The sequence below is a fragment of the Brevibacillus fortis genome, assembly GCF_046196545.1.
Classification (GTDB): Bacteria; Bacillota; Bacilli; order Brevibacillales; family Brevibacillaceae; genus Brevibacillus; species Brevibacillus fortis_A.
This window is the reverse complement of the sequence record NZ_CP176370.1, coordinates 4,382,795-4,472,500: the sequence shown is the minus strand read 5'-3', so window position 1 is coordinate 4,472,500 and position 89,706 is coordinate 4,382,795. Positions and strand designations below refer to the sequence as shown.

Genomic DNA, 89,706 nt, shown 5'->3' with positions numbered 1-89,706 from the left:
AGGGTCGAAGGTTCGAGTCCTTCATGGCTCACCAGTTTTTATAAACCCAAAAAGTGAAAGTCAGCTTGTTAACAGCTCTGGCTACTTGGATGGGAAAATGCGGTCGTGGCGGAATTGGCAGACGCGCTAGATTCAGGTTCTAGTGGTGGCAACACCGTGGAGGTTCAAGTCCTCTCGACCGCACCAATGAACATGCGGACGTAGCTCAATTGGTAGAGCGTCGCCTTGCCAAGGCGAAGGTCGAGGGTTCGAGACCCTTCGTCCGCTCCATAACATGTGCCCTTAGCTCAGCTGGATAGAGCGTTTGACTACGAATCAAAAGGTCGGGAGTTCGAATCTCTCAGGGCACGCTTCTTTACTACAAAAGTGAAGAAAATATAATGTCGGGAAGTAGCTCAGCTTGGTAGAGTACTTGGCTTGGGACCAAGGGGTCGCAGGTTCGAATCCTGTCTTCCCGACCATGATTTGCCCACGTTTTACAGGTTTGCCGGGGTGGCGGAATGGGCAGACGCAACAGACTTAAAATCTGTCGGGAGTTTCTCCCGTACCGGTTCAAGTCCGGTCCTCGGCACCAGCATCTATTTTGATGCGGGTGTAGTTCAATGGTAGAACTCCAGCCTTCCAAGCTGGTCGCGTGGGTTCGATTCCCATCACCCGCTCCATACATAAAGCAGAGAGCCAATAGGTTCTCTGTTTTTTTGCGTCTAGGAAAGCAGGCCTATTTTCACTTGAGGCAAAAGTATGAAGGCTTATCCAATCGTTGAATAGATAAGCCTTTGTTCAATACAGGTATAAATTTTTGTCGAAAGCTGTCTGACGTTTTCTATGGTAGAAACATATGTTTTCGTGTACAGTAAAACTAAGGTCGCTTACCGATGAAATTGGTAACGGATCTCTTGCCTTGCCTCCTGCGTTGTCAGGGGGCTTTTTTGCGTGATACAAGAGAGCGACTTAGAGAGCTTCCATTCGCGGACCAACTTCGTGAGCATTCGCAATCGGCAGAGAAACGATAAAGCGTGTGCGTTTTTCATTGGAATCACAATGGATCGTGCCTTGATGCTTTTCGATTATATTTTTGCAGATGGACAGGCCGATACCTGTCCCATTTTGTTTAGTCGTAAAGAATGGTTGGAAAAGATTTTCCACAATCTCGGGTGGAATCCTTTCGCCGTTGTTTTCCACACTCAAATAGAGCCATCCATCTGAAGAAGTGGAAATGACATGAATATACTTGTCAGTACGATTTTGCACGGCGTCAATGGCATTGTTTAATAGATTGACGACAACTTGCTTCAAGCCTTCTTCATAGCATGCGAGTGAGCAGGGGTGGATTTGTTTTTCAAAACGTATGTTTTCTCCCACGAGGCGAGGCGTAATCAGCATCTCTACTTCTTCAAGCAGTTCTTCTACTTGAACGGTTTTAAAAATTTCATCGAGAATTGGTTTTTTGGAAAAGCTGAGGAATCCGGTCAGTTGCCGATGTAAATTCTCAAATTCATGCATGACGACTTGAATGTACGTCTGAAGCTGGGCCTGTTCCTGCGTAGACTCGCCGATCAGCTTCAGGAACCCTTCAATGGCGCACAGCGGATTGCGCAGCTCATGAGCCATATTGGCGGCAATTTTTCCGAGCATGGTCAGTTTGTCGTTATGCAAATAGGAGATCGTTTCTTCCTTCTGAACCAGCTCTTTATTAATCATTTGTTCAAAATGATAAACAGCCCAGAAGACACTTTCATCCATGGCCTTGCCCAGTTGACTTTCCAAATAGTGCATTTCTTGTGAGGAGAGGGACCATCTATGTAATTCTGGTTGGAGAACCCGCCAGAATACATTCCGGTACAATTGATATGTGCGCAAAATGGAGGAGAAGGGGAATTCCTGAGAACGAAGCCACTCTCCCATATCTAATGCCCAAGTCTGCATGTCATGATCTACATCCTCAACCAGATAGCGAGCCAAGAGCACTGTTCGTTTTTCTGCAAAATCGCGAGGAATGGTTACAGGAATTTCCATGCTGCGAACAATTTCTTGCAGCCATATTGTGGTGATACTTGGTGTTAAGTCTAAAATCTTCCTTGAAACATCATAAAGGTTTAGCGTCACAGTCTCCACCATCTCTTATCCACCCCACTAAAATCGTAAGGGAAAATGCCTAATTTAGACAAGGTATAATTAGCCTGATTTCGCAATAAAGTGTATTTTTTTCGGAAGTTTTTATCTACAAAATCCGCTGAAAACCGCCTTTTTTCGGAAAAATATTCAATCATGAGTCCGATTCCAGTCGCATAAAGTAGAATGGACGAACTTTATTGGACCAGGGAGGCAGGGATGGGCGAGTATTTTTGGCTGGGTCTTTTACACATCTTTATGATCGATCTGGTATTAAGCAGTGACAATGCTGTGGTCATAGGTATGGCCTGCCGCGGACTCCCTCAAAATGAGAGAAAACGGGCGATTTTATATGGGACATTGGGTGCAATCCTCTTGCGAATTGTGCTAACGGGAATGACTACCTGGATGTTGGATATTCCTCTCGTGAAGGCGATCGGGGGATTATTATTACTATGGATAGCGTGTAAGCTGATGCTGGGTGAGAATGAAGAGCTCGCAGATGTATCGCATAATCAGACAATTGGTCAGGCGATAAGGACCATCATAGTAGCAGATTTTGTCATGAGTTTGGACAATGTTTTGGCAGTTGGTGGAGCAGCACATGGCGATTTATGGTTAGTTTTGCTGGGGTTAGCGATGAGTATTCCATTATTAATGTGGGGAAGTGTGTGGATTGCCCGCATCATGAATCGTTTTCCCAGTATGGTCATCATTGGCGGAGGAATTCTTACCTTTACGGCAGTTGATATGTGTCTTCAGGATCCGTATGTCTGGAAGTGGGTGAATCCTTTGCTTCTCAATCATATGTGGTTGCCCGTATTTGCTGCCGTAGTGGTTATGTTTTGGGGGCGGATGAAAAGGACGTGAAAAGGTGATGAAGATCGTACATTCTGGGGCATACTACAACAAAGATCATGACCGTTTTTGCGTAAAAGGCAGGATCACATCGAGCTTCATGAAAACATAGCGGGAAAGGAATTATTTCGAAATGAATACAAGCCTCTTGATGCTATGGGGATACTGGGATGAAATCTACCAGCGTTGCACCAGACTTACCTATATTGAGAAAGGGAAAAATATATTTCGGATTGTGGTTTTACGCTATCGGGGAGAGCCACTCATTACTACCGATAATTGCATCATTCGTGACGGGGATATGATCTTAAAGCTACATATACACAATTATTACTTTGCTACCCTGTGCAAAGAAGTGAAGGATGAATTGCGCGTAGCTCTTCTCTTGCGTAGACATATCCTCCAGTCACTGCCGAAGCTAGCCACGTTCCTGAATTCCATGGAAAATAAAGACCAAATAAAAGGGATAGTGGGAACGACCATGCTACATAAAGGGGTAACACCTTTGGGTTTCTCGATTTCTGATGTGCCCATGACCTTGTTTTTCAAGTACAAGCGATGGTACTTGCGTCTCATGCTCAGAATCGTGCATCCCAATGGAAAGCGGCGATTGCAATCATTAAATCATGAAATGCCACTAAAGCGTGTTTATATGTCCAAGGAATTTTTACTCAATCGATATGCTGAGGGAAAGCAGCCTCTAGGAGAGTCCTACTAATGGCAAAGCGGTTTCTGTTAGTGACAGAGGAATGGGCAGGGAGTGGTCATCGGATGGCTGCCGAAGCTCTGCAGGAAGTTTTACTGGAAAGTGAGGGTGCACGATCGGCGCGAGTGGTGGGAGGACTAAAAACCGCCAGTCCAAGCTTGCGTGTGCTCTCTCATTTTTTTTATCGTAATATGCTGCGCTACGGTCAACCCGTGTGGCAACGCATCTATGAACAGGAAGAAATGCTGGGCAGTGCATTGACCAAAGCACTGGGGTGGTGGCTATCCGCTAGATTAACCAATCAACTGTTACAAGAAGAGAAGCCAGATGTCGTCATCGCTACGCATGCATACTGCTTGTCCGCATTGGCAGAAGCGAAGAGAAGGGTGTCCAAGCCTTTCCAGCTCGTTTGTGTGCCCACGGACTTCCATATTAATCGGTTTTGGGTTCATCCAGAAATTGATGCTTACATGGTGGCACATGAGCAAATTGAGCAAATGCTAATCGAGCGCTATGGGATTGCCCCTGAAAAAATCCATGTTTATGGCATTCCAGTTCGGCCTGCTTTTACTACAGCGCTGCATACCGACAAAGCGGCTTGGAAAAAACAGCTTGGTCTCATGCCAGATCAATTCACCGTGCTGATTGGTGGGGGAGAAGGCGGTTATGGTGGAGTGGAGCAGGTCGTACGAGAGTTGCTGTTGGAAGAGCATCCATTGCAGATCGTAGTCGTGACAGGGAAGAATACAAGCCTGTACAGACGACTGGCGGGCTTGTTAGGTACGGAGAGCACTGACCATCGTTTTATATTGAAAGGGTTTGAGCCGCAAATGTGGGAGTGGATTGGAGCAGCTGACGCCTATATAACGAAGCCAGGTGGCATTTCGTGCGCGGAGTCACTTGCTCTTAAAACACCGCTCATTTTATTCCACCCATTGCCCGGACAAGAAAAGCATAATTGTTCCTTTTTACTCGAGCAACAAGCGGCGATCTTGGCTGAAACTCCTGTAGAAATCAAAGAAATCCTCAGGTCATGGCGTCAGCCAGAAAAAAGGGATGCTTTTGTAGGATATTTGGACAAGCTGGGGCGACCAGAAGCAGCTCATCGAATAGCCCATGCCCTCCTTCAATTAACAGACTAAAATTGGAAGGAAAAAAGAACGAATGAACAAGCAAAACTTCACACATATTAAACTTACAAACGACGAGGAGGTGATACAGATGGCGAACAACAACAGCGGATCCCGTAACAACCTGCTGGTACCTCAAGCAAACCAAGCTCTGGACCAACTGAAATACGAAATCGCATCCGAATTCGGCGTTCAGCTCGGAGCAGACACCACTTCCCGTCAAAACGGTTCAGTTGGAGGAGAGATTACAAAACGTCTTGTCTCCTTTGCTGAGCAACAACTGGCTGGACGTGGCTAATCTAATAAGCTGGATGAGGGGAGGCACCTATGGTGTCTCTCTTTTTATTTTTCTAATATGAGGAAATTATTTACAGATAAAAACACGGCAGACCACCGCATAAATAATGGGTGGAGGCGGATTCTATATGTGTTAGGAGGTGAGTGGATATGACAGTAGGAGCACAAGTAAAACAGACGCTTGCCAGCTTGAAAGGCGCACAAGCAGATTTTGAAACGTTTGCTCTGGGCACGCAAAATAAGAAAGCGAAGCAAATGTATTCGCAAGCAGCAGAACAAACGCAATCCATCGTAGATAACCTCCAGCAGCGTGTAACGGAGCTGGAAAAGGAAGAACCACAGTTTAAGGGATTCTAGGAAGTGTTGGGAAAGGGAGAGGGACTCCCTCTCTCTTGGTTTTCCTATCTATAATAATCACCTCAGGTGATGGAGGTGGCATATGCCTGACTGGATAAATATCACGCTGCGTGCCATTGGCGCAGTTGCGTACTTATTTTTATTGACGAAGATCATTGGGAAAAGGCAAATCAAGCAACTTACATACATCGAATATATCGTCGGCATCAGCATCGGTTCGATTGCGGCCTTCATGGCAACCGAAATGGATGGACCGATCTATCATAGTTTGATCGCCATGGGGGTTTTTGCGCTCTTCCCTGTATTAATGGAGTGGCTTTCACTCAAAAGCAAGTTTCTCCGTGACCTTTTTGAAGGGAAAGCAACGGTTCTCATTAAGGAAGGCAAAATTTTGGAGGACAATCTGAAGAAGGAACGCTTGACCGCAGAAGACTTGATGGAGCAATTACGAGCCAAAAACGTGTTCCGGGTAGCTGATGTAGAGTTTGCGTTAATGGAAACAAGCGGGGAAGTCAGTGTCCTATTAAAATCAGAGAGTCAGCCAGTAACACCCAAACACCTTGAATTGACAGTGGCACCTTCGGAAGAGAATCAAGTAGTCATTATGGATGGGGTGATCATGGATGAGCCCCTGGCAACAGCAGGCCTGAATCGCAGATGGGTTCGCACAGAGCTGCAAAAAGCCGGAGTGGCTTTGGAAAATGTTTTCCTCGGGCAAGTAGACAAAGGTGGAGAGCTCTATCTCGACCTCTATGACGATAAACTGATGGTTCCTGGGGCCCAAGCGATGAAGCTGGCTTTTGCTACATTGAAAAAATGTCAGGCGGATCTGGAGCTATATGCACTCGGTACAAAGAATGAACAAATGAAGCGTACCTACCAAACCGATTCGGAACAGCTACAACAGATTATCGATCAAGTAAAACCATTCATGATACGTTAAAAAGGAGAGAGCGGCATGGCAGATCAAAAAAAGAAGAAGCTGACCCCCGTCCAGCAAGAATATCAGCAATTGGCAAAGACGCACGAGCCTCCGCGACCGCTTTTGCGCAATTTTACCCGGGCATTTTTAGTGGGTGGCGGCATTTGTATGATCGGACAAGGGATACAAGAAATGTTCATTCACTACTTCGATTTTACGGAGAAAACTGCTGGAAATCCTACAGTAGCTGTCTTGATCATTCTTTCGGCTCTCTTGACCGGTCTAGGACTATATGACCGGATTGCCCAATGGGCTGGGGCAGGTACGAGTGTGCCGGTTACGGGCTTTGCCAACTCGATTGCATCTGCAGCCATCGAGCACCGCAGCGAAGGATTTGTGCTGGGCGTCGGCGGTAACATGTTCAAGCTCGCGGGGTCAGTGATCGTATTTGGTGTAGCGGCGGCATTCGTGGTTGGCTTGATTAAAACATTGTTTACGATGGGAGGCTGACGGATGCGCCAAGGTCATCAGTCTTGGGTCTTTCCTTTAAAACCTGTCATTCTCGGGCACGCTGCGATTGGTGGGCCTTTTGAGGCTAAGGGACCGTTAGCCGAAGACTTTGATATCTTGCACGGAGACTTGAATCTCGGACAAGACAGCTGGGAAAAGGCGGAGAAAGTCCTGCTGGAAGAAGCGTGCTCGAAAGCGGTGGAGAAAGCGGGGCTTACGAAAGAGCAAATAAACTTTATGCTTGCCGGGGATTTAATGAACCAGATCATATCTGCCAGCTTTTCGGCTCGGACGCTTTCGATTCCGTTTCTGGGGATTTTCGGAGCGTGCTCAACAGCGATGGAAGGCTTGGCCTTGGCTGCTCTCATGGTGAATAGTCAAGCTGCTGATTATGTCTTGGCTGCTACCTCCAGTCACAATGGGGCTGCGGAAAAGCAATATCGTTATCCAACCGAGTACGGCTCACAGAAGCCCCCAACGGCACAATGGACAGTGACGGGAGCAGGTGCTGCTGTTGTAGCCAGTCAGGGTGAGGGATTGCGGATTACGGGAGCAACCATTGGGCATGTCGTCGATATGGGATTGACAGATCCATTCAATATGGGAGCAGCGATGGCGCCGGCCGCATTATCCACGATTGAGTCGCATTTCCGTGACTTTCAACTCCCTCACGACCATTATGATTTGATCGTAACAGGCGATTTAGGACGAACGGGCCATACCATTTTATCTGATCTGTTGCCGAAGCATCACATGCACATTCCCTTAGAGCGTTATGTTGATTGCGGGAAGCTCATTTATGGAGAAAATCCAAATGTGTGGTCGGGTGGTAGCGGATGTGGCTGTATCGCTACAGTGACATACGGGCATCTACTTCGGCGGATGAAGCAAGGAGAATGGAAGCGAATCTTGCTGATCGCCACGGGAGCCCTCTTATCCCCGTTGACCTTCCAGCAGGGAGAAAGCATTCCTTGCATCGCCCATGCCGTGGCTGTTGAGTCGGAGTAACTTGGAGAGTGATACCATGATGTTTTTGTGGGCGTTTCTCGTAGGAGGAACGATTTGCTTAGTCGGTCAATTTCTCATGGATGTCGTCAAGCTCACACCTGCCCATACAATGTCCTCTCTTGTTGTCACGGGAGCAGTGCTGGACGGATTCGGTCTATACGAGCCACTGGTTAATTTTGCCGGAGCAGGAGCGACAGTACCCATCACGAGCTTTGGGAATGCACTGGTGCACGGGGCGATGGCGGAGGCCGAGCAACATGGAGTCATTGGCATTATTACTGGCATTTTTGAAGTGACGAGCGCAGGGATTTCGGCTGCCATCGTCTTCGGATTTATTACGGCAGTCTTGTTCCGTCCAAAAGGATAATGGCAGGTATATGTTACCACTTGTGCCAAAATACTTGAATTGAACCTACTTTCGCCAACTTGTAGAATGGGTTGGGTAAAGGAGGGAACAATTTATGTGGTGGAGCAAGAAAGCAGTAACAACCTTGCTTGCTGCCTTTATGGCTGTAGCGTTTATTTTCCCGGCCGACTCCCTGGCAGCTACTCAGATTCAGCGTGGTAGTGTGAACGGGGATGTATGGGATTTGCAATATCGTTTGCAGATGCTGGGTTACTACAATGGCAAAGTGGATGGTATTTACGGTGCGAATACAACAAAGGCCGTCAGACAGTTTCAAAAAGCATACGGATTACAGATTGACGGTATCACTGGTCCAAATACATGGCGCGTTCTAAAGAAAGTGTCGGTAAATAAAGCGGAAATGCAGATGTTGGCACAGCTGGTCTATTCCGAAGCTCGCGGAGAACCTTATGAGGGCCAAGTAGCTGTGGCTGCGGTCGCGTTGAACCGTATCCAGTCCAAAAAATTTCCCAATACACTTGCGGGTGTGATCTTTGAGCCATTAGCGTTTACCGCTGTAGATGATGGACAATTCTGGATGACTCCTAACAAGACTGCTTACCAGGCAGCTTGGGATGCTGTACGAGGATGGGACCCAACCAAAAATTCTCTTTACTACTTTAACCCTGTTACGGCAACCTCCAAGTGGATTTGGTCTCGTACGCAAGTGAAAAAGATCGGCAAGCACATTTTTGCCATTTAACCATCGTCCATGTAGCCCTTGAAGCAGTCTTCGTCATGATACTGTTCAAGGGCTTTCCTTTTGACTGGAAACTATTGTTCATTGTTTTTGCAAAATAGTTCGATAAAATGATACGAAAGGATTCACAAATTTCCCCATGGAGGTTGATGATGAAGAAACGGATGATCCTTGCCTCGCTGGCAGCCTTTTTGCTCATAGGTACACCAGTTGTCGAGGCAGAAACAACTCACAGGAACGAAACACCTTATGTAGACATTAGCGGCCATTGGGCAGAACAAGAAATCAATCAACTTTACATAGCCGACGTAATTGGTCAAAACGAATATTTTCGACCTGATGACAACGTAACATTGGGTGAACTGCTCACGATGTTTGTCAATGCGAAAGGAATTGAAACTCTTGGCAACAAGCAACCATCCTTTGCGGACGTACCAGCAAACAGCTGGCTGTCGCCCTATGCAGAGACGGCCTATCGACTGGGAATTGTCCATGGGCAAAAGCAGGGGAATCACCTATATTTACATCCGGATGCCCCGGTAAAAAGAGCAGAGCTTGCCTCTATTCTGGTAAGAACGATGGGGGACAGCGGAGCAGTCAATAATTTGAAGTGGTCTACGACGATCCAGACATTGAACCAACACCCGGATGGGAACAACGTGAAAGAGAATGAGCAACGACCACTCGTTTACGCCATGCAAAAGGGGTTAATGAGTGCCTATGAGGACGGTACATTAAAACCGAACAAGTACATGACGAGAGCCGAAGCAGCCACATACACGGCCCTTCACTTGCTTTCGGATAAGCCGAGAACGACTAAAGCCCTCGCAAACGGTACACCTTTTCGCCAGGAATTAACGGTACAGACGACTGCTTACAGCTACACGAACGACAAGATCCTGTCGTATCTGGAGTATCCACTGCGCGAAGGTGTTGTAGCGGTTGATCCAAATGTCATCCCGCTTGGTACACACTTGTACATCGATGGCTACGGCTACGCAGTGGCAGCTGATATCGGTGGTGCGGTAAAGCAACGCCATGTGGACCTATATCTTCCGACGTTGAACGAAGCTGAAAATCACGGCTTGCAAAAAGGCGTTAAAGTATACGTGCTTGATTAATAAAATGTTGAACATATTTCCTGCTCTTTCCACTCATACTAACGTGGAAGGGGTGGGATTTTTTTGATGGTTTGGGTGTTCGTTGGATTGCTTGTTCTATTTATTTTGGTAATCATAACACCAATACAGTTGACGTGCTTTTATAGTCGCGAGGGCAATGATGATCATTTGGAGATAACGATTACAGCTTGGGGTGTTATTCGAAGGAAATACGATATTCCCATTCTCCTCTTGAAATTGACAGAAGCAGGACCGGAGCTGGTAGCGAAGGAGGAAACGATACAGCAAGGAAGAAAGGTTCGGGAGAGGGTCAAAGACTTTACACGGAGGCAAGTAAAGAAATGGTATCAAAATTATCGTGACTTGCTGGAAAAAGTACGCGATTTGTTGCCGTTGTTAAAGGAGCTGTTTAGACGAATTCGTTGTACGCATTTTGAATGGCATACATTGCTGGGCACAGGGCAGGCAGCAGAAACAGGTGCTTTGACAGGCTTAATCTGGGGAGTAAAAAGCATGATTGTCGGCGTTATCTCACACGCCATTTCATTGCGTGTTATGCCAGCGATTAGTGTACAGCCTGTTTGGAACCAGCCACTTTTACATACGAAAGTTCATTTTGTGTTACATTTTTATTTGGGTCATTTCCTTTTTTCTGCGCTAAAAGTATTTCTTCGGGTTCGAAAAAGCAAGCAACGAAAATGGCAAGCTGCACCTTCGCGTGCCTAAAGACAAACGTGGGAGCACGCATATTTATTCCCTTGTGCAGGGTACATGCTCTGGATTTATTGGGGGAATGATAAAACATGACACAGACAGGAAGGAGGAGCGACAAATATGGCAGACCACCCGATTCAAGGCCTCATGAGAACAGCGATGGAAAATCTCAAGCAAATGGTGGACGTGAATACAATCATTGGTGATCCGGTTGAGACACCTGACGGTAGTGTCATACTTCCGATCTCCAAGGTAGGATTTGGGTTCGCGGCCGGGGGTAGTGAGTTCCAATACGAACACCACCATAATGGGCACCAACACCATCAGCAACACGAACATACTGGTCACCCGTTTGGCGGGGGTAGTGGGGGCGGTGTCTCCATCACACCTGTAGCTTTTTTGGTCGTTGGCAAACAAGGAATTCGTTCGATTCCGCTTGAAAATACGACCCATCTCTATGACCGGATTTTGGATTCTGTTCCGCAAATCGTGGATAAAGTTCAGGGGATGTTTACCAAATCGGATGAGCCTCCTGTTTATACCAATACGATTATTGCCAGAGCAGAAGAACAAGATTTGGAAGACCTTATGGATCGAAAGTAAGGAAGCACAAAACAGGTATGCTCCATAAAGGGGCATACCTGTTTTTTCGCTAGTAGGCGTATGGCATTACCAGAGTTCGTTTACATACAGGCCTGTTTTTGCAACATGCTGATAATGAAGGCTAGAGCTGGAGGAGGCGATATAAGGATGGAGGGCCATCGCTTCCTCATAGTAACGTGAAAAGGAGCCAAGGGGTCTGCTTTGCAATCCCAATGTACCTGCTCTGAATGCTTGGGCTACACGTTCCATTGTATTTGTATAGTCCACATAGTTGGTCTGTACGGCCTCCAACCATTTCTCATCGTCCATTTCCAGCTGTCCATCTGGTAACAGCTTGATTCCAAACGTTTGGAGTTTTTCCTCTGCGTCTTTTGCCACTTGAGCGAATGCATCCAGTTTTTGCGTCGTCAAGGTATCTGCTTTTTCCGCAAGAAATACTTGCAGGCGATTGTATTTACTTACTAATGAGTGTGTTCGCTCATGGAATAGCTCAATATCAGGTCCAGCCTCGCTGTCTTTCCCTGCGGCAATAAATTCCTGAGCACTCTTCTCCAAATCGGAGGAAAACCGGTACAGACGCGATAAGGAATCGGAAAGCTCCGTTGTCCATTGCTGCTGACGAGTGTAGAACGGCTGCAAATTATAACGGAAGATCGGATTGACCGGCGTACTTAATTTTGCTTGAAGCATATGGGAATGATAGCGGCCTACCCGCTGCGTAAATGGAACATGGCTGACTCGATTCGTTTTCATGTCGGTCACCTCCTCACAAGCAAATGGAATGAATCCCCAGGAACAATTTACTATCTCTTATTATAGACGATGCCTACTCCATTTCAATGAGCAGATCGCCAGTTTGAATGGCTTCGCCTGCTTTCACGTAGACGGATTTAATTTTTCCGTCGAGCGGGGCTTGAATCGTCGTCTCCATCTTCATCGCTTCACTCACCAAAAGATGCTCGCCTTTACGCACCTTGTCACCTTCAGCTACAAGCACCTTGAGCACTTTTCCTGGCATGGAGGCACCGAGGTGGGCAGGGTTTTGCGCTTCAGCTTTCCGGCGGATCAGTTCAGAGATTTTCGCAGACTGGTCACGGATGAAGATTTCACGTGGCTGTCCGTTCAGTTCAAAATAGATGATGCGTCGGCCATCTGGATGTAGCTCGCCGACTGCGACCAGCTTGATAATCAGCGTTTTACCGCGCTCGATCGTAATGGCGGTTTCCTCACCCGGACGCAACCCGTAGAAAAACGTTCCCGTATTCAATACCGACAGGTCACCGTATTCCTTCAGGCGTTGTTCAAATTGCAAATAGACTTGCGGATACATGATATAGGACAGGACGTCTAGATGACTGGGCTCACGTCCGATTTTGGCTTCCAGCTCAGCAGTAACTTGCGTAAAGTCAATGGGTGCGAGCAATTCGCCAGGACGTGCCGTAAAGGCATCGCGACCTTTTAGCACGAGCTCCTGCAACTCCTTCGGGAATCCTCCCGGCGGTTGGCCAAGATACCCTTGGAAAAATTGAATGACGGAATCAGGAAAGTCGAGGCGTGTGCCTTTCTCCCAAATATTTTCCTCATTCAAGTTATTTTGGACCATGAACAATGCCATGTCACCGACGACCTTGGATGACGGGGTCACTTTTACGATGTCGCCACACATTTGATTGACGACAGCATACATATGCTTTACTTCGTCCCAACGACCTTCCAGACCAACCGCTTTGGCCTGCTGCTCCAGATTGGTGTATTGGCCTCCAGGCATTTCGTGAACGTACACCTCAGTGTTGCTCGCTTTCATGCCGCTTTCAAAACCTTGGTAGTACGGACGTACATCCTCCCAGTAATCAGATAGCTTGTTGAACGATTCAAGAGATAAGCCAGTCTCACGCTCCGTATGGGCTAGGCTCGCGATCAACCCGTTCAAGCTTGGCTGGGAAGTGAGTCCAGACATGGAGCTGACGCAAGCATCGACGATATCCACGCCTGCTTCGATCGCTTTCAGAAGCATGGCGCCAGCGTTTCCTGACGTATCGTGTGTATGCAGATGGATCGGAATGCTAATTTCTTGTTTTAAAGCAGAGACGAGCGAATAAGCAGCATACGGCTTCAAAAGACCTGCCATATCCTTGATCGCGAGAATATGGGCACCTGCTTTTTCCAATTCTTTAGCCAGATTGACATAGTAGGCCAAGCTGTATTTGGTCTTGGTCGGGTCCAGAATATCTCCGGTGTAGCAAATCGCTGCTTCGGCTACCTTGCCAGATTCACGTACGGCTTCAATAGCTGTTTGCATGCCGGGAAGCCAGTTCAGGCTGTCAAAGATCCGAAAGACATCGATGCCATTTTCCGCAGAGGCTTTGACGAAGGCGTGGATCACATTATCCGGGTAATTGGTGTAGCCTACGCCATTGGCTCCGCGCAACAGCATTTGGAACAGGACATTCGGTATGCGTTGGCGGAGAATTTGCAGTCGTTCCCAGGGAGATTCCTGCAAAAAGCGCATCGTCGTGTCAAAAGTGGCGCCGCCCCACATCTCCAGCGAGAAGAGCCCGGAACCGAGCTTGCCTGTCGCTTCTGCAATGGAGGCGAGATCGTAGGTGCGCACACGGGTAGCAAATAAAGACTGGTGGGCATCGCGGAATGTCGTGTCTGTGACAAGCACCTGCTTCTGTGCCTGAATCCAGCGGACCAGACCGTCGGCACCTTCTTTGTCCAGAATTTGCTTCGTACCGTCCGGATATGGCTGAGTAAATGGTGTCCGCGGGATGCGAGGCGAGTCGAAGTGCGGCTTTTTCTCCGATTTATTGAGACCAGGATATCCGTTGACAATCGTGTCGCCGATATAAGATAGTAATTTGGTACCCCGGTCTTGACGGCCAGGGAAGATGAACAGCTCTGGTTTGGTGTCAATAAACGACGTATTGTAGTTGCCACTCAAAAAATCAGGATGTGTTACGACATTTTCCAGAAACGGCAGGTTCGTTTTCACACCACGAATACGGAACTCACGCAATGTTCGCAGCATTTTGCGAGCGGCTTGATCAAAGCTCGCGCCATACGTGGAGATTTTGACCAGAAGCGAGTCATAAAACGGTGTAATGATCGCGCCTGGATAACCATTGCCGCCGTCCAGCCTTACGCCGAAGCCGCCACCGGAACGCCAGGCGGACAAGCGACCGGCATCTGGCAGGAAGTTGTTTTCTGCGTCTTCCGTCGTGACACGGCATTGGATAGCAAAACCACTCATCTGGATATCACTCTGGGATCGGATGCCAATCTCCTCATCGGAGAGCGCATGACCCTCGGCTACGCGAATCTGCGACTGTACAATGTCGATTCCAGTGATGAGTTCCGTGATGGTGTGCTCTACTTGAATGCGTGGGTTGACTTCTATAAAATAAAAACGCTTGTCCGGCGTTAACAAGAACTCGACAGTACCAGCGTTCGAATAACCGGCTTTTTGCATGAGAGTGAGAGCAGCCTGGCAAATATCTTCACGCAGTTTGTCATCCAACGATTGGCTCGGTGCTACTTCGACCAATTTTTGATGGCGCCGTTGAACAGAGCAATCGCGCTCATACAGATGGACGATGTTTCCGTGGTTGTCACCGAGAATTTGGACCTCGATGTGTTTGGGCTGTTCCAAGTATCGCTCCAAATACACCTTGGCATTGCCGAAGGAAGAGCGGGCCTCGGAACGTGCGCGATCTAGCGAATCTTGCAATTCCTCCTGACTGCGGACGATACGCATGCCACGGCCTCCGCCGCCAGATACGCCTTTAATAATGATGGGGTAGCCGTATTCTTTGGCAAAGAGAAGCGCCTCTTGGAGTGTTTCGATTGGCTCCGGAGTGCCAGGAATCACTGGGATGTTGGCTTCAATCGCAAGACGACGGGCTTCTACCTTGTCCCCGAATTTGTCGATCAGCTCAGGGGATGGTCCAATGAAAATGATGCCTTCCTCTTGGCAACGCTTTGCAAAATCAGCATTCTCAGCAAGGAATCCATAGCCTGGGTGAATGGCATCGATATCGTTGCGCTTTGCAATTTCGATGATACTTTCGATATCGAGGTAAGCCTCAATAGGCCCTTTTCCCGCTCCAACCAAGTAAGACTCGTCAGCCTTGAAGCGATGGATAGAAACGTTGTCCTGTTCGGAGTATACGGCTACTGTACGTATGCCGAGTTCCGTTGCTGCGCGAAAGATCCGAATGGCGATCTCACCGCGGTTTGCTACCAGTAGGCGATTGATTTTTCTCTTTTTCATTATTCTCTCCCCCTTACGTCTCGGAAAAAAAGACGTATTAAAATTATATATAGAACAAATATACAAAATTTTCTCGACACAAGACACACTTTTTTCGATAACAGGAGGATGGATGAATGTGAACAATCAGTACGACAAGCTGCCTGTATTTGTGTACGGCACACTTTTGACGGGCTTTGGTAATTGTAGGAATTATGTAAAACCGTATAAGCATGAGGCAACACCTGCGACGATTCAAGGCGAGATCTATCATTTGCCGGCAGGGTATCCGGGATTGCTGAAGGGAGAGCAGGAGGTCGTAGGGGAGATCGTCACGTTTGCCCCTGATGTGTACGAGCAAGCGCTAGCCGGACTGGACGAGCTGGAGACGTACTATGGCGAGGGTGATCCTCGCAATGAATACGAGCGGATTATCGTGCCAGCGACGATGGTAGGAACAGGTCAGGTCGTGAACGTCTACGTTTATCGTTATTTGGATCAAGAGCTGGTTAAGCAAACAGGGGTGCACATTCCACATGGGAATTGGCGACGCTACATGCAGGAGCTGTCTGAATAGCCAGTGCTAGTTTTGCCAAAACTGGTAGGGAAAAAGGAGGGAGCCCTGCCATGGAATTACTCCATTGTGAACCTGCACAAATCTGGCGTTACCTGATTCCGCAAAATCACTGGATGTTTCCCGACGAAGTTCCAGGAGATGAACTGATCTTTCATTATCGCGACCATATTTATTTTGTAAACAATGATGGCTCAGTTTTGTCCTTGCCACAGCCTGCTTGCTTCGAAACGCTGGATATGGGGACCTTGCTGGAGTATTTGGCAACATCGGACGACACCATTGATTTTGACGATGAGGGAGAATTCGATTACGGTCATGTCTTAAAGCGTATGGGGTATATCGTGCCAGTCAGGGACAAGCGGGAAAAAGCCACGTATCAAATTGAGATTATCAACACGGCATTGCCGAAAGCACATGGAACGCGGTACGAAATGAAGCAGGTTACCTTCGCTTTTGCCCTCTATCACGCGCTGATGCGCTGCCATGAGCTGAATGCGAAAACGGATTGGGAGTATGAGCATGAAGTGAAGCGAATCGCCGAGGTACAAGCCAAGCGAAACGGAAAAGTGCAAGTGAATCTGTAATTTCTACTATTGGCATAGTGAAAAAAAGTGAATGATAGGGTATGATAATTGAGGTACATACTGAAAGATTTGGTGAGGAGGAAGAAATCATGACAACTGCTGTTGAGCGTCAAGGCGCATTTGTATTCAAAGGTGGTCCTGTAACACTGCTCGGTCCTGAAATCAAAGTAGGAGACACTGCTCCTAACTTTACTGTAGTAGGTGGCGATCTGTCCCCTGTAACTTTGGAAGATTCCAAAGGCACTGTTCGCATCATCTCCGTAATCCCTTCTATTGACACTGGCGTGTGCGATGCACAAACTCGCCGTTTCAACGAAGAGGCTGCGAAATTGGAAGGCGTTACTGTGCTGACTGTTTCCGTTGACCTGCCATTCGCTCAAAACCGCTGGTGCGGTGCTGCTGGCATCGACAAAGTGAAAACAGTATCTGACCACAAAGACCTGTCCTTCGGTACAGCTTACGGCGTAGCGATCAAAGAATTCCGTCTCTTGGCTCGCGCTGTATTCGTAATCGATGCAAACGACAAGGTTGTACACGCTGAGTATGTGGCTGCTGCTGGTGAGCATCCAAACTACGAAGCTGCGATTGCTGCTGCACAAGCTGCGAAGTAAGCAATTTTAATAAGTAAGCTCCCTTTTTGTCCAAGTGACGAAAAGGGAGTTTTTTATTTGCAGCAAGTGGAAAAAATAGTCTTGACGAATTTAGTAACCAGTGGTTATATTATAACCAACGGTTACTAACCACTGGTTACTAAAGTTTCTCAAGAAGTAAGGAGCTGAATATCACGCATGGCAAGCAAACAGGAAATACGCTCAGAAGAAACGAAACGGGCGATTTTGACGGCGGCAGCAGACCTTTTCGCTACCCGAGGCTTTGATACGGTTTCTATTAGGGAAATCGCCAAAGCAGCTGGCTGTTCCCATACAACCCTCTATATTTATTTCAAGGACAAAGAAGCGCTGCTTCATCATCTGTCCAAGGAACCTTTGCAAAGCTTGGCTCTACAAATGGAAGAAACACTGTCCAAACACGGAAGAACACCAGAAGAGATCCTGCGTGAAATCAGCAGTCAGTTCATCCACTTTTGCTTGCGCAATCGAACGATGTATACCTTATTCTTTATGATTAAAGCCTCTAGGATCGATGTAGAGGAACCGGTAAAAGAATTGCAAACGCTGCGCAATCAATTGTTTGATTTGTTGAAGCAGGCTGTAAGACGTTGCTTGCCAAGTGACATAGAGGAAGAAAAAGCGCTGGCCCATGCACGGATTTACTTCTACACGCTGCATGGCATCGTCGGTACGTATACACATTCCGAAGAACCATTGGACAGCTTGATGGAAAGGCTAGCACCTACATTCGCTCTATCCGTAGATGTTTTTCTCGCAGGCAGTCAAAAAATAATGAATAGGGAGTGACGAGAGAATGATCAGAGTGGAGCAAATCTCGGAGAACATTTGGTGTATCAAAGCGTGGTTGTTGATTCCTTTGCGGGTTTGGATTGTCAGGGAGGAGGATGGCGTTACGCTTGTAGATGCGGGGATGCCATTTATGACGAAACGGATTCTGGCTTTTGTCAAGCAGCTGAATGCAGGACCACTCAAACGAATTTTGCTGACGCATGGTCATTCGGATCACGTGGGGGCCGTAAAAAAAATTGCGGCGGCAGAATCCGTACCAGTCTTTGCCCATCGAATCGAGATTCCGTATATGGAAGGGAAAGAGCTGTATCCTCGTCGTAAAAAGCTGGAAGTAAACGTCCAGCCTGGCCTTGCTGAGTCTTTGCCAGAGGATGCCGAAGGGAATGTAGCTCCCATTGGCGGACTGCAACCTTATCTGACACCTGGTCATTCGCCGGGGCATGTGGTGTATTATCACGAAAAGGACGGAGTGCTTTTGGCGGGAGACTTGTTTACTTCCAAACGTGGCAGATTGCATCGCCCTATGCCGATGTTTACTGCGGATATGGCAGAAGCACTCAAAAGCAGTTTGATTGTCCGCCAATTGCAACCACGCCATTTGGAAGTATGCCATGGCAAACCGATCCAAAATCCTGCAGAACAGCTCGACGACTATTTAAAAGAGGTCTCTACTTCTTTTTCGATTCCAACTCGTGTTTGGCAATCATAGAGCACTTTTCGACTGAGCCGAATCGTATGAAACGAATCCATGTTTTCTCGCGTCATAGGTTTGAGGTGATTGGATGAAAAAGGTAGGATGGATTGGTCAACTATTTCTGATAGCGACACTGTTACTGACTGGGTGCGGGAACGGAACGTCTGCGCAAGGGACTTCGCAGCTCACGGAACCACCGCAGCCAGTCATTCAATGGAGCGGAAAAACTGCTGCGACGGTGCCCGCGTCTTCCTGCTGGAGCTATAATAGCGAAGCGATCTGCAAGGATACGGCGGCACCACCGGAACTCGTCGCAGAGCAAAAGCCTGCACCCCTGCAAGTAAAGCCGGGGGCGACGCTGACCGTCACTTTTGCCCAGCAGCCAACTGCAAATACGCTCAAGGTAACCCAATGGAACGGTATGAATGCAGTTGAGCAATCAGTGGAAAACGGCAATCAGTGGAAGGCGCCCGAACAGCCGGGCTGGTATCTGTACGATGTTCGCGGTCAGTGGACGCAAGGGGATGCAGGTCATGCATTTGTCATCGAAGTGAAAGACAACATCTGATAGTCACTCCAAACGGTTATGGCCAAACAGCCATGATCGTTTTTTGCTATACTGAGGGGGAGGGAAGACTTAAAGGAGAGACAACATGCTAGAAGAATTAATAAGCTTCACGGTTGATGAGACAGATGCAGGACAAACGGTGCGAGAAGTACTGCAAAAGCGTTATGGTGTATCACGCCGCTTGCTCATACGTGCCAAGTTTAAAGGCTCCATTACTCGGAATGGCGTTCTCGTTTTTGTGAACGAAAAATTGCAAGCCGGCGACAAAATAGCAGTCATGGTTGAAGAAGAGGCGGAAGAGACCGTTGCCCCAGAGGATATGCCGCTCTCCGTCCGCTACGAGGACGAGGATTTGATGGTCATCGCAAAGCCAGCGGGATTGGTCGTTCATCCGACAGGAAATCATCCCAGTGGAACTTTGGCAAACGGGATGATCGCTTATTGGAAAAAGCGTGGCGAGAACAGAAAGTTCCGAGCAGTGAACCGTTTGGATAAAGATACATCTGGATTGATGATCGTAGCCAAGAATCAATGGGCGCATGAACAATTCAGCCGCATGCAACAGATCAGGACGCTGCAGCGTACCTATCGAGCTATCGTTCAAGGGATCGTTGAGTCTAATGAAGGTACGATTGATGCGCCAATTGGCCTGGCGGAAAATTCGTTTATCACCAGACAGGTAAGGCCGGATGGGCAGACAGCTGTTACCCATTATCGTGTGCTTGCCCGAGGGAAAGGCATGAGTTTTGTCGAGGTAAAGTTGGAGACGGGGCGCACGCATCAGATTCGCGTACATATGAGCAGTGAAGGGTACCCACTTGCAGGAGATGATCTGTACGGGGGAGAACGGGAGCATATCGGCAGACAAGCTTTGCACGCATGGGGGCTATCCTTTGTCCATCCGCGTAGCGGTATTGCGATGAGCTGGGAGGAGCCGCTGCCAAGTGATATGGAGCAGCTAGTCCACCAATTTTTTCTCGATTATCCGTGCAAGGAAATGACCTAGGCGAAAAATTTCGTCATTTCCCTCTGGAAAGCTGTAAGCGTTTTCGATATGATAGAAGAAATTCGTTACAAACATTGGAAACACAACAGAGAATAGCTGGCTGTCTGCGGGGGAAAATCCCGCAAAGATTTTTTTCAGTAGCAGACTAGACCCAGCTTGCGCCTGATGCCTGTTTCGGATCGTTTTGACAAAGAGGGTTTCCCTTTATATTTGTCATGCACCGGAATTGCCTTGGGGGTGAGCTGGGTTTTCGTATTCGCCCAAGAGAAGGAGAGGGTTTCATGAAGCTGGTTTCCTATCGAGAGAGGGAAAGGGATGCTTGGCGAGCGGGGCTCGTGCATGAAGGAAGAGTCAAAGATATTGCACATGCTTGTCCGGGGGCGCCGAGTACAGTGAGTGGCTTGCTCGAGGAGTGGGCGAACTGGTTACCCGTTCTTAAAACAGCATACGAGGCACAGGATGGCTGGGATTTGGAGCAAGTCGAGCTAGGTTCGCCACTTCCACGTCCCGCCAGCTTTCGAGACTTTTATGCCTTCGAGGCCCATGTGAAGACAGCACGAGCCAAACGCGGACTTCCGATGGTGCCCGAATGGTATCACTTCCCCGTCTTTTATTTTTCGAATGCAGCAGCTTTTACAGGGACGCAAGCGAATATTCGCAGACCAAAAGCAACCGAGTGGTTAGACTATGAGCTGGAAATTGCCTGCGTGATAGGAAAAGCAGGAGTAAACATTCCAGTTGAACGAGCTGAAGAGCACATCGCAGGATATTGTATCTTAAACGACTGGAGCGCCCGGGATATACAACGGGAGGAGGTCAAGGTCGGCTTAGGGCCAGCCAAGGGCAAAGACTTCGCCACGTCGATGGGACCGTGGCTGGTTACACCGGAGGAGCTGGCAGATGTACGTATCGCAGGCGAAAAGGGCAGCCGCTACGATCTGGAGATGGTGGCACGCATCAATGGTAGGGAGTATTCAAAAGGAAACTTCAGAGACATTCACTATACATTCGCTGAAATGATTGCCCGCGCCTCAGACGACTGTTCCTTGTATCCCGGGGATGTCATCGGATCGGGAACAGTAGGGACTGGCTGCATTTTGGAGCTGGGGACAGAGCAGTATGCTTGGCTTGCGCCAGGTGATGTAGTGGAGCTAGAGGTGGAACGCCTCGGTGTGCTTCGCAATACGATTTGTGAATAAGGATGATAAAAGGAGGAAGGAACGTATGGCTTTTTATCAACGAATGGGGGAAGTTCCACAAAAGCGGCATACGACGTTTTACAAGCCGGATGGGGGACTGTTCCGCGAGCAAGTGATGGGAACCAAAGGGTTTTCCGGAATTCAATCGATTCTGTATCACCACAATCCGCCTACCCAAGTGAGGGAGACGCGCAAATACGCAGACGTCCGCTTGGAATATGTAGAACAGGTTGATTTGAAGCATCAGCATTTTAAAACGTTTGATGTTCAGCCGGGTGGAGACCCGATTTTCGGACGTCGCTACATGCTGGGGAATAACGATGTCGTCATGGCAGTATGCGCACCGACAGAGCCGATGGATTATTTTTATCGCAATGCGGATGGGGATGAAGTTGTCTTTGTCCATCAAGGAGAAGGAGAGCTGCAAACGATTTTCGGTACACTCACTTACAAGCCGGGCGACTACCTCGTTATTCCGATCGGCACGACCTACCGGATTGTACCTTCTGTGCAGAGTCGTTTCCTCGTCATCGAGTCCCAGAATGAGATCGTGCCACCAAAGCGTTATCGCAACGAGCACGGTCAATTATTGGAACATTCGCCGTTTTGTGAACGTGATATTCGTTTGCCGGAAAAATTGGTGACGCATGTGGAAAGCGGAGACTTCGAGGTGCGCGTCAAACGCCAATCCGTGGTCTACAGCTACTTCTTTGACTTCCATCCGTTTGATGTCGTTGGCTGGGACGGTTATTTGTATCCGTATGCACTGAGTGTTCATGATTTTGAACCGATTACTGGACGCATACATCAACCGCCACCTGTACATCAAACCTTCGCCGGTCAAAACTTTGTCATCTGCTCGTTCGTTCCGCGGATGTACGACTATCATCCGCAAGCGATCCCTGCGCCTTACTACCACAGTAATGTAGAAAGTGACGAGGTGTTATACTACGTAGATGGCAATTTTATGAGCAGAAAAGGTATTTACGAGGGTTCTATCACTCTGCATCCAATGGGGATTCCTCACGGGCCGCATCCAGGTAAGGTAGAGGCGAGCATTGGGAAAAAAGAAACGCAAGAGCTGGCTGTCATGCTAGACACATTCCACCCGCTTCACGTTACAAAGCAGGCGTTGGAAATTGAGGATGAGGCATACATGTCAAGCTGGTTGCCACCGAAGGAATAGGAAGAGGTGCAAAAACGCAATGGAAATCGCCATTCACGAGATTGAGCGGCAGGAAAAATACAAGCTCTTGATCGGATGTATCGTCCCGAGGCCGATCGCTTGGGTCACCTCGTTAGGGGAGGAAGGTATCGTCAATGCCGCTCCTTTCAGCTATTTTAATGTCGCCAGCATAGAACCGATGATGGTTTCGGTTGCGGTCATGCGCAAGTCGGGTAGTGTCCCAAAAGATACGGCACGAAACATCATGCAAACGGGAGAATTCGTGGTCAATATGGTGGACGTTCACAATGTGGATGCAGTCAATCAGACTTCGGCTGATTATCCGCCAGAGATCAGTGAAGTAGAGGCATTGGGGCTGGAAGTCGCCCCATCAGTTCTCGTCAAGGTGCCGAGGCTGCGTGCATCCCGCATTCATTTTGAGTGCAAGCTGCATCAGATTGTAGAATTAGGTAGTCCGACGTCTTCGGATTTGATTATCGGGGAAGTGGTGCATGTACATGTAGCGGATGAGCTGTATCATGCAGGACGGATTGATGCCGCAGCATTTGCACCGGTTAGCAGATTAGCGGGCCATACGTATGCGACTCTGGGCGAACAGTTTGATCGTCCACGCCCCGTTTTATGAGCCACCTGCCAAATGATTGATCTCCGTCCAGCGACGGAGGACAAATCCCTCTACGGACCATTTTACCGGAAACGCCTATCGGGTATCCTGTAGATACAAGGCAAGCGGATACTGTAGAGAGGGTGGAATGCAATGATGGAAAGACGACTATACCGTTCTCATGATAAACGGTTATTTGGAGTTTGTGGTGGGATTGCGCAATTCTTGCGTATTGACTCTACGCTGGTACGTGTAGGAGTTGTCGTTCTCACTGTTTTTACAGGAGTACCGATTTTGCTTTACTTGCTGATGGCGATGATCATGCCAAAGGAACCGCAGTGGTCATACGCTTCTGACGGTTTCCCGATGCATGATGTACCGTATAGTGGACATGCACGTATGAACGATTTGGATCAGGAGATTGACCGTCTGGAGAAGCGTGCTTTGGTACAGGAAGTGTATCGCCTGCGCGAAGAGTTGGGCAAATATAAAGGAATTTAAAGCAAATAAAGAGACTTCCAGGGCTTTACGCTCACGGGAAGTCTCTTTTCACTTTTCCCTATTTTGACCCTATGAAAAAATGGTCAGCAACTTTTGGCGATCGCTGCATAACATGTAAGGTGGAAAACCTACATAGGGAGGGAAAAGCAGTGTATCTCGGCGTGTTCGATTTGAATCAGCGTTTGGAGCAAACCCGCAAAATCCTGCGGGAAAAGCAACATCTGAAAAAACTGATTGAAGAAGACATCCTTGACTTGGAACAAGACGTCAAAGAATTAGAAGCGATGACGGCGAAACAAGAAAAGTATGCGACCAGTGCTCAGCGCTAAAAGCGACAAAAGAGGAAGTGGCAACTGCCCGAAGAAGGCAGGGAGCCACTTTTTTAATTTGGAAGCGCTTGGTCCAAAACTTTTTCTACGATGGCAGGAACCATGCGGATCGCTGCACTATCGGTTCCGTACGTCTGGCTATCCGCGTAAGTACCTTCCATCAACAAGATAAGCGTATAGGCCAGCTCGCATGGATTCGCAGCGCCAAGGGTAGTCGTGCGGTCCAAAAAAGCGTCGCGGATTCGTTTCTGATGCGAGCAAACCAACTCGCGAACAGGATGAACCGGATCAGGAAACTCCACAGCTACATTGATAAAGCAACAGCCGCGAAATTGCTGGTTAGATGCTCGCTCAGCCAGATCAGCAAAAAACTGAATGAGTTGCTCTCGTGGCCGATTGGGATGTTTGGCGATGCTCTCTTCCCACTCTTGCCAAAAAACGTTTTGCTTTCGGGTCATGTAGGCGAGAATCAGGTCCGTTTTCGAGGAAAACTGCCGATAGACGCTCATTTTATTCATTCCAGCACGCTCGACGATGGCGTCTACACTGACGGCATGGATCCCTTCTTGATAAAACAGTTCTTCAGCAGCGTTCAATATGATCTCTTGTGCTTTTTCCCGAGGCACGCGAGGTCGTTTTGCTTCCGTCATAGACCATACCCCATTCAGGATTTCCAGACATCGGCGACAATTTCAAAAGAGCGCACACGATCGGCATGGTGGTACATTTGCGTCGTAATCATGAGCTCATCTGCTCCTGTAGCATCGAGCAACTCTTGCAGTTTGCTTTTCACGGTAACAGGGCTGCCGATGATGGAAGAACGCAGCTGTGCTTGGACAGACAGTTTTTCGAATTCGCTCCATAGCTCATCCATATTTTCCACAGGTGGTTGGATTGGCTTGAGATCGCCGCGGACGAGATTTAAAAATGCCTGGTAATGGGAGGTAGCCAATCGATTCGCGAGCTCATCAGTATCGGCTGCCATCACATTGACGCCAACCATGGCATATGGCTGATCCAGCACTTCCGATGGACGGAAACAATGGCGATACGTCTGCAAGGCAGGCAAGGTGAAGTTCGGTGAAAAATGCCCAGCAAAAGCAAACGGCAATCCGAGCATACCCGCCAGTCGCGCTGAAAAATCGCTGGAACCGAGCAGCCAGATCGGGATGTTCAGACCTTCGCCAGGGATAGCGCGGATGGCTGATGCCGACTCGCTTGTTTGTGGACGAAGATATTCACGCAACTCCTCCAATAACTCCGGGAAATCCTCTCCACCAATCCGCAAATCGCGGCGTAGCGCACGTGCTGTTCGTTGGTCCGCCCCGGGTGCGCGTCCAAGGCCTAAGTCGATCCGGCCTGGATAGAGGGACTCCAGTGTCCCGAATTGCTCAGCGATCACGAGTGGAGCATGGTTGGGCAGCATGATACCGCCTGAACCTACACGGATTTTGCTGGTACCACCGGCAATGTGACCGATGAGAACGGAGGTAGCTGAGCTGGCTACGCTGGGCATTGCGTGGTGTTCGGCGAGCCAATAACGTGTAAAGCCCCATTTTTCCACTTGTTGCGCCAGATTGAGACTGTTTTTGTAAGATTCCGCAGCGTTACTGCCTTCCGTTATGGGTGCTAAATCGAGAACGGACAATGGGATATCTCGTAGTTGCTTAGATGAGATTGTATCGGACATGGGATGGAACCCTCCTTGTGCTTAGCGGTTACTGGTCTGATAAGTTTGTTACTAAGTAGTAACAAAGCGTACTTGCATCATACGGAGCGGCAGAAGGGATGTCAACGCTCGGATGTGCGACCGAGCACATTGGGAGAAAAAGAAAAAGCCCTGACAATGCAAGGGCTCTTCGTACATCCTTATTGTTTTGTTAAAATTACAGGTCCATCCGCGGTAATAGCGAGGGTGTGCTCGTATTGAGCCGACAGCTTCCCATCGCGAGTACGTGCTGTCCAACCATCTTCATCTACAGTTGCATGGTAGGTCCCGATGTTCAGCATGGGCTCAATGGTAATGACCATGCCTTCTTTGAGGCGTTGTCCTCTGCCAGGAGGGCCAAAGTGAGGAACGAACGGCTCCTCATGCATTTCTTGTCCGATACCATGTCCGGTAAAATCGCGCACGACGGAATAGCCTTGTGCTTGCGCATATGTTTGGATAGCGTGGGAAATGTCGCCAATCCGATTGCCTACAACAGCTTGCTCAATACCGAGATACAGCGATTTTTCAGTGACTTCCAGCAGTCTTTTCGCTTCCGGGGACACTGTTCCCACTTCATAAGACCAAGCGGAGTCAGCCAGCCAACCATTTTTGCGAACAACCATATCAATTGTGACGATATCACCATCACGCAGAGGCTCTTTTTTCGGGAAGCCATGGCAGATGACATCATTTACGGAACCGCATGTGGCATAGGGATATCCATGAAACCCTTTTTGCTCAGGGGTCGCGCCATTTTTAGCCAAAAATTCTTCTACGAATTGATCAATCTCCCAGGTAGAAATGCCTGGACGAATCATCTTGGCAATCTCACGATGACAAGCAGCCAAAATCTTGCCTGCTGCATGCATGAGTTCAATTTCTTCAGGTGTCTTGAGGATAATCATCGATTCTCTCCTTCTCCTCGTTAGTCAAAAACTCTCTATAGTATATAGTGTAGTCCCGTTCTGCGCCAATTGCCACACCGAAAACGGCATGGTAGGATGAGGGAGAAATAATTAACCTTGGGGGTAGGTAGCGTGGACAAGTTTCAAGAACATCTGGCGAACTACCAGATTCATGTAAAAGAAGACGTGGAAAAACGTATTGCCTTTATTCGTGAGCAAATTGACGGAAATGGCCTCGGCGGTGCAGTCGTCGGTATTTCTGGTGGGATTGACAGTGCGGTTACGGCAGCGCTGTGTGTTCGGGCATTAGGCTCTGAACGCGTCATTGGCGTATGGTTGCCTGCTTACTCGCAAACCGTTCATGAAACAGATTCCAAGCGACTTGCTGAAGCGATTGGATTTAATTTGCACTCGGTAGATGTAGGGCCAGCCTACGATGCTTTGGTACCTGCTATCGAGGGTGTACTCGGGCTTGATGACAAAACAAAGGGAAATACAAAGGCTCGCTTGCGTATGACAGTGCTGTACGCCATCGCTAACCAAAAAGGATACTTGGTAGCGGATACGTGCAACCGCAGCGAGATTCATGTTGGCTATATGACAAAAGGCGGAGACGGTCTTGCCGACTTTAATCCAGTGGCTAGCTTGACGAAGCATGAAATGCGGATTCTCGCTGCTGAGCTCGGAGTGCCTGGAGAAATCATTACGAAGCCGCCTTCCGCCGATTTGTGGGAAGGGCAGACGGATGAACAGGAGATGGGCTTCACCTACGAGGATCTGGATCGTTTGCTGGTTACAGGGGAAACCCGACCAGAAGCCAAAGAACGCATTGATTACCTGCATCGGATCTCTGAGCATAAGCGCAACATCATGCCAGGCATATAGATATGACACAATCCTACAAGCTGTTTACAAGTTGTCTGTGGCAAACGACCAGTGCAGTCGTATCAACCGAACAACGTCTCTACTTGTTTGATCCGGCTTATTTTCCCCATGAGATAGAGGCGATTGCTGACTATGTGCAGCGTGAGAGGAATGGAAGAGAGCTGATTCTCGTCCTGACTCACGGAGATTGGGATCATGTTGTCGGAGTCGGCAAATTTCCGGATGCCACAGTCATTGCACAAAAGGAAATCCTCACCGCTGGACGGATCGAGAAGAAGCTGAACAAGGCGAAACAGTTTGACGGGTCGTATTATGTGGTCAGATCGTATGAAGTAGGAATGCCGAACTTCGCGAAATTAGTAGGGGATGCACAGGATTGGCAGGAAGTCTTTTTCCTGCCTGTACCAGGACATACACCCGATCAGATGGCGACCTTGTTCCGGGAGCAGAAGCTGCTTGTTGTCGGTGACATGCTGTCCAATTTGGAGTTCCCGTTTATCGATGATAGCAGTGCCTATTTGGAGAGTCTGGAAAAAATCGAGCGGTTGGTTCTTCAAGGAGAAGTGGAAGAAGTCATTCCTGGACACGGAGTACCTGCAAAAGGACGCGAGGAAATCCTGCATCGGATTGAACGAGATCGCCAGTACTTGTTGGATGTACGTGCAGTTGTTTTCGAGGGTATCGCCAATAACGTAGAGGAAGACGTACTCAGAGAGCAGTTTTCCCAACTGACGTATGATGGTGTATCGATTGATGAACATCTCCGTTCTGCCCATGACCAAAACCGGGATCAACTATGCAAGGAAGCTATTTCGTAGAAAGGTTGATTATTCCACGGTTTTATAAGATAATAGGGGTTACGCAAATCTTTCTAGGAAAGAGGTGGAACAGATGTCTACGACTGAATTGATGCTGAGAACAAGTCTGGAAGGACGAGTGAAGCGTACGTTGCAAACGTACTTCCGTCGCCCTAACGACGTGTTGATCAAGGAAAGCCTCGGAGCGAACGGTTTGTCCCCAGAGCAAGTGGAAGTAACCGTGAAGCTCTTGAATGAAGAAAAAACTGTTGCCGAAATCATGGAGCACCTGCACGATCAAGGCTACTTTGCATAACATTGCGAGCAAAAAAGACCGGACTGACATTCGATTGTCGGACCGGTCTTTTTCGTTCGAGCGATTAAGGGGTAGGGCTTTCCTCAGGTAATGAGCGCCGTAATTTCTTGCGACGATACAATTGAAGGCCAGTTAAAACGAGAAAGTAGCTCGAGAAAGCGACAATAAGCCCCACGGTGGCACTCCCGGAAAAATAGACAAGTCCTTTTTCTTTTACCCAGACAAGCCATTCCATCCCAGACTCGTGATGGATCAAATGCCCTTGTAACGGTTTGCCGATCAACACGTATCCAATATTGTAATTGAAAAGGATGAAAAGCGGTAAGATGAGCTTTCCGATGACAAACGCAACCAAACCAGCGGGCAAACTGGCGCGAAACAGCTTGCAAAGTGGGAAAAGCAACAGAAACGCGAGGCCAAAAGTAGGCAGGGTAATGAACTCGATGAAGATTCCGAGCGAAAATCCGCGGGCGACAAAAGCTGGAGCCCCTTTCATTCTTAGCACCTTGTAGTATTCGAATTTTAGCTTTCGATATGTTTTTTTCCACATCCGTGCTATCCCTCGTTTGTCCCAAGTCATTTGTCTGTCATATCCCCTAAGGGTAAGGCGAATGGTGAAGCTGGATTCGTTTTTCGGTTGATGTTGTAGAGTATCTCCAAGTTGGCAAAAATTAATAGTTGCCATACGAGCTCTGATTTGAGAATGCGCCTTTCTTTTGGCATAATGGAAGAGGGCAGCTTGCTGGAAAAGTGGTGACATTCGTGGAAGATGTAATGGGAACCTTTGGTGACTATATTTCGCAATATGGGTATGGCGCCTTATTTGGATTGTTCTTTCTAGGAATTTTGGGGATGCCCTTACCTGAAGAAACGCTGCTCGTTTTTTCTGGATTTCTTGTCTCAACGGGAAAATTGGAATTCTGGCCTACTTTTTTTGTCTGCTTTATCGGTTCCATTACAGCGATGACGGTGGCATATTGGATCGGCAGAACGTTAGGCTACCCTTTTCTCGAACGATATGGGAAACGACTGGGAATGGGCTATAAAGTTTACAAAAAAACGGAAGAGTGGTTTAATCGCGTCGGTAAATGGGCGCTTCCGCTAGGTTATTTCATCCCTGGTGTTCGTCAGTTTACGGCCTATTTTGCTGGGATTACGCGATTGCCATTTCCGACTTTCATGTTCTATACCTATTTGGGTGGGCTGTTTTGGAGCTTGCTTTTTGTGTCGCTTGGCTGGAAACTAGGAGAACGCTGGGATGAGCTGTTTAATTTGATTGCTCGTAACCTCGCGATTTTCTTTATCGCTTTGCTCGCGTTGATCGCAACCTGGTCGTATTTCAGACACAAGGCGAATGTAAAAAAGCAATTACGGAGGGATCAGAATGAGTGAAGAAAACCGCAACGAAAATCTACTGCCTGTGGTTCAGAAGCCAACCGAACTGGTTCCTGTAGTATTACCGGAAAAACATCAGCGATTTTATGATAAATTGCGTGAAAAAATCGAAACGTTCATTAGAGACAAGGGAGTCAATGATTCTGTAGCCAACTTTATATTGCTTGCACCAGATTTGTTTGTTCTCTTGGCCCGCCTTATGCTGGACAAGCGCGTAGGTGTTCAATCAAAAGCGTTAGCGGGTGTAGCGGTTGCCTACTTCATTACCCCGATTGATTTTATTCCGGAGGTATTAGTCGGCGGATTCGGACTTCTGGACGACGTCATTTTGGCTGTTTATGCTTTGCGAAAGATTTTGGTGGATATCGATGAATCGATTGTACGTGAGCACTGGAATGGCGAAGAGGACCTCTTGGCTGTCATTACGAAGGTAATTCGATCAGCGGATGATTTAGTCGGCAAGAAAATAGTGAAAAAGCTGGAAGAAACCCTGTTCCGAAAAAAATAAGCTAGGATGGGACAAATAGATGAAATACTTATTGGATTATCAAGAGGGAGAGCGTGTTGTCGCTTTTTGCCTGATTAAAAACAAGGAAGCTGGCGTAGCGAGTAACCAGAGTGAATACTTGAATCTGGAGTTGGGCGATCGCTCCGGAACGATCACGGCAAAGCTGTGGGATGTCAATGCAGAAATGAAGGAATGGATCAACGTCAAGGCTGTCGTGAAGATCGACGCTGCCGTCCAAGTGTATCGTGGGAAAAAGCAACTGGTGATTCAACGGATCAGACCGGCTGCCGCATCAGACGAAGTTGAGATGGAGTCGCTCATTCCGATCTCTCCAGTTCCAGTAGATGAACTGTGGACAAAGCTTACCCATGCAATCGACAGCCTGCAGAGTGCCACGCTCAAGGCCATTATTCAAGAAGCGCTGGCAACAGAGGAGATTCAGGATCGCCTTCGCCATTATCCGGCTGGCGTTCGCATGCACCACAACTATTATCATGGATTGCTCGAGCATATTGTCTCTCTGTTGACGGCAGCACAGAGCCTCTTGCCACTGTATCCACAAGTAGACAGGGATGTACTGATTGCGACTTGTATCTTGCACGATATTGGAAAATTGTACGAGCTATCTGACCCCATCGCCCCTGATTACACCACGCCAGGTCAGTTAATTGGTCATCTGGTCATGGGAGTCGAGATGGTGAGCGGCATTTGCCGCAAGTTAGATATTTCTTTAGGGGACGCGGAGGTTCTGCACTTGAAGCATTGCATTTTGAGTCATCATGGAGAGGTAGAGAACGGCTGGGGCAGTGCTGTATCTGGAAAAACGCCTACAGCTGTCATGTTCCATTACCTGGACCAGATCGACAGCAAAATGAACGCCTTGAGCCAAACAATAGCGGACATGACGGAAGAAGAGGAATGGGCGTACGCTGGCGTGCTTAGACGAAAAGTCTGGCGCGGATATTAATTCATGGAACAAAAAGCCAACTGCTAAGCAAAACGAAGCAGTTGGCTTTTTTAGATAAATCAGAAACGTTTTTGCTGGAAGCTCGTCTTAACAGTAATGTCTTGTAATTAGGAGGTATTCAAGTGAAAAAGCGAAACAGAGCTGCCATGTTAGTGTTGGCAGTCAGCATGGTCACGACACCAGTGGCACTTCTGCATCCGTTGTCTTCCTATGCGTATGACGGAAAATCGAGTCTGGAACCTATTCAGTTGCCAGAAGACATCGTCCACTTGTTAACAGAATTGAAAGACGACTATGTGCCTCTCATGAAAGACCTTCATGTGGACTCATACGGAGGGACAAGCAACTCGGGGTATGTCATTAATCTTTCGGACCGAAAGAGTGTCATTACCACGAATACGACGCTCAATATCTCCACAAATGCAAAGGGAGATATGATCAGTTTTGTCCTGCATGATGTGAATCGGGACAAAACAACCAAAATCAATCAAAAGGAAGCCTATCAAAAGGCTGTCGATTTTATTCGAAATTACATAGCGGTTGACCATGTTATTTCTACGCAAGCGATGCTCTCTGTCGATCGTGCGTCAGAGCTGGATCATCTGGCAGTTGTCAGCGCCTACCCACAGTTGAACAATACGTGGGTGGACAAAGAGACAGCGCGGGTCATGGTTGACGCAAAGGGTCAGGTTGTCCATTTTCAGCAAGAAAAGCTAAAGCTTCCTACCGCAGAAGAAGTAGCGGACCCAAGCAAGGCTGTACCACTCGAAAAGGCAATGAAAGAGTGGCAAGACAAGGTATCCTTGGAATTAGTCTACGATGAGTCAGCGGGCAAGCTCGTTTACGTGCCTGACCAATTGCCAACGATAGATGCTCTGTCTGGTGAAAAAGTTCCGCCTGTGTACAAAACAATGAGTGAGACAATGAAAATCAAAGGAACGGCCGACATGGGCGTTTGGCGAGATACGAAAAAAATGGAGCAGATGCTCGAGAAGGATTTTGGCCTGAAGCTGAATCAACGCACGTACAAAAATGTAAAAGAAGACAAAAAGTATAAAAATAGTGACATCGATCGCCATGAATGGAATGCGAGCTCGTATCAAAGTGCGTGGATTACGCTCGACCGTAAAACAAAAGCACCCATCCAATTCAAGCTGGAAGGTCCCGTGGAAAAGGAGCTTGAGAAGCCGCTCACGCATGATGAGGCAAAAGACATTGCAGTACAATTTGTGGAGAAATACTTATTGTCCAAAGAACAATCTTTCTCCATAAAGGAGACGAGTCTTGTGGAAAGTCTGCCGGGCTGGGCGGATCAAAATCTGGTGCGGCCGATCAGTAGCTTTGCTTTTCATCCTGAGATTGACGGTATCCCAACCAAGAGACCACTGTTTTACATTGAGGTGGACGCAAAGAAGGGCAATATAGTCCTTGCTCAAGTAAATGACCTGCCGTCCATACCTGCTACCATCAGTAAAGACGGAATTGTCAAGGATGAGAAAGCAAAGGATGCGTATGTCAAAGAAGCAAATTTGCGCTTGGCATACTGGTATCCGAAGGTAGGTACACATTCAGCGAAACTGCCGCAGCTGACCTATTTACCGACAGCTGATGCCAAGTCTCTGCAAATCGATGCTGCAACGGGTGTAGTGGAAGAAACCTGGCTGGAATGGAAAGCGTCCCACTAAGCATTGCCCGATATGGTGTAGAAGCCATGTCGGGTTTTCCTTTTCATCATTATCGGAATTCATAAACACTTCAAGGCAGGTAGGATTTTTTTTCTTTTTGTAGAATATCTTCTTGATTCCCATTTGATTTGGCAAACAATGCCGATCACGAGAAGGAGAAAGTGCAATGAAACGGCCAACTTATACCCTACCAAGTATTGTAAAAAAGGTATTCCGGCCCGGTGAGCGCTCCCTTCCACGTACGGAGATCTGCTCCCGGATGGAAGCGAATGAGCTGAATGCTTTTTTGGATCTGGACTGCGAGACAATACTGGATAAAGTGTTGAACATGGAGCAGTCTCCAGTGCGAGTTGGAAGCTCAGAGGCGATCGTAGAGATCACTCACCAGCCGCATCAAGTGTACGACTTGGCTCATCGCTATTTGCGCGATAGCCAAACACCAAAAAAGCTTGAGCAAATTGTCGCAGAGCTGCGTCGTCAAACGCAGTTTGGCTGGAATCAGATTCTTCGTATGCTGCAATTGGAACGCGATCCTCGCTTTGTGCAATATCAAGGCGACAGCAGATGGTTTTTGGCAGAGTGGACTTTGGGCAATGACCAAGTGTATGCGTTTTGCCGCGACAATGGCATTACGCAGGTAGCTGCTCGCACATTAGTCCATTTTCTGGAGCAGGAAGTAGGGATTGCTGCAGATGCTGCTTTTCTCCCTGCGCAAGATGACCGCTTCCGCATTGACGGTGATACCATGTACATCATTGCTCGTAGCGAAGATTCCAAGGAAGAGCAGGCAGCCCTCGAGGTTGCTGTTGCTGCCCCTTCTGTATCGATAGGAAACAGCGAGTCCGTCTCAGAAGAAATTGCATCGGAAGAACCGGCGAATCCCTTACACCAGGTGGAAAAACAACAAGAAGTACTATTTAACAAGGAGGAAGCTACTATGTCTACCATTACTAACCAGCAAGTTCTCGAGGAAGTACAAAAACTGATGCAAGAAGCTATCAACCGCTTGGAGACAAGAAACCAAGAAATGTCCCAAGAAGTTGTCGCTCATTTTCAACAAAGCAATATGCAAGCTATAGAAGTGCTGATGAAAGAGAAACATAAACATGAGCAGATCGTACTTGGCATTCAACAGGTTCTGGCGACCAGTGAACAACAATGAGTAAACTTGAGGCTACGATCCGGTTAGAGCAGAGGTTTGCCATCCTGCGCGAGGTTATCGCGGGCTATCGGATTCGCCTTCAAGACATGGAGAAGGAAGTGGTGGAGCTTTTTGCCACGAACCAACTCTCTGCTATTTCAGCATGCATGGGCGAGAAGCAGCGCATCGTCAGGTTGATGAATCGACTGGAACAATTTATTGTCCAATGGGAAAGCAACAACACGGATGTGGGTATCGCACATGAACCTAAGCGAGAACACTTGAACACATGACGAATAATGCGGTAAAATAGGGGGATTGTGCATGATTCCCCGCGCATGCCGCGTGGGATGGAAAGGAGATCCAAACCCTCTATGTCGGTAGGAAGAAACGAACTGTGCCCTTGTGGGAGCGGAAAAAAATACAAAAAATGCTGTGGGGTTGTCACTCCTATTACGGAGCTGCGTAGCCGCCACGAGCAAAAGCTGCAAAAAGAATACGCTGGCTGGGTCGAAAGACTGAACCATTTTGTCGGCGCAAATGTAACCAGCGAGACGATTCAAGAAGCGCGGAATCGTTTTGCCGAAGAAGTAGGCTTGACCCAAGAAAGTGTCGCACGTCCTGAATGGGCAGCCCATTTCTTCAATTGGTGTGTATTGGATGTCAAAACAGGTGGAAGCACGCTGCTTGAGAACTATATCAAACAGCATGGACGTCGGATGGAGCCTGATCTTCGCCGTGCGTTTGCTGGATTGCACCTGAATGTTTATGAAATCGTGGAAGTGGATCGTGATGTTATCACGGTTCAACAACCGATACTGGAAGAAAAACACTATCTGCTTCGTGCCAATACGTTGAATGTTGTCCCTGGACAATTGATCGTAGGGCGCCTGCTGAATCTGGGTCTGCGTGATATGCTCTTCTCTGGCAGCATCATCTTGCAGCCACATGTCAAGGAAAGCCTGCTCGAGTGGTTACGCCAGCATCCAGAAGTAGAAGCTGCGAAGGCAGATACGAGCAAGAGAAGCTATACGACAGAGCTGTATCACTTCATCGTTCAATTTGGTGAAGCGGCAAGCGAGTCGGAAGCACCGAAGCAAGAATCGCTTTTGCGTCGTACCTATGCGATGCCAGATCGTAAACAGCTGTTGAAAGTAATCGAGTCGAACCCTGCATTTGAGCTGAAAAAACGGGATGGTGCTCGTGAGACATGGGTATATGCGACACGCAAGGAAGAGCATTTGTTCCCGAATTTAAAGGATGCCTTGCTGGAACTATACGAAGTACAGGCAGAAGTAATTTTGCAGGATGACAGCCTGATTCTGGAAGGGTATGCACCGCAGTTGGACGAAGTTGCAGAGCTTTTGCTGCTGCTTGCATTTGAGAATGAAGAGGAGATTCGCGTTCTTACTTCAACGGGCTCTCGTTTATCCAAAGGAACTCTGTTTATCACGAGTCAGCCTACTTTGCCACCAAAAGTGTTGCAGTGGGCAGTCCAAACCTATTTTGCTGAAAAATGGCTGGTTACTTCCCATGAACAGCTCGATGATTTGGCTCCGCTCTTGGTTGCGGCTACAGAAAACGAGGAGCTGCATGAGAAGCTCAACAAGCTGATGGAGCAAATGGAACAGGATCATAAGATCGGCCAAGGCTTGGCTCGCTTTATCCGAATGGACATGCTTCGTCCGCGCCTCTCGTTGTCAAATGACAGCCTGCATGTGCATAACCTGCTGCGCCGTCCGTTGATCGAGGGGTTGCCAGAGAGTGTGTACACCGTACATCCTGACAGACTTGCGGACATCAATCGCTTCGTACAAGAGATGACCGATGGCAAGTCGGAAGCCACCGTCAAAAAGTACGATGAGGTCATGAACAACTTCCGTTCATTCGTCAGAGGAGCGTTTGGCCCATCTTTCACATGGGGGCAGCTGCGCAGAGAGGACTTGGTATACTTCTTCGTCCACGACATTTTCACGCGCACGGACGCAACGACCAAAACGTTGGCAACCAATCTGATGTCTGTTTTGACGGCGTTCTTCAAGTGGCTGGATAAGCAAGGACCATACGCACTCTATCCTGTCATGCAGCCATTGTTTGCCGAGTTGAAGGAAACATTGCCGGAATCCTATCGCTTGCGTGGTGTGCTGGAAAAAGAAGCAACTCAAAATCTTTACAGCAACTCGATGGCGATCAAAGATATCACGGAAGAATCCGTGCTCGTGCAAGAGATCACTTCATCTGGTTGTACGGCAAAACGTGCGAATGGCGAGACAATCAAGCTGTCTATTAGCGCTGAATTGGGTGCTATGCTGGCAGCAGATTGGATGATCCATGGCTTGTTCGGCCAAGGTGAGGACGGTACGTGGAGACTGTATGGTACGCCTGAAGTGTATCCACCAGTCATTGCCCAAGTGCTGGGCGCACCAACAGGTGTATTAGTCTAGATCCCCTAGCATAAAAAAACCCGAGGATTCGTGTCCTCGGGTTTTTGTTTTGACTTTTCATTGGTATCGATTAGTGAGCCCATTCGCGGATTGTCTTGTCTTTTGGCAGCAAAAAGCCCATAAACCCGATTAACGGGAGGAACGAACATAACAGAATGACAAAGCTCAGGCTGTAGAGGTCGGCGAGATAGCCGAATACGAGAGCGCCCATGCCTCCCATTCCAAAGGCAAGCCCGATAATCAGCCCGGATACGGTCCCAATTTTGCCAGGCAATAGCTCCTGTGCGTATACAACCGTGACAGAAAAACTAGAAAGCATGATAAAGCCGCTGATTACCAGCAATGGAAAGGCCCAAAAGCCTGAGACGTAAGGCGTCAGCAATGTCAGTGGAAGTGAACCGAGTGTGGAAATGATAAGCAAGTTCCTTTTTCCGAATCGGTCCGACAGCGGTCCGCCAAAAAACGTCCCAATCGCTCCTGCGAAAAGGAAACCAAAAATGACGAGCTGTGCATTGGCGTAATCCATATCTTTCACATACATCAAATAAAACTGGTAAAAGCTTTGGTAGCCAGCATTCATCCAGGAACGCACACTGACGATGACAATCAGAAGGCCTAAGGCAATCAGCCGTTTGTTCCGATTCGTATACGTGACAGGTGCGGCAGTAGCCTTTTTCAAACGCTGTTGTCCACGATACCAGAGAGCAACATAGAGTAAGATACCGCTAGCTAATATGGCGGGTAGCAGAAACCAGGCAGCCCCTGTCTGTCCCAGGTTTGCAAAGACCAGAATAGTCATCAAGGGAGCGAGTGCTTGCCCAGCATTTCCACCAACTTGAAAAATGGATTGTCCCAGCCCTCTGCGAGGACCGGATGCCAAGTGGGCGAAGCGTGAGGCTTCTGGGTGGAAGATGGCTGAGCCAATTCCAACACAGGCGACTGCTACGAGAACGAAAAAGTAATTGCCGGAGAAAGCGAGTGCCAGCATTCCCAATCCCGATACGATCAAAGCCAGTGGTGGCAATAAAGGGATCGATTTGCGATCGGAGAAGTAACCGACGAATGGTTGCAAAACAGATGAAGTAAGATTCATGACGAGCAAAATCATTCCGACTTGTGTAAACGTTAATGCCAGATTTTTTTCTACAATAGGAAGCAATGCAGGGATGACCGCTTGCAAGCTGTCGTTTAACAGATGCGCAATGCTTATGGCAAAGAGCATGCGATAGACAGTCGGTGCCGCAGTCCCTGCCGGTGTAGAGTGAATGGGTGTTGATGAGGCACTCATGTCAGTTCATCCCCAACCTTTCTTAGGTAACTTACTTTTTATTTTTTTCAATGTAGCATGGATTCTACAGGACGTCATCAGTGAATGACGGGAATATGATGGTCGGATATAAAGAATTTGATCTGTCAGGAAGTTTTTAAAATAGTAGGTAAATGGGGAGACGTTGTCGAAAAAAGAGAGGAGCACAATGGACTAGACCATGAGCAGAAGGCTAGGGGGAATGCTGGAATGCTGGAAGGTATAACAGAATACTGGCTATGCGTGGGAGGAGCCAATGTTGACGTGCAGGGAGTCACTTCTGCCAGACTGTTGCCTGGAACTAGTAATCCGGGTGAAGTACATCAAGCAGCAGGCGGCGTAGCTCGAAACGTGGCGGAAAATCTGGGATGGCTAGGAGAAGAAGTGCAGCTGTTTGCTCTGGTTGGAGAAGATGCAGATGGCGAGTGGTTAAGACAGGTCACAGCAAATAGTGGAGTGGCTACCCATGGTATGCTGCGAATAGCAGGGAAATCGACTGGGCGCTACTTGGCTATTCGTGATCGAGACGGTGAATTGTACACGGCTGTTGCAGATATGGAACTAAATGAAGAATGGCCAGCTGAGATTGTCCAGCAAGGTCTCAAACGCTTGCCTCAGGCCGCAGGCTTGTTTCTGGATGCCAATCTTCCCGTCGAGGTCATGCGGGCATTTTTGGAGGAAGCCAGAAGACTCGACAAAAAGATCATCGTAGACCCTGTTTCTGTGAAAAAAGCAGAAAAATGGAAAGGGTTGCTTGAAGGTGTTCATATACTTGTCGCGAGCATTGACGAACTGGAAGTGTTAGGTGGCCAATCGCTTCATTCCTATAACGATGTGGAAATATGCGCGAAAAAATTGGTAGCAGAAGGTATTCATCAGGTCATGGTCATTTGTGGGGAAGCAGGGCTGTGGCTGTGCACCGCACATCAGGAAAAATGGCTTGCTGCCCCGACTATGCCGATTCGAGAGTCCGCGGGAGATGCGTTTGCCGCGGGTATCATTTATGCGCAAAACAAAGCGTTGTCCCTTACAGAACAAGCAGCTTTCGGCGTTGCTCTGGCCGAGATGAGAACAAAGGGACATGGCCGATACGATATGGATGCCCTTTTGGTACGAAAAGATTACTATGCCGCAAAAGAAAGACAGATCCTCGACAGAGAATGAAAATACATAGCTTGACGTACACTACCCGTTAGTTGGTACAGAGGAGGAGTGTATGTCATGGAAAAGAAATCGAATGATGTGAACGGAAAACAAGAGAGCCATGTTCGGCAGGGCGGAGATTCACACCGCTCCAAAAATAAGCGTCCTGAAGGTCCTGTACAAGGTTTTAGTCAGGCACCACGCGGCTTGCAATAAGCTGAAAATTATATGTGAAACTAAAGTCCCCTTATCGACAAAAAGATGGGGGACTTTTCGTTTAAAGGAACATTTTTCTACAAATGCAGACAACGATATGGTACAATACCTGAATCAGAGTATTGCCAACTGAAGAAAAAAGTGGTGCATATTGTCGAGTGGCACAATTCAAAATCGTGCCTCCCTTTACTTTGTCAAAAAGCGTGCGCGAACAAGGAGACTGATTCATATGCCAGATACTGTTGTGAAAACACGCGCTTCAGCTTCTCGAAAGAAACAGCCGAGCCGTAATCGAAAAATACGTAAACTCGTGGTATCCTTCACATTGATCACCTTGCTGCTGGTTGGTGGTGTGGCTGGAGCAATTTATTGGAAAATTGAAGACACTCTGACGGAAGTAACGAGCCCTGCAAATAGCGGATTTACTTCGCCAGTATCCCAAAATGTCGATCCTGTTTACTACTCGGATAAGCCAATGTCGTTCGTATTGCTTGGTTCTGATACCCGTCCTGAAACAGGTTCCATGAATACAGACGTAATGATCGTGGCAGTTGCCAACCCGAAGACGAAGAAAGTTACCATGGTATCGATTCCACGGGACACACGCGTCAAGATCCCAGGCTATCGCGACTACCATAAGATCAATTCTGTCTATGCCAATGGCGAAGCAGAACGCAGGCAAGCAGAGCGCAACAAACAGACGGTTACTGAAGATGGGATTTCCTTAACGAAGAAAACGTTGAATGAAATACTGGGTATTCCGATTGAGCATTTTGTAGCCATTGATTTCGATGGTTTCAAAGCGGTCATTGACGAATTAGGTGGTGTGGAAGTCAATGTCGATCGCAGACTGGTATACGATGATCCAACTGACGATACACACATCAATCTCCAGCCAGGACTTCAAACATTGAATGGCGAGCAAGCACTTGGTTATGTACGACATCGTCATGACAACCGTGGAACGAAGTACTACTCCAGTGACTTCGACCGCAACCGTCGTCAACAAGAGGTCATCAGGGCTGTCGTGGGCAAAGTGGGTTCTCTTGAAGGCTTGACGAAGATATTTAATGTCATGGACGTAGGCGCAAAGAATATACATACCGATCTTTCCAAGGATCAGATCAAAGGCTTGGCCTACGATTTCAAAGGATTTAATTCCTCTACGGTCACTGCATTGGATAATGGGGCATATTGGCAGGGAGGATACACGTATCTCGAAAAAGAAAAGCTTGAGGCTGTTCGCGATTCCTTGCAATCAGAGATGGGATTGAGTGCGAGCGTCGTAGCGTCGCTCAACAATTCGCCGATACTCGGTGCCGGTGAAGCGGTAGCGACAAGCAACAAGAAGAGCGTCAAGAAGAAAACGACAGAATCAGCTGCGTCATCACCAGCGAAACAAAAAAGGGAGGCTCCGAAAGAACAAGAGCCGACAAATCCAACAGACAATCAAGACGGTACGGCAAATGAAGGCGCAATGCCGCCACCTGATGTCGTAAACCCTGAAGGGCAAGGCCAGTCGACAGATCAAGGTCAGGGAGCACAGACGCCTGCGACTGATGCAACACAATCTCCTGGGACTGTACCACCAGGTAATAACGGCAACAACTCTACTCCACCGCCGGATATCATCCCGCCGTCCAGTCAGGATGCTGGTTCTGCACCTACAGATGGTCCGAGCACGAACTCCTAACGAGTACGAAAAGCACCCGTTCATCACGAGCGGGTGTTTTTATTTGTCGATTCAGTAAAAATTTTTAAAAATTCGTTTATGGAAAAGGTTTAGAAAACACCAATTTCATGGTACAATAATAATATGCTGATAAGACAGATTAATCAGATAATTATTACTGACTGGAGGGATTTCTATGACGATTTTCTTGGTGAACCTGTTCCTGGTGATTGCTTTTGTGTACCTGATCAGCCGCCAACAAAACGAAGAGTTTGTGTACGATGAAGATTTTTTCCTCCAGAACCCTTCAGCTTTGGAAGAATATCAGCAGATGCCGATTGATTTCCAGCATGCCTTTTTCCGCAAGCATAAAGAGTGGATTAAGGAAAAATATATGCGCGGAGAAAGCTACATTTTAGGTTACTGTCCAAACAAAGAAGTACGTCGTGCGTGGCTGTCAGAATTCATGAATCAAAAAAATATGAATAATACACCGACCCCTTCCTCGTGAAGGGGTTTTTCGTATCGGTAGAACTCGTGCTATACTGCTACGAGAAGATATCGTGAAACAGGAGGAAAGAAGTACGTGCTACAATTTATGGTGGAAAAACTAAATCAACAGTTACATACGCATGGAATGATTTCGGATATCGTCTTGCGCTCCGATCATTCGCTACTGGAAGAATCGGAAGGGCAAGAGGTTCTGATCACGTTTTCCGAGGCGGAGGACGAGAAGCAACCAACGGCTACCATCCATCTGTTTTCGCTTGCGGAAGAGGACAGCTGTGAAATTGAAGTGGAAATTGACTATCCTTATAGCTTGCAAGCTGAGGAAATTCAACAATTATGGACGCAAGCAAAAAGCTTGGTAGCTGAGTGCTCGCTGACAGAAAAGCGCCGCTTTGTGGAGCCTGGCAAGCAGGCGGAAGCGAATGTCGTGCTGGATTATCACTTTGTCGTACAGATGCCGCGAACAGAAGCTGAGGAAATCGCATTTACAGAAACCATCGCAAGATTTTCCGCAGATTTGGGGATGCTCGTCAAACTGGGCAAATAAAAAATAGGTTGTACATAAAGAAAGCTCAGGAGTAATGTCCTGAGCTTTTTGCATGAAACGTGAGGAAGGAGGAATATGAGGAGGAGAGAGAGAATCGTATAGATAATAAAAATGAATGAGCATTCACTCGTTAGGAGGGCGTTTAACGTGGAACTTTCAAAAGTATGGGAACCGATTCAAATTGGCTCGATGACGTTACCAAATCGGATAATGATGGGGTCCATGCACGTTGGATTTGAAAAGCTTCAGAACGGTGTAGCGCGGCTGGCAACTTTTTACGCAGAGCGTGCTAATGGAGAGGCAGGTCTGATCGTGACAGGAGGGGCTGCCGTACATCCAGAAGGCGGCATGGGCGACGAGTATTGCAATGTATACCAAGACGAGGATATTGAGAAATTGCGCCTGATCACGAAAGAGGTTCATCAAGCCAATGGGAGAATTGCGTTGCAGCTGTTCCATGCGGGGCGTTATGCGTACAAGGAAGCAACAGGATTAGACCCGGTAGCACCATCTCCATTGCAGGCGTCGATTAACCGTTGGAAGCCGAGAGAGTTAAGCGCAGAGGAGATCGAAGCAACGATCCAATGCTTTGCTGATGGCGCCGTCCGTGCTAAAAAAGCTGGCTTTGATGCCGTTGAAATTATGGGTTCGGAAGGATACTTGGTCAATCAATTTTTGTCCCCTGTGACCAATAAGCGAGAAGATGAGTGGGGTGGGGACTTTTTACGCAGAGCCCGCTTTGGTATCGAGGTGGCTAAGCGTGTCCGCCAAGCAGTGGGACCGGATTATCCGATCATCTACCGTATGTCGGGATTGGACTTAATGCCAGATAGTACGACGATGGAAGAAACATTGCAATTTGCCAAAATGCTGGAGGAGGCAGGAGCTGATGCTCTCAATGTCGGAATTGGCTGGCATGAATCACAAGTACCGACGATTGGCATGATGGTGCCGCGTGGAGCATATGTATGGGTGGCGCAGCAAGTCAAGCAGGTCGTGAACATCCCGGTTATCGCCAGCAATCGAATCAGCGACGTGCGTCAGGCTGAAAAGATTTTGTATGAAGAATGCAGTGATATGGTTTCGATGGCTCGTCCATTTTTAGCGGACCCGTATATCGTTCAAAAAAGTAAAGAAGGACGCTTTGATGAAGTAAACACATGTATTGCTTGCAATCAAGCCTGTCTCGATCATATTTTTGATGGGAAGGTAGCCTCCTGTCTGGTCAATCCTCTCGTCGGCAGGGAAGCAGAGTGGCAGTTGGTTCCAGCGGAAAACCGTAAGAAGGTAGCTGTAATCGGTGCGGGGCCAGCCGGCTTGGAGGCAGCTCGCGTGCTGGCAGAACGAGGGCATCAGGTGGTCATTATGGAGGCCAAAAAACAGATCGGTGGACAATTAAACTACGCCAGACAGGTGCCGGGTAAAGAAGAATTTAATGAAACGCTTCGCTATTATCGGACAGAACTTGCACGTCTTGGTGTCGAAATTAGGCTGGGAACATTGGCAGAGGCAGAAGCCCTTATCGAAGAAGGCTTTGCAGAAGTGGTGGTGGCAACGGGAGTCATTCCTCGGCGTCCTGAGATTCCAGGTGTGGAGCTCGGACATGTAAAGGGATATGATGCGGTATTTGAAAAGCGCGCTAAGGTCGGTAGACAAGTGGTCATCGTCGGTGCGGGAGGAATCGCATGTGATTTGTCCCATTTGCTGATGCACGACGAAACGATCTCACCAAAGGCAGCGGAATACTTACAGGAGTATCGGATTCTGGATGGAAGAGCAGTACAGCAACTGCAACAGCGAAAACGAAAAATCAGCATGCTGCGGCGTGGTAAACATGTCGGATCGGGCTTGGGCAAAACGACGCGATGGGCCGTTCTCGCCAACCTGAAGCGACGTGGCGTAGAGATGCTCACACAAATTGAATACAGCCGGATTGCAGAAGAAGGGGTATATTTCATTCAGAACGGGGAGGAACGCATGATACCTGCTGATACGGTCATTGTAGCGGCTGGAGCGACCTCTAACAATTCGCTATACCACGCATTGCTTGATCGGCTGCCTGTGCACCTCATAGGCGGGGCTAAAGAAGCGGGGGAGCTCGATGCCAAGCGAGCCATTTTGGAGGGTGCGACCGTAGGAAGAGCGATTTAAGGCACTGTAGAGATTTTCTATTTCGAAAACAATGGTGATCGGATATGATTAAGAAAAGAATGTCGTCTTTTTAGAAGTTTTGTCGAATCGCTTTTCAATGTCCGCTAATTCTTGCAAAATGAAGTTATACTGTTCAAATTCATTTGATTGGGGGCTCTCGCCTTGATGAACCATAATGGCATTCTCTTAGGGAAACGTTACTTCCTGTACTCGTTAGCACCACTAGTGGAGGTGGAGGGATGGACGTTTACGATAGCCCCGGGGTTTAAGATGATCGCAGGCGGGAGTGCCAATCCATTACAGACATTAATCAGCGTTTACCGAGAGAATGAAAAGGTAGCGCAACTCGTGCTTCATCATAGACGAAGTGATTCAGATGTCACTGTGCAGGCTGTATCGAGTGATCTCCTGTTAGAAATCGCCCCGGCGACTAGAACTGTAAGTGTAGCAGAAAAGCTGTAGGGCACCCTGAACGGGGTGCTTTTCGCTTTCGAACTTCAATCATCATTCCGAGCAATCGAGGAGGCGACAGGATCATGGTAGGGAACGAATGGCAGGTAGGTCAGTTTCAATTGTCTTGGCTGAGAGGTGGACTCACGAAGCTGGACGGAGGCGCAATGTTTGGTGTAGTGCCCAAGCCGCTCTGGAGCAAAAGATACCCATCGAATGATCTCAATCAAATCCCTTTGCGTGCTGACCCGATCCTGGTACAAGCTCATGGCAAGCGCATTTTGATTGAATCGGGCATGGGAAATGATCGGCTAACGGAAAAGCAGAAACGAAATTTTGGCTTGGAAGAAGAGTCTCAAGTGGTGGACTCCCTCGCTGCAAAAGGGTTGACTCCTGCCGATATCGATATCGTCATCATGACACATATGCACTACGATCATGCCAACGGACTTGTCTCTATACGTGATGGACAACTTGTCTCTACGTTTCCACAAGCTGTCATCTACGTACAGGAGCAGGAATGGGCGGAGATGAGAGAGCCGAATGTTCGCTCGAAGAATACATATTGGGAAGAGAACTGGCGTCCGATTGAGAATCAGGTGAAGACGTACGGAGCTTCGCACGAAGTTGTGCCAGGAATCACGCTTCATCATACAGGTGGTCACAGCCAGGGCCATGCTATCGTGCGGATGGAGACAGAGGGGCAGTTGCTTTTGCATCTAGCGGACATTATGCCTACACACGCTCATCAAAATCCATTATGGGTGATGGCCTACGACGACTATCCGATGACATCCATCTATGCAAAAGAAGAATGGATCAACAACGGGATCAAGCAAGGAGCTTGGTTCACGTTTTACCACGATAGTGTTTACCGTGCGGTGAAATGGAACGAGCAGGGAGAAATGGTTGATCGTATTGAAGTTATTGTGTAAAAAGAGATAGGCAAAGACCGTCAGTGTTTTCTGGCGGTCTTTTGCTTTGTCTAGGGTTACCGTGTCCAACCCTATCGAATTTTTGATTACTCTCATAGAAATATTTCATAATCAAAAAATTTTGAATGCTCATTGACGAACGATCATTGCCTCTCTACAATGGGAACATCACAGAGCATCTGTTCTGGCAGAGGTGGGAAAGCATAACAGTGGTGAGGAGAGAGAGAAAATGAGCTGGATCAAGATGCGTTTACAGGAGTTTCACCCGATCGTCTGGTCATTAGTCGTCGGGACCGTGTTCGTCCGGGCCGCCAGCTCGATGAGCATGCCGTTTTTGTTTTTATACTTGTCCAATCAAACAGATATGAGCTTGGCAATGATCGGCTTGACTATTGGCGCAGGACCGCTCGCGGGTACAATCGGAGGCTTTATTGCGGGGGCATGGTCAGACAGAATCGGGCGCAGGAGAGTCATGCTAGGGGCATTGTATGTATGGACGCTCGTGTTCGTCGGGTTTGCGCTTAGTAAAGACCCGTGGATTCTGCTTTTGCTCAATATAGCAGGGGGACTCTGTCGATCCTTCTACGAACCGGTCTCCCAGGCGCTGATGGCAGATGTAACGCCACCAGAGAAACGGCTTCGCGTGTTCGGTATTCGTTACATGGCAATTAACGTGGGGGTAGCGGTTGGGCCTATCGCAGGGGTAGTGCTGGCGAAAAGCTCTGTAGCCCTGCCTTTCCTGATGACTGCGCTGATTTATCTCATCTATGTGATTAGCTTGCAAGGATTATTGAACAGGTTCGGTATTAAACAAATTGAAGGCCAAAAGAAAGAAGTCGTTACATTCAGCCGTGCATTCAGTGTTGTGGTGAACGACAAAGCGTTTCGTTTGTACATGCTCGCCGGTGTTTTAGGAGCGATTGGCTACTCGCAAATGTCTTCTACGCTGGCCAAATTCGCAGAAATGACGGTCGTGAATGGAACAGAGCTGTTTGCCATCTTGATGACAGTCAATGCGATTGTCGTCGTTGTGATGCAGCTTCCGTTGACGACTTGGGCAGAAAAAAAGACGCCTCTCACCGCGATAGTGGTGGGAAACGTCATGTATGCAGTTGGTGACGTGGGTTATGCCTTTGCCAATTCGTGGCTGATATTCATTGTGGCGATGGTATTTTTCACAATTGGTGAAATCCTTACGTTTACAGCAGGAGACGTCCTGATCGACCGAATGGCGCCTGAGAGTATGCGGGGCAGCTATTACGGTGCGAAAAGCTTCAGCAACCTCGGCCAGTTCATCGGTCCGTGGATGGGCGGATTGCTGTTGGCACATTACGGAGGTACGACCTTGTTCCTGGTGGTAGCAGCGACTTCGATGATGAGCAGTGCCTTCCAATGGGCGGGTGCTCGCGCCTTTGAGGCAACCCGTGGAAAGTCCATGAATGAAGCGAGGGCTGAATCACTCTAACGCTTGCAAAATACGATCCGCCATCCGTTTATAGCCTTCAGCATTTGGGTGGAAGTGGTCTGTATACAAGTAGTTTTGTTCTTTGCGCAAAAACAAGTCGTAGGTCGGCACCACGAGTACTTGCGGGTACCGTGAGGCGATTTGGGACGCCTGATTGTTCCAGTCGAGCACGGGCCCGATGGTGTCGACGGCTGCTTCCGTATTGCCAAAAGGATTGTACAAGGAAGTATAGACGATCGTCGCCGTCTTGTTGACGCTGCGAATCTGATTGAGAATCTCTTCATAGTTGACCGCAAGCTGATTAAGAGCTGTGGTCACTTTTTCTTTTTCAATGGTATACAGCCCGCCTGTCTGCCTGAACAAGTCATTGCCGCCGATGGTAAAGAGAATCAGATCTGCTTCAGCGAGCAGCTTCTTCACTTGCTCCTGGGACATTTGTTTGAGCAGCTCAGATGATTCCTGTCCATTAATCGCAAGGTTTGTGAACGTAATAGACTGGCCCGATTTTTTTTCCAATGCTTGGCGAACGAGTCCGACATAGCCTTGGCCGTTTGCGTCTCCGGCACCGCGTGTGAGGGAATCCCCTAGTGCGACTACTTTATGGACACCCTTTTCTGGTAAAGGAGAGGGTGGCTGCTCTTTTTGGGCAGGTGGGGTTGCTGCGGATGGTGCCAACTGCTGCGGATTCATCGCGAGGACAAACCCTGTCGCAAATAAGAGAAATGAGAGTAAAGACAAGAGACCTGCCGTGCGCCAAAGAAATTGGCCGGATGTGCGCATCGGGTATCCTCCTATTCGTTCTAAAGTGTATGGTCATGGTATAATGTGGATGGACATCTTATGACAGTGTACCATAAACAGAACGCCATCGTCAGTTGGCGAGGCGTGACTCAGATAGGAGGGCTCAAATTGGCCGAAACGGTCCTCTCAGTAAAAGGATTGCAAAAAGCGATTGGCAAAAAGCCGATCATTCATGATATTACGTTTGACGTTTTCGCCGGAGAGGTATTTGGATTTCTCGGGCCGAATGGCGCAGGAAAAACGACCACGATCCGCATGCTCGTCGGATTAGCCAAAGCGGACGGCGGAGATATTCGCATCGGAGGCATCTCCCTTCAGGAACAGTTTCCGCAAGCGATTGCGCAGGTTGGTTGTATCGTCGAAAATCCGGAGCTGTACAAGTTTTTGACAGGCAGAGAAAATCTGGAGCAGTTTGCGAGAATGAGCGGCGGTATTACACCTGAGCGTATTGAGGAAATCGTTCGCTTCGTTGATTTGGAGCGGGCGATTGATGATAAGGTAAAAACGTACTCGCTTGGAATGAGGCAGCGCCTGGGGATTGCGCAGGCACTTTTGCATCGTCCGAAAATACTGATCCTGGACGAACCGACGAACGGCTTGGACCCGGCGGGGATTCGTGAGTTGCGCCAGTTTATTCGCAAGCTTGCCGAGGAGGAAGGGCTCGCTGTCTTCATTTCGAGTCATCTTCTCAGTGAAATCGAGATGATGTGCGACCGTGTGGCGATTATCAGCCAAGGAAAGGTCATTTCGGTTGGATTCGTCAAAGAGCTGATGGAGCAGTTTGCTGATCAGGTCGATTGGACCATCCCGTCTTCTCATATACAAAAGGCCGAGGAAACCCTCCGAAAACTACCAGCAGTGACAGAGGTGTGGGTGGTCAGTGAAGAGCGCCTGAAATCGCGTATGGATATAGAAAAAGTGAGCGAGGCTAACCAAGCGTTGGTCAATGCCGGAATACCTGTGATGGGGATTGCGACGAAGACGGTTACACTGGAAGACCTGTTCCTTACATTGACGGGAGGAGGGGGAAGTCATGGAGCAGAGCATGGTGGGGCTCGTACAGAATGAAACCATTAAATTGCTGCGTCGGCGCCGTTTTCTCGTCGTCGTGCTGATCTTGGCGATTCTGATCCCGATTTTTACATACGCGCAGTACCGCTCAGTTGTCACTGCACAAGAAAGAATGGGGACAACCGATTGGCGACCGCTATTAACCCAACAAATCGTCGATATGCAAAACCGGCTGGCATCAAGCCGTCTTCCTGAAGAATGGCGGGATTTTATCAAAGTCAGGATCGCGCAGCAGCAATATTATTTGGATCACGACATTAACCCGATGGCACCAGGCGGACCTACATTCGCCCGTGGCTTTATGGACCAAGCCATTTCGATGTTTTTGCCGATGATCATCGTCGTACTCGCGGTTGACCTCGTATCTTCTGAGTTTAGCGAGGGGACGGTCAAGCTGCTATTAACGCGACCCGTACGGCGTTGGAAGGTACTGACCAGCAAATACATCACCCTGCTGCTGTTTACCTCTCTCACGGTTCTCACGACATTGATTCTCGCTTATTTGCTCTCTGGGGTCGTGTTTGGCTATTCGGGATGGGACCTGCCCATTTTGACTGGCTTTGAAGTATCGGGAGGAGAGCTCGAGACATCTGGCGCTTTCATGTTGCCACAATGGCAATTTTTGCTGATGCAGTACGGGCTTGGCTGGTTCGTCTGCGTCGTGGTTGCCACGGTAACACTCATGGTCTCTGTTTTGGTTCGGAGTGCAGCTGCGGGGATGGGAATCATGATGGCAGCGTTAATTAGCGGAACGATCCTGACGCAGATGGCATCCTCCTGGGAATCGTCCAAATACTTGTTCGTGGTAAATTTGCAGCTTACGGATTATCTCAACGGAACACTACCTCCGATTAAGGGGATGACGCTGCCGTTCTCGTTGACCGTATTGAGTGTATGGGCGATCGCAGCGCTGATCATTGCGTACGCGACCTTTATCCGTAGGGATGTCACATCCTAATTTGACAAATTCCGTTACTTAATGACATGTCTGCTCGTCTTTACCATGACGAATGAAAAAGACAGCGAGAGGAGAAAGACGAAACAAAATGGACGTATTATGGAAAGCAGGCTCGGTGACACTATCTGGCATGTTTGAGCTGTGGGCAGCGATCCCGGTAGGTTTTATGTTGCAACTACCACCGGTTCTGATCGGAATATTTAGTGCGGTGGGTGCGATTATCAGCGCAGGTGTCGTCATTTTTCTGGGAGGTTCTTTGCGCACTTGGCTTTTAAAGCGTGTAGAGAAACGGAGCAAGCGTCAGGGGCGCATGTGGCAGATATGGGATAAATACGGAGTGGTCGGTCTTGGCCTCGCTTCGCCGCTTTTAACGGGAGCCCCACTGGGAGCTGCTATTGGTATCTCGCTGGGAGCCCCTACGAAAAAGCTCATGCTGTGGATGTCGGTGGGCATCATTATCTGGAGTGTGCTATTGACGGCAGGAGTGGCTTTTGGTCTTTTGCAATTCATGGTGCCAGAAACGAAATAGCTATATGCATGAAAACCGCCAATTTCTGGCGGTTTTTGTTCATGCTCTTCATAATGTGAGTCTGTAGACAATCTCTCCATCGTATACGTAGCCAGACCGATTCGACCTGAAAAATCTTCCTTTTCCACGTGCGCGTTTTTTCGTAAAATAAACCAAGGATACAAATAGATAAGTTCCAGAAAGTGAGGTAACTGACATGGACGAGAAAAAAGAAGCGTTGGTCCCTGAACTGGAGGATCTAGTTCATAAATTTACAGAGCTGTTGACAGGAGAAGCGACTCCTGAGCGCGTAGAAATGGTAAAAATATGGTGCCTGTACACGACAATGGCAAAAGCGATGCCGCCGCTGATTCAGCATTGGGGAAGCGAGCCTGAGCATATGGAAGCACGGAATCAAATTCGGGAAATCATCGAGCAGATCAAGCTATGGAATCAGGAGAAAAATCAAAAGCATTAAAATCGGAAAAAACGCTGTCTCTTTGCGAAAGAGAACAGCGTTTTTTTACTTCAATCGAATCTCTTACCGGCGTAGAGGCATCAACTTTTCCCCGAAAAAAGACACGATCCTGAAAAGCAGGTCGTGTCTTTCTAATTGTAGGGAGCTATTTACGGATTCCACGTAATATGTTTGGCAGCTTCCATTAATTCATTTAAGGTGACTCCGTTTGCGGTCACTACCACATACAACGATTGGTTGTCGGATTGAGAGTTAAAATGAACCGCGTGCTGGGCTGTTGATCCTTTTGAATCCGTTTGATCAAAGGAAACGGCGATGGCTTGCTCTCCGTTGACAGCGAACAACTGAGTAGCGGAGAAAGTGCCTGGGATAGAGAGGCTGCGCTTGCCTTCTGTATTACGCACAACATCTAGGCGAATCCAATCGTTGTTCCGCTTGTAATCTGCCGTTAAGCGAGTCACCTTCTGACTGGTTTCGGATTCATATTGGACCGATACCGTACTCATCGAGAACCCATTCGGTGCTTGCGAGAGGGCAGGCACGGGCATATCTGATGCTTGTACAGCGGTGTTCAAATCCGAGAAGGAGGAGAGCGTAATGGGCTGCTTCGCTGCCGTCGGCAACGTTGGACCCACTAATGCGTTCTCAGTCGTACCGCCATCAGCAGTGTCTGGTTCCACTTGGGAAGCGGCGATCCCAAAAGTCGTGGGATTCTCAGCAGCAGCGCCATTGGCTTCCTTAGCGGCTACATGGTTACCAGTATTTGCTGACTCGGCTGGAACTTCCGATTTCGCTTTTGCTGCTTGATCAGCTGAGTTTCCCTGTAATCCGCGAGATGCCACGCTGTTCTGCCCGTCTTTATTCATCGTACGTGGCTCTGGTGTTGCTACTTTTTCCTCTGGTTTCACCATCGCAATCGCATTGTTCGATTGGGTAGGTGATGCAGGAGGGGTATCTTTTGCAGGTGTAGTTGGAGCGACCTGCGATTTTGTAGCGGCGGACGCTGGATTGCTTTCTGCTTTTTTCATCGTCGGACTATCTGCTGCTGCTGGTATGGAAGCGATAGCAGGTGCTGGAGCTTGTGGTGCCGATTTTGATTCGGATTCGTCGAATGCAAAAGCGTTCTGGTTGTCTTTCATCCCGTTTTCTTGTATCGCAGCCATTTGAATAGTACTCGGTGCCAGTTGTTGGTAGCCGACGAAACCAACTGCGAGCAAGACAGCCGCTGCGCTAACCCAGGCGTATGAAGGGAAGCCTTTGGTCCAACGCTTGTTTGGCTTTACTATCACTGTGCTCGTTTGTTGCTCTGAAGATACAGTAGCGGCGTGAGGGGGTACACCTTTTCCGGCGGTCTGGTAGATTGCTTGCATGATTCTGTCTTCCAGGTTCGCTTGAGGTAGTGGAACCTCCTTCAAGAACTGCACCTCCTCTTCTGTTGTCATTTGCGTTTCTATCCAAGCGATGCATTCGTCACAGGTTTCAATATGTGAGTGCGAATCGCTATCTGTGTCATCTAGCCATGCTTTTCTAAATGCCTGGCAGTTCATGTACGAGCCCCCCTTCCTTGCGGGATAACAATTTTGCGAGTTCCTGACGAGCACGCAAGTAACGGACGCGAGCTGTAGATTCGGCGATGCCGAGGAGTGTAGCTATTTTTTCAAACGGATATTCGTGCGTACAGCGAAGGACGATCACTTCTCGATAAGAATCCGACAGTAAGGCAAAGGCCTCCTGAATTTCTCGGCGTTGCTCTTTCGTCATGAGCGATTCCTGAGGGGATTCGTCACGTGTATTGGACGGCACATAGGCCAGTTGTTCATCCGAGTCATGATACTTACGGCGACGCAAGAAGTCGATGCTCTTATTTCGTGCAAGCGTATGTAACCAGGACGAAAACTGGCTGTCCCCGCGGAATGTGGACAATTTTTCATACGCTTTTACAAAAACTTCCTGAGTGAGATCCTCTGCATCAGAGCGATTGTTTACCATTTTGTAAATGAAAACATAGATCATATGCTGATATCGCTGAATGAGGTCGCGATACGCTTCGATGTCGCCTTGAAGAATCCGCTGAATGATTTCGGCGTCGGATTGCATTGAATCTTTGGCCTCCCTTCCCTCTATGAGACGCTGGTTATTCGTAAACGTTTCAGACCAGCGTTTCGATTTCTATAATATCGTATGGATAGCCTTGTTCGACCAGAAAAAGCTGGCGATGGAGCGAAAACTCCTGCTCTCTCGTGTCTCGTGTTACCAATGTATAAAAATGGGCGGTGTTGTTTTCTGTTTTAGGCCTTAAGATGCGTCCCAAGCGCTGTGCCTCTTCTTGTCTGGAACCATACGTCCCGGAAATTTGGATCGCGACGTTGGCATCCGGCAAATCAACCGCAAAGTTGGCTACCTTGGATACGATCAGGCGTGTAATTTCCCCTTTTTTAAACTGCGTGTACAAAAGCTCACGTTCTTTGTCCGGTACTTTTCCTGTAATGAGTGGCAGTTGGAGGGCCGTTGCCATCTGCTCAAGCTGATCGATATATTGCCCGATGATCAAAACACGATCTTGGGCGTGCCTCTCCAATAGCTCGCGGACGACCTCCAGTTTTTTTGGATTTTCCGCCGCAATGCGAAATTTTTGACGAGCGGTTGCATGTGCATAAGCCTCTCGCCACTTCGGCTCAAAGGGGAGTCGAATTTCTCGGCAATGCGCCTCTGCGATCCAGCCCTGCTCTTCCATGACTTTCCACGGAACCTCGTACTTTTTTGGACCAATCAGCGTGAAAACATCTTCCTCCCGCCCGTCTTCCCGAACAAGAGTAGCAGTCAGCCCAAGTCTGCGAGTGGCTTGAATCCCAGAAGTAACACGAAAGATGGGTGCGGGCAACAAATGCACCTCATCGTAAATAATAAGCCCCCAGTCGCGCTCTGAAAAGAGTTTCAGATGAGGAAAATCATCTTCGGCGGTGGGGCGGTATGTAAGAATTTGATAAGTCGCCACAGTTATTGGCTTGACTTCTTTGTTGTCACCAGTGTATTCGCCGACCATATTTGGATCAAGTCCTGTTTTGTCCAAGAGCTCTGCGATCCATTGACGAACTGATGTCGTATTCGTGGTCAAAATGAGTGTAGCTGTTTGCAAATGGCAAATGGCACCAAGCCCAATGACTGTTTTTCCAGCACCACACGGCAGGACGAGTACGCCGCTTCCCCCGGTCACAGCTCCACCAGCATAGAAGGCATCGACAGCTTCTTTTTGATAAGAACGCAAAGAGAATGCTCGGCCTCGGGATGTCGTTTCCCGCAAGCTGACTACACAGGATTCGCCTTCTGTATAGCCCGCCAAATCTTGAACAGGAAAGCCGAGCTTGATCAGCTCTTGTTTGATCAGACCGCGCGCATAGCTTTTGATGACGAATTCATTCTCAAAAAGAGCAGCGATTGATTTATAACTGGTCACCTCTGCTAAAAGAAGGGGGTCATCACTCATTAATACGAGATCATCGCCAATGCGTTCCAAACGAAACAAGCCGTATTTTCGCATCGTATCTTCTATTTCTTTGACAATGGTAGGCGGAACACCGTACTTGCTGTAGCTGCCAAGCACGTCTGTTACCTCTTGTGATGTAAGACCAGATGCAGCCGCATTCCAAAGCGATAAAGGGGTGATCCGATAGGTATGGATGTATTCTGGGTTCTTGATTAGCTCGGTAAAACCACTGATAGCTTGTCTGGCCTCGGGAAATAAAGGATGTTGTGTTTCCAACAATATCGTCCGATCGCTTTGAACGATCAAGGGCAGGTCTGGACGGTACGACAATAGACTCACCTCATTACAAAAGGCATAGGAATCAGCACTATGGTATCACAATCTCAAAAAGAAAGAAAAACGAACAGGTAACATTTTAGCGTGGATGGGAAACAATATCCCAAAGCATGGACGGAAAGGATGGCGGGGAGCATGGCAATTTGGGGAAGTTTGTTAAATTTGATCTTGGTCATGATCCTCGTACTCCTGAACGGGTTCTTTGTTGCGACTGAATTCGCGATCGTAAAAGTACGGGAATCGCGCATTGCACAGCTTGCAGCGGAAGGAAACAAGCGCGCTGTTGACGTCGAGAGGGTCCTGCACAATTTGGATGCCTATCTCTCCGCGTGTCAACTCGGGATTACGCTGGCTTCATTAGGACTCGGTTGGCTGGGGGAGCCTGCTGTCGCGCATCTCCTGCATCCGGTTTTTCGTTACTTCCATTTAAATGAAACGGTTGTTACCAGTATTTCCTTTATTATCGCTTTTTCGCTGATTACGTTTTTGCATATCGTGCTGGGGGAGCTGGCTCCTAAGACACTGGCTATTCAATACTCCGAAAAGGTGGTACTTGCGGTAGCCAAGCCGATTCAGCTCTTTTACAAAATCATGTACCCCTTCATTCAAATGCTGAACTGGGCCGCGAGTCGCTTTCTTGCACTTTTTCATATATCCTTGGAGCCGCATCAGGAAGCACATACAGAAGAAGAGATTCGTATTCTTGTCAATGAAAGTCATAAAAGCGGCTTGATTGATCAAACCGAACTGATGTTGGTCGATAATATTTTTGACTTCTCGGAGACGATGGCAAGAGAAATCATGGTTCCGCGTACGGATATGGTTGTTTTGAACCTGCGCGATCCCTTTGACGAAAATGTCAAGCATGTCCAAAACGGACGGTTTACCCGCTATCCAGTAGTGGATGGTGATAAGGATCATGTAGTAGGCAGCTTGCACATTAAGGATATGCTGACAGGGCTTTTGGAAGGAGAGAGCAATGACCTTCAGAGCTTCATGCGTCCTATTTTGACTGTACCAGAGACGATCTCGATCAGCCGGTTGTTGACCATGCTGCAAAAACAACGAGGACAAATGGCGATTATTATTGACGAGTATGGAGGCACTGCTGGACTAGTGACCCTCGAAGATATAATGGAAGAAATTGTTGGCGACATTCAGGACGAGTTTGACGATGAGCGTCCAGAGGTGGAGCGCAGTGACGGCATGCTGTCATTGGACGGGCGTATGCTACTGGAAGAGGTCGGCGATTATTTGGATATCGAATTGGAGTCGAGCGATGTAGATACGCTTGCTGGCTGGATCTACATGCAGATCGACCATCCGCCACGCGTGGGGGATCGGGTAAAAGAGGGAAAGTATGAATTTGTCGTGGGAGAAGTCGACCACTACAGAATCACCAGGGTATATGTAAAGAAATTCGGCAAAGCAGAGGAAGAAATCAGTTCCACGTAAGTGAGGAAAGGGGGCTTCTCAATGCGTAATATAATTGCTATAATGGGACACAAGTTGCATAGATGGCAATGAGCCTAATTGCTTAGGGTGATTAGAGCAGCTGAGAGTAGAGACTAGAGGAGGAAGTACAGATGAGACGAGCAGTCAGTATGGTACTGACCGCATTGCTGGCGTTTTCTTTGGCAGCATGTGGCAACGAAACAGGTGGGAAAACAGAGACAGCAGCAACGACAGGCCAAGGGCAAACAGTGAAGCTGGGGCTGACGCAATTCGTGGAGCACCCTGCGCTGGATGCTATTCATAAAGGAATTTTGGATGGTCTGAAGGATGCTGGTTACGAAGAGGGCAAGAACTTGGAGGTAGACTCCCAGAACGCCCATGGTGACATGAACAATACGGTCTCGATCGCACAGAAGTATGCCGGAGATAAAAAGGATATTGTCGTAGCGATTGCGACGCCATCCGCTCAGGCTGCAGCCAAGGCGATTGCAGACAAACCTGTTATTTTCAGTTCCGTAACAGACCCGATCTCGGCTCAACTGGTTGGCAGTCTGGAGAAGCCAGACAAAAATGTCACCGGGACGTCCGATAAAGTATCGATGGAACAACAATTGAAGCTGGTAAAAGCATTCCTGCCTGAGCTGAAAAAGCTGGGTGTGATCTATACGACCTCCGAAATTAATTCAGAGGTACAGGTCAAGGAATTGGAAGAAGCAGCGCAAAAAGAAGGCGTAGAAATCATCAAGGCAGGCATTTCGCAGCTATCCGAAGTGCAGCTTGCAGCTCAAAGTCTTGCTAGTAAAGCTGATGCCATTATTATCCCAATTGACAATACCGTCGTTTCTTCGTTTGAAGCGGTACTCGGAGCAGCGGAGGAAAACAAAATCCCTGTATTTGCTTCTGATACCGATACAGTGAAACGTGGAGCGGTTGCTACGTATGGGATTGATTACTACCAAATCGGTAAACAAACAGGCGATATGGCTGCCCGTATCTTAAAAGGGCAAAGTGTTGCTGATACTCCTGTAGAGATTTCGAAACAAGCTGATTTGTATATCAATGAAACAGCTGCTGCAAAGTTTGGGCTCACTATTTCTGAGGCACTCAAACAACAGGCGAAAGAAATCATCAAGTAAAAAGAGAGCGTCATGCTCTCTTTTTATTCTTTTAAAACGGTTTTATCCATGTTAAACTGTAGAAAAAATTCACGAGGGGGAATTCACCAAATGTTCAAACAAAAGAAGAGTATTAAAATTTTTCAGAGTTTTTTATTTCCTTTATTGCTTTTGTCTGTTACCGCTTGTGGACAGCAAAGCACTACCCCTGCAAACAATTCTACCCCAGCCCCTGCAACCACGACGGCACCTGCTCCGTCTACTGAAACCAAGCAGCTGACAATTGGAATTGCCCAATTCGTTGAACACCCTGCTTTGGATGCAGCAAGAGAGGGCTTTATCAGCCAACTGGCTAAAAATGGTTACGAAAAAGACAAGCAAGTAAAAATCGATGTGCAATCCGCACAGGCGAGTATGGATACAGCTATTCAGATTGCCCAGAAATTCGAGGCTGACAAAGTAGATTTGGTGTTGGCTATTGCGACTCCGACGGCACAGGCTGCCGCACAAACCAGCAAGCAGATTCCGATCCTGTTTACTGCGGTAACAGATCCAGTAGAAGCTGGTCTGGTTGCAGCGATGGACAAGCCGGGAGCGAACGTAACCGGTACATCGGATATGAACCCTGTCGAAGAGCAATTGAAGCTGATCAAAGAAATGAAAGCTGATGCGAAATCTGTTGGAATCATTTATAGTTCTGGTGAAGTCAACTCCAAAGTACAGGTGGATGCGGCAAAAGCTGTAGCCGGTAAGCTTGGTTTAGAAATTAAAGAAGCGGCAATTACGAGCGCGACAGAAGTGAAGCAAGCAGCTGAGTCCATGGTGGGCAAAGTAGATGCTTTCTACGTACCGACTGACAACATGGTCGTATCTTCGATTGCAGCTGTTATCGGTGTAGCGGAAGCACAAAAAATTCCAGTCATTGCAGGTGAAGAAAACTCTGTGAAGAGCGGAGCGATTGCCACTTACGGGATCGACTACACGAAGCTGGGCGAGCAAACAGCTGATATGGCAGCAAAAATCCTGAAGGGTGAAGCGAAGCCAGCTGATATGGCTGTTGAAGTGCAAGCAGACATGAAGCTCGTTTTGAATAAGAAAGCAGCGGAAAAAATGGGTGTGACGATTCCGCAAGCCATGCTCGACCGTGCTGGACAAGTGATCGAGTAATAAATGCAGTAATTGGAGGATTTCTTCTATGAATCAACTGGCAATAATGGGAGCCATTGAGCAAGGTTTACTATTTGGTATCTTGGCTCTCGGTGTATATCTGACCTTCCGAGTCTTAAACGTTCCTGACTTAACCGTAGATGGTAGTTTTGCCTTGGGAGGCGCAATCGCAGCCAAGTTCATTATCGATGGCACCAATCCGTTTTTGGCTACCCTGCTGGCTTTCATTGTAGGCGGTTTGGCAGGAGCTTTTACGGGCGTCTTGCATACCAAAGGAAAGATTAACGCACTTTTGGCGGGGATCTTGACGATGATCGCCTTGTACTCGATTAATTTGCGTGTCATGGGGAAAGCGAATTTGCCCCTTTTGCGGGAAGATACCCTGTTCACTTATGTGAAGGATATGGGCATTCCAAACCTGGCAGTAGGTGGAGTTACCTTGCTGTCTGGTGTAGCAATCATCTTTATCGTAGGTGTTATGGTGTTGAAGCTCATCATTGACTGGTTCCTGCATACGGATATGGGCCTGGATTTGCGCGCGACAGGTGACAACTCGAAGATGATCCGCAGCTTTGGGGTAAACACGGATTCAACAACGATCATCGGTTTGGCTCTCTCGAATGGCTTGGTAGCTTTAGCTGGTGCGTGGGTAGCCCAATACCAAGGCTTTGCGGATGTAGGAATGGGGATCGGGATGATCGTCATCGGTCTCGCTTCCGTTATTGTCGGGGAAGTTTTGTTTGGCAGCTCTTCGATTTTCCGAGTGACGCTTGCTGTCATTCTCGGCTCGATTGTGTACCGCTTGGTCATCGCCATAGCGTTGGACCAAGGATTGAATCCTTCTGATATGAAGCTGATTACTGCCCTGATCGTTATCTTTGCCCTGACTGTCCCAACTGTGGCAAAAGGCATCTGGAAAAAGCAAGCGGTACGCTCGGCAAGGGGAGGAAGCAGCGATGCTTAAAATTACAAACGTCAACAAAGTATTCAACGCAGGAACTGTGAATGAAAAGATCGCGCTTCGAAACGTCAATCTGCACGTTAAGAAGGGAGAGTTCATCACCGTTATCGGTAGTAATGGTGCCGGTAAATCGACGATGATGAATATGATCTCCGGTGGACTAACGCCAGATGAGGGCAGTATTACGATTGACGGCAAAGATGTAACGCGCTTGGCGGAGCACCAACGCGCAGGTCTGATCGGCCGTGTGTTTCAGGACCCAATGGCAGGTACAGCTCCGAACATGACGATTGAGGAAAATCTGGCAATCGCTTTGGGGCGGGGAAAACGCCGTACACTTGGTTTCGGGGTGAATAACCAGAAGCGAGAGCTGTTCCGCGAGCAGCTCAAGCAGTTGGATCAAGGGCTGGAGAACCGTTTGAAGACCAAAGTTGGTTTTCTCTCAGGGGGACAGCGTCAAGCACTTAGCCTGTTGATGGCTACCTTCACAGAGCCGAAGATTTTGCTCCTCGATGAGCATACAGCAGCGCTTGACCCGAAACGGGCACAGCTCATTGTGGATTTAACGGAAAAAATCGTGGAACGATATAAACTGACGACAATCATGGTCACGCATAATATGGACCAAGCGTTGAACATGGGCAATCGCCTGTTGATGCTCCACGATGGGGGGATCATCCTCGACATTCCGGATGAGAAAAAACGGACGATGAAAGCGCAGGATCTGCTTCGAGCATTCGAAACAGCCCGCGGTGGAGAAAGCTTCAGTGAAGATCGCTTCTTGTTAACCTAATCGGATCGAATCAGCCTTCCTGTTCAAGCGGGGAGGCTTTTTCGTTGTTAGAAAGATACACGTACATGAATCCGGCACCGATCAAGAGGATGCCTGCGACGATGGTGAAAAGCATCGTTCCGCCATCATGCAGCAAGACAAGGCTGCCCAAGTACGGTCCGCACGTACGGGAAATATCCCAGTGTGTTCCTGTGATCGCGAAGTACCGCCCGCGCATCGTGACAGGTGATATTCGCGTGACGAAGGCCATCAACTGAGTCAGACCAATACTCTCTCCGATGACGAGTAACACTTGCAAGGCGAGAAGGACTGGTACGTTGTCGATGAAGGCGTAGCCCAAGGATACGATGAGAAAACAAATGTAAGAGCCACTAATCAACAGGCGGACGGGCAAGTGCTGGGTCCATTTGACGAGCAAATACTCGAAACTGAGCAACAGGACCCCTTTTACCGCAACGAGTAAGGCAAGCGTTTGTAAATAGTTTGGCAGCGTGTTTTTCAGATGAAGCTGGAGATTCGTCTCGGTTTGCGCGTAAAACAGACTGATCGGCAAAGATAGCATCATAATGGCAAGAGCTGGTCGATAAGCATGCCAGGAGCCGCGTGAACAAGTGTCTGCTGCTTCCTGGACGGGAGCCTCTGGCAGCGGAGTTTGCGGGATTTTCCACCAGACGGCAAGAGCATAGATCAATAGCGAGATCGCAGTAAACAAAAATGCCATAGCAGGATCGTACTTATAAATGATGACTCCGACTAATGGTCCCAATGCGGCCCCGATACTGCTAGAAGTATTGAGAAGGGCAAAGGCACCGGGCATTTGAGCGGAGGAAATCGTATCTGCGAGATGCGCGCGGCTGGCAGGGATAAACAGGGAGCGGCCAGCACCGTTGACGATGTACAGGATCGCAAAACCCAGCATAGAATCTGCCCAAGCCATTCCCAACATGGCGAAGCCTTGCAGGAACAGGGCGAGTAGCATGATTGTTTTTCGACGATAGCGGTCCGTGATGCCACCAGCAAATAGCGTCAGCAAAATCTCTGAGAAAGGCTGCAAGCCAATGACGAGCATGGTCATAGTGACAGATCCGCCGATGTTCTCGCTCAAGTACAATACGAGAAACGGGGCGATCATGGCGCTGGATAAAGAGGTAAGCGTTTCGCCGAACAGACGGACCCAGAGGAGTGTCGGATACGCAGCAAAGAATCGACGGAGTGTATGAGGGATGTGTGACATAAGTAAGTCCTTTCTCCGGCTCTTCCGGTTAGTTGGTGTTTTTAGAATTGTAAGGTGGCAAAGACCGAAGAAAAAGCGTACGATTAGGCGAATGGTTTTTTCATGTTTTCTGAGGGAATTGGTGGTGGCAAGATGCAACTCGTTGAACAATACATGCGTTTATGTGCGGGTCGGCCTAATGAAGCGATTGGGCATCCGCTTGACATATCGTTAGCTGAAGTTGCTTCGCTTTTATTTTGTACATTGCGGAATGCGACCTTGACCTTGAAAAAAATGCAAAGCCAGGGATGGGTAGTCTGGCAGCCGGGGAGAGGGCGAGGAAATCGATCCGTATTGACATGCTTGCTAGCCCCCGAAGACCTGATCCTGAGCGTAGCAAAGGAACTCGTGCAAAAAGGGGAGATTCGTGCTGCACGGGATATGATCGACGAATATGGGGGAAATTTCCCTGTTTTGGGTGAAAAATTTTCACGATGGATGAATAGTCAGTTTGGACATCGTGTGAAGCGGGAAAAGGGAAGTAAGGGCAGAGTCGATACCTTGCGTTTGTTTTACAGTCGACCATTCGCAGGGCTTGATCCGATTCATATTCTCCTGCGCTCCGAGTCACATATGGTCAAGCAGCTATTTGACTCTCTAGTCCGATTTGATCCAGTCACGAAACGGATTGAACCCGCTATTGCTTTTAATTGGGAGGTAAGTGAAGAAGGGAAGCAGTGGACTTTTTACTTGCGGAAAGGTGTCTTATTCCATCATGGCCGTCCACTTGTTGCGGATGATGTGCGCTTTTCCTTACTTCGTTTGATGGAGCATTCCTATAAGCATCGCTGGCTAGCTGTTTCAATTGAATCGATTACCGTTAAAGATGACTACGTGTTGACGATCTCTTTGCATATGCCGGATGAATTGTTTTTACAGGCACTGAGCAAGGAATATATGGCGATTGTCCCCTGTGATTACGTTCTGGAGATGGTGGAGCAATTTGCACAAATGCCTGTAGGAACGGGGCCGTTTCGAGTAGTCCGCAACGATGATTCCATGCTCGTGCTGGAAGCGTTCACGCCTTATTTTGGAGGAAGGCCGTTCTTGGACCGAATTGAAATCTGGTGCGTACCTGGAATGGCAGCAGAGGCACAGGCAGATGAGAGCTTGTTATCCGTAACGGCTTTGGATGATCATCGGGATACGAGCGTTCTGGCATGGAGTGACGTTGGCAGATTGGAAGATTGTTTCCAATACGTCAGTTTAAATGGAGCAAAAAATGGCCCGCTGTCACATAGCGAATTTCGGAGTCTCATGGTGGCTATCATTTGTGGACAAGCCTTGAGACAAGAGCTACAGGGAACGAGGGAGCATGCAGTCATCTGGGGTGGAACTGATTCGTTCCAAGAAAAAAGAGAGGTGCCGGATTCACAGGAGTTGGTTCGTATTTTCAAAGAGAGCGGGTATCAGGGAGAGGCACTGTCGCTCTATACGTATCCAGATTCCGATCATATAGAAGATGCCCAGTGGATTCAGAAAACGTGCAAGGAATACGGAATTGCCATTGATATCAGGTACGCATCCCCGGAGGAGCTTGCCTTGCCTGCGTTATTACAAGAGGCAGATTTGGTTGTGGATAGTGCGAATGTAGATGAAAGGGCGGAGCTGTCTTTACGAGAATTTCTATACGCTGGTGCGTTGAGTATTTCTCATCATTTAGATCAGCATGGAAAGGAAGAGATCGCGTATTGGATGAACCGCATGTTGTGCGTCCAAGCAGCACAATACCGCCAAGCTTGCGTGGACAGCATCATGCATACGCTTGCGGCTTGCAGTACGTTTGTCCCGTTGTATTCGAATCGGGTAGAAATGCTTGCACATCCGCGGCTATCTGGTGTAAGTCTGGATGCCTATGGCTGGATTGATTTCAGGCGCATTTTTGTGAGGGAATAGCATAAATTTGTCACATAATTATGTGAAACCGCTTTCGTTTTTCATCGTATTATCATATGTAGTTATTTATTATGCTCATAAAGCTTTTTGAGGAGGAACTATGCCGGTGTATACCAAAATCGAAAAGGACAAACACATTTTGTTTGCGTCCATTCGCTTGATGATCTGCGTCGGGCACGCCGACGGTTATATAGGAAATAAAGAAATGGATCGTATTCATGAAATCGTGAATTCGGAGCATTTTACATTGAAAGAACGACAAATTTTAATGGATGACATGGACTATCCGAAACGTCCGGAGGTCATCGTGGAAGACCTGGTAGCCATGACGCAGGCTGAAAAGCTCGTTATGATGCGCAAGCTTTACCACATGGCATTGATCGATCGGAAGCTATCGCCGTCGGAGACAAAAGAGATTGCCCGCATCGCATGCCTGATCGGAATCTCGGAGGAAAAGCAGCGTCAAGTAGAAGAGTGGATTCGCGAAGGGATTGTTTGGCGTGAACGCTGGAAGGATATTGTAGGTGAATAGCCGGGGCCCCAATATGATTGGGGTCCTTTCGTTTTAGGTGGAGGCGTGGCGCAGCCTCGTTTTCTACAGTACAATAAGACAAATAACGTCTCAGCGAGTGGCAACGCTATGGAATGAAGGAGGAGACCTATTTTGCGGATCTTGGTTACGAATGATGATGGCATCGATGCTCTTGGTATCAAGCGATTGGTAGAAGCTTTGCTCACTTTGGAGGGAGCGGAAGTCTATATAGTGGCACCGGTTGAAGAGAAAAGTGGGGTCGGACACGGAATCACTTATCGCAGTGCACTCGCGCCTGAACAGCGTGATTTTTACGGACTGCCGGTGAAAGCGTGGGCGGTCAATGGCAACCCTGCAGACTGTGTAAAAGCTGCTTATCATCTCCTGTTTGAACAAGGGAAAAAGCCGGATATCGTATTCTCGGGGATTAACGTTGGGACGAATCTCGGACGTGATATTTATTACTCCGGTACGTGCAGCGGTGCCAGGGAGGCGGTCATCTTGGGTGTTCCCGGTGTTGCCCTTTCCTATGATAACTGGTTCGATCAAGACAACTATGGCGATGTAGTGGAGATGATTCGTCCGCTTGTAAAAGAATTCAGCGATCGTGCAGTCAAAGGAGAACTGGCATCAGAGGTATTCTGGAATATTAATATCCCGCATGTACCGCTGGCTGAGGTGAAAGGAATGGTTCCGGCCACCTTATCCATGAACCACTATGAAGACAAATACAGCGAAGAAGCGGAAGGCTATTATTTGGCACGCGAGTATCCTCAAGTCATGCCACTGGCGGAACCGCTGGATTATGATTTGCTCAAGCATGGCTATATTCCGATTACCCCTGTCCACATTGACGCCACAGATCGGACACTCTTAAAACAAATGGACAAATGGGCATTGCTAAAAGCTTGGGGAAAACAGGAGGAATAACGCATGAATGAGGAATTTTTCCCTCCGCTAACCCCCGATGACACCCTGTGTTCTCCAGACGAGTCAACGCAGGGAGAGGTTCTGGATCCCGTGGTTTATCACGATTTGTACAAGCTGGCAGAAGAAGAGGGGCTTCCTTACTTTGTCCGTCTAAGTGGAACGGGCGAGGTGGAACTGTATTTGGTGTTCGAATCGGTGGATGCTTTCAGCGAGCAGACGAGAGATGCCGTTTCGCTCGAATTCAAGACGTATCAAAATAAACTGCTCGCTGTCATTTGGACACTGTCGGACCCGCTGAATCCACTTGGTTTTCCCTTGACGTTTGACATAGCCCGTGCTGATGAGCGAAGCATGGCCTTGAAAATGATCGAGCAGCCGTATACTTCTTTGCATTACTTGGCTTACGCGGATCGTGAGCTTACCCACATCTATTCCGAGTCGATTACTTTTTCCCCAGTGGAAGTGGCTCGTACACGTGAGATGATTCAGGCGCTCTATGAGGGAACACCTGATACAATTTCAGAAGAGGTGCAGGTGCGTGAGGAAGAGACCGAAAGCATCTCAGCGATGAGCTTGCCTGCATCAGTTTTTACAGAATCGGGGATGGCCTTCGTATTGCGTTACAAGCACATGAGAGATGTCCATGGTGAAGAAGGAGCGCAGCATTTATTGATGAGTACTGTGCAGCAAGCAGTATGGGTCATGCGCAGGCACGCCCGCAGCGAGGTCCGGGATACTTCCTTTACTGTATGGGCTGCGGAAGCGGGCGATTACGCGATGATCGTGCTGACGCCAAGTCTCTCGCATTTGTTCGAGGTCGTTCATATGTCAGAAGATGAAGCGAATCCGTTCTCGCGTTTTTTGATGACCTTGCCGGAGTACGTGCAGACGCAGGACGCTTCTCCCTTGCAGTTGGGCGCTTATCCACTATTGCGTTATGAGAGCGGTCGCCTCTATCATTTGGAGCTGGATGAAGATGTACAGAAGCATCTCGCGCAGGTGTTTGCGAAAGCGTTTCCAGGAATGCCTGTCCCTTACCTGTGATTGTGGAGAGATTGTGAAAAAAGACTCCCCCTGGAATCTTTTGGTTTTCGATGAAATATGGGTAAATAAGTCATTTTTCAACAAAGGATACGACAAGCGGGAATTCGAATTAAGTAAGACAGACATTCCATTGGGGAGAGGTGACGACGATGTACGCTGTTGAACCCAATTTGTTCCAGGCTGTTTCTGAATGCGCCCACCGTTTTCAAGGGGAGATTGAGCAACTGGCACAACGTCATGCGCTTACGATCGAAGGAGGGCTTCCTGCCTTGGAGCTCCAGGTACATCCGCAGTTTCAGGCTTTGCTCGAGTACAATCTGTGGGGAGAAGCCGGTTTAGTCGTTATCCATGGGAAATTACATAAGCGCGATCAAGTTTGGACAGATTCGTTTTCTGTCATGATGAAGTTTTCTTTGACACATGATCCGAGCATCGATATCGAAGGAAAGAAGCAGCGCATTGAAGAGTTTTTATACGGGGAAGGAGAGTACTTCTGGAATATCCCTCCCGCTGGTCATGTCGGTCATAGTGAGCTGACCTTGCGTTTTACCTACCAGCCTGGATCGAACCGTCTTGCGGAATACGTCAGAAGTGTTTTGGGAATCGTAACCGGAAAGATGATGGCTGCCTAACGCGGCATGAAAGAGAAATGGCTCTCCGTCACAGGAGGGCTATTTTTTTCGAAGGAGGACAGAAATGCGCTTATTCATAGCATTGGATATTCCAGCTGAGGCTGCCGCTTATATTGCCGATGTTCAAAAACGGTTGAAGCAAGATGTGACTGCGGACAGGTGGCAGTCTCTCGCTAATTTGCATTTGACTCTGCATTTTCTTGGAGAGGTGGATGAGTCACTGGTACCCGCTATCTGTGAGGATATGGATATCGTCAGCGCGATCATCCAGCCATTTACCCTGCGTGTTGGCAGCTTCGGGGTTTTTCCGAATGCCCTGCATCCCCGTGTGCTCTGGCTAGGGTTGCGCGGCCAACTTTCTCCTCTCAGTCAGTTGCATTTATTGTTGGGCAGACGGTTCGAATTGCACGAAGGCTTGTCCTACGATCGGAAACGGTATCGGCCGCATATTACGCTGGCGCGCGGTCCGCATCGCAGTGGGGATGAGCTTGCCCTCTTGGATTGGAATGAACGTTATTTAGCGCAGGAGCCGCCACAATGGAAGGCACGGCATTTCCATTTGTATCGTTCCGAGCTGTTGCCGGAGGGCGCGGTACATACGATGATCCACACGAGCACGTTTGATAAAGATCACAGCAAAAAACAAGCGTTGCCTGAATAGACTAAGAAGAAAGGATCAGGGAAGCCTTCCAGAAAGCGGTGGAAAACGGATGGGTGAGTTCACGACCGGCATTCTTTATCCACGCAAATACGAACCGAAAGTACTGATTGCCTTATCCAAGACTGAGCAGCCACACTTCCACAGAAACGTCAACAGCGACTGGAATGCATTTTTCCTGCAGGATGAGTGGCTGGAAACCTCCACGACGCTTGATTTTTTGCTGAGACTGTCCAAGCAATTCGTACCCCTCCTCTGGTTTCATGACGCTGAGGACAACGGCTGGGGCTTTCGCTTGTTCGATGCAGGTTTCGAGGTTGCGTCAGCGACAATCAGCTACTCGCTCGATGTAGAAATGGCGGAAGCCGAGTTTGGCAGGCTTTATCCAGAGATTGACCTGCAGGAAGGAATCGTAGACAGCGAGGACGTTCGGCAAAAGTATGAAGACATACTGGAGAGGGTAGTGCGTTCGGAGTTGTATCGGCGCGAGGTAGGTAAAGGGATCACACGTATCAAGCCGCAGTCGTTTAGTCGCATCGTGGGTCCGAAGCAGATTCAGCAGTTACGTTCCCTTTTTGATCTGCAGTTGTTGACGAACGTTGATGACGACACAGGTGCTTCACTGTTGTACGATTCGGTTGATCTGTTCAAAGAAATTTTGGGAATCGAAGAGATGGTATGGGTGAATTATGCTTATTTAGCAAGTGGAGGCAGAGAGTAGCCCAGTGCATCATCGTCGCACTGGGCTTTCCACTGATACTTATTTCTTTTTCCACTGTCCAAAAATTTCATCCACATCAAGCAGCATGATCAGCTTGTCGTTCAAACGGGCAATGCCGTGCAAATATTTGCCCTCTACACCAGCGATAATCGGTGGTGCAGGCTCGATCAAGCTCTGCGGAATATTCATGACCTCAGAGACCGCATCCACGATAATCCCGATGTTCAACCCATCCATCTGCAAATCGACAAAGCGAGTATCATCCGTTACTTCCACAGGTTCCAAATCAAACATTTTCCGCAAGTTAATTATCGGTAAGATCCGCCCACGCAGATCAATAACTCCTTCGACATAAGGTGGAGATTTTGGAAAACGTGTAATGGGCAGTGGCTTGATAATTTCACGTACGAGTGAAATCGACAGTCCGTAATATTCATTCCCCATTTTAAACAAAATCTGTTGGTCAACAGCTGCTTCTGCCTCCCAATCCGAACCGTTGCTTCTTTTCGTCATTTCCATGTGCACTATTCCTCCCCGAACCGCTTTCCATGTCTTTACCCATATTGTACCATGGACAAACCTACTCAGGACGTTTTTTTGTGACAGGCAAAGACTTATGAACGAGTTTCAGGGGAAGATTTGCAAGGAAGCGAGAACAACAATGGTCATGCTGACTCCAAAGCTGAGAAAGGCATTTTTGCTCAATGCCATCACGAGGAGGCAGGCAATGCCAGCGATCAAGAGGATCGGTTGAAATACAAGCTCTTGATGTTGGAGGAACAGGGCAGGGAAAATCAGTGCGGCGAAAATGCCAACAGGAATAAAGGTCAGCCCGTTTTTTAATCGGGGCGACATCCAGTGACCGGGCAAGCGCAGAAAGGCACGACGCGAAATATACGTAGCGATGGCCATTATGACAAATAACCAGAATAAGTTCATGCTGTTTCGGCTCCCCGCGTAGATTTTGGTTCGACACTTGTTTCTTCAACTTGGTCGCTTGGGAGTGCATAGCCGATTGCAAATGCAACGAGACCTGCCACTAGTAGATGAAGACCATTCGGTAAAATCATGGCTACCCCGACAGCTAATCCACCACACAAAACAAACGTGAGGATGCGGGGAAGGGAAGTGAGCTGAAAATAAGACAGTGCGATAAACATAGCAATATAGCTAAAGCCCAGCCCTAGCGCTTCTGGATCGGGAATCCATTGTCCCACTACTGCTCCAAGCCATGTGCCCATTACCCAGCAGAAATGCAGGGCAAGACTTACACCTACGATGTACGAAACGTTAGGGGGATGATGGCGAAAACGATTGAGTGTGAGAGCGTACTGCTCATCGGTCATATAAAAGGCCAGTGCATTTACTTGCCTAGAAGAAAAACGTTGATAGTACGGTGAAACGGAAAGAGCCATCAAGAAATGGCGCGTATTTAAGAGACAGGTGGTGATGATGATCGCCCACATGCCCGTATTTTTCGTGATCATCGCAATCGCGCTGTACTGAGCGGCTCCGGTGTACACAAAAAACGACATGGCGACGCTATCCCATGTAGTAAGTCCTGCCGCCAAGGCCATCATGCCGAAAATAACCCCAGATAAAATGTAGCTAGCCATAAGGGGCAGGGCATCCCAGACGCCCTGTTTCAGTGATTGTACGGAATGTTGGGACAACTTCAAGATGAATCCTCCTTTTGATTCAGCAGAACCTGACTGATGACGGCTCTCTTCTTCCTTTTTTCATTTGTCTCACTATACGAATAATGAACGAAAAATAAAAGAGCCAATTTCCTTCTGATAAAAAGCCAGCATCAAAAAGAACAGACCGACTAGCGTCAGGCTCGTCGGTCTGTTTTCTTGATTATGGTTCACGTAGGTCGTTCAAAGAGATTCCTTGCTCAAGCGCGAAATCGAAATCATCCACATCGTAAAATTGAACAGGCACGATATATTCCAATATCCGATCCTGATAATCAGGCTGGTCTGTGAGAAGTGGGGCCTCAAATTTCATGGCCGTCAACAATAGCTGTGTCTCTACGGGATCAAATATCTCCCCCCACATGGCGTTGTCCTCCACTTTTACGACCGTCAGGGTTACGCCGTTCGGAAAAGAAAAGGGAACCTTGGACCATGGGGCTATCAGTCCTTTTTCCATTCGCTTGCGATTGAATGGATCGGCAAAAAATTGGCTCATTTCTTTCATAATCCGCCGGACATACTGATCATCAGCAGAGTAGGGCATGATAGGTTCAGGACTCTGGATAAATTCGTCCAATTCATAGATTGTCGACGCGGGTATCAGATATTCTACTGGTTGCGATGGGACCATCAACTCCCCGTAGATAGCCAACATGATCGCTTCTATAACGAATTGTTTCGACATTTCGACAACCCTCCTCGTTACCATCATACAAAAAATAGGGGGCACCGTACAAGGGTGGCGAGTAGGGCTCAAAAAGTTCTGGGAGGGTGCATCCGTTGTTTGAATCTGCCTTTTTTTCGTCGCTGCTACTCATCATTACCATCAACATCGTATTAAGTGGAGATAATGCCGTGGTTATTGCCATCGCTTGTCGGAAGCTTCCTATCGAACAACGAAAACGAGCCATATTGTGGGGAACGTTTCTTGCTATCATCGTACGCGTGATCGCTACGATTCTTGCTGTTTATTTGCTGAAAATCCCGTATCTGTACATGATCGGCGGAGTTATCCTGCTATGGATCAGCTACAATCTGTTGCGCGAGGACGATCGAGAGGAAGCAATCAGCTCCAGTGAAGACTTGGTTCAAGCGGTCAAGACGATCGTCGTGGCAGATGTGATGATGGGACTGGACAACGTACTCGCCATTGCAGGAGCAGCGAAAGGAGATATCGTCCTCATCGTGCTGGGCCTTTTGATCAGCGTGCCTCTCATGATTTTTGGCAGTCAGCTCATTCTAAAAGCAATGGAGCGCTTTGTATGGCTTGTTTATGTTGGGTCAGGTGTCCTGGCTGTGACAGCGGTGAATATGATTTTGATGGAAGATACGATGCATGAGTGGATCGCCGGGAGGATTTGGCTCGAATATGCGATCAAAATAGGATTGGTCGCTCTCGTGTTAGTTGCGGGATATTTGCAACGTACGAAAACAACGCGTACCCAGGCATGAAAAAACTGAGATGAATAATGAATCTCAGCTTTGTCGCGGGCCTATAAGGTTTTGACGATCGTCACGCTCATCCATTCTTTATCGTAGAGATCGATTTCATAGGTGCTGGCTACTTCAGAGCCATCTTCATTAGTAAGAATACGGATTGTAGGTCGATTCACAGCCAATGGATTCACTTTGGAAACGACCCCGGTATGTCCTGTACTCAGCAATACAGTAGAAGCAATTGGATAAATGGCGACGTGCTGCAGGAACAGTTTGAGCAAGTCGAGGTCGAAATAGGTGTTTCCTGTAGCGAACAAGTACTCGGTAGCATCACTCGGTGAGTAGCTTTTCCGAAATGGGCGCGGGGAAACTAAGGCATCGTAAACATCAGCGATTGCCACGATTCGTGCATACTCGTGAATGTTTTTCTCGCAGAGCTGACGGGGATATCCTGTTCCGTTGTATCTCTCATGGTGCTGTAGCGCACAGTGTGCGGAGACCACTGAGATATTATGTTGATTCCGCAAAATATTGAAGCCTTCTTCGGTATGGTATTGGACACGTTGTCGTTCTTCTGCGCTTAACTCGGTACACATGGTCCAGAGCTCCTTAGGAACCTGTGTCATGCCGATGTCGAACAAAAGCGCACCAATGCCCAACTCCATCATCTGCTGCTGGTTGTAGCCTTTGGCCATCCCTACCACACCAGACAGAACGGCGACATTGACAGCGTGGTGAAAAAGGTAACCATCCAACACGTGAAGACTGGACAGGTTGACCAAGATATCTTTGCGACTGCTCAAATCTTGAAAGATTTCCCGAAACACCTTTTGAAAACTGCTCCCGAAATCAGGTACGGACGTACGGCGTTTGATCTGCGGCTGATCCATGAGGGTGGTCATCGTTTTGTACACGGCATCCACGGCTTCTTTACGCGTCTCATCGCGGATTACATCTTCCGGCATGATATCTTCTGTATGCTTGTCTTGAATGTAAAGGGTATCAATTCCCAATTGAACAAGCCGCTCGATGTAACGGGGAGTGAGTTGTACCCCGATCCCCAACAGAACGTTTCCGTTTTCCTGAAACACGCTTTTGGCGATGACATCGCCCGGCTTTACCGAAGTAATATGCAATTTTCTCACAACGAAAGCCCCAGTCCTTTTTTGATGGAATGTAAATAGTCCTGATTTTCAGTCAGTTCAAGTAGTACCATTTTATCACAATAGAACATGGGGAAACTACCGCTGTTGAAGTTCTTCTCTTAATTGTCATTTTCTTCCGTATCAAAAAACACAATTATTGCTCGGCTGCGCGATCTGAACGTGTAAACCAGCGGAAAGGGTTGAGTGACCAGCGAGGCTCGTAGCGGGCATAGCGCTCCTTGCGACGAGTCAAGCGCTGCTGCATGAGATCCAGTTCAAAAGTAACACGACGCATTTCTAAGCGGAGGGACTCCTGCATCTCTTCAATATCTGCAATCTTTTGCAGAATGGTCGATTGCATATGATTCATAGAGGAGAGCTGTGTGAGCTCCTGCTGAAATTGGACGAGTGTCTCGTGGACCGTCAATTCCACTTCTCGCATGCCTGTTCCCAGCTTGTTTGTGGCGCTGATCGTAACGGCGGTTTCTTCCGTGCCTGAGAGTTCTTCTTCCAGGAGCATTTCCTCGGACAGGCGTCCTTCTTCTATCAGTTGGCGCTGAATATCTTTTAACGAGCTGTTGCCGCTGTCTTTTCTTTCCTTTACTTCCTTGAGAAGTTCAAAGCCTGCTTCGCTGATCAAATAGTGACCCTGCGGATTTTTCAGACGTTCCTGTGCAGGTACGAACAAGTCCAGCCAGTTACGCAGTGTACGAACATGCACATCAAGGCGATCAGCTACCTCTTTTGAAGCCATCCAAACTTGTACATCCATCCCGAATCACTCCTTTTTTTCCTCTCGGTATTCCCGGTGGACTCATTATAGCACCAAAATTTTCCGGGTAAGAGAGAATCGACAAAGGTTCTAAAAACTAGTGATCTTTCGTCCGATTCGGACAGATCGTCGTATTTTGTCAAATTTGGTTGTCTGCTCATAATGACCGGGACAGGCGCGTACATATGGAAGGAGTAAGCATGTTTTTGCTCGTTGGGTGAGGAGAGGACCGGATGATGCAATCTGTTTTCTGGATTGTCCTTTTGACTGCTGCCTTGGCGAGCAGTATCGGGGGACTGCTGTTGTGTCTGCGTGCTTGGTCATCCGAGGCATTGTTTGCGATGATCAGTGCAGGGGCTGGGCTACTGCTGGCGATTACGCTGCTAGATTTGATGCCACATGTTTTTTCTGACAAGAGCTTGTGGTTGATGCCATTTGTGCTGGTTGGCTTTGTGACACTTTTTGCTCTGGAACTAATCAGCAAGTCTAGCGGAGAGTTTGGCTCCACGGGAATCATTGGGGTCATGACAGGTTTTTTATTGCATGCATTTGTCGAAGGGGTCTCATTAGTCGCTAGCTTGCGGATGGATTCAGAAGTAGGGGTATCGGTGTTGGTGGCGATGCTGCTGCACAAAATTCCGGATGGGGTGACCATTGCCTCTCTTTTGCTGGCAGCGACCAATTCGAGAAAGAAGGCATTTTTGGGGGCGACATCGCTTGGAATCGCGACGATTGCAGGAGCTCTCAGCTTTGGCTTTGCCGAGCAAATGTTTCCACCGAATTGGTCTGGCATTATGTTGGCCATGACGACCGGTATATTTTTGTATGTATCCGCTAGCCATCTCGTCCCTTATATCGGACAAACCAAAAAGGCACAGTACGGAGTTTATTTTGTTGGTGCCATGGCCGTATATCTGATTTTGTCTGCCTTTTTACACGCGAACCACTTGCATGCATAAAAGGTCCCATTCCTAGCCAGTCTAGTCTGGAGGAAGGGAGTGTGGACTGACAGTATGAACCATCAAGAGCAAATGCAAACAGACGATCTCTTACAGTCACTGACTGAATTCCCGGTCATGGGGACATCGTTGAATCCATTGCAGGAATCGTGGGCTTCCTCTGAAGCTTTAACTGCGCAAATCGATCAGGCCGGAAGTACCGATTAAATGTTTTTGTACTGCCCCTCTCGTTTATCCCCTCGTATCCATGGACAAGATCGGTTATAATGCAGGGGAATAAGTTGGGAAAGGGGCAGATACATAATGAATACATTGTTGCAAGGAAAGAACATCGTCATCATGGGCGTAGCAAACCACCGCAGCATTGCCTGGGGAATTGCGCAATCCTTACATAATGCTGGAGCGAATCTGATTTTTACTTACCAAGGGGAGCGTCTGCGTGAAAACGTGGCGGCACTCACGGAAAAATTGGGAGTAGAGTCGCTGTTGGTAAATTGCGATGTCACGAAGGATGAGGATGTCGAAGCGGCTTTTGCTGTGATCAAAGAAAAAGTAGGCGTTATTCACGGTCTAGCGCACTGCATCGCGTTTGCGAAAACCGAAGAGCTCGAAGGTGAATATGTCAACACATCCCGTGAAGGATACGCACTGGCACAAGACATTAGCGCATTCTCCCTGGTAGCAGTTGCTCGTGCTGCTCGTCCTTTGATGACCGAGGGCGGAAGCATCGTGACTTTGACTTACCTTGGCGGTGAGCGCGTGATTCAAAACTACAACGTAATGGGTGTAGCTAAGGCTGCGCTTGATGCATCTGTTCGTTACTTGGCAAACGACTTGGGCAAAGAGAACATTCGTATCAATGCGATCTCCGCTGGTCCAATCCGTACGCTTGCTGCAAAAGGAATCCGCAATTTCAACTCCGTACTGAAGGAAATTGAGGAAAAAGCGCCATTGCGCCGCACGATTGATCAATCGGAAGTAGGCGACACCGCTCTCTTCTTGTTCAGCAATCTCTCCCGAGGAATCACGGGTGAAATTCTGCACGTCGATGCTGGCTACAGCATTATGGGCGGCTAATCAGAAGCAAATTTCCCGAAAAAGAATAACAGGCCCCGCTTTCTCGCATACTATACCCAAAATGCGTGAAAGGGGGCCTGTTTTTTATGTTTCCATTGATTACCAACATGGAAGAGTTCTTGATTTATATGGGCGGCGGCTTTCAGTACTTACCTGCCCATCTCGGCGATGAAGCGGGAGGTGCGGGTCTTTCGTCCGAATCGCTCCCGGGGGATACCGATACACAAGCTGTGACGGGCCCGGGTAATCGCGACGTATAAGAGACGGCGTTCTTCTTCAAGCGCACCGGAGCCGCCTTTTCGCAGCTCATCCAATGTGTACTCATGAGGAAGGGCACCTTCTACCAGATCGGGCAAGAAGACGTGGTCGTATTCGAGACCTTTTGCCCGATGGATACTTAAAACATGAACAGCTTCGTCCGGGAGTGGTCGCATCGTGCGCCACTCTTTTTCTTGTCGCGCCATTTGATCGATATAAGCCAAAAAATCGCTGATTGTCGCATGACGCTTGGAAGCTGCCAGTATTTGCTGTAGCTCATCGCTCCAACGTTCCCGGCCATCTTCCCGGTCTTTCGCGCGTTTTTTTAGATAGTCGCGTAGTTTGCCATCCTCAAAGATGAGCTCCAACGCCTGAGCAGGTGGAACATCCTTGCACGCGGTGAGAATCTCATTGATTTGCTGCATGTGCTTGCGCTGATACGGCTTTAGCTGTGTCAAATGCGGAAGAACGTGCAGAATCGGCTTGTCCTCAATGATTGCTTGGCTGCGCAAGGCATTCCACATTTCAGCTGAGATGTAGAGGGTCGACAATATTTCTTTAAGCGCATCGGTGTCATCCGGGTTTAACGCGAGCCGCAAATAATTCAGAGCCCAGCGAACCGTCTGGCGTTGGTAAAAGGAATCTTCCTCTTGCGTGTAATGAAAAGGAATCCCTGCTTCGCTCAGGCGCTCCAAAATGGGGCGTGCAGATTCATTGGTGCGGTACAAGATCGCGCATTCACCCAAAATGGCCCCTTGCTCCCGACGATGGATAATTTCATCGACGATCCGGGAAGCTTGTTCTTCTTCGTCTTCCGGCTCGAATAAATACGTGTCGCCTTCCTCGCGATGAAAGGACTGACATTCCTTTGCCCAACGCTCCCGGTTGTGACCGATCAGCGAGTAGCCAAGACTGACGATCGAGGAATGGGAACGGTAGTTGACCTCGAGTGTAAATGTCGACGCCTGGGGAAAGTCTTTGGTGAAGCCCAAGATGTATTGCGGATCACTGCCGCGAAAGCCGTAAATGGACTGGTCGTCATCCCCGATGACACACAAATTATTTTGCGGAGCGGCTAATAGTTTGACCGTCTCATACTGAATGCGATTGATATCCTGGAACTCATCGACCATCACATAGGTGATGCGTTCCTGATAACGGCGCAGGAGTCCTGGATCATCGCGCAGCATTTCGTAGCAGCCAATGAGCATGTCGTCAAAGTCAAACCATTGATTTTTTTTCTTCGTGGCCTCGTACAGAGGATAAAGCTGGATCGCCCGTTTTTCTGCATCGTTCGTTGCTTCCCGATACGCGACCTCATGGGGGAGGATGTATTCGTTTTTCCAACGGCTGATAATGCCGAGTGCTTCGGTGATCTCTGTTTCTTTTAACGTGGCAAGGTCGTCATGACCGAGCAGTGCGCCAGTCTCGCGCATCAACCGCCATTTTTGCCAATCCTTTTTCAAGAGCCGCTGCTGATCCCAGCGTTCCGGCTGGTGATGCAAGAGCATTCGGTAAAAGATGCTATGAAACGTACCGGCAATCAGCTCCCGTGCTTGTCCAGCGGGTAGTTGCCGAGCAATGCGTTGACGGATTTCATCGGCGGCTTTGGTCGTAAAGGTCACGACCATGATTTGGTTCGGCTTTACGCCCAACTCTGAGATCAAGTGAGTCGTGCGTGCAGTCATGACGCGCGTCTTGCCACTTCCGGCTCCGGCGAGGATGAGAAACGGCCCCTCGGTAGCGTGTACCGCTTGCTGTTGTCCCGGGTGCAGCGGTTGATCGCGCATTTGCTCAGCCATGTGAGAGATGGTCTTCTTTGGCATCAAGCGTTTGCGGAAAACCGGTGGCTTCGGAGCTGGCGGGGGAGGCGTCGTGCTCGTGCCAATCGTTCTCTTTTTCGGAAGGCGAAAGGAGCCGATAGTCTTTGTATTTTCTTCGTCTATGGATGCCTCGCTGCCCTCCATGGTTGAGAAAGCGAGTGGTTCTTTCGCGTTATCGTCGCTGTGATCCTTTTTGGCCGTGGCAGCCAAGACAGCCTGAAAGGCAGTGGCAGCCGTCTCATTTATCGCTTGTAGCGAATCGAGAGGAGCAGGACCGTTTTCCGTCAGAAGCGGGCACTCTGCTCCTTCAGGATGGAAGAAATGCGGCTCAAAGCTGATGCCAGCATGAAGACGAAGCGCCGATGCACAGGCTGGACAGCGTACCTTGTCCTGTCGGGCAGCCATGCGCCAAAACGGTATGCGGTTGTAGTTCTCAGGTAGCAACAGGATGGGTTTGTTGTCTAGTAAAGCGTAGTTCATCAGGACACCTCGGAAACAAGAAGTGCCCCCTGTCGGCAGGGGACACTTGCCATTATGGTTGTTCTTTTCGATTAGGAGTGCAGCGACACGATATCCTCAGGAAGAGCGGACGAATCTTCTGCTCCCAAATACGTGATGCTCACCCGTGTAATGCGATGGTTTTCCAGTTCACTAATTGCAAAAAGATAGCCTTGGAATGTGACGGTTTTGCCTTTCGCGACTTCTTCATTTAACTGGCTGTAGAGCCATCCGGCAATGGTGTCGACTTCGTCGGAAACGACTTCAATCGATATGTAATCATTCAGTTCTGTCAAGAGAGTTTTGCCGGAAACCGAGAGCGTATTGCAGGAGCTTTCTTCAATTTCAGGGCGCTCATTTTCATCGAACTCATCCTGAATATCACCAACGATTTCCTCCAAAATGTCCTCCATCGTTAACAACCCTGCTGTACCGCCATATTCGTCAATTACGATGGCGAGCTGGGAGCGGCGCTTTTGCATTAAGCGCAAGACGTGGCTAATTTCCATGGACTCCGGCACCGTCAATAATGGGCGGAGAAAATCAGTTAACTCTGCTTTCCCTGTCGTCAATGCAGAGAGGTAAAAATCTGAGGTGTGCACAAAGCCAATCAGCCTGTCCTTATCCTCATGGGCGACGGGAAAGCGTGAATGGCGAGACTCTCTCATGATTTCGAGGTTTTCGTCAAACGTGTTGTCGTCGTAGAGGCAAATCATCTCAATCCGTGGGATCATAATTTCCCGGGCAAGACGTTCAGAAAACACAAAGACATTGTCGACGAGAGCCATCTCGGTCTGGTCAATGTGACCACTTCTATGACTCTGGTTCATGAGAAGGCGGATTTCTTCTTCTGTATGAGCAGATTCGTTTTCAGTGGCAGGCTCGATTCCAAGGCGTCTAATCAGTAAATTGGCTGCTCCGTTTAAAAACCAGATGAGCGGATAGCTCAGCTTGTAAAAAAACATGAGGGGTGCCGCAGTCCATAGGGAAGTGGCCTCCGCTTTTTGGATCGCCAAAGACTTGGGCGCAAGCTCTCCGAAGACGATATGCAAAAATGTGATAATAGCAAAGGCGATCGCCAGTGAGGTCGGACCGACCAAATAAGATGGGAAATGAAAAAATGCCATGACGGGCGCGACGTAATGGGCGACGGCAGGTTCACCGACCCAGCCTAACCCCAAGGAAGCCAGCGTTATTCCGAGCTGGCAGGCTGACAGATAGGCGTCGAGCTCTCGTGTGACTTTTTGCGCGTAGCGAGCACTTTTGTTGTTGCCTTCACTGACGAGCTGGGTCAGACGAGTTTGGCGAACTTTTACCAACGAGAATTCTGCTGCGACGAAGAAGCCGTTCAGAAGAACCAAAAATACCACGAGCAGCAGATTCAGCGTAATCTCCCCTATCGGACTCTCCAAGCACACCTCCGCCTCCCGCAGTGCGAAAGGTGGAGAATTCACCTCCGATACGATAATGGTATTTTACATGTACGACCAAAAACGGATAAATATTCGATCTAAACCTGTAATGGATATGCTTTCATGAGCCATGCTACAGGTTTTCTTGTTACTCGTAAGTATACCAATAGGTCAACCGAACAGTCAAAACGTTCCGATTTGAACGAGCGCATTCTTAGGCAATGCTTGGACATACCTGCTTCTTTCCGATCATAAACATAAACGAGCACGGTCCAAGGAGGGGAGCAACGTGTACTGGCTGCAAAAAGGTGTAGCGATTCTTACAGGAAGCGTGCTTCTAGGCATTGGCGTGAATCTGTTTTTGGTTCCGCATCGCCTGATGGACGGGGGCATGATCGGGATCGGTTTGTTGGCGACGTATTACATGCAGATGCCGTCGGGGTTCATAATGATTTTGGTTAGTATGCCTGTGTATGTCTTCGTCTTTTTTTATGATCGTAGATTGTTTTTTCACAGCTTTCACGGGTTGCTGATCTCTGGTTTCTTTATTGATATTCTCTCGGATATGCGTGCTTGGAATATGTGGTCAACGTCCATTTCTTCCGTGACAGGCGGCGTGATAATCGGAATGGGTATCGGCTTGATGCTTGCCTACGAGACGAATACGGGCGGGACAGACCTGCTCGCGCAATTTCTTGCCAGACGATACAACCTGCGCGTTGCTTTGTTGATTTTTGTGATCGATGGCCTGATCGTACTGTGCTCGATTCAGACCATCGGGATGGAAAGAATGATTTTCTCTTTGCTAACTATCATCGCAGGTGCGGCGACTACACACATGTTCAGTGGGCTCGGACGACCTGTGCCACCGTATACGATCATTGGCCCGCTTCTTTCGCGTAAGATGGATGGTCGCTCGTTGCGGCTTTATGTACACACGAACACGAGATATAGGAACGGGGAAGGGGAAGGCGATATTTTGGAGAAAATAAATAGGAAAAGGATGAAATGAGGGACTGTTTTGTCTGGACAAGCATTTCAAATGATAACGGAGCGTGTCGGCTATTTTCCCGGTCATGTTAACATAGGCCTCGTCATTGGTGAGCATGGAGCAATCCTGATTGATTCTGGACTTGATACCCAAAACGCCAAAAAAATCAAGAAAGGACTGGACGCTATCGCCCAGCCCTTGTGTGCAATCATTCAGACACACTCTCATGCCGACCATTTCGGTGGCAACGCCTACTTGCTCGGATGCTGGCCGGAAGCAAGGGTCTATGCACCACCGCTGGAAGAGGCGATCATTCGGAATCCCATACTTGAGCCCATTTACTTGAACATGGGTGCAGCTCCACTTGAGGATCTCAAAAATAAGTTTTTGCTGGCGCAGCCTTCTCGGGTGGACCACCTCCTTCCACTGGATGAAGGGTTCGAGATAGATGGCATACCTTTCTTTATCCTTTCTCTGCCGGGGCATAGCTGGCAACAGGTTGGCGTCGTCTGTGAAGAGATTTGCTTCGCTGCCGACAGTTATTTAGGCGAAGAGGTTTTGGAAAAGCACAAGCTGCCGTTTCTTGTGGATGCGCATGAGACCCTACTTAGTCTTCATAAACTGCTTGCAACCAACTACAAGGGATACTTGCCTGGGCACGGAGCATATACCACCACCTCTCATGATGCCGTGAACAAAAATATTGCTTGGCATGAGCGGATTTTCTCGGTGATCTGTGACATTTTAGTAGAGGAGAGAACACCAGAAGAAGCATTAACTCTCCTGTGTGAGCGTTTACACATTTCCATAGAAAATGCTTCGAGCTACGTCCTCTTTCGGACGGCGTTTATGGGTTACTTGGTCGGGCTGCAAAAAACTAAGAGGGTGGCATACCGATTTGAACATAATCGGTGGTTATGGAGAACCATTCAGGATGGAGCGGAGGGAGCAGAAAGGTAATCGGCGATTTCTGCTAGCTTATGCTCTGCAGCCTCGCGGACGGCCTTGGGAATGAAAAAAACTTCTTCGGATGCGGTGTTCATATAGAACTTTGCTTCCAAATACGGATGACCCAGTTTGACATTCAGTTCCCCTTTTCCGGTTGTGGTGCTGGTGTAGTTCGTAGGGATGCGCAAAAAATACGTGCTGCTGCTGGCGGAATCGTACATGACGACATCGTACGTAGGCATACTGTCCCCGCCTGATCGATGAAAGCCTTGTTGCCGCAGCATTTTGTCGACATAAGAGAGTGGCTGAACAACACCGGTAAGGGTCTTGTTTTTTAACCGCATGGACATCCTCCTCGGTTCAACCATTGATAAATCAAGCTTACTCTCATACTATGTACGGCAATACCAATTCAGACTTGTGGAAAAAGAAAAGAAGGAGTGGACGAAGATGCAACTCATGGCAGATTTACATACACATACAAAAGCTTCAGACGGTACCTGCGAGCCTGCGGAAAACGTACGCTTGGCGAAGGAGGCTGGACTTGCTGCACTGGCGATCACGGATCACGACACGGTAGCAGGGATTCCAGAAGCAATGGAGGCTGCCCGCGCACTCGAAGTGGAAATCATTCCGGGAGTCGAAGTGAGCTCCGTAGGGAAGGGGCAGGATATTCACGTTCTTGGCTATTTTGTCCCGTATGAAGACTCAGCTTTTGAAGAGCGTCTCTTCCGTTTGCGAGAGACAAGACATGAGCGTAATCAATTGCTGATAGGACGGCTTCAGGAGCTCGGTATCGACATTTCATTGGAAAAGGTATATCGCCGCAAGCAGGGCACGGACAAAAACATCGGGCGACCGCATATTGCAGAAGAACTGATGGAGCTGGGCGTCGTTTCAACGATCGCAGAGGCCTTCGATAAATACTTGGGCAAAGGGGGAGCGGCTTATGTCAATCCTCCACGCATTACCCCGCAGGAAGCAATCACGCTAATTAAGGAGGCTGGCGGAGTGGCGGTGCTGGCTCATCCGGGCCTGTATGATGATGATGAGCTGGTCCAGGAGTTAATCGTATTCGGATTGGACGGGATTGAAGTCAATCACCCGGACAATGATGAGGTACAAAAAATGCGCTACAGCAAGTGGGCAGCACAATACGGACTGGTTGTAACGGGCGGTTCTGATTTCCATGGCTGGCGTGGAGAGGAGCCGTTTCATGCGATGCTCGGCTCCCATACCGCAACGATGGATGCTGTTGAACAGATACGTGCGATTGCGGCGAAGCGGAAGGCGTAAATTTAAAAAGCCGCAGACTATGACTTGAAAAGTAAAGTCTTAGTCTACGGCTTCTTATTTTGCGCTAACGTTCTCCGTTAGTTGAATATCAATGCTAATTTTCAAGTAGTTTGTGTTGCCTCATATAATCTTCATATGCTTCATTTACTTTCTTTTCACAAAAATTTTTCCAGGATTCTTTCAGTTCAGATACCATCATGTCGTTATAAGGATCAGGGTCCATATCGCCGCCAAATCCATTTATGTGGGCAGCCCTGCGGTTTGTTGAAGTATCGAACCGGTTAGCAGAATGACTGTAGAACCTCGTGTCATTAATTGTCCACAAGCTTATTGCGTGAGATTTTTCACCTAGCGAAAGAACTGCTGAATTGAAAAGTAGGTTCGGATAACCACACAATATCTGAATTATTTTCAATCATTAGAACGGAATATCTTTCATTTATTTTTAGCTAGGCTATGCTCGTCCGTCAATCAGAAACTCCAAAATGTAAAAGAAACAATCTCTTATTAGAATAAAAAATATAATCCTCCCAAATAGCTTCATACCAGAAATTAGGCTGACATTCCACTTTATATACCGTTAGTTGCCCCTCAAAAAAATCTGATAATAACGTAATAAAACCGTGTATGCAATGCTTTGGGTCAAACTTTACGGATGAATCAAATTGGTGATAAGGATACCCAATTTCAAAGAACCAATCATCGCAAGTTTTCTCTAATTTTGCTCTCCAATCGTCAAGTGGTATCAATCGTACTTCACCTAAGTTTTTATCACCCTCTAGATTAAAGCTATATGTAAAAGCAGTAAGAATACCATCATGATACTCCAATTCATTCCATTCAAATGTATATCCATGATTTGTATGGAGATTTAATAGGGAGAAAGCTTGCAGAAAACCATTTATTTGGGCTTGCTTGATTTTATCCATTCAATCCCCTGACCGTTAGCTTAACACTGTCGCCGGTCAAACATTTTATTTTTCAGTCCACAACTTTATTTACTCAGAACAATGGGAAGAGGTTTTTTGGTGAACTTAAAACAATGCGAGCAGAAATGATATCCCTAACCACAAGCATAGAGGGCTGAACAATGCCGTATCTTGGCGGGCAAACTTCGTATTTTTTACTTTTTTAAAAAAGCCAATGTAGTTGAAGTCTCCCACAGCCCGCAGGACAAAAACAGCGGCATAGACAATGCATCCCCATTGAATCAAAGAAGGGGCTATAACAGGCGGGAGATAACCACTCTGTGCAAGCAAAAGGTAAGCGGCACAAGTCAACAAGCAGGCAACGACGATCGTTCCACCTTTCCCAGGGGAAAAAGTCCGACGTGAATGATCGGCTGTTGTGGGAATGACGGAATCGGTGCCCCATTTTCCTCCGAAGGCCCAATAAAAATGCAGCAAGGATACGAAGACTAAGAAGAGAGCAGATGAGATAGGGAAAACATGCGCCATGGGAATGCCTCCTATTGATTTGTTAGGTTTTTGAGAAAGATACGCATTCGTATGTTTTGGGCAAAAAATCCCTGCGCAGTATAGTCTGTCAGGCAGAGAGGGGTAATCAAATCCAAGTCATAAAATGATGCAAGGGCGCGGACATATCAAATGGCGCTTCCAGCTCTCTGCGCACAAGCCAACCAATATAGAGGAGGTACGCGAGTTGAGCACGTGCCTTTGCATTAGCGGGAGCCAGCCCTTTTTTCTCATACAAAGAGGCCACGAAGCCGATCCTACGCTGCTCAATTTCCACGAGACGTTTGGAAAGGGCGGGATGCTGTTTCGCCCAGTTGTAGATCGCGGCTTCGATTTTTCGATCGCTGCTAAAAACGCTCGACAACAGCTGCTCCAACGACATGTTGTCCGCGTGTGGGGCTCGAATGATCCGCTCGGTCGCATGCTCCTCCCAATAATCGATCATGGAGTCCAATAGAGCTTGACGATCTGGAAAGTGATGATAAAAGCTCCCCTTGCTGATCTTCAGTTTTCTGGCGAGAGGTTCCACACGAACAGCGTCAATGCCTGCTTCAGCCAACATATCGAGCCCTGCCCGAATCCAATCTTCACGTACGTATTGCATGGTTCACCTCAAAAGATACGGTGTCGTATGTCTGCTTCCATGTTATTTCACCGGGTGTGAAATGTCAAACGATGAAATCAACATTAATTCCTGCGACTGTATCAGTCATTGGCCTCGGCAATATGGGAGTAGCACTCGCCGACGCCATTGCTCGCATTGGCCACACAGAAAGTAGCAGAGGGCTAAGGTGCTGACTCTTTTGATCGCGTAATTGAGGCAATCCGGAAACCGCTGTTGAATTAATTCCTTTCCCTGGTGCCAATGAAAAACAACCTCGCTTCGCATGATGATCATAGCGAAAACGAGGTTGTTTTTCCGACTGAGTTTAAATGGAGCTGTACGTAGCTTCTGTTATTCGCGAATGGATTTGATCATAGCAATATGCTCGATACCCGCATCATCAAACAAGTCGCCAAAAGGTTCATAGCCGAGCTTTTCATAAAACCGTTGGGCTTGCGTCTGTGCGTTTAGCTTCAGGCTGCCATACCCGTGTTGTTTGGCCAGCTCTTCCATCGCGAGCATGATTTGGCGGCCCAGCCCGGTACCGCGTTCCGTTTTGGCAACCGCCACCCGTTCAATTTTTCCGACCCCAGGTGCGTAGGTACGGATACGGCTTGCGCCCACTGGCTTTCCATCGCGGTAGGTCACAAAATGAATCGTTCCGCCATCCAGTGTGTCATGCTCATCTATTTCCAACTCTTCCGGTACTTCCTGTTCCTCGATGAAAACGACTCGGCGTACGGATAGAGCATCCGCCAATTCTTGTTCAGTGGTGACTCTTTGGATCTGGTAGGTTTGCAGGTTCATGGGTATTCGTCCTTTGTCAGAAAATATCCCTCCCTACGACATATACGCAGGGAGGGTTGGTGTTTGAGGAAAGGGTGTTTATTTTTTGAGAAGGAAAGTCTGGTAAACGCTCCAGATGCCATCCTCTAGCTGATAAACCAAGTGGAAGCGATCAATCTCGCTGTTCAGGTCAATTTTTGCCATGCTGAGTTGGCCGGTTACATCCCGCAGCTCATCGTCGGACAGGTCGCGCCCGATGGTCAGATGCGGTACGTATGCGTAGGTTTCTTTTTCATTCACACACTGATTGGCAATCTTTTGATGCAGCTCATTAAATGGTTCTTTGTTTTGCACAGCCAAATAGATCACGTTGTTTGTAGGGTGGAAAGAAGATACCCGATGGAAATGAGCCGAAAAGCTGTCGGTAGAGGAGGCAACCTGCTCCAGATGGCTGACCAGCTCAGGCAGCTTGGTTTCGTCCAGCTCAAAGGCTTCCTTCAAACGGATATACGGAGGAACCAAAGCATAGCCCGGGTCATAACGTTTCCGGTAAGAGTTGGCTACTTCTTGCACCTTGCTAGATGGGAATATTACGATACTGTACATCATCAGAACCACTCCTCCTTACTATCTATCATGCTCTACAAGATCTTATTTTAACAGAAAATTCTTCATTTGTGTAATGTTAAGCGTGGGTCCGTATATTCCTTGCGCCAAAGGAAAGACTGTGTAGTGCAAGGAGGTGCCGCACTGTATGTATACGGCTATGATTGTCACATTCATTTTTCTCGTTCTGCTTCTACTGTCTGTGCTGACCTTCACGATCTTGACTGCGATACGAAAAGGAGAATTCGAAGAAGCACTCGTATCGACTATTAAAGATGAAGGTCCACAAGAAGAACAGCCACGGTAAGTTTACCCGTAAAGCGTCTTAAGCATACGCGGTAAATTGCGCTGCCAGTGGCCCCACGTATGGTCACCCTCAAACGTTTCATAAACGAGGGTGGCTTTTTTCGTGCGCAAAATGTCGCGCAGTTCTTCATTGGCCGCTAAAAGATTCAATGTGCCACGGCCCGTGCTTACTGCCGTTTCCTCCGTCCCGATCTCCATATAAATGGTCTGCGGAACGGAAAAGTCAGCGTCAGCTATCAGACGATTTAACTTTGCGTCCATGGCAATCGACTGGCAGGCAACTTGTCCAAACGTATGTGGATAGTTAAGAGCAGTGAATAAAGAGACAACCCCGCCCAAAGATTCGCCAAGAAGTGTTCGTGCGTTCCCCAAAGGATGTGTGGAGAAATGCGTATCGACATAGCTCACGACTTCATCGGCGAGGAAGCGACGGTAGGCCATATGTTCCTTGCCATCCGGATGATAACGGTCGTTCCGTTTGCTTTTCTCGACAGGGAGAAAGGCAGCGATGATATCAGGCAATTCTTTGTCCCGATTCATCTGATCCAGCAAAGAAGCCATCCTGCCCATTGCCAAGTAATCTTCTCCATCCTGTACGTAGAGGACTGGATACGAGTAGAGTGGCGAGTAGCGTTGGGGTGTGTAGACAATCAGCTTTTCCGGCGTCCCCAAATGCCGGCTTTCCAAGATGATTTCCTCAAGGGCCACTGCGTTGTCCTCCTTATTGGGATATTCCTTTCATTATTATACAGGAGCAAGCGGGCATGCCCAATAGTTTGGGTGCAAGGTCAGGCTGTGGGCGAAAGATTGTCGCAATTTGGTCAGCGTGTGATACTATGGTAGGAAACGACTTCACTCGATTTGTGGAAGGGGTTGTCTCTTATATGAAGAAGCAAGTACACAGCATCGAAGTCAGAAACGCTGCTCTCGCACGTTTGGCAGAACGCGGAGTGACGGTAGATGATATCGCAGAGATCGTCTATCTCATGCAGTCGCCCTACCATCCAGATCTCACGATGGCGCAGTGCATCGAGAGCGTGAAAGCAGTCTTGGAAAAAAGGGAAATGCAGCACGCCATCCTGGTTGGCGTTGAGTTGGATACGTTAGCAGAGAAAGGCCTCTTGTCTGAGCCACTTCAATCCATCATCGCATCAGATGAAGGACTGTTTGGATGCGACGAAACATTGGCACTAGGCTCCGTATTTGGATATGGAAGTATCGCGGTGACCACCTTTGGACATTTGGATAAGCACAAGGTCGGGGTGATTAAAAGGCTGGATACCAAGTCGGGAGAGGGACGTGTTCACACGTTTTTGGACGACCTCGTGGCGAGTGTGGCAGCCAATGCGTCTAGTCGCATGGCCCATCGGATGAGAGATGAGCAGGAGGCGGAGTTGGCACGAAGTGAGGCGTTGAAGCAACAGGAAGCGGAGCTGCGTGTCGAGGAGAAGGGGAAAGGGACGGAGCAGGCTGGGTAGGTTAGGTATGGGATGAGGGAGTTTGTTTCGATCGTTACCTAATTATCTTGTTTGTTTGAAACGCTATTGGATCGCTTTCAGCTTGGCAGGAGCCATTTCTTCACCGATGTAGCTCAAATGCTTGATGGCGTCGTGTTTGATGTGATGTCATCTTGTAGGTAATCCCTATGTTTTATAGGGGGGATGTGGGCAGCAGCGGTGGGGAATGGCTTTTTACAAGGTAAAAGCAAGCCTGATTTCACTGGGTTTTTTAGTGTTCTTTTGGTACGAGTGAAAATTTTTACAAGAAATTATTCATTTACTCTTGAAATCCATTTTACGATACTGTATAGTAATAAATGTGATCGACGTCCGATACGATTCGGGCCCTTAGCTCAGTTGGTCAGAGCGGTCGGCTCATAACCGATTGGTCGTAGGTTCGAGTCCTACAGGGCCCACCATTAAACGATCACACACATATCCCATGATCCGGTAGCTCAGTTGGGAGAGCACCATCTTGACAGGGTGGGGGTCGCTGGTTCGAACCCAGTCCGGATCACCATAATTGATATATCAAGGGTTTGAGCGTGATTATAACACTTTATTAGTTAAGTGGTCGCACTCAGACACGCCTTCAAATATGAAGCACACTTTCTTTCAGAATCAAAATCTGAAAAGGGAGTGTGCTTTTTCGTGTTACTCAAGTTTGCCATTAAAGATTTTAAGGATGATCGTGAGTACAAAAACTTATCCCCTAAAACCATCGAATCCTACATGTCTGCGCTTAATGAATTTCAATCCTTTTGTTCAAATGAGGAAATCATTGATGTGAATGACGTGACAGCAAACGCAGTGAAGAACTACTTGATGTATTGTCACAAAGAACGAAAGAACAATGTAACCACAAGAAACAGCAAACTTCACGTTCTTAAAATCTTCTTCAACTACCTTGAAGAAAATGAAATCATCACTTCGAAACAAAATCCTACAAAGAGAATTGGTTACGGCAAAGAGGACATTAAAATTGAGGTATTTCAAGACAGTCACATAAAAAAGATGTTGGGCTACTACCAGCGCATTAAGCAAAGGGAAAAATCCTACTTTGCATATCGTGACTACACTATGATTGTTTTTCTCCTTGCCACAGGCGTTCGTTTGGGAGAGTTGGTCAATCTTAAATGGAATGAAGTAGATATTAAAAATGGTACAGTAACCGTATTCGGAAAGAAACGCCAGCAAAGTTCTATTCCTATTACTGATAAATTAATCAAGGAACTTTGTGAATACAGAGTGTTTTGTGAGAAGACATTTGGGGAGATACCTGATTCCGTTTTCACTGACATTGAAGGAAATCAATTGACAGATAACAGTGTGAAATGTGTATTTAAGCGGTTGAAAACAGTGATGAACTTTAATGATGTACGCCTATCCGCTCACACCTTCCGTCATACGTTCGCCCACAGAATGTTGATGAATGGTTGTGACATATTTACCCTGCAAAAGATGCTTCGGCATAGTAACATTTCCATGACACAACGATACTTGGCTATATGGGGAACAGCCCTAAAAGAGCAGAACGACAAATTCAATCCCCTCAACAACATAGATATATAGTAGTGGTAATTTGAAAGAGCGGATGATACCGCTCTTTTTTTCTTGCTTTATCTCTCCGTATAAGCCATTCTAAGCCACAGATCAAGGGGAGGGTGCAATCCATATCCCCAACCAATTTCCATTCCCCACAGTCCTATTCTGAATATTACCTCTATGGAAATTCCTTGAAACATCAATACTCCGACTATCCGAATTTGAACATGGTCAGGTCAGATGAT

The 89,706-nt window shown here is 48.1% G+C and carries 98 protein-coding genes and 9 tRNA genes (1 of these 107 running past the window's edge); 79 read left to right on the top strand and 28 right to left on the bottom strand.

Annotation, left to right across the window (positions count from 1 at the left end):
* The 7 genes from ACKKE8_RS22130 to ACKKE8_RS22100 form a co-directional block, all read left to right on the top strand.
* Positions 1 to 34: transfer RNA gene (locus ACKKE8_RS22130), tRNA-Lys, on the top strand (it extends 42 nt beyond the left edge of the window).
* A 65-nt stretch (positions 35 to 99) separates the two neighbouring features.
* Positions 100 to 186, top strand: a tRNA-Leu gene (locus tag ACKKE8_RS22125).
* 8 nt (positions 187 to 194) lie between these two features.
* A tRNA-Gly gene (locus ACKKE8_RS22120) sits at positions 195 to 270 on the top strand.
* A gap of 6 nt (positions 271 to 276) precedes the next feature.
* A tRNA-Arg gene (locus tag ACKKE8_RS22115) sits at positions 277 to 350 on the top strand.
* 34 nt (positions 351 to 384) lie between these two features.
* Positions 385 to 461, top strand: a tRNA-Pro gene (locus tag ACKKE8_RS22110).
* A 25-nt stretch (positions 462 to 486) separates the two neighbouring features.
* A tRNA-Leu gene (locus ACKKE8_RS22105) sits at positions 487 to 574 on the top strand.
* A 14-nt stretch (positions 575 to 588) separates the two neighbouring features.
* Positions 589 to 662 (top strand) — tRNA-Gly (locus ACKKE8_RS22100).
* Between the two features lie 289 nt (positions 663 to 951).
* Here ACKKE8_RS22100 and ACKKE8_RS22095 read toward each other — a convergent pair.
* Positions 952 to 2,118 carry a sensor histidine kinase gene (locus ACKKE8_RS22095; RefSeq protein ID WP_409174923.1) on the bottom strand — a complete coding sequence of 389 codons (1,167 nt, stop codon included), beginning with the start codon at positions 2,116 to 2,118 and terminating at the stop codon, positions 952 to 954.
* Positions 2,119 to 2,331: 213 nt separating this feature from the next.
* Here ACKKE8_RS22095 and ACKKE8_RS22090 point away from each other — a divergent pair, with 213 nt between their 5' ends.
* The 13 genes from ACKKE8_RS22090 (at position 2,332) to ytfJ (ending at position 11,444) form a co-directional block, all read left to right on the top strand.
* Positions 2,332 to 2,982, top strand: coding sequence for a TerC family protein (locus ACKKE8_RS22090; RefSeq protein ID WP_409174922.1), 651 nt, complete (start codon positions 2,332 to 2,334; stop codon positions 2,980 to 2,982).
* A gap of 121 nt (positions 2,983 to 3,103) precedes the next feature.
* Complete coding sequence (locus tag ACKKE8_RS22085; protein WP_409174921.1) at positions 3,104 to 3,688, top strand: YkoP family protein; 585 nt, start codon at positions 3,104 to 3,106, stop codon at positions 3,686 to 3,688.
* Complete coding sequence (locus ACKKE8_RS22080) at positions 3,688 to 4,818, top strand: MGDG synthase family glycosyltransferase (RefSeq protein WP_409174920.1); 1,131 nt, start codon at positions 3,688 to 3,690, stop codon at positions 4,816 to 4,818. The genes ACKKE8_RS22085 and ACKKE8_RS22080 overlap by 1 nt, the downstream gene beginning before the upstream one ends.
* Positions 4,819 to 4,897: 79 nt before the next feature.
* The gene (locus ACKKE8_RS22075) at positions 4,898 to 5,104 is read left to right on the top strand and encodes an alpha/beta-type small acid-soluble spore protein (RefSeq protein ID WP_047068578.1); all 207 of its coding nucleotides are present in this window, start codon (positions 4,898 to 4,900) and stop codon (positions 5,102 to 5,104) included.
* Positions 5,105 to 5,253: 149 nt separating this feature from the next.
* On the top strand, positions 5,254 to 5,460 hold the full coding sequence (locus ACKKE8_RS22070) for a DUF1657 domain-containing protein (protein ID WP_409174919.1): 207 nt from the start codon (positions 5,254 to 5,256) through the stop codon (positions 5,458 to 5,460).
* Between the two features lie 82 nt (positions 5,461 to 5,542).
* On the top strand, positions 5,543 to 6,403 hold the full coding sequence (locus ACKKE8_RS22065) for a DUF421 domain-containing protein (protein WP_409174918.1): 861 nt from the start codon (positions 5,543 to 5,545) through the stop codon (positions 6,401 to 6,403).
* Between the two features lie 15 nt (positions 6,404 to 6,418).
* Positions 6,419 to 6,892 (top strand): stage V sporulation protein AC, encoded by a 474-nt coding sequence (gene spoVAC, locus ACKKE8_RS22060; RefSeq protein WP_088908679.1) that lies wholly within the window; start codon positions 6,419 to 6,421, stop codon positions 6,890 to 6,892.
* A gap of 3 nt (positions 6,893 to 6,895) precedes the next feature.
* Positions 6,896 to 7,900, top strand: coding sequence for a stage V sporulation protein AD (gene spoVAD / locus ACKKE8_RS22055; RefSeq protein ID WP_088908678.1), 1,005 nt, complete (start codon positions 6,896 to 6,898; stop codon positions 7,898 to 7,900).
* A gap of 16 nt (positions 7,901 to 7,916) precedes the next feature.
* Positions 7,917 to 8,267: a stage V sporulation protein AE gene (spoVAE, locus tag ACKKE8_RS22050; RefSeq protein ID WP_088908677.1), complete on the top strand. Its 351-nt coding sequence runs from the start codon at positions 7,917 to 7,919 to the stop codon at positions 8,265 to 8,267.
* A 94-nt stretch (positions 8,268 to 8,361) separates the two neighbouring features.
* Positions 8,362 to 9,009, top strand: a complete 648-nt coding sequence (sleB, locus tag ACKKE8_RS22045) for a spore cortex-lytic enzyme (protein ID WP_409174917.1) — start codon at positions 8,362 to 8,364, stop codon at positions 9,007 to 9,009.
* Between the two features lie 149 nt (positions 9,010 to 9,158).
* Positions 9,159 to 10,127, top strand: coding sequence for an S-layer homology domain-containing protein (locus tag ACKKE8_RS22040; RefSeq protein ID WP_409174916.1), 969 nt, complete (start codon positions 9,159 to 9,161; stop codon positions 10,125 to 10,127).
* 66 nt (positions 10,128 to 10,193) lie between these two features.
* Complete coding sequence (locus ACKKE8_RS22035; protein ID WP_409179178.1) at positions 10,194 to 10,853, top strand: DUF2953 domain-containing protein; 660 nt, start codon at positions 10,194 to 10,196, stop codon at positions 10,851 to 10,853.
* Between the two features lie 108 nt (positions 10,854 to 10,961).
* On the top strand, positions 10,962 to 11,444 hold the full coding sequence (gene ytfJ, locus ACKKE8_RS22030) for a GerW family sporulation protein (RefSeq protein WP_409174915.1): 483 nt from the start codon (positions 10,962 to 10,964) through the stop codon (positions 11,442 to 11,444).
* A 66-nt stretch (positions 11,445 to 11,510) separates the two neighbouring features.
* Here ytfJ and ACKKE8_RS22025 read toward each other — a convergent pair whose 3' ends face one another.
* Positions 11,511 to 12,197, bottom strand: coding sequence for a hypothetical protein (locus ACKKE8_RS22025; protein ID WP_409174914.1), 687 nt, complete (start codon positions 12,195 to 12,197; stop codon positions 11,511 to 11,513).
* Positions 12,198 to 12,270: 73 nt separating this feature from the next.
* Positions 12,271 to 15,717, bottom strand: coding sequence for a pyruvate carboxylase (gene pyc / locus ACKKE8_RS22020; RefSeq protein ID WP_409174913.1), 3,447 nt, complete (start codon positions 15,715 to 15,717; stop codon positions 12,271 to 12,273).
* A gap of 112 nt (positions 15,718 to 15,829) precedes the next feature.
* Here pyc and ACKKE8_RS22015 point away from each other — a divergent pair, with 112 nt between their 5' ends.
* The 12 genes from ACKKE8_RS22015 (at position 15,830) to ACKKE8_RS21960 (ending at position 24,365) form a co-directional block, all read left to right on the top strand.
* Positions 15,830 to 16,273 carry a gamma-glutamylcyclotransferase family protein gene (locus ACKKE8_RS22015; RefSeq protein WP_409174912.1) on the top strand — a complete coding sequence of 148 codons (444 nt, stop codon included), beginning with the start codon at positions 15,830 to 15,832 and terminating at the stop codon, positions 16,271 to 16,273.
* 50 nt (positions 16,274 to 16,323) lie between these two features.
* A complete protein-coding gene (locus ACKKE8_RS22010; RefSeq protein WP_409174911.1) occupies positions 16,324 to 16,857 on the top strand; it encodes a hypothetical protein in 534 nt (177 codons plus the stop codon).
* A gap of 89 nt (positions 16,858 to 16,946) precedes the next feature.
* Complete coding sequence (gene tpx / locus ACKKE8_RS22005; protein WP_007717107.1) at positions 16,947 to 17,468, top strand: thiol peroxidase; 522 nt, start codon at positions 16,947 to 16,949, stop codon at positions 17,466 to 17,468.
* Between the two features lie 177 nt (positions 17,469 to 17,645).
* Complete coding sequence (locus tag ACKKE8_RS22000; RefSeq protein WP_409174910.1) at positions 17,646 to 18,275, top strand: TetR/AcrR family transcriptional regulator; 630 nt, start codon at positions 17,646 to 17,648, stop codon at positions 18,273 to 18,275.
* Between the two features lie 7 nt (positions 18,276 to 18,282).
* Complete coding sequence (locus tag ACKKE8_RS21995; protein ID WP_409174909.1) at positions 18,283 to 18,987, top strand: MBL fold metallo-hydrolase; 705 nt, start codon at positions 18,283 to 18,285, stop codon at positions 18,985 to 18,987.
* A gap of 73 nt (positions 18,988 to 19,060) precedes the next feature.
* Positions 19,061 to 19,540, top strand: a complete 480-nt coding sequence (locus ACKKE8_RS21990; protein WP_409174908.1) for a hypothetical protein — start codon at positions 19,061 to 19,063, stop codon at positions 19,538 to 19,540.
* An 85-nt stretch (positions 19,541 to 19,625) separates the two neighbouring features.
* Entirely contained in the window at positions 19,626 to 20,546 is a 921-nt protein-coding gene (locus ACKKE8_RS21985) for an RluA family pseudouridine synthase (RefSeq protein WP_409174907.1), read from the top strand.
* A gap of 281 nt (positions 20,547 to 20,827) precedes the next feature.
* Positions 20,828 to 21,745 carry a fumarylacetoacetate hydrolase family protein gene (locus ACKKE8_RS21980; RefSeq protein WP_409174906.1) on the top strand — a complete coding sequence of 306 codons (918 nt, stop codon included), beginning with the start codon at positions 20,828 to 20,830 and terminating at the stop codon, positions 21,743 to 21,745.
* 25 nt (positions 21,746 to 21,770) lie between these two features.
* Entirely contained in the window at positions 21,771 to 22,931 is a 1,161-nt protein-coding gene (locus ACKKE8_RS21975) for a homogentisate 1,2-dioxygenase (RefSeq protein ID WP_409174905.1), read from the top strand.
* 19 nt (positions 22,932 to 22,950) lie between these two features.
* Positions 22,951 to 23,556: a flavin reductase family protein gene (locus ACKKE8_RS21970; RefSeq protein ID WP_409174904.1), complete on the top strand. Its 606-nt coding sequence runs from the start codon at positions 22,951 to 22,953 to the stop codon at positions 23,554 to 23,556.
* Between the two features lie 132 nt (positions 23,557 to 23,688).
* Positions 23,689 to 24,036, top strand: a complete 348-nt coding sequence (locus ACKKE8_RS21965) for a PspC domain-containing protein (protein ID WP_409174903.1) — start codon at positions 23,689 to 23,691, stop codon at positions 24,034 to 24,036.
* Positions 24,037 to 24,185: 149 nt separating this feature from the next.
* The gene (locus ACKKE8_RS21960) at positions 24,186 to 24,365 is read left to right on the top strand and encodes a hypothetical protein (RefSeq protein ID WP_409174902.1); all 180 of its coding nucleotides are present in this window, start codon (positions 24,186 to 24,188) and stop codon (positions 24,363 to 24,365) included.
* A 53-nt stretch (positions 24,366 to 24,418) separates the two neighbouring features.
* On the opposite strand, the gene ACKKE8_RS21955 is transcribed toward ACKKE8_RS21960, so the two are convergent.
* The 3 genes from ACKKE8_RS21955 to map form a co-directional block, all read right to left on the bottom strand.
* The gene (locus tag ACKKE8_RS21955; protein WP_409174901.1) at positions 24,419 to 25,015 is read right to left on the bottom strand and encodes a TetR/AcrR family transcriptional regulator; all 597 of its coding nucleotides are present in this window, start codon (positions 25,013 to 25,015) and stop codon (positions 24,419 to 24,421) included.
* Between the two features lie 14 nt (positions 25,016 to 25,029).
* Entirely contained in the window at positions 25,030 to 26,055 is a 1,026-nt protein-coding gene (locus tag ACKKE8_RS21950) for an LLM class flavin-dependent oxidoreductase (RefSeq protein WP_409174900.1), read from the bottom strand.
* A 179-nt stretch (positions 26,056 to 26,234) separates the two neighbouring features.
* Positions 26,235 to 26,981: a type I methionyl aminopeptidase gene (gene map, locus ACKKE8_RS21945; protein WP_409174899.1), complete on the bottom strand. Its 747-nt coding sequence runs from the start codon at positions 26,979 to 26,981 to the stop codon at positions 26,235 to 26,237.
* 132 nt (positions 26,982 to 27,113) lie between these two features.
* On the opposite strand from map, the gene nadE reads away from it, so the two are divergent.
* The 3 genes from nadE (at position 27,114) to ACKKE8_RS21930 (ending at position 28,979) form a co-directional block, all read left to right on the top strand.
* Positions 27,114 to 27,866, top strand: a complete 753-nt coding sequence (gene nadE, locus ACKKE8_RS21940) for an NAD(+) synthase (RefSeq protein WP_409174898.1) — start codon at positions 27,114 to 27,116, stop codon at positions 27,864 to 27,866.
* Between the two features lie 2 nt (positions 27,867 to 27,868).
* A complete protein-coding gene (locus ACKKE8_RS21935; protein WP_409174897.1) occupies positions 27,869 to 28,684 on the top strand; it encodes an MBL fold metallo-hydrolase in 816 nt (271 codons plus the stop codon).
* 73 nt (positions 28,685 to 28,757) lie between these two features.
* Positions 28,758 to 28,979 (top strand): hypothetical protein, encoded by a 222-nt coding sequence (locus ACKKE8_RS21930; protein ID WP_409174896.1) that lies wholly within the window; start codon positions 28,758 to 28,760, stop codon positions 28,977 to 28,979.
* Between the two features lie 64 nt (positions 28,980 to 29,043).
* Here the strand turns inward: ACKKE8_RS21930 and ACKKE8_RS21925 are convergent, their stop codons facing one another.
* The gene (locus tag ACKKE8_RS21925) at positions 29,044 to 29,529 is read right to left on the bottom strand and encodes a DUF2062 domain-containing protein (RefSeq protein WP_409174895.1); all 486 of its coding nucleotides are present in this window, start codon (positions 29,527 to 29,529) and stop codon (positions 29,044 to 29,046) included.
* A gap of 212 nt (positions 29,530 to 29,741) precedes the next feature.
* Here ACKKE8_RS21925 and ACKKE8_RS21920 point away from each other — a divergent pair, with 212 nt between their 5' ends.
* The 7 genes from ACKKE8_RS21920 to ACKKE8_RS21890 all read left to right on the top strand — a co-directional run bounded on the left by ACKKE8_RS21920 (position 29,742) and on the right by ACKKE8_RS21890 (position 37,119).
* The gene (locus ACKKE8_RS21920) at positions 29,742 to 30,371 is read left to right on the top strand and encodes a DedA family protein (protein WP_409174894.1); all 630 of its coding nucleotides are present in this window, start codon (positions 29,742 to 29,744) and stop codon (positions 30,369 to 30,371) included.
* Entirely contained in the window at positions 30,364 to 30,882 is a 519-nt protein-coding gene (locus tag ACKKE8_RS21915) for a YkvA family protein (protein WP_409174893.1), read from the top strand. The genes ACKKE8_RS21920 and ACKKE8_RS21915 overlap by 8 nt, the downstream gene beginning before the upstream one ends.
* Before the next feature lie 19 nt (positions 30,883 to 30,901).
* Positions 30,902 to 31,849 (top strand): 3'-5' exoribonuclease YhaM family protein, encoded by a 948-nt coding sequence (locus ACKKE8_RS21910; protein WP_409174892.1) that lies wholly within the window; start codon positions 30,902 to 30,904, stop codon positions 31,847 to 31,849.
* Between the two features lie 122 nt (positions 31,850 to 31,971).
* On the top strand, positions 31,972 to 33,534 hold the full coding sequence (locus ACKKE8_RS21905; protein WP_409174891.1) for a YcdB/YcdC domain-containing protein: 1,563 nt from the start codon (positions 31,972 to 31,974) through the stop codon (positions 33,532 to 33,534).
* 166 nt (positions 33,535 to 33,700) lie between these two features.
* Positions 33,701 to 34,696 carry a hypothetical protein gene (locus ACKKE8_RS21900; protein ID WP_409174890.1) on the top strand — a complete coding sequence of 332 codons (996 nt, stop codon included), beginning with the start codon at positions 33,701 to 33,703 and terminating at the stop codon, positions 34,694 to 34,696.
* Positions 34,693 to 34,968: a hypothetical protein gene (locus tag ACKKE8_RS21895; protein WP_409174889.1), complete on the top strand. Its 276-nt coding sequence runs from the start codon at positions 34,693 to 34,695 to the stop codon at positions 34,966 to 34,968. Before ACKKE8_RS21900 ends, ACKKE8_RS21895 begins: the two co-directional genes overlap by 4 nt.
* An 81-nt stretch (positions 34,969 to 35,049) precedes the next feature.
* Complete coding sequence (locus ACKKE8_RS21890; RefSeq protein WP_409174888.1) at positions 35,050 to 37,119, top strand: YecA family protein; 2,070 nt, start codon at positions 35,050 to 35,052, stop codon at positions 37,117 to 37,119.
* 70 nt (positions 37,120 to 37,189) lie between these two features.
* Here the strand turns inward: ACKKE8_RS21890 and ACKKE8_RS21885 are convergent, their stop codons facing one another.
* Positions 37,190 to 38,407, bottom strand: coding sequence for an MFS transporter (locus ACKKE8_RS21885; RefSeq protein WP_409174887.1), 1,218 nt, complete (start codon positions 38,405 to 38,407; stop codon positions 37,190 to 37,192).
* Positions 38,408 to 38,635: 228 nt separating this feature from the next.
* On the opposite strand from ACKKE8_RS21885, the gene ACKKE8_RS21880 reads away from it, so the two are divergent.
* The 9 genes from ACKKE8_RS21880 to ACKKE8_RS21840 all read left to right on the top strand — a co-directional run bounded on the left by ACKKE8_RS21880 (position 38,636) and on the right by ACKKE8_RS21840 (position 47,514).
* Complete coding sequence (locus tag ACKKE8_RS21880; RefSeq protein WP_409174886.1) at positions 38,636 to 39,589, top strand: carbohydrate kinase family protein; 954 nt, start codon at positions 38,636 to 38,638, stop codon at positions 39,587 to 39,589.
* 57 nt (positions 39,590 to 39,646) lie between these two features.
* On the top strand, positions 39,647 to 39,784 hold the full coding sequence (locus tag ACKKE8_RS21875) for a hypothetical protein (protein ID WP_007717021.1): 138 nt from the start codon (positions 39,647 to 39,649) through the stop codon (positions 39,782 to 39,784).
* A 229-nt stretch (positions 39,785 to 40,013) separates the two neighbouring features.
* Complete coding sequence (locus ACKKE8_RS21870) at positions 40,014 to 41,477, top strand: LCP family protein (protein WP_409174885.1); 1,464 nt, start codon at positions 40,014 to 40,016, stop codon at positions 41,475 to 41,477.
* Positions 41,478 to 41,652: 175 nt separating this feature from the next.
* The gene (locus tag ACKKE8_RS21865; RefSeq protein WP_007717017.1) at positions 41,653 to 41,967 is read left to right on the top strand and encodes a hypothetical protein; all 315 of its coding nucleotides are present in this window, start codon (positions 41,653 to 41,655) and stop codon (positions 41,965 to 41,967) included.
* Positions 41,968 to 42,042: 75 nt separating this feature from the next.
* Positions 42,043 to 42,513 carry a hypothetical protein gene (locus ACKKE8_RS21860; protein WP_409174884.1) on the top strand — a complete coding sequence of 157 codons (471 nt, stop codon included), beginning with the start codon at positions 42,043 to 42,045 and terminating at the stop codon, positions 42,511 to 42,513.
* 147 nt (positions 42,514 to 42,660) lie between these two features.
* A complete protein-coding gene (locus tag ACKKE8_RS21855; RefSeq protein WP_409174883.1) occupies positions 42,661 to 44,664 on the top strand; it encodes an FAD-dependent oxidoreductase in 2,004 nt (667 codons plus the stop codon).
* A 165-nt stretch (positions 44,665 to 44,829) separates the two neighbouring features.
* Complete coding sequence (locus ACKKE8_RS21850) at positions 44,830 to 45,126, top strand: hypothetical protein (protein ID WP_106782606.1); 297 nt, start codon at positions 44,830 to 44,832, stop codon at positions 45,124 to 45,126.
* A gap of 74 nt (positions 45,127 to 45,200) precedes the next feature.
* A complete protein-coding gene (locus ACKKE8_RS21845; protein WP_409174882.1) occupies positions 45,201 to 46,049 on the top strand; it encodes an MBL fold metallo-hydrolase in 849 nt (282 codons plus the stop codon).
* 229 nt (positions 46,050 to 46,278) lie between these two features.
* Complete coding sequence (locus tag ACKKE8_RS21840; RefSeq protein ID WP_409174881.1) at positions 46,279 to 47,514, top strand: MDR family MFS transporter; 1,236 nt, start codon at positions 46,279 to 46,281, stop codon at positions 47,512 to 47,514.
* Here ACKKE8_RS21840 and ACKKE8_RS21835 read toward each other — a convergent pair.
* Entirely contained in the window at positions 47,506 to 48,294 is a 789-nt protein-coding gene (locus ACKKE8_RS21835) for a GDSL-type esterase/lipase family protein (protein ID WP_409174880.1), read from the bottom strand. The genes ACKKE8_RS21840 and ACKKE8_RS21835 overlap by 9 nt on opposite strands.
* Before the next feature lie 129 nt (positions 48,295 to 48,423).
* Between ACKKE8_RS21835 and ACKKE8_RS21830 the strand changes: the two genes are divergently transcribed.
* The 4 genes from ACKKE8_RS21830 to ACKKE8_RS21815 all read left to right on the top strand — a co-directional run bounded on the left by ACKKE8_RS21830 (position 48,424) and on the right by ACKKE8_RS21815 (position 51,330).
* Entirely contained in the window at positions 48,424 to 49,383 is a 960-nt protein-coding gene (locus ACKKE8_RS21830; RefSeq protein ID WP_409174879.1) for an ABC transporter ATP-binding protein, read from the top strand.
* Positions 49,349 to 50,344 carry an ABC transporter permease gene (locus ACKKE8_RS21825; RefSeq protein ID WP_088908637.1) on the top strand — a complete coding sequence of 332 codons (996 nt, stop codon included), beginning with the start codon at positions 49,349 to 49,351 and terminating at the stop codon, positions 50,342 to 50,344. The genes ACKKE8_RS21830 and ACKKE8_RS21825 overlap by 35 nt, the downstream gene beginning before the upstream one ends.
* An 88-nt stretch (positions 50,345 to 50,432) precedes the next feature.
* Positions 50,433 to 50,873: a small multi-drug export protein gene (locus tag ACKKE8_RS21820; protein WP_106835443.1), complete on the top strand. Its 441-nt coding sequence runs from the start codon at positions 50,433 to 50,435 to the stop codon at positions 50,871 to 50,873.
* A gap of 196 nt (positions 50,874 to 51,069) precedes the next feature.
* Positions 51,070 to 51,330: a DUF2573 family protein gene (locus ACKKE8_RS21815; protein WP_409174878.1), complete on the top strand. Its 261-nt coding sequence runs from the start codon at positions 51,070 to 51,072 to the stop codon at positions 51,328 to 51,330.
* A 149-nt stretch (positions 51,331 to 51,479) separates the two neighbouring features.
* Here ACKKE8_RS21815 and ACKKE8_RS21810 read toward each other — a convergent pair whose 3' ends face one another.
* The 3 genes from ACKKE8_RS21810 to ACKKE8_RS21800 are packed head-to-tail and all read right to left on the bottom strand — an operon-like array spanning position 51,480 to position 55,144.
* Complete coding sequence (locus ACKKE8_RS21810; RefSeq protein ID WP_409174877.1) at positions 51,480 to 52,877, bottom strand: hypothetical protein; 1,398 nt, start codon at positions 52,875 to 52,877, stop codon at positions 51,480 to 51,482.
* Complete coding sequence (locus ACKKE8_RS21805) at positions 52,858 to 53,427, bottom strand: RNA polymerase sigma factor (protein WP_007716978.1); 570 nt, start codon at positions 53,425 to 53,427, stop codon at positions 52,858 to 52,860. Before ACKKE8_RS21805 ends, ACKKE8_RS21810 begins: the two co-directional genes overlap by 20 nt.
* Positions 53,428 to 53,479: 52 nt before the next feature.
* Positions 53,480 to 55,144 carry a DNA repair helicase XPB gene (locus ACKKE8_RS21800; RefSeq protein WP_409174876.1) on the bottom strand — a complete coding sequence of 555 codons (1,665 nt, stop codon included), beginning with the start codon at positions 55,142 to 55,144 and terminating at the stop codon, positions 53,480 to 53,482.
* Between the two features lie 141 nt (positions 55,145 to 55,285).
* Here ACKKE8_RS21800 and ACKKE8_RS21795 point away from each other — a divergent pair, with 141 nt between their 5' ends.
* The 5 genes from ACKKE8_RS21795 (at position 55,286) to ACKKE8_RS21775 (ending at position 60,641) form a co-directional block, all read left to right on the top strand.
* Positions 55,286 to 56,605, top strand: coding sequence for a hemolysin family protein (locus ACKKE8_RS21795; RefSeq protein ID WP_409174875.1), 1,320 nt, complete (start codon positions 55,286 to 55,288; stop codon positions 56,603 to 56,605).
* A 131-nt stretch (positions 56,606 to 56,736) separates the two neighbouring features.
* Positions 56,737 to 57,741 (top strand): ABC transporter substrate binding protein, encoded by a 1,005-nt coding sequence (locus ACKKE8_RS21790; protein ID WP_409174874.1) that lies wholly within the window; start codon positions 56,737 to 56,739, stop codon positions 57,739 to 57,741.
* 90 nt (positions 57,742 to 57,831) lie between these two features.
* Positions 57,832 to 58,887 (top strand): ABC transporter substrate-binding protein, encoded by a 1,056-nt coding sequence (locus ACKKE8_RS21785; protein WP_409174873.1) that lies wholly within the window; start codon positions 57,832 to 57,834, stop codon positions 58,885 to 58,887.
* Positions 58,888 to 58,915: 28 nt separating this feature from the next.
* A complete protein-coding gene (locus ACKKE8_RS21780) occupies positions 58,916 to 59,851 on the top strand; it encodes an ABC transporter permease (RefSeq protein WP_409174872.1) in 936 nt (311 codons plus the stop codon).
* A complete protein-coding gene (locus ACKKE8_RS21775; RefSeq protein ID WP_409174871.1) occupies positions 59,844 to 60,641 on the top strand; it encodes an ABC transporter ATP-binding protein in 798 nt (265 codons plus the stop codon). Before ACKKE8_RS21780 ends, ACKKE8_RS21775 begins: the two co-directional genes overlap by 8 nt.
* A gap of 10 nt (positions 60,642 to 60,651) precedes the next feature.
* Here the strand turns inward: ACKKE8_RS21775 and ACKKE8_RS21770 are convergent, their stop codons facing one another.
* Positions 60,652 to 61,875, bottom strand: coding sequence for an MDR family MFS transporter (locus ACKKE8_RS21770; RefSeq protein WP_409174870.1), 1,224 nt, complete (start codon positions 61,873 to 61,875; stop codon positions 60,652 to 60,654).
* A 132-nt stretch (positions 61,876 to 62,007) separates the two neighbouring features.
* On the opposite strand from ACKKE8_RS21770, the gene ACKKE8_RS21765 reads away from it, so the two are divergent.
* The 7 genes from ACKKE8_RS21765 (at position 62,008) to ACKKE8_RS21735 (ending at position 68,327) form a co-directional block, all read left to right on the top strand.
* A complete protein-coding gene (locus ACKKE8_RS21765) occupies positions 62,008 to 63,810 on the top strand; it encodes an SgrR family transcriptional regulator (protein WP_409174869.1) in 1,803 nt (600 codons plus the stop codon).
* A gap of 100 nt (positions 63,811 to 63,910) precedes the next feature.
* Positions 63,911 to 64,342: a DUF533 domain-containing protein gene (locus ACKKE8_RS21760; protein WP_048033900.1), complete on the top strand. Its 432-nt coding sequence runs from the start codon at positions 63,911 to 63,913 to the stop codon at positions 64,340 to 64,342.
* 132 nt (positions 64,343 to 64,474) lie between these two features.
* Positions 64,475 to 65,272, top strand: a complete 798-nt coding sequence (gene surE, locus ACKKE8_RS21755; RefSeq protein WP_409174868.1) for a 5'/3'-nucleotidase SurE — start codon at positions 64,475 to 64,477, stop codon at positions 65,270 to 65,272.
* 3 nt (positions 65,273 to 65,275) lie between these two features.
* Positions 65,276 to 66,316 carry a hypothetical protein gene (locus ACKKE8_RS21750; protein ID WP_409174867.1) on the top strand — a complete coding sequence of 347 codons (1,041 nt, stop codon included), beginning with the start codon at positions 65,276 to 65,278 and terminating at the stop codon, positions 66,314 to 66,316.
* Between the two features lie 149 nt (positions 66,317 to 66,465).
* A complete protein-coding gene (locus ACKKE8_RS21745) occupies positions 66,466 to 66,948 on the top strand; it encodes a hypothetical protein (RefSeq protein WP_409174866.1) in 483 nt (160 codons plus the stop codon).
* 64 nt (positions 66,949 to 67,012) lie between these two features.
* Entirely contained in the window at positions 67,013 to 67,609 is a 597-nt protein-coding gene (gene thpR, locus ACKKE8_RS21740) for an RNA 2',3'-cyclic phosphodiesterase (protein WP_409174865.1), read from the top strand.
* A 49-nt stretch (positions 67,610 to 67,658) separates the two neighbouring features.
* A complete protein-coding gene (locus tag ACKKE8_RS21735; protein ID WP_409174864.1) occupies positions 67,659 to 68,327 on the top strand; it encodes a hypothetical protein in 669 nt (222 codons plus the stop codon).
* Between the two features lie 39 nt (positions 68,328 to 68,366).
* Here ACKKE8_RS21735 and ACKKE8_RS21730 read toward each other — a convergent pair whose 3' ends face one another.
* The 4 genes from ACKKE8_RS21730 to ACKKE8_RS21715 form a co-directional block, all read right to left on the bottom strand.
* Positions 68,367 to 68,846: a chemotaxis protein CheW gene (locus tag ACKKE8_RS21730; RefSeq protein ID WP_409174863.1), complete on the bottom strand. Its 480-nt coding sequence runs from the start codon at positions 68,844 to 68,846 to the stop codon at positions 68,367 to 68,369.
* A gap of 108 nt (positions 68,847 to 68,954) precedes the next feature.
* Complete coding sequence (locus ACKKE8_RS21725) at positions 68,955 to 69,266, bottom strand: AzlD domain-containing protein (protein WP_409174862.1); 312 nt, start codon at positions 69,264 to 69,266, stop codon at positions 68,955 to 68,957.
* Entirely contained in the window at positions 69,263 to 70,006 is a 744-nt protein-coding gene (locus ACKKE8_RS21720; RefSeq protein ID WP_409174861.1) for an AzlC family ABC transporter permease, read from the bottom strand. The genes ACKKE8_RS21725 and ACKKE8_RS21720 overlap by 4 nt, the downstream gene beginning before the upstream one ends.
* A gap of 181 nt (positions 70,007 to 70,187) precedes the next feature.
* Positions 70,188 to 70,709 (bottom strand): hypothetical protein, encoded by a 522-nt coding sequence (locus tag ACKKE8_RS21715; protein ID WP_015892281.1) that lies wholly within the window; start codon positions 70,707 to 70,709, stop codon positions 70,188 to 70,190.
* 86 nt (positions 70,710 to 70,795) lie between these two features.
* On the opposite strand from ACKKE8_RS21715, the gene ACKKE8_RS21710 reads away from it, so the two are divergent.
* Entirely contained in the window at positions 70,796 to 71,476 is a 681-nt protein-coding gene (locus tag ACKKE8_RS21710) for a TerC family protein (RefSeq protein ID WP_409174860.1), read from the top strand.
* 41 nt (positions 71,477 to 71,517) lie between these two features.
* Here the strand turns inward: ACKKE8_RS21710 and ACKKE8_RS21705 are convergent, their stop codons facing one another.
* Together ACKKE8_RS21705 and ACKKE8_RS21700 are read right to left on the bottom strand one after the other, a co-directional pair.
* Positions 71,518 to 72,606: an HD-GYP domain-containing protein gene (locus tag ACKKE8_RS21705; RefSeq protein WP_409174859.1), complete on the bottom strand. Its 1,089-nt coding sequence runs from the start codon at positions 72,604 to 72,606 to the stop codon at positions 71,518 to 71,520.
* Positions 72,607 to 72,760: 154 nt separating this feature from the next.
* A complete protein-coding gene (locus ACKKE8_RS21700) occupies positions 72,761 to 73,378 on the bottom strand; it encodes a MerR family transcriptional regulator (protein WP_409174858.1) in 618 nt (205 codons plus the stop codon).
* 233 nt (positions 73,379 to 73,611) lie between these two features.
* On the opposite strand from ACKKE8_RS21700, the gene ACKKE8_RS21695 reads away from it, so the two are divergent.
* The 3 genes from ACKKE8_RS21695 to fabI all read left to right on the top strand — a co-directional run bounded on the left by ACKKE8_RS21695 (position 73,612) and on the right by fabI (position 75,414).
* Complete coding sequence (locus ACKKE8_RS21695) at positions 73,612 to 74,337, top strand: ZIP family metal transporter (protein WP_409174857.1); 726 nt, start codon at positions 73,612 to 73,614, stop codon at positions 74,335 to 74,337.
* A gap of 39 nt (positions 74,338 to 74,376) precedes the next feature.
* Positions 74,377 to 74,544 carry a hypothetical protein gene (locus tag ACKKE8_RS21690; protein WP_409174856.1) on the top strand — a complete coding sequence of 56 codons (168 nt, stop codon included), beginning with the start codon at positions 74,377 to 74,379 and terminating at the stop codon, positions 74,542 to 74,544.
* A gap of 96 nt (positions 74,545 to 74,640) precedes the next feature.
* Positions 74,641 to 75,414, top strand: a complete 774-nt coding sequence (gene fabI, locus ACKKE8_RS21685) for an enoyl-ACP reductase FabI (protein WP_016742464.1) — start codon at positions 74,641 to 74,643, stop codon at positions 75,412 to 75,414.
* 149 nt (positions 75,415 to 75,563) lie between these two features.
* Here fabI and ACKKE8_RS21680 read toward each other — a convergent pair whose 3' ends face one another.
* Positions 75,564 to 77,975 carry a UvrD-helicase domain-containing protein gene (locus tag ACKKE8_RS21680; protein WP_409174855.1) on the bottom strand — a complete coding sequence of 804 codons (2,412 nt, stop codon included), beginning with the start codon at positions 77,973 to 77,975 and terminating at the stop codon, positions 75,564 to 75,566.
* A 71-nt stretch (positions 77,976 to 78,046) separates the two neighbouring features.
* Complete coding sequence (locus ACKKE8_RS21675) at positions 78,047 to 79,411, bottom strand: hemolysin family protein (RefSeq protein ID WP_409174854.1); 1,365 nt, start codon at positions 79,409 to 79,411, stop codon at positions 78,047 to 78,049.
* 283 nt (positions 79,412 to 79,694) lie between these two features.
* Here ACKKE8_RS21675 and ACKKE8_RS21670 point away from each other — a divergent pair, with 283 nt between their 5' ends.
* Together ACKKE8_RS21670 and ACKKE8_RS21665 are read left to right on the top strand one after the other, a co-directional pair.
* On the top strand, positions 79,695 to 80,417 hold the full coding sequence (locus tag ACKKE8_RS21670) for a YitT family protein (protein ID WP_409174853.1): 723 nt from the start codon (positions 79,695 to 79,697) through the stop codon (positions 80,415 to 80,417).
* Positions 80,418 to 80,426: 9 nt separating this feature from the next.
* Positions 80,427 to 81,356 carry an MBL fold metallo-hydrolase gene (locus tag ACKKE8_RS21665; protein ID WP_409174852.1) on the top strand — a complete coding sequence of 310 codons (930 nt, stop codon included), beginning with the start codon at positions 80,427 to 80,429 and terminating at the stop codon, positions 81,354 to 81,356.
* On the opposite strand, the gene ACKKE8_RS21660 is transcribed toward ACKKE8_RS21665, so the two are convergent.
* Positions 81,326 to 81,688, bottom strand: a complete 363-nt coding sequence (locus tag ACKKE8_RS21660) for a hypothetical protein (protein ID WP_144613786.1) — start codon at positions 81,686 to 81,688, stop codon at positions 81,326 to 81,328. The genes ACKKE8_RS21665 and ACKKE8_RS21660 overlap by 31 nt on opposite strands.
* 106 nt (positions 81,689 to 81,794) lie before the next feature.
* Here ACKKE8_RS21660 and ACKKE8_RS21655 point away from each other — a divergent pair, with 106 nt between their 5' ends.
* The gene (locus ACKKE8_RS21655; protein ID WP_409174851.1) at positions 81,795 to 82,640 is read left to right on the top strand and encodes a PHP domain-containing protein; all 846 of its coding nucleotides are present in this window, start codon (positions 81,795 to 81,797) and stop codon (positions 82,638 to 82,640) included.
* A gap of 467 nt (positions 82,641 to 83,107) precedes the next feature.
* Here ACKKE8_RS21655 and ACKKE8_RS21650 read toward each other — a convergent pair whose 3' ends face one another.
* The 5 genes from ACKKE8_RS21650 to ACKKE8_RS21630 form a co-directional block, all read right to left on the bottom strand.
* Positions 83,108 to 83,569 (bottom strand): hypothetical protein, encoded by a 462-nt coding sequence (locus ACKKE8_RS21650; RefSeq protein ID WP_409174850.1) that lies wholly within the window; start codon positions 83,567 to 83,569, stop codon positions 83,108 to 83,110.
* Between the two features lie 105 nt (positions 83,570 to 83,674).
* Positions 83,675 to 84,097, bottom strand: a complete 423-nt coding sequence (locus ACKKE8_RS21645; RefSeq protein ID WP_409174849.1) for a DUF3995 domain-containing protein — start codon at positions 84,095 to 84,097, stop codon at positions 83,675 to 83,677.
* Positions 84,098 to 84,203: 106 nt separating this feature from the next.
* On the bottom strand, positions 84,204 to 84,719 hold the full coding sequence (locus ACKKE8_RS21640) for a TetR/AcrR family transcriptional regulator (protein ID WP_409174848.1): 516 nt from the start codon (positions 84,717 to 84,719) through the stop codon (positions 84,204 to 84,206).
* A gap of 351 nt (positions 84,720 to 85,070) precedes the next feature.
* Positions 85,071 to 85,526, bottom strand: coding sequence for a GNAT family N-acetyltransferase (locus tag ACKKE8_RS21635; RefSeq protein WP_409174847.1), 456 nt, complete (start codon positions 85,524 to 85,526; stop codon positions 85,071 to 85,073).
* A 78-nt stretch (positions 85,527 to 85,604) separates the two neighbouring features.
* Positions 85,605 to 86,114: a YjcG family protein gene (locus ACKKE8_RS21630; protein WP_409174846.1), complete on the bottom strand. Its 510-nt coding sequence runs from the start codon at positions 86,112 to 86,114 to the stop codon at positions 85,605 to 85,607.
* A gap of 145 nt (positions 86,115 to 86,259) precedes the next feature.
* Between ACKKE8_RS21630 and ACKKE8_RS21625 the strand changes: the two genes are divergently transcribed.
* On the top strand, positions 86,260 to 86,418 hold the full coding sequence (locus tag ACKKE8_RS21625; RefSeq protein ID WP_409174845.1) for a hypothetical protein: 159 nt from the start codon (positions 86,260 to 86,262) through the stop codon (positions 86,416 to 86,418).
* 2 nt (positions 86,419 to 86,420) lie between these two features.
* On the opposite strand, the gene ACKKE8_RS21620 is transcribed toward ACKKE8_RS21625, so the two are convergent.
* Entirely contained in the window at positions 86,421 to 87,125 is a 705-nt protein-coding gene (locus tag ACKKE8_RS21620; protein ID WP_409174844.1) for an alpha/beta hydrolase, read from the bottom strand.
* A 176-nt stretch (positions 87,126 to 87,301) separates the two neighbouring features.
* Between ACKKE8_RS21620 and ACKKE8_RS21615 the strand changes: the two genes are divergently transcribed.
* From ACKKE8_RS21615 to ACKKE8_RS21600, 4 genes are all read left to right on the top strand, one after another.
* Entirely contained in the window at positions 87,302 to 87,895 is a 594-nt protein-coding gene (locus ACKKE8_RS21615) for a phosphatidylglycerophosphatase A (RefSeq protein WP_409179177.1), read from the top strand.
* A 363-nt stretch (positions 87,896 to 88,258) separates the two neighbouring features.
* Positions 88,259 to 88,335, top strand: a tRNA-Ile gene (locus tag ACKKE8_RS21610).
* Between the two features lie 25 nt (positions 88,336 to 88,360).
* A tRNA-Val gene (locus ACKKE8_RS21605) sits at positions 88,361 to 88,436 on the top strand.
* Between the two features lie 131 nt (positions 88,437 to 88,567).
* Complete coding sequence (locus tag ACKKE8_RS21600; protein ID WP_409174843.1) at positions 88,568 to 89,488, top strand: tyrosine-type recombinase/integrase; 921 nt, start codon at positions 88,568 to 88,570, stop codon at positions 89,486 to 89,488.
* The last annotated feature ends 218 nt before the right edge of the window (positions 89,489 to 89,706 follow it).

Coding starts and splice junctions, on each gene's coding strand:
- ACKKE8_RS21680 (WP_409174855.1), bottom strand. CDS start 77,975: ATGAACTACGCTTTACTAGACAACAAACCCATCCTGTTGCTACCTGAG.
- ACKKE8_RS22085 (WP_409174921.1), top strand. CDS start 3,104: ATGAATACAAGCCTCTTGATGCTATGGGGATACTGGGATGAAATCTAC.
- ACKKE8_RS21775 (WP_409174871.1), top strand. CDS start 59,844: ATGCTTAAAATTACAAACGTCAACAAAGTATTCAACGCAGGAACTGTG.
- ACKKE8_RS21915 (WP_409174893.1), top strand. CDS start 30,364: ATGAGTGAAGAAAACCGCAACGAAAATCTACTGCCTGTGGTTCAGAAG.
- ACKKE8_RS21955 (WP_409174901.1), bottom strand. CDS start 25,015: ATGACGGAAGCAAAACGACCTCGCGTGCCTCGGGAAAAAGCACAAGAG.
- ACKKE8_RS21660 (WP_144613786.1), bottom strand. CDS start 81,688: ATGCGGTTAAAAAACAAGACCCTTACCGGTGTTGTTCAGCCACTCTCT.
- ACKKE8_RS21930 (WP_409174896.1), top strand. CDS start 28,758: ATGTCTACGACTGAATTGATGCTGAGAACAAGTCTGGAAGGACGAGTG.
- ACKKE8_RS21815 (WP_409174878.1), top strand. CDS start 51,070: ATGGACGAGAAAAAAGAAGCGTTGGTCCCTGAACTGGAGGATCTAGTT.
- spoVAC (WP_088908679.1), top strand. CDS start 6,419: ATGGCAGATCAAAAAAAGAAGAAGCTGACCCCCGTCCAGCAAGAATAT.
- ACKKE8_RS22070 (WP_409174919.1), top strand. CDS start 5,254: ATGACAGTAGGAGCACAAGTAAAACAGACGCTTGCCAGCTTGAAAGGC.
- ACKKE8_RS21925 (WP_409174895.1), bottom strand. CDS start 29,529: ATGTGGAAAAAAACATATCGAAAGCTAAAATTCGAATACTACAAGGTG.
- ACKKE8_RS21840 (WP_409174881.1), top strand. CDS start 46,279: ATGAGCTGGATCAAGATGCGTTTACAGGAGTTTCACCCGATCGTCTGG.
- ACKKE8_RS21820 (WP_106835443.1), top strand. CDS start 50,433: ATGGACGTATTATGGAAAGCAGGCTCGGTGACACTATCTGGCATGTTT.
- ACKKE8_RS21635 (WP_409174847.1), bottom strand. CDS start 85,526: ATGAACCTGCAAACCTACCAGATCCAAAGAGTCACCACTGAACAAGAA.
- ACKKE8_RS21765 (WP_409174869.1), top strand. CDS start 62,008: ATGCAACTCGTTGAACAATACATGCGTTTATGTGCGGGTCGGCCTAAT.
- ACKKE8_RS21695 (WP_409174857.1), top strand. CDS start 73,612: ATGATGCAATCTGTTTTCTGGATTGTCCTTTTGACTGCTGCCTTGGCG.
- ACKKE8_RS21780 (WP_409174872.1), top strand. CDS start 58,916: ATGAATCAACTGGCAATAATGGGAGCCATTGAGCAAGGTTTACTATTT.
- ACKKE8_RS22010 (WP_409174911.1), top strand. CDS start 16,324: ATGGAATTACTCCATTGTGAACCTGCACAAATCTGGCGTTACCTGATT.
- ACKKE8_RS21865 (WP_007717017.1), top strand. CDS start 41,653: ATGACGATTTTCTTGGTGAACCTGTTCCTGGTGATTGCTTTTGTGTAC.
- ACKKE8_RS21645 (WP_409174849.1), bottom strand. CDS start 84,097: ATGGCGCATGTTTTCCCTATCTCATCTGCTCTCTTCTTAGTCTTCGTA.
- ACKKE8_RS21965 (WP_409174903.1), top strand. CDS start 23,689: ATGATGGAAAGACGACTATACCGTTCTCATGATAAACGGTTATTTGGA.
- ACKKE8_RS21890 (WP_409174888.1), top strand. CDS start 35,050: ATGTCGGTAGGAAGAAACGAACTGTGCCCTTGTGGGAGCGGAAAAAAA.
- ACKKE8_RS22065 (WP_409174918.1), top strand. CDS start 5,543: ATGCCTGACTGGATAAATATCACGCTGCGTGCCATTGGCGCAGTTGCG.
- ACKKE8_RS21790 (WP_409174874.1), top strand. CDS start 56,737: ATGAGACGAGCAGTCAGTATGGTACTGACCGCATTGCTGGCGTTTTCT.
- ACKKE8_RS21845 (WP_409174882.1), top strand. CDS start 45,201: ATGGTAGGGAACGAATGGCAGGTAGGTCAGTTTCAATTGTCTTGGCTG.
- ACKKE8_RS21700 (WP_409174858.1), bottom strand. CDS start 73,378: ATGGATGTACAAGTTTGGATGGCTTCAAAAGAGGTAGCTGATCGCCTT.
- ACKKE8_RS21655 (WP_409174851.1), top strand. CDS start 81,795: ATGCAACTCATGGCAGATTTACATACACATACAAAAGCTTCAGACGGT.
- spoVAD (WP_088908678.1), top strand. CDS start 6,896: ATGCGCCAAGGTCATCAGTCTTGGGTCTTTCCTTTAAAACCTGTCATT.
- ACKKE8_RS21730 (WP_409174863.1), bottom strand. CDS start 68,846: ATGGAAATGACGAAAAGAAGCAACGGTTCGGATTGGGAGGCAGAAGCA.
- ACKKE8_RS21975 (WP_409174905.1), top strand. CDS start 21,771: ATGGCTTTTTATCAACGAATGGGGGAAGTTCCACAAAAGCGGCATACG.
- ACKKE8_RS21985 (WP_409174907.1), top strand. CDS start 19,626: ATGCTAGAAGAATTAATAAGCTTCACGGTTGATGAGACAGATGCAGGA.
- ACKKE8_RS21750 (WP_409174867.1), top strand. CDS start 65,276: ATGAATGAGGAATTTTTCCCTCCGCTAACCCCCGATGACACCCTGTGT.
- ACKKE8_RS22090 (WP_409174922.1), top strand. CDS start 2,332: ATGGGCGAGTATTTTTGGCTGGGTCTTTTACACATCTTTATGATCGAT.
- ACKKE8_RS22095 (WP_409174923.1), bottom strand. CDS start 2,118: ATGGTGGAGACTGTGACGCTAAACCTTTATGATGTTTCAAGGAAGATT.
- ACKKE8_RS22025 (WP_409174914.1), bottom strand. CDS start 12,197: ATGAAAACGAATCGAGTCAGCCATGTTCCATTTACGCAGCGGGTAGGC.
- ACKKE8_RS21805 (WP_007716978.1), bottom strand. CDS start 53,427: ATGCAATCCGACGCCGAAATCATTCAGCGGATTCTTCAAGGCGACATC.
- ACKKE8_RS21885 (WP_409174887.1), bottom strand. CDS start 38,407: ATGAGTGCCTCATCAACACCCATTCACTCTACACCGGCAGGGACTGCG.
- ACKKE8_RS21625 (WP_409174845.1), top strand. CDS start 86,260: ATGTATACGGCTATGATTGTCACATTCATTTTTCTCGTTCTGCTTCTA.
- ACKKE8_RS21895 (WP_409174889.1), top strand. CDS start 34,693: ATGAGTAAACTTGAGGCTACGATCCGGTTAGAGCAGAGGTTTGCCATC.
- fabI (WP_016742464.1), top strand. CDS start 74,641: ATGAATACATTGTTGCAAGGAAAGAACATCGTCATCATGGGCGTAGCA.
- ACKKE8_RS21770 (WP_409174870.1), bottom strand. CDS start 61,875: ATGTCACACATCCCTCATACACTCCGTCGATTCTTTGCTGCGTATCCG.
- ACKKE8_RS21880 (WP_409174886.1), top strand. CDS start 38,636: ATGCTGGAAGGTATAACAGAATACTGGCTATGCGTGGGAGGAGCCAAT.
- ACKKE8_RS22080 (WP_409174920.1), top strand. CDS start 3,688: ATGGCAAAGCGGTTTCTGTTAGTGACAGAGGAATGGGCAGGGAGTGGT.
- ACKKE8_RS21875 (WP_007717021.1), top strand. CDS start 39,647: ATGGAAAAGAAATCGAATGATGTGAACGGAAAACAAGAGAGCCATGTT.
- ACKKE8_RS21810 (WP_409174877.1), bottom strand. CDS start 52,877: ATGAACTGCCAGGCATTTAGAAAAGCATGGCTAGATGACACAGATAGC.
- ACKKE8_RS21650 (WP_409174850.1), bottom strand. CDS start 83,569: ATGGATAAAATCAAGCAAGCCCAAATAAATGGTTTTCTGCAAGCTTTC.
- ACKKE8_RS21825 (WP_088908637.1), top strand. CDS start 49,349: ATGGAGCAGAGCATGGTGGGGCTCGTACAGAATGAAACCATTAAATTG.
- ACKKE8_RS21850 (WP_106782606.1), top strand. CDS start 44,830: ATGAACCATAATGGCATTCTCTTAGGGAAACGTTACTTCCTGTACTCG.
- ACKKE8_RS21760 (WP_048033900.1), top strand. CDS start 63,911: ATGCCGGTGTATACCAAAATCGAAAAGGACAAACACATTTTGTTTGCG.
- ACKKE8_RS21980 (WP_409174906.1), top strand. CDS start 20,828: ATGAAGCTGGTTTCCTATCGAGAGAGGGAAAGGGATGCTTGGCGAGCG.
- ACKKE8_RS21910 (WP_409174892.1), top strand. CDS start 30,902: ATGAAATACTTATTGGATTATCAAGAGGGAGAGCGTGTTGTCGCTTTT.
- tpx (WP_007717107.1), top strand. CDS start 16,947: ATGACAACTGCTGTTGAGCGTCAAGGCGCATTTGTATTCAAAGGTGGT.
- ACKKE8_RS21725 (WP_409174862.1), bottom strand. CDS start 69,266: ATGAACTTATTCTGGTTATTTGTCATAATGGCCATCGCTACGTATATT.
- ACKKE8_RS21990 (WP_409174908.1), top strand. CDS start 19,061: ATGAAAAAGGTAGGATGGATTGGTCAACTATTTCTGATAGCGACACTG.
- ACKKE8_RS21615 (WP_409179177.1), top strand. CDS start 87,302: ATGAAGAAGCAAGTACACAGCATCGAAGTCAGAAACGCTGCTCTCGCA.
- ACKKE8_RS22040 (WP_409174916.1), top strand. CDS start 9,159: ATGAAGAAACGGATGATCCTTGCCTCGCTGGCAGCCTTTTTGCTCATA.
- ACKKE8_RS22000 (WP_409174910.1), top strand. CDS start 17,646: ATGGCAAGCAAACAGGAAATACGCTCAGAAGAAACGAAACGGGCGATT.
- ACKKE8_RS21900 (WP_409174890.1), top strand. CDS start 33,701: ATGAAACGGCCAACTTATACCCTACCAAGTATTGTAAAAAAGGTATTC.
- ACKKE8_RS22035 (WP_409179178.1), top strand. CDS start 10,194: ATGGTTTGGGTGTTCGTTGGATTGCTTGTTCTATTTATTTTGGTAATC.
- ACKKE8_RS22075 (WP_047068578.1), top strand. CDS start 4,898: ATGGCGAACAACAACAGCGGATCCCGTAACAACCTGCTGGTACCTCAA.
- ACKKE8_RS21795 (WP_409174875.1), top strand. CDS start 55,286: ATGGCAATTTGGGGAAGTTTGTTAAATTTGATCTTGGTCATGATCCTC.
- ACKKE8_RS21970 (WP_409174904.1), top strand. CDS start 22,951: ATGGAAATCGCCATTCACGAGATTGAGCGGCAGGAAAAATACAAGCTC.
- ACKKE8_RS21715 (WP_015892281.1), bottom strand. CDS start 70,709: ATGTCGAAACAATTCGTTATAGAAGCGATCATGTTGGCTATCTACGGG.
- ACKKE8_RS21735 (WP_409174864.1), top strand. CDS start 67,659: ATGGGTGAGTTCACGACCGGCATTCTTTATCCACGCAAATACGAACCG.
- ACKKE8_RS21640 (WP_409174848.1), bottom strand. CDS start 84,719: ATGCAATACGTACGTGAAGATTGGATTCGGGCAGGGCTCGATATGTTG.
- ACKKE8_RS21995 (WP_409174909.1), top strand. CDS start 18,283: ATGATCAGAGTGGAGCAAATCTCGGAGAACATTTGGTGTATCAAAGCG.
- ACKKE8_RS21935 (WP_409174897.1), top strand. CDS start 27,869: ATGACACAATCCTACAAGCTGTTTACAAGTTGTCTGTGGCAAACGACC.
- ACKKE8_RS21745 (WP_409174866.1), top strand. CDS start 66,466: ATGTACGCTGTTGAACCCAATTTGTTCCAGGCTGTTTCTGAATGCGCC.
- map (WP_409174899.1), bottom strand. CDS start 26,981: ATGATTATCCTCAAGACACCTGAAGAAATTGAACTCATGCATGCAGCA.
- ytfJ (WP_409174915.1), top strand. CDS start 10,962: ATGGCAGACCACCCGATTCAAGGCCTCATGAGAACAGCGATGGAAAAT.
- ACKKE8_RS21785 (WP_409174873.1), top strand. CDS start 57,832: ATGTTCAAACAAAAGAAGAGTATTAAAATTTTTCAGAGTTTTTTATTT.
- pyc (WP_409174913.1), bottom strand. CDS start 15,717: ATGAAAAAGAGAAAAATCAATCGCCTACTGGTAGCAAACCGCGGTGAG.
- ACKKE8_RS21630 (WP_409174846.1), bottom strand. CDS start 86,114: ATGATGTACAGTATCGTAATATTCCCATCTAGCAAGGTGCAAGAAGTA.
- thpR (WP_409174865.1), top strand. CDS start 67,013: ATGCGCTTATTCATAGCATTGGATATTCCAGCTGAGGCTGCCGCTTAT.
- ACKKE8_RS21870 (WP_409174885.1), top strand. CDS start 40,014: ATGCCAGATACTGTTGTGAAAACACGCGCTTCAGCTTCTCGAAAGAAA.
- ACKKE8_RS22015 (WP_409174912.1), top strand. CDS start 15,830: ATGAATGTGAACAATCAGTACGACAAGCTGCCTGTATTTGTGTACGGC.
- sleB (WP_409174917.1), top strand. CDS start 8,362: ATGTGGTGGAGCAAGAAAGCAGTAACAACCTTGCTTGCTGCCTTTATG.
- ACKKE8_RS21835 (WP_409174880.1), bottom strand. CDS start 48,294: ATGCGCACATCCGGCCAATTTCTTTGGCGCACGGCAGGTCTCTTGTCT.
- ACKKE8_RS21950 (WP_409174900.1), bottom strand. CDS start 26,055: ATGTCCGATACAATCTCATCTAAGCAACTACGAGATATCCCATTGTCC.
- spoVAE (WP_088908677.1), top strand. CDS start 7,917: ATGATGTTTTTGTGGGCGTTTCTCGTAGGAGGAACGATTTGCTTAGTC.